This is a genomic window from Roseibium sp. Sym1 (genome assembly GCF_027359675.1).
GTDB lineage: Bacteria > Pseudomonadota > Alphaproteobacteria > Rhizobiales > Stappiaceae > Roseibium.
This window is the reverse complement of record NZ_CP114787.1, coordinates 57,672-171,157: the sequence shown is the minus strand read 5'-3', so window position 1 is coordinate 171,157 and position 113,486 is coordinate 57,672. Positions and strand designations below refer to the sequence as shown.

At 60.8% G+C, this 113,486-nt stretch carries 111 protein-coding genes and 5 pseudogenes (1 of these 116 only partly in view); 40 read left to right on the top strand and 76 right to left on the bottom strand.

Translation table 11 applies throughout. From position 1 onward, the window contains the following. The 3 genes and pseudogenes from trbI to O6760_RS31450 all read left to right on the top strand — a co-directional run. Positions 1-725 carry the 3' portion of an IncP-type conjugal transfer protein TrbI gene (gene trbI, locus O6760_RS31460; protein WP_209181199.1) on the top strand. The gene continues 580 nt to the left of window position 1, outside the view, so only the last 725 of its 1,305 coding nucleotides appear in the window; the start codon falls outside the window, past its left edge; it ends in the stop codon at positions 723-725. Positions 726-796: 71 nt separating this feature from the next. Next, positions 797-1,501, top strand: a complete 705-nt coding sequence (locus O6760_RS31455; protein WP_209181200.1) for an autoinducer binding domain-containing protein — start codon at positions 797-799, stop codon at positions 1,499-1,501. 41 nt (positions 1,502-1,542) lie between these two features. Then, a pseudogene (locus O6760_RS31450) lies at positions 1,543-1,772 on the top strand (GMP synthase (glutamine-hydrolyzing)); the annotation flags it as partial. On the opposite strand, the gene O6760_RS31445 reads toward O6760_RS31450, so the two are convergent. Further along, positions 1,727-2,155, bottom strand: a complete 429-nt coding sequence (locus O6760_RS31445; protein ID WP_269586463.1) for a helix-turn-helix domain-containing protein — start codon at positions 2,153-2,155, stop codon at positions 1,727-1,729. The pseudogene O6760_RS31450 and the gene O6760_RS31445 sit on opposite strands and share 46 nt — an antisense overlap. 61 nt (positions 2,156-2,216) lie before the next feature. Between O6760_RS31445 and O6760_RS31440 the strand changes: the two are divergent. Continuing rightward, positions 2,217-2,824, top strand: a pseudogene (locus O6760_RS31440) (transposase); the annotation flags it as partial. A gap of 26 nt (positions 2,825-2,850) precedes the next feature. Continuing rightward, positions 2,851-3,398, top strand: a pseudogene (locus O6760_RS31435) (IS5 family transposase); the annotation flags it as partial. Positions 3,399-3,589: 191 nt separating this feature from the next. Here the strand turns inward: O6760_RS31435 and O6760_RS31430 are convergent. The 12 genes from O6760_RS31430 to O6760_RS31375 all read right to left on the bottom strand — a co-directional run bounded on the left by O6760_RS31430 (position 3,590) and on the right by O6760_RS31375 (position 14,594). Further along, positions 3,590-4,381 (bottom strand): HpcH/HpaI aldolase/citrate lyase family protein, encoded by a 792-nt coding sequence (locus tag O6760_RS31430; RefSeq protein WP_209181202.1) that lies wholly within the window; start codon positions 4,379-4,381, stop codon positions 3,590-3,592. After that, on the bottom strand, positions 4,375-5,214 hold the full coding sequence (locus O6760_RS31425; protein ID WP_209181243.1) for an FAS1-like dehydratase domain-containing protein: 840 nt from the start codon (positions 5,212-5,214) through the stop codon (positions 4,375-4,377). Before O6760_RS31425 ends, O6760_RS31430 begins: the two co-directional genes overlap by 7 nt. A 262-nt stretch (positions 5,215-5,476) precedes the next feature. After that, a complete protein-coding gene (locus O6760_RS31420; protein WP_209181203.1) occupies positions 5,477-6,673 on the bottom strand; it encodes a phenylacetate--CoA ligase family protein in 1,197 nt (398 codons plus the stop codon). Between the two features lie 27 nt (positions 6,674-6,700). Beyond that, complete coding sequence (locus tag O6760_RS31415) at positions 6,701-7,510, bottom strand: enoyl-CoA hydratase/isomerase family protein (RefSeq protein WP_209181204.1); 810 nt, start codon at positions 7,508-7,510, stop codon at positions 6,701-6,703. 28 nt (positions 7,511-7,538) lie between these two features. Next, entirely contained in the window at positions 7,539-8,690 is a 1,152-nt protein-coding gene (locus tag O6760_RS31410; RefSeq protein WP_209181205.1) for an acyl-CoA dehydrogenase family protein, read from the bottom strand. Continuing rightward, positions 8,687-9,814 carry an acyl-CoA dehydrogenase family protein gene (locus O6760_RS31405; RefSeq protein WP_209181206.1) on the bottom strand — a complete coding sequence of 376 codons (1,128 nt, stop codon included), beginning with the start codon at positions 9,812-9,814 and terminating at the stop codon, positions 8,687-8,689. The genes O6760_RS31410 and O6760_RS31405 overlap by 4 nt, the downstream gene beginning before the upstream one ends. Beyond that, the gene (locus tag O6760_RS31400; RefSeq protein WP_209181207.1) at positions 9,801-10,250 is read right to left on the bottom strand and encodes a MaoC/PaaZ C-terminal domain-containing protein; all 450 of its coding nucleotides are present in this window, start codon (positions 10,248-10,250) and stop codon (positions 9,801-9,803) included. Before O6760_RS31400 ends, O6760_RS31405 begins: the two co-directional genes overlap by 14 nt. Further along, positions 10,247-10,966: a transglutaminase-like domain-containing protein gene (locus O6760_RS31395; RefSeq protein WP_209181208.1), complete on the bottom strand. Its 720-nt coding sequence runs from the start codon at positions 10,964-10,966 to the stop codon at positions 10,247-10,249. The genes O6760_RS31400 and O6760_RS31395 overlap by 4 nt, the downstream gene beginning before the upstream one ends. Before the next feature lie 67 nt (positions 10,967-11,033). After that, on the bottom strand, positions 11,034-12,170 hold the full coding sequence (locus O6760_RS31390; protein ID WP_209181209.1) for a CaiB/BaiF CoA transferase family protein: 1,137 nt from the start codon (positions 12,168-12,170) through the stop codon (positions 11,034-11,036). 12 nt (positions 12,171-12,182) lie between these two features. Further along, positions 12,183-13,040, bottom strand: a complete 858-nt coding sequence (locus O6760_RS31385) for a MaoC/PaaZ C-terminal domain-containing protein (RefSeq protein WP_209181210.1) — start codon at positions 13,038-13,040, stop codon at positions 12,183-12,185. A gap of 21 nt (positions 13,041-13,061) precedes the next feature. Next, positions 13,062-14,213 carry a thiolase gene (locus O6760_RS31380; protein ID WP_209181211.1) on the bottom strand — a complete coding sequence of 384 codons (1,152 nt, stop codon included), beginning with the start codon at positions 14,211-14,213 and terminating at the stop codon, positions 13,062-13,064. A gap of 3 nt (positions 14,214-14,216) precedes the next feature. After that, positions 14,217-14,594, bottom strand: coding sequence for a Zn-ribbon domain-containing OB-fold protein (locus O6760_RS31375; RefSeq protein ID WP_209181212.1), 378 nt, complete (start codon positions 14,592-14,594; stop codon positions 14,217-14,219). Between the two features lie 96 nt (positions 14,595-14,690). Between O6760_RS31375 and O6760_RS31370 the strand changes: the two genes are divergently transcribed. Further along, positions 14,691-15,860 (top strand): CaiB/BaiF CoA transferase family protein, encoded by a 1,170-nt coding sequence (locus tag O6760_RS31370; protein WP_209181213.1) that lies wholly within the window; start codon positions 14,691-14,693, stop codon positions 15,858-15,860. 4 nt (positions 15,861-15,864) lie between these two features. After that, positions 15,865-17,031 (top strand): CaiB/BaiF CoA transferase family protein, encoded by a 1,167-nt coding sequence (locus tag O6760_RS31365; protein ID WP_269586400.1) that lies wholly within the window; start codon positions 15,865-15,867, stop codon positions 17,029-17,031. A gap of 25 nt (positions 17,032-17,056) precedes the next feature. Here the strand turns inward: O6760_RS31365 and O6760_RS31360 are convergent, their stop codons facing one another. After that, a complete protein-coding gene (locus O6760_RS31360; RefSeq protein ID WP_269586399.1) occupies positions 17,057-18,214 on the bottom strand; it encodes an acyl-CoA dehydrogenase family protein in 1,158 nt (385 codons plus the stop codon). A 100-nt stretch (positions 18,215-18,314) separates the two neighbouring features. Next, complete coding sequence (locus O6760_RS31355; protein WP_269586398.1) at positions 18,315-18,692, bottom strand: winged helix-turn-helix transcriptional regulator; 378 nt, start codon at positions 18,690-18,692, stop codon at positions 18,315-18,317. Between the two features lie 103 nt (positions 18,693-18,795). Here O6760_RS31355 and O6760_RS31350 point away from each other — a divergent pair, with 103 nt between their 5' ends. Further along, complete coding sequence (locus O6760_RS31350) at positions 18,796-19,653, top strand: SDR family oxidoreductase (protein WP_209181215.1); 858 nt, start codon at positions 18,796-18,798, stop codon at positions 19,651-19,653. A 237-nt stretch (positions 19,654-19,890) separates the two neighbouring features. Here O6760_RS31350 and O6760_RS31345 read toward each other — a convergent pair whose 3' ends face one another. The 15 genes from O6760_RS31345 to O6760_RS31275 form a co-directional block, all read right to left on the bottom strand. Next, positions 19,891-20,817, bottom strand: a complete 927-nt coding sequence (locus O6760_RS31345; protein ID WP_209181216.1) for an electron transfer flavoprotein subunit alpha/FixB family protein — start codon at positions 20,815-20,817, stop codon at positions 19,891-19,893. After that, positions 20,817-21,575, bottom strand: a complete 759-nt coding sequence (locus O6760_RS31340; protein WP_269586397.1) for an electron transfer flavoprotein subunit beta/FixA family protein — start codon at positions 21,573-21,575, stop codon at positions 20,817-20,819. Before O6760_RS31340 ends, O6760_RS31345 begins: the two co-directional genes overlap by 1 nt. 42 nt (positions 21,576-21,617) lie before the next feature. Further along, entirely contained in the window at positions 21,618-22,400 is a 783-nt protein-coding gene (locus tag O6760_RS31335; protein WP_209181218.1) for an enoyl-CoA hydratase/isomerase family protein, read from the bottom strand. Positions 22,401-22,411: 11 nt separating this feature from the next. Beyond that, positions 22,412-23,188 (bottom strand): enoyl-CoA hydratase/isomerase family protein, encoded by a 777-nt coding sequence (locus O6760_RS31330; RefSeq protein WP_209181219.1) that lies wholly within the window; start codon positions 23,186-23,188, stop codon positions 22,412-22,414. A 79-nt stretch (positions 23,189-23,267) separates the two neighbouring features. Next, positions 23,268-24,518 (bottom strand): ABC transporter substrate-binding protein, encoded by a 1,251-nt coding sequence (locus O6760_RS31325; RefSeq protein WP_209181220.1) that lies wholly within the window; start codon positions 24,516-24,518, stop codon positions 23,268-23,270. Positions 24,519-24,615: 97 nt separating this feature from the next. Further along, the gene (locus O6760_RS31320) at positions 24,616-25,854 is read right to left on the bottom strand and encodes an ABC transporter substrate-binding protein (protein ID WP_209181221.1); all 1,239 of its coding nucleotides are present in this window, start codon (positions 25,852-25,854) and stop codon (positions 24,616-24,618) included. 33 nt (positions 25,855-25,887) lie between these two features. Continuing rightward, positions 25,888-26,700, bottom strand: a complete 813-nt coding sequence (locus O6760_RS31315; protein ID WP_269586396.1) for an ABC transporter ATP-binding protein — start codon at positions 26,698-26,700, stop codon at positions 25,888-25,890. Between the two features lie 10 nt (positions 26,701-26,710). Beyond that, entirely contained in the window at positions 26,711-27,784 is a 1,074-nt protein-coding gene (locus O6760_RS31310) for a branched-chain amino acid ABC transporter permease (RefSeq protein WP_209181223.1), read from the bottom strand. Positions 27,785-27,787: 3 nt separating this feature from the next. After that, positions 27,788-28,675 (bottom strand): branched-chain amino acid ABC transporter permease, encoded by an 888-nt coding sequence (locus O6760_RS31305; RefSeq protein ID WP_209181224.1) that lies wholly within the window; start codon positions 28,673-28,675, stop codon positions 27,788-27,790. Continuing rightward, positions 28,676-30,595, bottom strand: a complete 1,920-nt coding sequence (locus O6760_RS31300; RefSeq protein WP_209181225.1) for an AMP-dependent synthetase/ligase — start codon at positions 30,593-30,595, stop codon at positions 28,676-28,678. Beyond that, positions 30,588-31,394 (bottom strand): ABC transporter ATP-binding protein, encoded by an 807-nt coding sequence (locus O6760_RS31295; RefSeq protein ID WP_209181226.1) that lies wholly within the window; start codon positions 31,392-31,394, stop codon positions 30,588-30,590. Before O6760_RS31295 ends, O6760_RS31300 begins: the two co-directional genes overlap by 8 nt. A gap of 37 nt (positions 31,395-31,431) precedes the next feature. Continuing rightward, positions 31,432-32,286, bottom strand: a complete 855-nt coding sequence (locus tag O6760_RS31290; protein ID WP_209181227.1) for an SDR family oxidoreductase — start codon at positions 32,284-32,286, stop codon at positions 31,432-31,434. Positions 32,287-32,393: 107 nt separating this feature from the next. Continuing rightward, positions 32,394-33,560 (bottom strand): acyl-CoA dehydrogenase family protein, encoded by a 1,167-nt coding sequence (locus tag O6760_RS31285; RefSeq protein ID WP_209181228.1) that lies wholly within the window; start codon positions 33,558-33,560, stop codon positions 32,394-32,396. Further along, positions 33,557-34,771, bottom strand: a complete 1,215-nt coding sequence (locus O6760_RS31280) for a CaiB/BaiF CoA transferase family protein (protein ID WP_209181229.1) — start codon at positions 34,769-34,771, stop codon at positions 33,557-33,559. The genes O6760_RS31285 and O6760_RS31280 overlap by 4 nt, the downstream gene beginning before the upstream one ends. A 607-nt stretch (positions 34,772-35,378) precedes the next feature. Then, positions 35,379-35,804, bottom strand: a complete 426-nt coding sequence (locus O6760_RS31275) for a biotin transporter BioY (protein WP_209181230.1) — start codon at positions 35,802-35,804, stop codon at positions 35,379-35,381. On the opposite strand from O6760_RS31275, the gene O6760_RS33505 reads away from it, so the two are divergent. Further along, positions 35,766-35,876: a hypothetical protein gene (locus O6760_RS33505; RefSeq protein ID WP_353621156.1), complete on the top strand. Its 111-nt coding sequence runs from the start codon at positions 35,766-35,768 to the stop codon at positions 35,874-35,876. The two genes, O6760_RS31275 and O6760_RS33505, sit on opposite strands and share 39 nt — an antisense overlap. 92 nt (positions 35,877-35,968) lie before the next feature. On the opposite strand, the gene O6760_RS31270 is transcribed toward O6760_RS33505, so the two are convergent. The 16 genes and pseudogenes from O6760_RS31270 to O6760_RS31195 form a co-directional block, all read right to left on the bottom strand. Next, a complete protein-coding gene (locus O6760_RS31270; RefSeq protein ID WP_209181231.1) occupies positions 35,969-37,135 on the bottom strand; it encodes an acyl-CoA dehydrogenase family protein in 1,167 nt (388 codons plus the stop codon). Then, entirely contained in the window at positions 37,132-39,141 is a 2,010-nt protein-coding gene (locus O6760_RS31265; RefSeq protein ID WP_209181232.1) for an acetyl/propionyl/methylcrotonyl-CoA carboxylase subunit alpha, read from the bottom strand. The genes O6760_RS31270 and O6760_RS31265 overlap by 4 nt, the downstream gene beginning before the upstream one ends. Beyond that, positions 39,138-39,932: a crotonase/enoyl-CoA hydratase family protein gene (locus O6760_RS31260; protein WP_209181233.1), complete on the bottom strand. Its 795-nt coding sequence runs from the start codon at positions 39,930-39,932 to the stop codon at positions 39,138-39,140. Before O6760_RS31260 ends, O6760_RS31265 begins: the two co-directional genes overlap by 4 nt. Positions 39,933-39,942: 10 nt before the next feature. Further along, on the bottom strand, positions 39,943-41,541 hold the full coding sequence (locus O6760_RS31255) for an acyl-CoA carboxylase subunit beta (protein ID WP_269586394.1): 1,599 nt from the start codon (positions 41,539-41,541) through the stop codon (positions 39,943-39,945). Between the two features lie 3 nt (positions 41,542-41,544). Next, complete coding sequence (locus tag O6760_RS31250) at positions 41,545-42,174, bottom strand: TetR/AcrR family transcriptional regulator (RefSeq protein WP_209181587.1); 630 nt, start codon at positions 42,172-42,174, stop codon at positions 41,545-41,547. Positions 42,175-42,354: 180 nt separating this feature from the next. Next, positions 42,355-43,185 (bottom strand): SDR family NAD(P)-dependent oxidoreductase, encoded by an 831-nt coding sequence (locus O6760_RS31245; protein WP_209181586.1) that lies wholly within the window; start codon positions 43,183-43,185, stop codon positions 42,355-42,357. Between the two features lie 24 nt (positions 43,186-43,209). Beyond that, positions 43,210-44,394: a lipid-transfer protein gene (locus O6760_RS31240; RefSeq protein WP_209181585.1), complete on the bottom strand. Its 1,185-nt coding sequence runs from the start codon at positions 44,392-44,394 to the stop codon at positions 43,210-43,212. 269 nt (positions 44,395-44,663) lie between these two features. Then, a pseudogene (locus O6760_RS31235) lies at positions 44,664-45,143 on the bottom strand (IS3 family transposase); the annotation flags it as partial. A gap of 64 nt (positions 45,144-45,207) precedes the next feature. Beyond that, a complete protein-coding gene (gene ltrA, locus O6760_RS31230; protein WP_209181582.1) occupies positions 45,208-46,722 on the bottom strand; it encodes a group II intron reverse transcriptase/maturase in 1,515 nt (504 codons plus the stop codon). Positions 46,723-47,343: 621 nt separating this feature from the next. Beyond that, positions 47,344-47,766 (bottom strand): IS3 family transposase, encoded by a 423-nt coding sequence (locus O6760_RS31225; RefSeq protein ID WP_209181581.1) that lies wholly within the window; start codon positions 47,764-47,766, stop codon positions 47,344-47,346. An 8-nt stretch (positions 47,767-47,774) separates the two neighbouring features. Next, entirely contained in the window at positions 47,775-48,068 is a 294-nt protein-coding gene (locus O6760_RS31220) for a transposase (RefSeq protein ID WP_209181580.1), read from the bottom strand. 201 nt (positions 48,069-48,269) lie between these two features. Next, the gene (locus O6760_RS31215; RefSeq protein WP_209181579.1) at positions 48,270-49,877 is read right to left on the bottom strand and encodes an acyl-CoA carboxylase subunit beta; all 1,608 of its coding nucleotides are present in this window, start codon (positions 49,875-49,877) and stop codon (positions 48,270-48,272) included. A gap of 2 nt (positions 49,878-49,879) precedes the next feature. Next, the gene (locus O6760_RS31210; protein ID WP_209181578.1) at positions 49,880-50,383 is read right to left on the bottom strand and encodes a biotin/lipoyl-containing protein; all 504 of its coding nucleotides are present in this window, start codon (positions 50,381-50,383) and stop codon (positions 49,880-49,882) included. Continuing rightward, entirely contained in the window at positions 50,383-51,852 is a 1,470-nt protein-coding gene (locus O6760_RS31205) for an acetyl-CoA carboxylase biotin carboxylase subunit (protein WP_209181577.1), read from the bottom strand. The genes O6760_RS31210 and O6760_RS31205 overlap by 1 nt, the downstream gene beginning before the upstream one ends. 10 nt (positions 51,853-51,862) lie before the next feature. Continuing rightward, a complete protein-coding gene (locus O6760_RS31200) occupies positions 51,863-53,662 on the bottom strand; it encodes an acyclic terpene utilization AtuA family protein (protein ID WP_209181576.1) in 1,800 nt (599 codons plus the stop codon). A 19-nt stretch (positions 53,663-53,681) separates the two neighbouring features. After that, positions 53,682-54,467, bottom strand: a complete 786-nt coding sequence (locus O6760_RS31195; RefSeq protein WP_209181575.1) for an enoyl-CoA hydratase-related protein — start codon at positions 54,465-54,467, stop codon at positions 53,682-53,684. Positions 54,468-54,602: 135 nt separating this feature from the next. On the opposite strand from O6760_RS31195, the gene O6760_RS31190 reads away from it, so the two are divergent. The 6 genes from O6760_RS31190 to O6760_RS31165 are packed head-to-tail and all read left to right on the top strand — an operon-like array spanning position 54,603 to position 59,583. Continuing rightward, positions 54,603-55,817 (top strand): acyl-CoA dehydrogenase family protein, encoded by a 1,215-nt coding sequence (locus tag O6760_RS31190; RefSeq protein ID WP_209181574.1) that lies wholly within the window; start codon positions 54,603-54,605, stop codon positions 55,815-55,817. 14 nt (positions 55,818-55,831) lie between these two features. Further along, positions 55,832-57,031, top strand: coding sequence for an acyl-CoA dehydrogenase family protein (locus tag O6760_RS31185; protein ID WP_209181573.1), 1,200 nt, complete (start codon positions 55,832-55,834; stop codon positions 57,029-57,031). An 8-nt stretch (positions 57,032-57,039) separates the two neighbouring features. Continuing rightward, the gene (locus O6760_RS31180) at positions 57,040-57,891 is read left to right on the top strand and encodes an SDR family NAD(P)-dependent oxidoreductase (RefSeq protein WP_209181572.1); all 852 of its coding nucleotides are present in this window, start codon (positions 57,040-57,042) and stop codon (positions 57,889-57,891) included. Then, complete coding sequence (locus O6760_RS31175; protein WP_209181571.1) at positions 57,884-58,687, top strand: enoyl-CoA hydratase-related protein; 804 nt, start codon at positions 57,884-57,886, stop codon at positions 58,685-58,687. Before O6760_RS31180 ends, O6760_RS31175 begins: the two co-directional genes overlap by 8 nt. A gap of 12 nt (positions 58,688-58,699) precedes the next feature. After that, on the top strand, positions 58,700-59,182 hold the full coding sequence (locus O6760_RS31170) for a PaaI family thioesterase (protein ID WP_209181570.1): 483 nt from the start codon (positions 58,700-58,702) through the stop codon (positions 59,180-59,182). Then, positions 59,182-59,583, top strand: a complete 402-nt coding sequence (locus O6760_RS31165; RefSeq protein ID WP_209181569.1) for a PaaI family thioesterase — start codon at positions 59,182-59,184, stop codon at positions 59,581-59,583. Before O6760_RS31170 ends, O6760_RS31165 begins: the two co-directional genes overlap by 1 nt. On the opposite strand, the gene O6760_RS31160 is transcribed toward O6760_RS31165, so the two are convergent. Further along, positions 59,510-60,853: a TetR/AcrR family transcriptional regulator gene (locus O6760_RS31160; RefSeq protein ID WP_209181568.1), complete on the bottom strand. Its 1,344-nt coding sequence runs from the start codon at positions 60,851-60,853 to the stop codon at positions 59,510-59,512. The genes O6760_RS31165 and O6760_RS31160 overlap by 74 nt on opposite strands. A gap of 213 nt (positions 60,854-61,066) precedes the next feature. Here O6760_RS31160 and O6760_RS31155 point away from each other — a divergent pair, with 213 nt between their 5' ends. From O6760_RS31155 to O6760_RS31135, 5 genes are all read left to right on the top strand, one after another. Further along, positions 61,067-61,828 (top strand): glucose 1-dehydrogenase, encoded by a 762-nt coding sequence (locus O6760_RS31155; RefSeq protein WP_209181567.1) that lies wholly within the window; start codon positions 61,067-61,069, stop codon positions 61,826-61,828. Positions 61,829-61,940: 112 nt separating this feature from the next. Continuing rightward, the gene (locus O6760_RS31150) at positions 61,941-63,878 is read left to right on the top strand and encodes an AMP-binding protein (RefSeq protein WP_209181566.1); all 1,938 of its coding nucleotides are present in this window, start codon (positions 61,941-61,943) and stop codon (positions 63,876-63,878) included. Beyond that, positions 63,875-64,729 (top strand): SDR family oxidoreductase, encoded by an 855-nt coding sequence (locus tag O6760_RS31145; RefSeq protein WP_209181565.1) that lies wholly within the window; start codon positions 63,875-63,877, stop codon positions 64,727-64,729. Before O6760_RS31150 ends, O6760_RS31145 begins: the two co-directional genes overlap by 4 nt. A gap of 352 nt (positions 64,730-65,081) precedes the next feature. Then, the gene (locus O6760_RS31140; protein WP_332306233.1) at positions 65,082-65,414 is read left to right on the top strand and encodes a helix-turn-helix domain-containing protein; all 333 of its coding nucleotides are present in this window, start codon (positions 65,082-65,084) and stop codon (positions 65,412-65,414) included. 22 nt (positions 65,415-65,436) lie between these two features. Further along, positions 65,437-65,892 (top strand): PaaI family thioesterase, encoded by a 456-nt coding sequence (locus tag O6760_RS31135; protein WP_209181121.1) that lies wholly within the window; start codon positions 65,437-65,439, stop codon positions 65,890-65,892. An 81-nt stretch (positions 65,893-65,973) separates the two neighbouring features. Here O6760_RS31135 and O6760_RS31130 read toward each other — a convergent pair whose 3' ends face one another. After that, the gene (locus O6760_RS31130) at positions 65,974-67,509 is read right to left on the bottom strand and encodes a class I adenylate-forming enzyme family protein (RefSeq protein ID WP_209181122.1); all 1,536 of its coding nucleotides are present in this window, start codon (positions 67,507-67,509) and stop codon (positions 65,974-65,976) included. 15 nt (positions 67,510-67,524) lie between these two features. Then, positions 67,525-69,558 carry an oxidoreductase gene (locus tag O6760_RS31125; RefSeq protein ID WP_209181234.1) on the bottom strand — a complete coding sequence of 678 codons (2,034 nt, stop codon included), beginning with the start codon at positions 69,556-69,558 and terminating at the stop codon, positions 67,525-67,527. A 96-nt stretch (positions 69,559-69,654) separates the two neighbouring features. Here O6760_RS31125 and O6760_RS31120 point away from each other — a divergent pair, with 96 nt between their 5' ends. From O6760_RS31120 to O6760_RS31065, 12 genes are read left to right on the top strand one after another with little or no spacing between them, the layout of a single operon-like run. Further along, positions 69,655-70,836, top strand: coding sequence for an acyl-CoA dehydrogenase family protein (locus O6760_RS31120; RefSeq protein WP_209181123.1), 1,182 nt, complete (start codon positions 69,655-69,657; stop codon positions 70,834-70,836). Beyond that, a complete protein-coding gene (locus O6760_RS31115; protein ID WP_209181124.1) occupies positions 70,833-71,612 on the top strand; it encodes an enoyl-CoA hydratase/isomerase family protein in 780 nt (259 codons plus the stop codon). The genes O6760_RS31120 and O6760_RS31115 overlap by 4 nt, the downstream gene beginning before the upstream one ends. A gap of 10 nt (positions 71,613-71,622) precedes the next feature. Further along, positions 71,623-72,783, top strand: coding sequence for an acyl-CoA dehydrogenase family protein (locus O6760_RS31110; protein WP_269586393.1), 1,161 nt, complete (start codon positions 71,623-71,625; stop codon positions 72,781-72,783). Between the two features lie 26 nt (positions 72,784-72,809). After that, on the top strand, positions 72,810-74,201 hold the full coding sequence (locus tag O6760_RS31105; RefSeq protein WP_269586392.1) for a phenylacetate--CoA ligase family protein: 1,392 nt from the start codon (positions 72,810-72,812) through the stop codon (positions 74,199-74,201). Continuing rightward, on the top strand, positions 74,198-75,805 hold the full coding sequence (locus tag O6760_RS31100; RefSeq protein WP_269586459.1) for an acyl-CoA carboxylase subunit beta: 1,608 nt from the start codon (positions 74,198-74,200) through the stop codon (positions 75,803-75,805). The genes O6760_RS31105 and O6760_RS31100 overlap by 4 nt, the downstream gene beginning before the upstream one ends. Positions 75,806-75,815: 10 nt before the next feature. Next, positions 75,816-77,822 carry an acetyl/propionyl/methylcrotonyl-CoA carboxylase subunit alpha gene (locus O6760_RS31095; RefSeq protein ID WP_269586458.1) on the top strand — a complete coding sequence of 669 codons (2,007 nt, stop codon included), beginning with the start codon at positions 75,816-75,818 and terminating at the stop codon, positions 77,820-77,822. 4 nt (positions 77,823-77,826) lie between these two features. Beyond that, on the top strand, positions 77,827-78,786 hold the full coding sequence (locus tag O6760_RS31090; RefSeq protein WP_269586457.1) for a hydroxymethylglutaryl-CoA lyase: 960 nt from the start codon (positions 77,827-77,829) through the stop codon (positions 78,784-78,786). A gap of 12 nt (positions 78,787-78,798) precedes the next feature. Beyond that, positions 78,799-79,713, top strand: coding sequence for an SDR family NAD(P)-dependent oxidoreductase (locus O6760_RS31085; RefSeq protein WP_269586456.1), 915 nt, complete (start codon positions 78,799-78,801; stop codon positions 79,711-79,713). After that, complete coding sequence (locus O6760_RS31080; protein ID WP_209181131.1) at positions 79,713-80,507, top strand: citryl-CoA lyase; 795 nt, start codon at positions 79,713-79,715, stop codon at positions 80,505-80,507. The genes O6760_RS31085 and O6760_RS31080 overlap by 1 nt, the downstream gene beginning before the upstream one ends. A 3-nt stretch (positions 80,508-80,510) precedes the next feature. Continuing rightward, positions 80,511-81,674: an acyl-CoA dehydrogenase family protein gene (locus tag O6760_RS31075; protein ID WP_209181132.1), complete on the top strand. Its 1,164-nt coding sequence runs from the start codon at positions 80,511-80,513 to the stop codon at positions 81,672-81,674. A gap of 10 nt (positions 81,675-81,684) precedes the next feature. Further along, a complete protein-coding gene (locus tag O6760_RS31070) occupies positions 81,685-82,530 on the top strand; it encodes an FAS1-like dehydratase domain-containing protein (RefSeq protein WP_209181133.1) in 846 nt (281 codons plus the stop codon). Continuing rightward, entirely contained in the window at positions 82,476-83,204 is a 729-nt protein-coding gene (locus O6760_RS31065; protein ID WP_269586455.1) for an acyl-CoA dehydrogenase family protein, read from the top strand. Before O6760_RS31070 ends, O6760_RS31065 begins: the two co-directional genes overlap by 55 nt. A 271-nt stretch (positions 83,205-83,475) precedes the next feature. On the opposite strand, the gene O6760_RS31060 is transcribed toward O6760_RS31065, so the two are convergent. Beyond that, the gene (locus tag O6760_RS31060) at positions 83,476-84,861 is read right to left on the bottom strand and encodes an MmgE/PrpD family protein (RefSeq protein ID WP_228933392.1); all 1,386 of its coding nucleotides are present in this window, start codon (positions 84,859-84,861) and stop codon (positions 83,476-83,478) included. Positions 84,862-85,527: 666 nt separating this feature from the next. On the opposite strand from O6760_RS31060, the pseudogene O6760_RS31055 reads away from it, so the two are divergent. Then, positions 85,528-86,868 (top strand): annotated as a pseudogene (locus O6760_RS31055) (IS5 family transposase). 270 nt (positions 86,869-87,138) lie between these two features. Here O6760_RS31055 and O6760_RS31050 read toward each other — a convergent pair. From O6760_RS31050 to O6760_RS31030, 5 genes are all read right to left on the bottom strand, one after another. Further along, a complete protein-coding gene (locus tag O6760_RS31050; protein WP_269586454.1) occupies positions 87,139-87,774 on the bottom strand; it encodes a glutathione S-transferase family protein in 636 nt (211 codons plus the stop codon). Between the two features lie 10 nt (positions 87,775-87,784). Next, a complete protein-coding gene (locus tag O6760_RS31045; RefSeq protein WP_269586453.1) occupies positions 87,785-88,684 on the bottom strand; it encodes an SDR family oxidoreductase in 900 nt (299 codons plus the stop codon). A 40-nt stretch (positions 88,685-88,724) separates the two neighbouring features. Beyond that, positions 88,725-89,120, bottom strand: a complete 396-nt coding sequence (locus O6760_RS31040; protein WP_269586452.1) for a luciferase domain-containing protein — start codon at positions 89,118-89,120, stop codon at positions 88,725-88,727. Between the two features lie 110 nt (positions 89,121-89,230). Beyond that, positions 89,231-90,046, bottom strand: coding sequence for a DODA-type extradiol aromatic ring-opening family dioxygenase (locus O6760_RS31035; protein WP_269586451.1), 816 nt, complete (start codon positions 90,044-90,046; stop codon positions 89,231-89,233). A gap of 66 nt (positions 90,047-90,112) precedes the next feature. After that, on the bottom strand, positions 90,113-90,436 hold the full coding sequence (locus O6760_RS31030) for a DoxX family protein (protein WP_269586461.1): 324 nt from the start codon (positions 90,434-90,436) through the stop codon (positions 90,113-90,115). Positions 90,437-90,653: 217 nt separating this feature from the next. On the opposite strand from O6760_RS31030, the gene O6760_RS31025 reads away from it, so the two are divergent. After that, positions 90,654-91,007 carry a winged helix-turn-helix transcriptional regulator gene (locus tag O6760_RS31025; protein WP_209181141.1) on the top strand — a complete coding sequence of 118 codons (354 nt, stop codon included), beginning with the start codon at positions 90,654-90,656 and terminating at the stop codon, positions 91,005-91,007. Positions 91,008-91,052: 45 nt separating this feature from the next. Here O6760_RS31025 and O6760_RS31020 read toward each other — a convergent pair whose 3' ends face one another. The 6 genes from O6760_RS31020 to O6760_RS30995 are packed head-to-tail and all read right to left on the bottom strand — an operon-like array spanning position 91,053 to position 97,693. Next, positions 91,053-91,940 carry a DUF4432 family protein gene (locus O6760_RS31020; protein WP_209181142.1) on the bottom strand — a complete coding sequence of 296 codons (888 nt, stop codon included), beginning with the start codon at positions 91,938-91,940 and terminating at the stop codon, positions 91,053-91,055. Next, entirely contained in the window at positions 91,933-93,021 is a 1,089-nt protein-coding gene (locus O6760_RS31015) for an ABC transporter ATP-binding protein (protein WP_209181143.1), read from the bottom strand. Before O6760_RS31015 ends, O6760_RS31020 begins: the two co-directional genes overlap by 8 nt. Positions 93,022-93,042: 21 nt before the next feature. Beyond that, entirely contained in the window at positions 93,043-93,873 is an 831-nt protein-coding gene (locus tag O6760_RS31010) for a carbohydrate ABC transporter permease (RefSeq protein ID WP_209181144.1), read from the bottom strand. Next, the gene (locus tag O6760_RS31005) at positions 93,870-94,790 is read right to left on the bottom strand and encodes a carbohydrate ABC transporter permease (protein ID WP_209181145.1); all 921 of its coding nucleotides are present in this window, start codon (positions 94,788-94,790) and stop codon (positions 93,870-93,872) included. The genes O6760_RS31010 and O6760_RS31005 overlap by 4 nt, the downstream gene beginning before the upstream one ends. Positions 94,791-94,822: 32 nt before the next feature. After that, positions 94,823-96,139, bottom strand: coding sequence for an ABC transporter substrate-binding protein (locus O6760_RS31000; protein ID WP_269586450.1), 1,317 nt, complete (start codon positions 96,137-96,139; stop codon positions 94,823-94,825). Between the two features lie 27 nt (positions 96,140-96,166). After that, positions 96,167-97,693 (bottom strand): sulfatase, encoded by a 1,527-nt coding sequence (locus O6760_RS30995; RefSeq protein ID WP_209181146.1) that lies wholly within the window; start codon positions 97,691-97,693, stop codon positions 96,167-96,169. Positions 97,694-97,789: 96 nt separating this feature from the next. Here O6760_RS30995 and O6760_RS30990 point away from each other — a divergent pair, with 96 nt between their 5' ends. Continuing rightward, the gene (locus O6760_RS30990; protein ID WP_209181147.1) at positions 97,790-98,710 is read left to right on the top strand and encodes a LysR family transcriptional regulator; all 921 of its coding nucleotides are present in this window, start codon (positions 97,790-97,792) and stop codon (positions 98,708-98,710) included. A 153-nt stretch (positions 98,711-98,863) separates the two neighbouring features. Here the strand turns inward: O6760_RS30990 and O6760_RS33500 are convergent, their stop codons facing one another. The 3 genes from O6760_RS33500 to O6760_RS30980 form a co-directional block, all read right to left on the bottom strand. Then, complete coding sequence (locus tag O6760_RS33500; RefSeq protein ID WP_442969951.1) at positions 98,864-99,007, bottom strand: luciferase domain-containing protein; 144 nt, start codon at positions 99,005-99,007, stop codon at positions 98,864-98,866. A gap of 33 nt (positions 99,008-99,040) precedes the next feature. Beyond that, positions 99,041-99,307, bottom strand: a complete 267-nt coding sequence (locus O6760_RS30985; protein ID WP_209181148.1) for a helix-turn-helix transcriptional regulator — start codon at positions 99,305-99,307, stop codon at positions 99,041-99,043. A gap of 89 nt (positions 99,308-99,396) precedes the next feature. Then, positions 99,397-99,777: a hypothetical protein gene (locus tag O6760_RS30980; RefSeq protein WP_209181149.1), complete on the bottom strand. Its 381-nt coding sequence runs from the start codon at positions 99,775-99,777 to the stop codon at positions 99,397-99,399. A 339-nt stretch (positions 99,778-100,116) separates the two neighbouring features. On the opposite strand from O6760_RS30980, the gene O6760_RS30975 reads away from it, so the two are divergent. Beyond that, a complete protein-coding gene (locus O6760_RS30975; protein ID WP_209181150.1) occupies positions 100,117-100,641 on the top strand; it encodes a transposase in 525 nt (174 codons plus the stop codon). Positions 100,642-100,779: 138 nt separating this feature from the next. On the opposite strand, the gene O6760_RS30970 is transcribed toward O6760_RS30975, so the two are convergent. Continuing rightward, positions 100,780-100,992 (bottom strand): hypothetical protein, encoded by a 213-nt coding sequence (locus O6760_RS30970; RefSeq protein WP_209181151.1) that lies wholly within the window; start codon positions 100,990-100,992, stop codon positions 100,780-100,782. Positions 100,993-101,166: 174 nt separating this feature from the next. Here O6760_RS30970 and O6760_RS30965 point away from each other — a divergent pair, with 174 nt between their 5' ends. Then, positions 101,167-101,373 (top strand): hypothetical protein, encoded by a 207-nt coding sequence (locus tag O6760_RS30965; protein ID WP_209181152.1) that lies wholly within the window; start codon positions 101,167-101,169, stop codon positions 101,371-101,373. Between the two features lie 45 nt (positions 101,374-101,418). Here O6760_RS30965 and O6760_RS30960 read toward each other — a convergent pair whose 3' ends face one another. Next, entirely contained in the window at positions 101,419-101,742 is a 324-nt protein-coding gene (locus O6760_RS30960; protein WP_209181236.1) for a YnfA family protein, read from the bottom strand. A gap of 2 nt (positions 101,743-101,744) precedes the next feature. After that, positions 101,745-102,158 carry a MerR family transcriptional regulator gene (locus O6760_RS30955; protein ID WP_209181153.1) on the bottom strand — a complete coding sequence of 138 codons (414 nt, stop codon included), beginning with the start codon at positions 102,156-102,158 and terminating at the stop codon, positions 101,745-101,747. Between the two features lie 54 nt (positions 102,159-102,212). Between O6760_RS30955 and O6760_RS30950 the strand changes: the two genes are divergently transcribed. Both O6760_RS30950 and O6760_RS30945 read left to right on the top strand, forming a co-directional pair. Next, on the top strand, positions 102,213-102,494 hold the full coding sequence (locus O6760_RS30950) for a metal-sensing transcriptional repressor (RefSeq protein WP_209181154.1): 282 nt from the start codon (positions 102,213-102,215) through the stop codon (positions 102,492-102,494). A 6-nt stretch (positions 102,495-102,500) separates the two neighbouring features. Next, on the top strand, positions 102,501-103,808 hold the full coding sequence (locus O6760_RS30945) for an MFS transporter (RefSeq protein WP_209181155.1): 1,308 nt from the start codon (positions 102,501-102,503) through the stop codon (positions 103,806-103,808). A 156-nt stretch (positions 103,809-103,964) separates the two neighbouring features. Here O6760_RS30945 and O6760_RS30940 read toward each other — a convergent pair whose 3' ends face one another. The 5 genes from O6760_RS30940 to O6760_RS30920 all read right to left on the bottom strand — a co-directional run bounded on the left by O6760_RS30940 (position 103,965) and on the right by O6760_RS30920 (position 106,752). Next, a complete protein-coding gene (locus tag O6760_RS30940) occupies positions 103,965-104,180 on the bottom strand; it encodes a pyocin activator PrtN family protein (RefSeq protein ID WP_209181156.1) in 216 nt (71 codons plus the stop codon). 55 nt (positions 104,181-104,235) lie between these two features. Continuing rightward, positions 104,236-104,565 carry a transcriptional repressor TraM gene (locus tag O6760_RS30935; RefSeq protein WP_209181157.1) on the bottom strand — a complete coding sequence of 110 codons (330 nt, stop codon included), beginning with the start codon at positions 104,563-104,565 and terminating at the stop codon, positions 104,236-104,238. A gap of 298 nt (positions 104,566-104,863) precedes the next feature. Further along, a complete protein-coding gene (locus O6760_RS30930; RefSeq protein ID WP_209181158.1) occupies positions 104,864-105,535 on the bottom strand; it encodes an acyl-homoserine-lactone synthase in 672 nt (223 codons plus the stop codon). A gap of 86 nt (positions 105,536-105,621) precedes the next feature. Beyond that, positions 105,622-106,359 (bottom strand): LuxR family transcriptional regulator, encoded by a 738-nt coding sequence (locus O6760_RS30925; RefSeq protein ID WP_209181159.1) that lies wholly within the window; start codon positions 106,357-106,359, stop codon positions 105,622-105,624. A gap of 174 nt (positions 106,360-106,533) precedes the next feature. Continuing rightward, the gene (locus O6760_RS30920; protein WP_269586449.1) at positions 106,534-106,752 is read right to left on the bottom strand and encodes a hypothetical protein; all 219 of its coding nucleotides are present in this window, start codon (positions 106,750-106,752) and stop codon (positions 106,534-106,536) included. A 79-nt stretch (positions 106,753-106,831) separates the two neighbouring features. On the opposite strand from O6760_RS30920, the gene O6760_RS30915 reads away from it, so the two are divergent. Further along, on the top strand, positions 106,832-107,926 hold the full coding sequence (locus tag O6760_RS30915; RefSeq protein ID WP_209181161.1) for an IS4 family transposase: 1,095 nt from the start codon (positions 106,832-106,834) through the stop codon (positions 107,924-107,926). Between the two features lie 185 nt (positions 107,927-108,111). On the opposite strand, the gene O6760_RS30910 is transcribed toward O6760_RS30915, so the two are convergent. The 4 genes from O6760_RS30910 to traA are packed head-to-tail and all read right to left on the bottom strand — an operon-like array spanning position 108,112 to position 113,482. Then, positions 108,112-108,486: a hypothetical protein gene (locus O6760_RS30910; protein ID WP_209181162.1), complete on the bottom strand. Its 375-nt coding sequence runs from the start codon at positions 108,484-108,486 to the stop codon at positions 108,112-108,114. Between the two features lie 13 nt (positions 108,487-108,499). Next, positions 108,500-109,642, bottom strand: a complete 1,143-nt coding sequence (locus tag O6760_RS30905) for a conjugal transfer protein TraB (protein ID WP_209181163.1) — start codon at positions 109,640-109,642, stop codon at positions 108,500-108,502. Position 109,643: 1 nt separating this feature from the next. Beyond that, positions 109,644-110,174: a conjugative transfer signal peptidase TraF gene (gene traF, locus O6760_RS30900; protein ID WP_209181164.1), complete on the bottom strand. Its 531-nt coding sequence runs from the start codon at positions 110,172-110,174 to the stop codon at positions 109,644-109,646. After that, entirely contained in the window at positions 110,171-113,482 is a 3,312-nt protein-coding gene (traA, locus tag O6760_RS30895) for a Ti-type conjugative transfer relaxase TraA (RefSeq protein ID WP_269586448.1), read from the bottom strand. The genes traF and traA overlap by 4 nt, the downstream gene beginning before the upstream one ends. Between the last annotated feature and the right edge of the window lie 4 nt (positions 113,483-113,486).

Sequence of the window (113,486 nt, the reverse complement as noted above, 5' to 3'; positions counted from 1 at the left end):
GTGCGCTCGATCTCTATAGCGCCGCTCTTCAATCCGGCATCGGCCAGGCTGCCGACCCGAACGGGCAGGCGTCCAAACAGCAGTTCTTCAACCAGGACATCGCGGACCTCGGCTATCTGCCGAACTCCGTGGTGCCGCAAATGTCGCCGTTCGAGCTGAAGCGCGGCTCGGTTATTCCGGCCACGCTGATCACCGGCATCAATTCCGATCTTCCCGGCCGCATCACCGCGCAGGTGTCGCAGAATGTCCATGACAGCGCGACAGGGAGGCGGCTGTTGATCCCACAGGGCGCAAAGCTGTTCGGGCGCTACGATTCAGAGGTGACGTTCGGGCAGAACCGGGTGCTCGTTGTTTGGACCGACATCATCTTCCCGAACGGTTCGACCCTGCAGATCGGAGGCATGGCCGGAACTGACGGCGCCGGCTACGGCGGTTTCCACGATCAGGTCGACAACCACTATCTGCGCACCTTCGGATCGGCGATCCTGGTAGCTCTGATCGGCGCCGGCACCGAAATGCTGTTGCCCGAGGATCAGGGCAATACGCTGAATGGTAACACTTCCACCGATGCGGCGCGACGGTCTTTTGCCGAGACCTTCAGCCAGATTTCGGAGCAGACCGTGTCAAAGAACCTCAATTTGCAGCCGACACTTAAGATTAGGCCAGGCTATCGCTTCAACGTCCTGGTCGACCAGGACATCGTGTTTCCCAACGCATACCAATAGGTCTTCGATCCCCATTTGCGTCGCGTTGGAGCGCCTCGCGTCGCGCCTTAACGCCACGGGCCAATACACACGTGAATGAGCTGCTCCTCCATTTGATCGATACGCTCTCCCTGCCGCTCGAAGAGCGGGCGGCGCGGCGTGCGTTGCGGGGCTTCTGCGAAGACGCCGGGTTCGACTACTTCGCCTATGTTCATCTGCGCGGCCAGGAGAGCTTTGCCGTGTCCAATTATCCGCGCGAGTGGCAAGAGCTCTACGTGAAAAGAAACTATCTGAGGATCGACCCCGTGGTCACCCGTGCGAAGCACGGACCGCCGATCTTCACCTGGTCTGCCAAAGAGGCCAAACGGGCGGGCAGACGGGATGTCATAAGGTTCTTCGCCGAATCCGCCCGGTTTGATATCCGGGCCGGCCTGTCGATTTCCGTCCCGGTCGGTTTCAAGGACCGCATGGTATTTACGCTGGCGAACGGAGAGCCTGAGATTTCTGTCGGCAAAAAGATTGATCCGGTTACCGCAGCCGTCGCCGTGACCTTCGTCCATTCACGTCTCGACCGCATAGCTCAGGATGTGTGCATGGGAGCCGACATACATCTTTCCCCGAGAGAAGCGGAGTGCCTGAGATGGTTCGCCGACGGCATGTCGATGCCGGACATCGCTGACACCCTCGGCATTGGTTATCGCTCGGTTCGCTCATATATCGATGAAGCAACACGGAAGCTCGGCGCCGCCAACAACCGGCATGCGGCGTCGACTGCCATTCGTCTCGGACTGATTTAGAATCAATGGCGTGGGTTCGTCATTCGTCTCGAACATTGAACGTCCTGCGGCGGGTGCATGGCGTCGGCGTGATTGGTGTTGACGGCATCTACGAATATGCCTGTCCGTAACGCGCAGTAACTTCCACTGTTACATGCCGGCGGATTTCTACCACCCCGGCATGGGTTTCCTCGGCAACACCGCGGCCCCTATTATCGACGAAGCCCGCGGCATCAACCGCGTCGTCTACGACGTAACCTCGAAGCCACCCGGCATCATCGAGTGGGAGTGAGGGGTGGAGACCAACCGCAGTGATACCCCATCAGCGGTGTATCGACGTGCTCCTAAACTCCAGAGCAAGGTCTCCCGTCGCTCGCGGAGCAGGTTGCGGGCGACATAGCCCAGCCCTCTTACCGTTTGTATCGGCAGGGCGAGGCCGGTCGCTTCCGTCACCTTGGCCCGCAGGCGCAAAAGGGCGGCGTTGAGGCTGCGGTGGCCGACGTCCGTTTTCGGATATCCGAGCGCTTCGAGCAGGTCATTGCGGGGATTGGCTGTTTCGCCGGCCCGCGCCATCACGTTGAACAGCCGGCATTCCTGGTTGATCCGGGCCACGGAGGCGTCGTTCGGCGCGATGAGTCTGAGGTACTGCTGCTGGAACTGTCCGCCGGTCAGCACCAATGAGACAATTTTGGCTTAGCGGAAATCCGGGACACAGAAGGAGCCGGCGGAGAAGGTCATCAAGGACATCCGCCGCGCCACCCGCAAGCATTATTCGGCGGAAGAGAAGATCCGCATCGTGCTGGAAGGCTTGCGCGGTGAGGAGAGCATTGCCGCGCTGCGCCGGCGTGAAGGCATCGCCGAGAGCCTCTACTACAATTGGTCGGAAGAGTTCCTCGAAGCCGGCAAGAAGCGGTTGGCCGGCGACACTGCACGTGCTGCCACCAGCGACGAGGTCAAGTATCTGCGTCGTGAGGCCCGCGATCTGAAAGAGGTCGTCGCCGAACAGGCGCTGGAACTGCGGCTGCTCAAAAAAAGCATGATCGCGGATGGGGGAGACGACGAATGAGATACCTCGCCTCCGAGAAGCTGGAGATCATCCGGCTCGTCGGGCAGTCGCATCTGCCGGCCAAGCGAACGCTGGACAAGCTCGGCATTCCCCGCGCGACCTTCAATCGCTGGTATGACCGCTTCCTCACCGGCGGCGTCGATGCGCTGGAAGACCGCAAGCCTCAGCCCAGGCGGGTCTGGAACCGCATTCCCGACGAGGTCCGAGAGAAGGTCATCGACCTTGCCCTCGATGAGCCGGAGCTGTCACCGCGAGAGCTGGCGGTGACGTTCACCGATACGCTGACCATGGCGCTGCAGGCATCAGGTTGCGCTTCTGGATCGACCTTGTAGAAGCGCTGGCAACCTCCGGTGCGGTGACAAGGAGCACTTCCATCGACAGCACCTATGTCAAGGCACACCGCTCGGCCCATGGCGGTAAAGGGGGGCGAAAAATCAGGCGATCGGGCCGTCGCGTGGCGGCCAAACCACTAAAATCCATGCCCTTACCGACGTAATCGGGCGACCCTTCGCTTTCATGTTGACTGGCGGCAATGCCGCAGACAGTCCGGTCGCACCGCATCTACTGGCTGGCTTACAGGGTGCAAAATACCTGCTCGCAGACAAGGGATACGATGCCAACAGCTTGCGAAGGCATCTGCGCCAATCTCAAATCGTCCCGGTCATTCCCGGGCGCTCGAACCGAAAGCGTGTCATCCGATATGACAAGCGCCGCTACAAAAACCGCCACCTCATCGAAAACGCCTTCTGCCGGTTGAAGGACTTCCGCCGGGTGGCAACCCGCTATGATAAACTCGCCAGAAACTTCCTCTCCGCCGTCGCCCTGGCAACACTCGTCGCATTCTGGCTATGATTGAGTCTGAACCCTAATGCAATCTTAAAAATGTTTAGTCTACCCATTTATACAGTGTTGAGAATGCACAACTACGAATACTATATATTGGCTTGAGATATATGCCGTAACTAATTTTTATCATTGTTGGCTGCTTACGACATGGCGTATTTATTCTAGCCATATCCTTTTTGTAAGCTTCGACGATAACATTATCTCCGCTCCACGGTCGCAAGAACGGTTCGGGCCCGGGCGCGCGCAGGTTCGTCCACCATGATACCGTCAATAGAGACAGCACCATCGCCAGTAGCTATTACCCGATGCGCCCAGTCAATTTCTGACTCTGTTGGCGCGAATGCGCGTTTTACTTCCGCTATTTGGCTCGGATGAATACAGAGCTTTCCGGTCATACCAAGATTGCGCGCGTGCGCTGCGTCGTCATAGGCAAGTGCTCTATCGTTCAACTGCATCGTTACTCCATCGATTGGCGCCATGATTCCGGCAAGACGCGATGCCAGAACCAACTCGGACCTTGCCGGCAAGAGGACTTCGCGCAGGTGTCCGCACCCCATATCAGCGCAGAAATCGATAGACCCGAATGCGAGACGAACCACCCCTTTCTGCGCCGCAATGGCGCGAGCCTGCGCCACACCCCGCGCCGTCTCGATTAGTGCTATTAGTGGACTGCCGTTCAATTTGGAAACAACGCCTGCCACTTCCTCGGGATACTCCGATTTGGGCAGCATGACTGCCACTCCACGCAAGTTGCTCACTGCGGCGATATCGGCCTCGTGCCATTTCGTGCCTCTGCCGTTTATCCGGACGATGACCGGAAGACTGGTGAAATCGCAGCCAATATTCGCCCGTGCGACCTCCTTGTGATGTTCCGCCACGGCGTCCTCAAGATCAAGTATTACCGCGTCTGGACGCGAAAGCACTGCTTTGGGAAATAGCGTGGGCCGTGACGCAGGGACAAACAGCGGCGCTTGTATAAAGCCTACCATTCAGCGAACGCCTCCATTGCTATTGGACCATCGCGACGTGAAGTCCACAATCGTAGTCCTTTGATATCCTCCTGTGCATTGATCGCGAAATCCGTGTCATCGAAAATCGGAGACTGACTACGGAAACGGAACATCCGGGGCGTTCTTCCTTTGAGATCCGCCGCCATTTGGCAAAGCAGGGTGGCCCGCAATGGACCGTGAATGACGAGACCTGGATAACCCTCCGTCTCAATGGCATATGGCTTGTCATAGTGAATACGATGACTATTGAATGTAATCGCCGAATATCGGAACAACATTGGTGCCGAAGGGACGACTCGCCGACTATACGAACCAGCAGGCGCTATTTGGGACGCACAGGCCGTCACACCTGCAGCTGTGTCGCCATCGCGATAAACAATGTCCAGGCACTCACTCACAACCAAATGTCTTCTACAGGATATTTCGTGCTCAACGGTGACAAAACACAACCGTCCGCTCCGGCCCTGCTTTAACTCCAGGTCCTTGACAGTCGACCGACGATGCAAGAGATCACCGACATTGATCTCCTCATGGAACGTCAACGTACTGCCAGCCCACATCCTTCGCGGGAGTGGCACCGGGGGCAGAAAGTCGCCGCGTTCGGGATGACCGTCAGGACCGAGACTCGCACACGGTGCACTTGGCTGGGTCAGACGATAGTGTATAAGCATCGGCGCAAGATCGCCGATCTCGGTAGGCGCATCCCGATCGAACGTGGCGTTGAATCGCCTTACAAATGCTGGAGTCAACACTTCTGTATCGGTTTGTTTCCGGCCAATCCATTTTCGCAATTGTTCAATTTCGACAGGAATGATCATCGCTACAACATTGAATCCGCGCATATCAGATGAAGTTCTCGCGCTTCGCAGGATAAATAAGGGCAGGACATCGGACGCGACATGTTTCTTCTGATGTTACAACTCGCACCGCGTCACCTGTCACGACTACTGTCCCCGACATCGGGTGGTTCTCCGCATATGGAAACCTGCGTCACGTTTAAGCCCTGATCAGGTCTTGGTGCTGAGCCAGCCTTGAGCTTTAACAATACAGTCCTGTATGGCGAAGCCTGCGCCATCAACCATCCTTCTGGTTGACGATTAGTGGAGCGTTTTCCGGCAGCGACTGAACAATAGCGACGTCGTCGGCGCGAATGCGGGCATGCAACTTAAACGCTTCGTTGGCGGCCTCACGGCCGGCTTGCTCGTCCGCGCCCTCTTCCAGCACTAGGGACAGGCGGATCGTGTCGCGGTCGTTCTCGCGGGTCACGATGGCTTGAGCCGCCTTGGCACCCGGCGTGGCGATGACAACCTCCTCGACCACGCGCGGATAGACGAAGATCTCGCGCACCTTCACCGCCGCGCCGACCCGGCCCTGCAACGCCGACAGGCGGCTGACGCTGCCATCCGCGTTGCTCTCCAGCGCGAAGGCACTGTCGCCGGTGCCAAACCGGATCATCGGCCAGGTGGCATCGCGCGCGGTCACAACAACCTCACCCGGTTCCCCGTGACCGACCTGTTCACCACTGACCGGGTCGCAGATCTGCACCACGCGGTCGGGATGAACCAGATAGCCTTCGCCGCCATCCTCATATGCGACAAGGCCCGAATCCGCAGTGGCATAGGCAGCCCAAGTCGACACGCCATAGTCTTCCGCGATCCGGCGGCGCTTGGCCATCCAGTCGCCCATCTCACCGCCGAGGAACGCGGATTTCACCTTCCATGCGTCCCGGCCATAGGTTTCTATCACCTTTTCCGCCAGCGTTAGGAAAAACGCGGTCGAGGCGCAGATCGAAGTCACGCCGGTTTCGACGATGATCTGTGCCTGAAGCTCGGTATTGCCGACGCCGCCGGGGATCACCGTGGCGCCCGCAGCCTGTGCGGCTTCGTCGAACAAAAGTCCCGCGGGCACCAGATGATACATCCAGGTGTTCAGGATGATATCCCCCGACCCCACGCCTGCCGCCTTGAACAGCAGGTCCAGACCGTGACCGCCCCCGCCCGAAAGGGCCGGTTCGAAAATCGGGCCGGGGGACACGTAGATCCGCCCGATATCCTTCAGATCAGACGCCAGGAACCCGCCAAAGGGCGGGTTCTCGCGCTGGATCTTCAGAAGTTCTTCCTTTTTCATCACTGGAAGACGCGAGAGGTCCGCCACCGATGTGACGGCTGCCGGATCGAATCTGGCAGCCGTGAATCGCGATTTCAGGCCAGGAGCTTTTTCGGCCGCAGCGGCATAGGCTTGAGCTATATCTTGGTAGATATCTTCAGACATTTCCATGCCTCCTCGTCCAATCGGGCGTTAGAGCGGGCAGTCCTTGCGGAAGTTTGGCGCGCGCTTCTCGCGGTGTGACAGCACACCTTCCTTGACGTCCTCGCTCATGAAGCCAAGCATCTCCAGCGCGGTCGACGCATCAAAGATGGGGCCGGCCTGGCGCAGCCAGTTGTTCAGCGAATACTTGGTCCAGCGGATCGCGCTTTGAGAGCCGTTGGCCAGTTCGATGGCCGTGTCCAAAGCGATCTGCTGCAGCTCGTCATCTTCGACGCACATTGACACCAGACCGATGCGCTCGGCCTCTTCGCCCGACACCTGCTTGCAGGTCATCAGATAGTATTTCGCCTTGGCCATCGACGTCAGCAGCGGCCAGATGATCGCCGCGACGTCACCGGCGGCAACACCCAGACGCGGGTGACCATCAACGATCCTGGCCCGTTTTCCGGCGATCGAGATATCCGCCAGGATGGCAACCACTAGGCCGGCACCGGCCGCAGGGCCATTGATCGCGGAAATGATCGGCTTGTTGCAGTTGATGATGTTGTAGACGAGATCCTTGGCTTCTTTCCACGTCTTCATGATCTCATGCGAATTGCCAATCATGTTTTCGATCAGGCTGAAATCGCCGCCGGCGGAAAACGCCTTGCCCGCGCCGGTCACGATGACCGCGTTGATGTCGGGGTCGCGGTCGATGTCGATCCACATGTCCGTCATCTGGGTGTGGGTTTCCGCATCCACGGAATTGAAGGACTCGGGCCGGTCGAAGGTGATGCGCAGTACGCGATCCGCCGGGTAGTCAAATTTCAGTTTGTCGTACTTTGCATAACGATCCGACATAGTTCTATTTCCTCCGTAGGGTATTGAGTCAACCAGGCAGCCCGAGGACGGCCTTGGACAGGATGTTTCTCTGGATTTCGTTCGAGCCACCGTAGATCGTCGTCGGTCTCGCCTTATAAAAGCTCGACAGAACGTCCACGCTGACATTGCCAACCTGAAGCGGGCCGATCGTGCCCCCATCGGGGCCGGCCGCCTCGATCATCAGCTCGGTGATACGCTGAAAGCACTCGGTCACCCAAATCTTCAGCATGGACACATCCGCGCCCAGCGTCTCGCCGCGTTTGAGCTGATCTGCAAAACGGGCATAAAGCGCGGCATGATCTTCCACATCCAGTGCCGCCTGAGCGAAGCGGTCACGGAACACCGGATCGTCAAAGGCACCGCGTCCGCGGGCAAAACTTTCCAGTTGACCCAGTGCATTCTGCGCAAGGTTAGGCGCACCGATGAAGATGCGCTCGAAGCTCAAGAGCGCCTTGGCCATCGTCCAGCCCTTGTTCAACTCACCCACGAGGTTTGCGCGCGGCGTGCGTGCATCGTCGAAGAAGACCTCGCAAAACTCTGTTTCGCCGGCCAGCGTCCGGATTGTGCGCACCTCAACACCGGGCTGGTCCATCGGCGCCAGAACAAAGCTGATCCCCTGCTGTTTCCTGGGCGTGTCAGGATCGGTGCGTACCAGCATGAAAATATGCGTGGCGTCATGTGCCATCGTCGTCCAGATCTTCTGGCCATTGATGACGAAATCGTCCCCGTCGATTTCCGCGCGCGTGCGCAGGTTGGCCAGATCCGACCCCGCACCGGGCTCGGAATAGCCCTGGCACCAGATGTCTTCGCAGCTCAGAATCCGGGGCAGCCAGTAATCCTTCTGATCCTGCGTGCCGAACTTGATGATCAGTGGGCCGACCATCTGCACGCCCATGTCACGGCCTCGGACAACGCCCCAGTGCTGTTGTTCCTCGTAGAAGATCAGAAGCTTACCGGCATTCAGCCCCATCCCGCCGAATTCGGCGGGCCAGGCCGGTGCAACCCAGCCTTTGGCGTGCAGTTTCCGGTGCCAATGCTCAATCTCGGCAAACGTCGGGCGGTGCGGCAGGTGGCGCAGCTCCTCGGGGTAGTCGGTTTCGAAGAATTGCCGGACCTCCCGGCGGAAATCCTCGTCGCTCATCGCGTTCCAGTCGGTCATCCTGCGGCCTCCTCTGCTTCACGGGCGTCAAGCCAGAGCCGTCGGTGATAGGCGTCGTCACCCAGCCATGCAGAAAGCACCAGCGCCCTATTCAGATAAAGCCCGATATCGAACTCGTCAGTATATCCGACGGCCCCGTGCAACTGGATCGCTTCGCGGGTGATCTTCTTTGCCGCCGCCCCGGCGCGTGCCTTGGCGCGGCTGGCTTGGCGCGCGTGCATCTGCGGATCGACAGCTGTGTCGTCCATCACTGAGAGCGCTTCGCGCACTCCTGCCTCTGCGACTTCCTGCATCACATGCAAATCGACCGCACGGTGCTGAATGACCTGGAACGCGCCGATCGGCTTGTCGAACTGTTCGCGGGTCTTGACATAATCGAGCACGATCTCAAAGGCCCGCCCGCTGAGCCCGACAAGCTCGGCCGCGGCCAGCGCGGTTGCGTCGTTTACCGCGCCGGCCAGCGCCGCCTCGACGTCCGGACCCTCGGCCAGACATCCCGCCGCCGCGCCCGAGAAAGAAAGTTCACCAAGCGCGCTGCCATCAGCCTGCTGGCGACCATCCACGCTCAAGCCGGCGGCGCCCGCTTCTACGTAGGCAAGAACCGTTCCGTCGCCCCCTTCGGCCACCACCAGAAAACCATCGGCCTCGACCGCCCCGCCAACCCAAGCCTTCGCGCCGGTCAGCTTGCCATCCGCGTATCGACAGCTTCTGCTTGCCGCCACACCGGTCGGGCCTCGCTCCTGCCACGCCGTTGCCAGCACGGTTTCACCGGCGATGACCATCTCCAACAACCGGTGGTCCGGGCACAAGCGACGCAACAGCCCTGTTACCAGCCCGATTGTCGCCACGACCGGCTCGGGGGCGAGTACGCGACCGGCTTCTTCGGCAATCACCCCGGCCGCAGCCAGACCCATCCCCAGGCCACCGTTTTCCTCGGGCACCGCAACGCCGAAGACGCCTGCTTCGGCCAGTTCACCTATCATTTCCTTGCTGAAGCCGGTGTCGGCATCGCGCAGTTTCCTGGTACGCCCGCTGCCCCCCGCCCGGTCGAACAGGGTCTGGACGCTGTCGCGAAGGAGGCGGAGTTCCTCCTGATCCTGGGTGTTCGTTTCAGTTTGTGTCATCGTCTCTTCGTTTGATCATAACGGGCGTATCGGTTGTAAAAACAATTTCGCCCTCGGGGTTCATGGCGCGCAGCGTATAGTGGAGAACACCCTGGTCGGGCTTGCGGCGCGACGGCGTGACCGAGTTGACCCGCATCTCGATATCGAGCGGTTCATCGGGGCGAACGGGGCGCGACCAGCGCAGTTTGTCAAATCCGATGCCGCCGATATTGGCGACGTCTGACATCAATTCGACCATGATGGGCTTGAACGCCTCCAGCATAGTCTGAAAACCGGAGGCAATCAGGCTTCCGTGCATGGCGGTGGCATAATCCTCGTCGGCATGCAGCCGCTGCGGGTCCCATTCCAGGGCAAAGGCCTTCATCGACTCCGCGCTCATCGGTGCACTCCGAAAGCGAAACACCTGGCCTGGATGGAAATCCTCCAAGTATTTCATGACTCGCCTTCTACCGAGAATCCGGCATCATACCCCTTGGACCCGTTGGCAATGCGAACGCGGTTGAACTCCTCCAACTGGGGATAGGTTTCCCGGAAAACGCGCAGGAACTCCGTTATCGGCGCATCAAAAAAGAGACCACGGTCGTTCACGTATTCCATATGCCGGTTGTTCTTTTCGTCAAATTCGTGGAACAGCGCATCGTGATAGCCGTCGAAGACCAGCGGCTTGACACCGAACCGTTCGCACAGCTCGATGTTGAAAGCCGGCGTTACCTTGTAGGGCTTTCCTTCCAGCCAGAGCTGCACATATCCGTGGTAAACGAAAAGATCCGTACCCATCAGCTCTTGCAACTTGGGAGTATTCAGGTGGTTGCGGACATCGGCAAAACCTAGCGCCGCCGGTATACCCGCCGCCCGCAGGCAAGCCGCTAGGAGAATGGCCTTGGGGACGCAGAACGCCGCCTCGGCGCCCGCGATCCGACTGGCTCGATAAGAATCCTCGTCCAATGCAAAACAATATGGGTCGTAACGGATGCCATCGCGTACCACCTCGAAAAGGCGGATCGTCTTGTCCCGATCGGTTGCATCCGCAGGCAGATCACGCAATGCTGAGGAAACGAAATCCTGCACTTCCACGCTGTCGCTCTCAACAAAGCGCGATGGCATCACATACTGACCGGCCTCAGCAGACAAGCCCTCCTTGGACTGCGCCATCGCAGCTCTCCCTTACATTTCTAACAAATGTTAGAATAATGTCCGATAGCCCACCCGTCAACGGGATTCATTCCGGCTCACGATCCACCACCACGCTATGGCGCGCATTGTCTTCTCCCAAAGATGGCGCGCGGCCGATTTGGTCCGCCGGACCACGAAATCCGGGCGCAATCGGCAATGGCAGGGCCGATACCTTGGTGCCGGCAATCGCCAGCATCCGGCCGAACACGCCGCGCGCCGCGAAATGCGGGTCTGCGGCAGCCTCGGCGGGGATTTTCACGACCGTGCAGCAACAATCCGCCTCCTCCAGAAGCGGTGCCCAATCGGACGAAGGCCTCTCTGCCAGACGCCGCGCCACTTCTGCGGCGCAGGTTTCCGGATCGGCCCAATCGTCGCGCAGATCGGCCGGCTGGCCGATCACGTCGCAGAAGGCCTGCCAGAATTTCTCTTCCAGCGCGCCAACCGCGACCTGCCGTCCGTCGCCTGCAGTATAGAGCCGGTAGCGCGCAAGCCCGCCCGTCAGCCGACTGCCGCCGCTGTCGATGTCCTGGCCAGCGATCACGCCTTCGGCATGGGCCCAATAGGCAAAGGCAAAGGCGCCCTCGGCCATCGCGATATCCAGATGGATCCCCTGCCCGTTCCGGTCGCGAGCCCGAAGGGCGAGCAGGATGTTCATCACGGCAGGATAGGTGCCGCCGCCAACATCGGCGATCAGACCAGATGGCATCGTCGGATGATCGTCGGGACCCCGGCTGAGCGACAGTACGCCCGAATCGCCTGCATAGTTCAGATCGTGCCCGGCGGACGCCGCCTTTGGCCCGGTCTGGCCATAGCCGGTGATCGAGCAATAGATGAGCCCCGGATTGATCCGGCGAAGGGTGTCATACCCCAGCCCCAGCCGATCCATGACGCCCGGGCGGAACTGTTCGACCAGCACATCGGCCTTCTCGATCAGGGGGCGCAGCGATTCCACCGTGCCCTCTGCCTTCAGATCAATTGCTACCGACCGCTTCCCATGGTTCAGCACGGCAAAGCCGATGCTTTCACCATTTAATTTGGGATTCGTATGGCGCGCGTCCTCGCCTGTACCGGGGCGCTCGAACTTGATTACCTCAGCGCCGGCCTCGGCCAACATTAGCGTCGCCATCGGACCCGGAAGAAGGGTGCTGAAATCGAGCACCAGAATATCGTCGAGCGGCTGCATCTTTCCCCCCCCTCACGCGAACCTGGCGGCCCCATTGTTCAGGACCACCACCTCGCGTACAGGGACCGAGGCACGGAACCGGGCCTCGCCCCCGCCTTCCCAGATCTCGAACCGCACGGTTTCACCCGGATAGACCGGCGCCGAGAATCGCACATCCAGCCCGACGAGACGGCTGGCGTCGTAGTCCAGCAGCGATTTGAGGATCGCGCGCGCCGCCAAGCCATAGGTGGCCAGCCCATGCAGGATCGGCCGGTCGAACCCGACCGAGCGCGCCACGTCGGGGTCGGCGTGCAGGGGGTTGTAATCGCCGCTGAGCCGATAGATCAGCGCCTGCCGCGGCAGCGTTTCGATGTCGCAGACATGATCGGGGGCGCGGTCGGGCAGCTCGGCAGGCGTCGGTCCGGGGCGGTTTTCCCCGCCGAAACCGCCGTCACCACGGCAAAAGGCCGACATCGCTACGCGAGCCAGCTTTTCGCCGGTATCGGCGTCGATGATTTCGCGGCTTTGATAGATGACGGCGCCTTTGCCCTCGCCCTTGTCGGAGATGAAGTCGATCTTGCTGCGGCCGACGATATTGCCCTTCACCGGCAGAGGCTTGTAGATGTCCAGCCACTGCTCGCCATGCAGAACCTTCTGCCAGTTCACGCCGGTTCTCGGGTCGCGCAGCCAGAACCCCGGATAGCCCATCGTGACCGCCATAGACGGCACCGCCTTCAGCCCGTCCTCGTAGACATAGGCCAGTTCCTTCTTGTCGGTCGGATCTTCACCGAAACCCAGCCCTAGCGCATAGAGAATCGTGTCTCTTTCGCTTAGCGTCTGCTCGATTTCCTCGAAATCCCAATTCGAAAGCGCCTCGAAATCCAGTGGCATGTTTCTTCCTCCCTGGAACGCCTACTGCGTGTTTCCCGATCCCAAGATCGCCGTGACCTGGCTGGACAGAACGCCGCCATTGCCGTGGGCAAGCGCCAGGTCGATATTCTCTAGCTGCTGTCCGGGCGCGTCGCCACGGATCTGCCGCGCGGCTTCGATCACGGTAAAGATGCCGTACATCCCCGGATGCACACAGGACAGCCCGCCACCATTGGTGTTCACCGGTAGCACCCCGCCCGGGGCGATGCGTCCACCCTCGACAAAGGCGCCCCCTTCGCCCTTGGCGCAGAACCCGAGATCCTCCAGGAACAGGATCGTATTGATCGTGAACGCGTCATAGAGCTCGACCAGGTCTATATCGCCCGGCGCCACTCCGGCCACCGCGAAGGCGCGCGCGCCGGATTCGCGGGCCGCCGTGGTGGTGAAATCCCGCATCTGTGATATCTGCCGGTGCGAACTGGCCGCGGCACTGCCAAGCAGATAGACTGGCGGCTTCGGGCAATCCCTGGCACGGTCGGCGCGCACCATCACCATCGCGCCGCCACCGTCGGTCACCAGGCAACAGTCGCGCACAGTCAGCGGGTCGCCCACCATGCGCGCGGCCAGCACGTCCTCGCGGCTCAGCGGGCCGCGATCGAACGCCTCGGGATTGAGCCGCGCCCAGGCGCGCGCGGCCACCGCCACTTCGGCCAGTTGTTCGCGGGTGGTGCCGTATTCGTACATATGCCGGGCCGCGGCCATCGCATAGGCAGAGATCGGATAGCGCGGCTTGTACGGGGCCTCGTATTCGGGTGGGCGCGAGGCCGTCACCAGCCGTCCCGACGCGGTTCTCTGATTCGAGCCATAGACGATCAGCGCGACATCGCACAGTCCCGCATCGAGCGCCATCGCCGCCGAGGTCAAGTAGTTCACGAAGGACGACCCGCCGGTCATCGTACCATCGACGAATCGCGGCTGGATACCAAGATACTCGGCCGCCATCAGCACCGGCATGCTGTCTTCCATCATGGTGCAGAACAGCCCGTCGACATCGGCCAGCGACAGTCCCGCGTCGGCCACCGCCGCCAGCCCCGCCTGGGCCATGATGTCATAGGCGGTCAGGCCATGCGCCTCGCCGAATCCGGCATGGCCGGTGCCCACGATGGCAGTCTTTCCCCGCAAACCTCCCGTCATCGCTCAGCCCTCCACCGGCTTGCACAGCACCGCAGGCTTTCCGTCGATCTCGCCGACATAGACGGTGATCGCCATACCGATCGCCACATCCGCGGGCGCGACCCCCTCGACCCGGCTCATCATCCGCACTCCTTCCTCCAGCTCGACCATGCAAATGTTGTAATCCCCGCCCTGCTCGGACCTGCGGCGGACTACGGTCGTCGTATGCACCTCTCCACAACCGCTGGCCTTGTGCCAGGACAACGCCGTTTCATGGCAATGCGGACAGACGACGCGCGGGAAGAAATGAAATTTTCCGCAACTGTCGCATTTTGGGAGCGCGATCTCGCCATCCGCCAGCGCGCGCCGGAATGTCTGATTCGATCCGGTCTTGTCTTGCATTGTAGCCCTGCTTTTAATTGCTTTCCGAGTGTGTTGATATCATTTCTAACAGATGTTAGTTTTTATTCAAGCTGGTAAGTCGAAAGCGAGACGATCATGAGCAATCCGAATTGCGGGCCGCAGGCCAGACCTTTGGCCGGCACCCTGATCATCGCGCTGGAACAGGCCGTCGCGGCGCCGTTCTGCACGTCGCGGCTGGCCGATGCCGGCGCACGGGTGATCAAGATCGAACGCAAGGGAGCCGGCGATTTTGCCCGCGGCTACGACACTGCGGCACATGGGGAAAGCGCCTATTTCATCTGGTTGAACCGCGGCAAGGAATCGGTCGCGCTGGACATCAAGTCCGGCGAGGACCGCGCGCTGCTGATTGCGATGCTGGAACGCGCCGATGTGTTCATCCAGAACCTTCTGCCCGGCGCGCTGGAAAAGCTCGGGCTCGATTCGGTGACGCTTCGCGAACGATTCCCGCAGCTGATCACCTGCGACATTACCGGATATGGCGCCGACGGGCCGATGCGGGATGCCAAGGCCTACGACCTTCTGATCCAATGCGAAAGCGGCCTGGCATCGGTCACCGGAACGCCGGACGGCCCTGGCCGGGTAGGGGTGTCGGTGTGCGACATCTCGACCGGCATGACCGCCCATGCCGCGATCTGCGAGGCGCTCGTGGAGCGCGGCCGCACCGGCCGGGGAACCGGCGTTTCGGTGGCGATGTTCGACACGCTCGCGGACTGGATGGCGGTGCCGCTGGTTTTTCACGAATACGCGAACCGGCACACGCCGCGGGTCGGTCTGAGCCACCCCAACATCTGCCCCTATGGCGCGTATACCTGCCGCGATGGTGAACAGATCGTGATCTCGATCCAGAACGAAAGGGAATGGGCGCGGTTCTGCGACACGGTGCTGTCACAGCCGGACCTGGCCACGGATCCGCGTTTTGACAGCAATGACAGCCGCAACAGCAACCGGGGCGTGCTGCAGCCGATGATCGAGGCCGCCTTTGCGGCGCGGGACCGGCCCGACATGCTCGATCTGCTGGCGCGATCGATGATCGCCTATGGCGCGGTGAACGACATTGCCGCCCTGTCCCAACACCCCCAGCTCGACCGCACGACCATCGCGTCGCCCGCGGGCGCGTTTCGCATGCCCGCGCCGCCGATCAGGCGAAGCAGGGGGAACCCGGCGCTCGGCCCCTCGCCCGGCTTCGACGCGGATGGCGCGGCGATCCGGACGGAATTCGGCACAATGTCCAGAAAGGACCGCTGAGACCATGAAAACGGAACCCAAGGCATCGATTCTCGATGGCGTGACGATCGTCGACCTGACCTCGGTGGTGTTCGGCCCGCTGGCGACCCAGATGCTGGGCGAGCTGGGTGCCGATGTGATCAAGGTCGAAAGTCCGGAGGGCGACCTTTTGCGGCAGGTCCAGCCGTCGCGGAACAAGAAGATGGGCGCGGCCTTTCTCGGCACCAACCGCAACAAGCGCAGCGTCGTTCTCGATCTAAAGACCGCTAACGACCAGGGACGCTTGCGCAGGTTGCTTGCCGATGCGGATGTTATGATTTCCAGCATCCGGCCCGCCGCGCTCGCGCGCCTGTCTCTCGACCCCGAGACGCTGCGGCGCGAGAACCCGAACCTTATCACCGTTTCGGCCACAGGCTACGGCCAGGACGGGCCCTATGCCGATCGGCCCGCCTTCGACGACATCGTGCAGTCGGTTTCGGGGCTGGCCAGCCTTGCCGCCCTGCGCGACCCCGACGCGCCGCCTGCCTATGCGCCGACAATCCTGGCCGACAAGCTGGGCGGCGTGACTGCGGCCTATGCGGTGATGGCGGCGCTGTTTCACCGCGAACGCACCGGCGAGGCACAGCATGTCGAAGTGCCGATGTTCGAAACGCTTTCTTCCTTCCTTCTGGTCGAGCATCTCGACGGTGCCACGTTCGAGGAAACTCCGCAGGATTTCGGCTATGCTCGTATGCTGGTGCCGCACCGCCGACCAGTGCAGACACGGGACGGCTACATCACCATCCTGCCCTATACCAATGTCCAATGGGCACGCTTTTTCCAGGCGGTCGGCCGCACCGACATGGCCGATCATCCTTGGGTGACGGACATGGATGCGCGCAGCCGCAATATCGGCGCGGTCTACGACATGGTGGCCGAACTGGCACCGACCCGGACCACCGATGAATGGATGGAGCTGATGCAACAGGCCGACATCCCGGCGATGCCGGTGCGCAACCTCGCCGATCTTCCAGCCGATCCGCATCTTGCCGCGACAGGCTTCTTTCAGCGGCTGGACCACCCCAGCGAAGGCACGATCTGGGCGACACGCCCGCCGGTGCAGTTCTCGGCCACGCCGGCGCGGTCCGACCACCTTCCAGCTCCGCGGCTGGGCGAGCATACCGAAGAAATCCTAGGGGCCGACGAAGACTGACGTCGCGTCGGCCCACCGGCGTGGGTCAGATATCCATCGACCGCGCAATCAGTTCCTTCATGATTTCGTTGGTGCCGCCATAGATCATCTGCACCCGGCTGTCGGCGTAGAGCCGTGCGATCGGGAACTCCATCATGAAGCCATAGCCGCCATGCAGTTGCAGGCATTCATGCATGACCTCGTTCTGGGTTTGGCTGCCCCACCATTTCGCCATCGACGCGGTAGCCGCATCCAGCCTGCCGGTTTCCAGGCGGGCGATCCCGTCATTGACGAAGCTGCGCAGCAATTCGGCCTTCGTCTTGCATTCCGCCAGCTTGAACCGGGTGTTCTGAAAATCCATGATCCGGCTGCCGAACGCCTTGCGGTCCTGGACGTATTTCACCGTCTCGGCGATGGCGAAGTCGATGAAGCCAAGCGCGGTGATGCCGATCATCAGCCGTTCCCAGGGTAGTTGCTTCATCAGTTGATAGAACCCCTGCCCCTCCTCCTGGCCCAGCAGGTTCGGCGTAGGCACGCGGACATCCTCGAAGAACAGCTCGGCCGTATCCGAACCTTTCATACCCAGTTTCTTCAGGTTCCGTCCCCGGCGAAAGCCCTCGGCGCCCTCGGTTTCCAGAACGATCAACGAAACGCCCTTGGCGCCGGCGTTGCGGTCGGTCTTTGCCACGATCACAACCAGCTCCGCCGTGTGCCCGTTGGTGATGAAGATCTTCGATCCGTTGATCTTATAGTGGTTGCCATCCTTTTCCGCATAGGTCTGGACATTCTGGAGGTCAGAACCCGTTCCCGGCTCGGTCATCGCGATGGCCGCGACATGGTCGCCGCTGACCAATTTCGGCAACCACTTTTTCTTTTGTTCTTCGCTGCCATATGCGTTGAGGTAATGGATTACGATGGACTGGATGCCATAGCCCCAACCCGTATCACCGGTGCGGCCCTGCTCGTAAACGGTAATCGCGTCGAACCCGATGCCGCCACCGAACCCGCCATATTCTTCGGCAATCGAGCCACCCATGACGCCCTGTTCACCGACCGTACGCCAGAATTCGCGATCAACGATCCCCTGATCCGCCCATTTTTCGACATTCGGTGCCATTTCAGCATCGAAAAGCTTGCGGGTGGTGTCCGCGAACATCTTGTGTTCATCTGCGGCCCAGGTCGAACTATTCGAGATCAGAGACATGTTGACATCCGATTATCATCGGTTAGCATTTTCGAAATTCTAACAATTGTTTTATTTTTCGACAACTGCTCTGCCCCAAAGCAAACGCAACGTTATCTTTCTACGAACGCCTTTCCTGATCAGGGGCAGTTGCACCTTCCCACTTCTGGGCAAGCTCCGCCAAAGCCCCAAAGGCGCAGGCCAGTTCCCCGCCCTTTGGCGTCAGGCTATATGTCACCTGAGGCGGGATCGTCGGGTTGTGATCTCGGTAGATCAGGCTCTCGGCCTCAAGCATACGCAACCTTTGGGTCAGAACCTTGGTTGAAATACCGGCAAGCAACCGGCGAAGCATGCCAAATCGCAATGGCCCTTCCTGGTTCAGATGCCACAAAATAGACATTGTCCACGAGCCGCTCAACTGGCGAAAAAGAGTTTCAACCGGACAAACGGGCCCGGCTTCCTGCATCGTGGTGCCGCGTTGAACATAGTAGTTACCCAAAGGAACCTACTTTCTTTTTCTCCTCATCTGTCTTCATGTTACCGGGTGATTCGTACTTTCGCTACTGAAATACGAACCGAAAAAATCGAACAGGAGAATACACATGATTTTGGTGATCGGTGGTACCGGCAACATCGGCAAATCCGTGGTCGAGGGACTGCTTGGCAAAGGACAGAAAGTGCGGGTTCTGGCCCGCGACGCAAAAACGGCGGGCCAGGCTTTTCAACAGGCCGAGGTTGTGCAGGGCGACCTGGACGATGCTGCCTCCCTTGCGCGGGCAATGGAAGGTGCCGAGAAACTGTTTCTCGTAACCCCGCTGCATCTGGATCAGATCAAGATGAAATCAAATGCCATCCAGGCTGCCAAAGCGGCGGGTATCAAGCATATCGTGATGTCCACCGGGATTGGCGCGGGTCCGGACGCGGGGGTTGAAATCGGGCGCTGGCATGGTGAAAGCCAAGAAGAGGTCAAGGCCACCGGCATTCCCTATACGTTTCTGCAACCCGGATTCTTCATGCAGAACTTCATAATGTCGGCTCCGACGATAATCGACCACGGTGCTTTCTATCTGCCGCTCGGGAACGGCGAAGTGTCCTTTGTCGATGCGCGTGACATTGCAGACGTCGCTGTCACCGCCCTGACCTCGCCGGGCTATGAAAATTCGGAACTGCCGATCACCGGCGGCCAGGCGATCACCTGTGAGAATGCGGCCGCAATAATGAGCGACGTTCTCGGGAAAGAGGTTCGCTTTGTCGATGTCACACTCGATCAGGCAAAAGAGGCGATGGTCGGAGCCGGACTGCCTGAAAAACTGGCTGACATAATGAACGAACTTTATGCTCTTGGACCGGCGGGACACCTCTCCTATGTCGCGCCCACCGTCGATGAGGCCACGGGCCACAAGCCGCGCGATTTCCGACAGTTCTTCGAAGACCACGCTGATGCGTTCCGGACAAACTGAGAATTGAAGCGTTTCGAAAAAACCTGAGTCACTGGTTTTGCTCGAAACGCCCACAACACTGAAACATGTCGCGGCGTTTCCGCTCAAACCTTTCTCAAGGTTAAGTGGAAACGCTTTCAGGTGACAAGATTACCTGCTCTTTTCCTGCCCCGCATAAGCGGCTTGCGAGACCAAAAAATAAGGCCCGCCGGTTTTGGCGGGCCTTTCGATTGTCTGTCCAGCGTCATCCGCGGTTGATCAGAGTTTCTCGAGCAGCTCGGGCACGGCGGTGAAGAGGTCGGCGACCAGTCCGTAATCGGCGACTTGAAAGATCGGCGCCTCTTCGTCCTTGTTGATGGCGACGATGACCTTGGAGTCCTTCATGCCGGCGAGATGCTGGATCGCCCCCGAGATGCCAACGGCCACGTAGAGCTCGGGCGCGACGACCTTGCCGGTCTGACCGACCTGCCAGTCATTCGGGGCATAGCCGCTGTCGACGGCGGCACGCGAGGCGCCAACCGCGGCGCCCAGCTTGTCAGCCAGTTTCTCGATCAGTGCGAAGTCGTCTTCCGAACCAACGCCACGGCCACCCGAGACGACAACACCGGCCGAGGTCAACTCGGGGCGGTCGCTTGCGGCGACCTTGTCTTCGACCCATTCGGACAGGCCCGGATCGTCCGTCGCGCCCACGGTTTCGACGGGCGCGGAACCGCCCGCGCCGGCCGCGCCAAAGGTCGAAGTCCGGAAGGTGATCACCTTCTTGGCGTCTTTGGATTTGACCGTCTGCATGGCGTTGCCGGCATAGATCGGGCGTTCAAAGGTCGACCCGTCCACAACTCCAGAGACATCCGACAAGACCATCACGTCCAGCAGCGCGGCAACACGCGGCATGACATTTTTGGCGTCGGTGGTGGCGGGTGCAACGATATGTTCAAACCCGTCTGCCAAACTAACGATCAGAGCCGCGGTCGGTTCCGCCAGCCGATGGCCGAGGCTGGCATCTTCGGCGACCAGCACCTTGGCCACACCGTCAATTGTGGCGGCGGCGTCACCGGCTGCCGCGGCGGAAGCGCCCACACACAGAACGGTCACATCGCCGATCGCCCTGGCTGCGGTCACGGCCTTGGCGGTGGCGTCCATCGCCAATTCGCCATTGGTCACTTCGGCAAGGAGAAGAACAGTCATTAGACAGCCCCCGCTTCTTTGAGTTTCGCAACCAGTTCGTCCACCGAACCAACGATGATCCCCGCGGACCGTTCGGCGGGTTCCTCGGTCTTGACGATTTCCAGGCGCGGAGAGACATCGACGCCGTAATCGGCAGCGGTTTTCTCGTTCAGCGGCTTTTTCTTGGCCTTCATGATGTTCGGCAGCGAAGCATAACGCGGCTCGTTCAGGCGAAGGTCCACGGTGACAATGGCGGGCATTTTCACGGAAATGGTCTGCAGGCCGCCGTCCACTTCGCGGGTGACCTTGGCGGTGTCGCCCTCGATGTCGATCTCAGAGGCAAAGGTGCCCTGCGACCAGCCGAGCAGAGCAGACAGCATCTGACCGGTGGCGTTCATGTCATTGTCGATCGCCTGCTTGCCGGCCAGCACCAGGCCGGGTTGTTCTTCTTCGACCACCTTGGCCAGGATCTTGGCGACCGCAAGGGGCTCGATATCGGTGTGCACGTCATCGGCCGCCTCGACCAGAATGGCACGGTCGGCCCCCATCGCCAGCGCCGTGCGCAACGTTTCCTGAGACTGCTTCACACCGATGGAAACCACGACGATCTCCTCGGCCTTGCCGGCCTCTTTCAGGCGAATGGCCTCTTCAACGGCGATCTCGTCAAAGGGGTTCATCGACATCTTCACGTTGGCAAGATCGACATCCGATCCGTCCGCCTTTACGCGGACCTTCACGTTGTAGTCGATCACGCGTTTCACAGGCACGAGTACCTTCATTGGCGTGGTCTCCTTGAGTTTTGCGATAAGGTTTCAACCGAGCTAACGGTCTTTGAATTCTGGAGTTCTTTTTTCCGAAAACGCTTTCATGGCCTCGGGAAAGTCATGCGCGCACAGCAAAACGCTTTGGGCATCGCGCTCGATATCCAGCGCCTCGAGATAGCTGCACTCGGCTGCGGCGCGCATCACACGCTTGGCGGTCTGAACGCCAAACATCGGGTGCGTTGCAATCTCGCGGGCAATTTCCAGCGCCCGTACCTCGACCTGGTTGGCCTGCACGCATTCTTCGACAACGCGCAGGTCCCTGGCGGTGCGCCCGTCGATTTCACGGCCCGTGAGCACCAGCATCCGCGCCACCCCTACACCGGCACGCTGCTGAAGCAGCCAGCTCGATCCCGTGTCTGGACAGCCGCCGACGCGCGCAAAAACTTCGCACAGCCGGGCATCTTCGGCGGCAACGACAATATCCGCCGACAAGGCCAGGCTTAGACCCGCGCCAAAAGCCACGCCGCATACCGCGGAAATAAGAGGTTTGCGAAACAGATAGGCCGCGCGTCCGCCATCGTGAACCAGCTCCACCATTTCCAATGTCGCCCTTGCGCCTTTGGCGATCTCGGACTGAAACCCGACAAGATCGCCGCCGCTGCTGAAATGATCGCCACCGGTCATGACAACGACACGGATCGTATCGTCCCGTTCGGCTTCGCTTAGGAGCACCACCAGTTCTTCGACGAACCCGATGCTGTAAGGGTTGCGCTTTGTCGGCTGAAGAAAACGCAGGATTGCGACAGGGCCTTCCCTGTCCAGGCGAATAAGTTCAGTCATTCAAGCCTCCATCAGGTCCCGGTCCAGACGGGTACTCGTTTTTCAGCGAAGGCCTTGGGGCCTTCAATCGCGTCGTTGCTGGCGTAAACCGCCTCGTGCAGGCGCTTACCCTCTTTCAGGCCACCCGCACAGCCCAGGTCCATGGTTGCGCGAACGCTGCCTTTGGCCGCAATCACCGAAAGAGGCGCCGCGCTGGCAATACGTTTGGCAAGGTCGAAGGCCCGTGCGCGAACGCCATCGGGGGTGTCTTCGATATAGTTGGTGAACCCGTATTCGTGCAGACGCTCGATCGGCATCAAGTCCCCGGTCAGAACAATTTCCATAAGGATGGGCTGCGGCAGCATGGACAGTGCTGGCGATGCCCAGGGCGATCCACGACCAATCTTTACTTCGGTGATACCGACCTTGGTCCCCTTGAGACCGACCCGCAGATCGCAATTCAAGGTCAGCATCATTCCGCCCGCCATCAGCGATCCGGTCATCGCTGCGATGATCGGTTTCTTGCAGGCACGCATGGTCTCGTGAAAGGGATCGCGCATTTTGGTCAGGATATCCACGCCCTCGTCGCGTGCGATTTGTGTAGCTTCCTTCAGATCCAGTCCGGCGCTGAATACGCCGCAATCGGCCGAAGTCAGAATGGCCACACGAACGCTGTCATCCGCCTCGATCTTCTCCCAGGCGTCAGTCAGACCGTTCGTAGCCGCCACGGAAAGCGCGTTTTTGCGTTCGGGCCGGTTAATACAGACGGTCGCAATTCCGTCTACGATCGTCACGTCAATGGGGCTCATGATACTCGCTTCGCTTTCTCGGAACAATCTAACCGCGGAAAGGTTCCCCGCGACGTGTTTGCCGCGGGGAAGCCCAGTCTTATTCGACTTTGAAAGTCGCGGAGCTGTGCTTGATGACATCCCACACAACGTCGAGATAGTCGGCGCTCCAGTCGGTCAGCGGAACCCAGGTTTCGCCATTCCACTGCTCGACACGTGTCTTGCCACCGCCACCGTGGTCGGATGCGCTCACAGTCACCGGAGCCATAACCCCGTTGCCGTCGAACTCGGAGATCGATTCATAGGCTGCTTTCATGCTTTCCGGCGTCACAGGCCAACCGCTCTGCTTGATCGCCAGACGGGCGGCTTCGAAACCAACCGAATAGATTGCCATGCCGGTGTTGTAATACACGTCACGAACAAGGTTTTCGGGGCCGCTGCCTTCACCCTTGGCATAATAGGTTTCGAGCATGGTTTTCACGATCGGGACTTCCTGACCACCGGCCACGTTGGTGCCACGCAGAATCCCCTTTGCCTCTTCGGCGCCAATATTGGCGATATCGACCTCGTTCAGCCAGTTCACCGACAGATAGCGGTCGATCGGGAAACGGTTGCGACGCATTTCTTTCGAGGCGACGACATGACCGCCCGCCAGAAGCCAGCTGATCACATAGTCGGGCTTGTCGCGGCGGATTTTGCTCCATGCGCCGGCTTGATCCGACCCGGGAAGCGGCACGGGGTAAAGCTCCAGTTCGAACCCTTCCTTTTCGGAAAGCGTTTTCAGGATCTCGATCGGTTCCTGACCAAAGGGATAATCCAGATAGATGAACCCGATCTTCGCTTTGCTCAAATCACCGCCCATCTGACCCTTGATGAAGGCAACGTCATTTGCCGCCTGCTGCCAATAGGTCGGACCCACCGGGAAAACCCATTCGAACACATCGCCGTCCACGGCGTCACCGCGGCCAACGAAGGACTGCATCAACACGTTGCCGTCCTTCATGGCACGTGGCAGAACCGCGTTCGTGACCGGCGTGGACAGAAAATTGAATAGGAACACACCTTCGCGCTTGAGCTGCTCATAGCATTCCACACCACGCTGCGGTTCGTTGCCGTGATCGCGAATGATAATTTCCACCGGATGACCTTCGATACCGCCATTTTCGTTGGTGTATATCGCCAGGTCCTGCGCCGCCTGGGCCACCTGCGGCGAAATGAACGTGTAGGATTTACTAAGGTCGAAGCAGAGTCCGAAGCGGATCGGCTCCTTGTCCTGCGCTGAGGCCACAGTCGCGCTTGCCGCCAGAGCGGTAGCAAGGGCCACTGCCTTGATGTGCTGTTTGACTTTCATGTTTTCTCTCTCCCGTTGGTTTGGTTTAGGGCGGTGATACCGTTTCGTAACCGCCACTGCCGCCCCGCGTAGCGTCACGCTTCCTGCGATCAGTCATTCACTGCTCGTATTTTGAGGAACTTTCTTTAACCACGTCCCACACGACGTCGGCGTATTCAGAGATCCAGTTGGTTTGCGGCACCCAAGTCTCCCCGTCCCACATCTCGATCCGGGTCTTACCACCGCCGCCATGATCTTCGGCCGTCACCGTAATGGGTGCCATCAGCCCGTTAGCGTCGTATCCCTCAAGCGACTCCAGTCCCACTTTGTAGGACTTTGCGGTAATCGGAAGGCCTTCGTGTTCTGCTGCCTTGCGCGCGGCTTCGAACATGATTGAATACATGGCCAGACCAGTGTTGTAGAAAACGTCCTGGGTCTTCTCAATCGGGCCGGACCCCTCGCCCCTGTCATAGAGCTCAGTCATGATCTCTTGATACAGAGCGACATTCTGACCGCCCACAACATTGGTTCCGCGCTTAATACCCTTGGCGGCCTCGTTGCCGATGTTGGCGATATCGACTTCGTTCAGCCAGTTGACGGAAATGTATTTGTCCATCGGGATGCGATTGCGCTGCATTTCCTTCGACGCAACCACATGCGCACCGCCCAGCATCCAGACAATCACATGGTCGGGCTTGTCTCGGCGCACCTTGGACCACACACCGGCCTGGTCGCTGCCAGGCAGAGGCACAGGGTAAAGCTCAAGCTCAAAACCCTCTTTCTCGGACAGGGTTTCGAGAATCTCGATCGGCTCCTGTCCGAAGGGATAGTCGAAATAAACAAACCCCACCTTCACGTCCGACAAGTCGCCGTCATGCAATTGCTTTATGTAGGCAACATCATTGGCCGCCTGTCCCCAATAGGTCGGTCCGACCGGATAGACCCATTCGAAAACGGTGCCGTCAACGGCATCGCCGCGGCCGACAAGTGACTGCATCAGGATGCGCCCGTCTTCCATGGCCCGCGGCAGGATGGCCAGAGAAACGGGAGTGGACAGTGTATCGAAGACGAATACACCCTCGCGGCTGAGCTTCGAGTAGCACTCGATCCCGCGCTGTGGCTCGTTCCCATGATCGCGCACGATAACCTCGACCGGCTCTCCTCCGATGCCGCCCTTCATGTTGACCAGTTTCGCGAGATCCTGTGCCGCTTGGGCAACCTGTGGCGTGGCAAAGGTATAAGCTTTGCTGAGGTCGTAGCAGATGCCGATCTTGAATGGCTCAGCCAGCGCCTGGGTGCCGAACAGCGCCCCGCCAACCACTGAAAATACAGCCAACGCTTTGGTAAATTTCTTCATTTGTTCCTCCCTGAACAATTTCTGATTAGTACCTCAACTCAACCAGCGTTTGCGTCGGCTGTAGTGCTTGACGTTGTGAAAATCGGTGCCTTCCCCACCACCCAGATAGAACTCCTGAATGTCGGAGTTGGACTTGAGCGCCTCGGCCGTGCCGTGCATAACCACGCGGCCGTTCTCGATCAGATACCCTTGAGAAACGATCTCCAATGCCGCCAAGGCGTTCTGTTCCACCAGCAGGACGGACAGGCCCTCATCCTTATTGATCTTTTGCAAGATGCCGAAGATTTCCTCGACCAGGAACGGAGCAAGCCCGAGACTTGGTTCATCAAGCATCAACAGCTTCGGCTGGGTCACGAGGGCCCGCCCAATTGCAAGCATCTGTTGCTCACCACCCGACAAATAGCCTGCTTGCGAATTGCGGCGCTCGGCAAGCCGCGGAAAGTATCCGTAGATCTTTTCTTTTTCGGCATTCAGCGCTGAGCGGGACATTCCGCGCGGCGCGGCGGCTGTCAGGTTCTCGTCGGGGGTCAGGTGTTCGAATACCCGTCGCCCTTCGATGACATGACAGATGCCCATCTCGACACGTTTTTGCGCGAGCGCTTCGGTAATTTCCGTTCCTTGGAACGTTATCTCACCTCGGCTGATGCGTCCGCGCTCAGCCTTCAAAAGACCGCTGATCGCTTTCAACGTGGTGCTTTTCCCCGCTCCGTTAGATCCCAATAGTGCGATCATCTCGCCTATAGGGACTTGGACCGAAACACCTTTGACCGCCAGCATCACATTGTCGTACAGAACTTCGACGCTGTTCATGGATAGAATGTTCTGGGCTTCAACTTTTTCTTGCATCGACATTTCCCTATTTCTTGAACTGATCGAAGGGCCAGACCATCAGATAGTCTCTGATGTTGCCGTAGAGTTTGCCCAAACCGAGTGGTTCAATCAGAAGGATAATGACGATCAGTGCGCCATAGACTGCGTTCGGGATGTGAGCGAGTGTTTCAACATCGATCTGTACGCCAATCCAGTCACTCAGCGTGACGACGAGACCATTCACCAGACCGGGAACAAGAAGGATAAGGGCAACGCCAAAATAGGTTCCGATGATGCTGCCAAGACCGCCAACGATCACCATCGCAAGAACCTGGATCGAAACGGCAACTGAGAATTGCTCGGGCGCTGCGAGAAAGAAAAAGGTGGCAACAAGCAATGCACCGCTGACGCCCGCGATGAAAGACGAAGTCGCAAATGCCAGAATTTTGTAGTAGAAACTGTTCACACCTAGGATCGCGGCTGCAAAGTCTTTTTCCCGTACAGCGACCAGGGCGCGACCAAGCCCCGTGCGTTTGAGGTTGAGCATGAACATCGTCACCAACACGCACCAACCAAAGGCAACATAGTAAAAGCCGGTGTCAGACGTGATCTCTTGTCCAAGCAGCGCCAATGTCGGTGACTGGAGCGACGCGTGTGAGCCCCCCGAGATCGCCGGAGAGTGGGTCAGAACCCAGTCCATCACGAATTGCATCGCGAGAGTAGTGAGAGCGAGATAGAGCCCTTTGACCCGCAAGGCGGCAAAAGCGAACAGGCTACCAATCACAGATGAAGTCAATCCGCCAATGATAAGGGCGAATTCCCAAGGCACCCCGAAACGCGCGGCGTGGATCGACGAATATGCTCCGACGGCCATGACCGCAGCATAACCCAAGTGCAGTTGGCCGGCCCACCCTGTCACCAGGTTCAGGCCCAGAGCGGCGGCCGTCCAGATCAGCCACGGAAGCATGTAACTGTTCAGATAGAGCGACGGTATGATGAATGGCGCGGCAATGGCGATCAGGAAGATGAATGCAGTCAGATTCCGGTCAGCAGGTACCTTGAAGATTCGGCTATCCGAAACGTAGTTGGCGTGATGGACGCCAGAAAGTTTGTAAAACATGCCTTACACCCTTTCGATGTCGTGACGACCGAACAGCCCGTGCGGACGGATCATGACCGTAAGAATGAGGACGGCGGCGACGATAAGTTCTCGGCTTCCGCCACCGACAAGCGGATCGAGGAAATCAGCGCCAACGTTTTCGACGACGCCCAGGACGATGCCCGCGATCACGGCGCCAAGGATACTGTCGAGACCACCGAGAACGGCAACCGTCAGACCTTTGAGAAGCAACAGCGACAGCGCCTGATCGACGCCCTGAATCTCGCCCCAGATAACGCCAGCGGCGACGGCAACAACGGATGCCAGCGCCCAAGACAGGCCAACTCCGCGTTCAACCGAGATGCCGACCGACCACGAAGCCATGTAATCATCCGCGATCGCCCGCAACTTGATCCCGGTCCGGGTTCGGAAAAACAGCATGAAGGCGACAAACAAGGCGAGCGCAACACCGGCACCAACCAGATGGATGCGGCTGATGAAGATGTCGCCCAGAAACAGCGGATCATAGCTGACGCCCAATTCCATCGAACGTGACGTCCCGCCCCAGATCGCAAGCGTTGTACCCCGCAGGAAAATGTCGAGGCCGAGTGTCAGCATCAGGATCATGACAACCGGCCGACCTGCGAGACGGCGCAGAGCAACACGCTCAATGCCGAACCCAAGGCCGAACATGACAACCGCAGCCAGAGGGATGGCCAGCCACAAAGGTAAACCCACATCGCGCGCCAGCGCCAGGACCACATAGGCCCCGACCATGGTCAACCCGCCCTGCGCCAGATTGGGCACCGAAGACGCCTTGTAAATCAGCACAAGGCCGATGGCGAATAGCGAATACAGCAGACCCGTCAAGGCTCCGTTGATCGCAAGCTCTGATAGAAAGACCCAGTCCATTTATACCTCCCTGATAGGAAGGCTTCTTTCGACCTTCCCTACTTCCCCGGTCTCGTAAGTCACCTGCGCGCTAACATGGACCTCTTTTGAACCGTCGTAGAGCGCTGCGATCACGTCGGCATAACGTTCCTGAACGACCTTCCGCCGCAGTTTTCGGGTTCGCGTGATTTCGCCATCGTCCGGGTCGAATTCTTTCGGCAGACTGACAAAGCGTTGCAGGCGCAACGGTTCGGTGACGGCCTTGTTGACCCGTTGGAAGGCCTCGCGAAGCAACGTCGCGACCTCTTCACGCTGAGAAAGATCGGCATATGACACATAGGGTACGCCATTCACCTCTGCCCAGTGGCCAACCGCTTCGAAATCCACGCAAACCACGGCCGTCAATTCGTCAAGCCCGGCGCCTATTACGGCCGCATCCTTAATGTAAGGGCTGAATTTCAACCGGTTTTCGATGTAGTTTGGCACATAACGCTCGCCTCCGGCTGTATGCATGACCTCGGAGACGCGCCCCAGAACAACCAAGTGTCCATCTTCCTCCAGATACCCGGCATCACCTGTATGCAGCCACCCGCCTTCAAGGGCTTCGGCGGTCGCTTCGGGTTTGTTGAAGTACCCTTCAAATACGCTGTCCGAACGCACCAGAACCTCCCCGTCCTCGGCGATGGTCACCTCGACGCCCGGCGCGGGTTTGCCAACGGTATGAAGGCGAACTTCACCCGGAGACTGAATTGCATTGATTGCGCTGTTTTCGGTTTGGCCGTAGAGTTGGCGCAATTTGATTCCCAGGGCTCGGTAGAAAACAAAGGTGTCTTCGCCGATCGCTTCACCGCCGGTGAACGCGTTCTTGAGGCGGCTCATTCCGAACTGGTCCTTGATCGGACCGAAAACAATTGCCTCACCCAAAAGTCGACCCAAAGGCTCCAATGCACCTCCGCTTTTGCCGTTCAGCTTGCGTGTCTCAGCTGCGACGGCACGGTCCATGAAGAATTGGTACAGCCACTTCTTGAAAGGGGTCGAATTCTCGATACCAACCTGGATTGTCGTCAGCATCTGGTCCCAGCTTCTCGGCGCCGCCAGATAGAAGGTCGGAGCGATCTCACGCATGTCGCGCACGACTGTTTCCTGGCGCTCAGGCACATTCACGGTGAAACGCCAAAGTAGTGCCGCCGCAACGGTTATGGCGTAGTCTCCCACCCAGGCCATCGGCAAGTACGCAAGGATCTCCTCATTTTCGTCGAATGCACCCGCCGCACGCCCATTCTGAGCCGCGGCAAGAACGTTCTTCTGACTCAGCACGATCCCCTTGGGTGCGCCCGTCGTTCCGGAGGAATGCAGAAAAATAGCCGGATCTTCCGGTTTCGCACGACTAAGCAGTTCCTCACGCAGACCCGGGGCTTCGTTAAGATCGTGCTGACCAACTTCGATCAGGTGATCCCAGGACATCAGCCCTTCGACCTCGTAGAAGCCAAGACCGCGCGCTTCATCATAAATGATGTGGGCGACGCCCTGTGCACCCGCGCCCTTCAATTCCAGGATCTTGTCAACCTGTTCCTGATCTTCCGCGATGGCCGCGACGATCTCGACTTCGCCAAGAAAGTGTCGCAGTTCCTCGAGCGTTGCGCCCGGATAAACGGGCATTGCGTAGGCACCAAGCAACGAAACAGCCAGCATGCCACCATACAACCGCGCACGGTTATCGCCCAGAACAAGCACTGCTTTGCCCGGCTTCACGCCGATTTTTTCAAGCCCAGCCGCACAGGCTAGTACCTCTTGGGCGTATTCCGCCCAGGTGGTTTCTTTCCATATCCCGCGCTCTTTTTCGCGAAGGGCGATATCCTTTCCATGGAGCGACGCGTTCTTCGCCAGAAGTGCACCAATCGTTTCGCCGCCTGAAGACCGGTTCTTCGTAAAATCAGTCATGCGACCCTCCGATATATGCCTCGATGACCCGCGGGTCCTTCACAACCTCCTTGGGGATGCCGCTGGCGATCATTTCACCGTAATTCAGGGCCAGCATCCGATCACAAATGCCGGTAATGACATCCATATGGTGTTCGATCAGAAGAACGCTGACGCCGCGTTCGGCACGGGCATCCAGAATGAAACGGGACATATACCCTTTCTCTTCCTGGTTCATGCCGGCCATCGGTTCGTCGAGAATCAGCATCTGTGGCTCGGCCACCAATGCCCGCGCCAGCTCGACCCGTTTTTTCAACCCGATCGGAAGGCCATCGACCAACTCATGCCGGATGCTCTCGAGTTGTAGAAACTCGATCACCTCCTCGACGATTCTACGGTTCTCGATTTCTTCACGCTGTGCTGCCCACCAATAAAGAGCCGTGCGCAAAACGCCTGGGCTCATGTGGATGTGCCGCCCGAGCAGGATGTTGTCCAGAACGCTCATCCCGTTGAACAGGGCAAGATTCTGGAACGTCCGGGCGACCCCCAGCTTGGCAACCTTGTGAGGCGCTGTGCCCGTGATGTCTTTTCCCGCCAGCCGGACCTTGCCCTCGTTTGGCGGGTAAAATCCGGTAATTGCGTTCGTTAATGTTGTCTTTCCGCTGCCATTCGGACCGACAAGTCCAAAGATTTCCCCTTGCCTAATAACGAGGTCCACACCGGTGACAGCGACGATGCCGGCGAACCGTCGTTCGATCCCGCTGCACTCCAGTATCGCCCCATCATCGACACCGATTGCTGTTTTAATCTTCGTCGTCATCTGGATCTCATTGCCCCCCTAAGGTTCACGGCCATCATCAGGTAATCTGGAAGTAGTCCGGTCGCCCCGTTGGCCATGGATCCCCCCACAATTGCTGTCCACCGTCGATGTTCAGAACTTCACCGGTTACAAATTTCCCTGAACTGGCCGCCATATAGACAACGCCTTCTGCGACGTCCCATTCGTCCCCGGCGTGCCGCATCGGATTGGAGTCCTGAAAGGTCGCAGAACCCTCCGGAGGGTAGTTCCCGAAACCGTTACTTTCGCAGCAACCCGGTGCTACGCAGTTCACTCGGATATCATGCGGGGCCCACTCCACCGCAACCGACTTTGACAGGTAAATTACCCCCGCCCGGGCCGCACAGGTATGAGCGATGCCGGGCATACCTCGCCAGATATCGGCCACGATGTTGACGATGCAGCCCGATTGATTGTTGGCAACCCAGTGGCGCGCCGTGGATTGCATCATCCACCAGGTTCCGTTCAGATTGGTGTCAATGACAGCGTTCCAGCCCTTCGGGGAAAAATCCAGCGCGGCCTGTGGAAACTGCCCCCCCGCATTGTTCACCAAAACGTCAATCGCCCCGAATTCCTGGTTCGCCTTGGCGACAAAATCTTCGACCTGCTCAGGCTCCCGGATGGTCATAGGCACAGCGAAAACTTCGCCCCCGAAACTTTCAAGGAACTCCTTGGCCAAAGCCAGTTTCTCTTCGTTGCGTCCATTGATCGCCAGATTGGCTCCAAGCCTCGCGAACAGGGTCGCAATTGCCAGCCCCAATCCGCCTCCAGCCCCGGTCACCACAACGGTTTTGCCGGTGAACAAACCGCTTGCGTAAACGGTTGTACGGTTTGACAGGTCCTCCCTCGAAGACCCGAACTGCGCCTTACTCATGACGCCTCCTCCCATTCCCCATTTAGGGGTAGTTGCCAATAATCTAACTCCTGTTAGAAAATTGATCAAGACAACTTTTCCCAACAGCCCCCGCCCGTTATCCCCGATCAGTAAGACTTTGGAAGTCCAAGGGCTTTTTCTGCTATGAACGACAAAAGCATCTGCGGTGTCACCGGTACGATGCGGAAAAGCAGAGCCTCCCGCACTAACCGCTCAACGTGATATTCCTTGGCGTATCCGAATCCGCCAAATGTAATTTGCGCGGCTTCGGTCGCCTCGACCGCGGCGTCGGCGGCCAAAAGCTTGGCAGCGTTCGCCTCGACGCCGCAGGGTTCTCCCGCATCGTAAAGAGCAGCAGCGTGCATCACCATGAGATTGGCAGATTCCACCCGCGCCCAGGCTTTGGAGAGCGGATGCTGAACACCCTGATTTTGGCCGATCGGGCGGTCAAATATCACACGTTCGGTTGCATAATGCGCCGCGCGCGCCAGTGCGTTGCGCGCAATACCAATGCATTCGCCGGCCACTAGGATGCGTTCGGGATTCAACCCGTGCAAAATTTGCCTAAAGCCTTTGCCCTCCTCCCCGATCAGGTCCTCAGCCGGAATCGGTAACCCATCGATGAAGACTTCGTTCGAATCGACAGCCTTTCGACCCATCTTTTCGATCTCGCGGACATCGACGAAATTTCGGTCGAGATCTGTATAGAACAGGCTCAGTCCCTCGGTTGGCTTCTCAACATCCTCGAGCCGCGTTGTCCGCGCTAGAATTAACATTTTGTCGGCAACCTGTGCGGTCGAGATCCATACCTTTTGACCATGCACCACATAGTGATCCCCCTTTTTCACCGCCATGGTCCTGAGCTTGGTGGTGTCGAGGCCCGTAGTCGGTTCGGTTACCGCAAAACACGCCTTCTCCCGTCCTTCGATCAGGGGCTTCAGCATACGTGCTTTCTGCTCAGCCGTTCCGAATTTCACGACCGGATTGAGCCCGAAAATGTTCATGTGGATGGCAGAAGCGGCGCTGGCGCCGCCGCCCGATTCTGCGATCGCCTGCATCATGATCGTCGCATCTGTGATCCCCAATCCCGCGCCGCCGACCGCCTCGGGCATCGCGATCCCCAGCCAACCACCTTGCGCCATGGCCAGGTGCAAATCGTGCGGAAAGCCTCCCTTGCTATCCCGTTCAAGCCAGTACTCGTCGTCGAAACGCGCGCAAATCCGCAGAATACTTTCGCGGATTTCGCTCTGTTGCTCAGACATCCTGAATGTCATGTCCGTTCCTCCTCAAGAGCGGTCTCAATACATCCTGTCCTCGCCAGATCTGCGATTTGTACGTCATCATAACCAAGCGCCTCCAGCACGGAGGCGGTATCCGCCCCTCTCGGGCGGCCGAGCCAGCGCAAGACACCTGGTGTAATGCTGAAATGCGGGACCGGACCGACAACATGTGTCGGGTCGCCTTCTACCGAGGCTATATCGCCCCGATGGCTAATCTGCGGATGGTCGATTATCTGCTCGACCGACAAAACGGGAGCTGCCACCGCATCGTGACGTTCGAACTCCACTTGAACCTCAGAGAAATCACGTGCCGTGATGTAGGCGTTCAGCGTGTCAAACACCTCCGTCATGTGTTTTGACATGCTGTGCAGGCTCGCAAATCTCGGATCATCGGCCAAGGAATCGCCGCCAACCGCGCGCAGGAGACGCCGCGCTGTTTCTGCACTGCCAGCCGAAACAGTGACCCATATTCCGTCGCGCGTGCGGAACATTCCGCCTGGCGCAAAATCCATTGGCTGTCGCAATCCATTGCGGATCGGCGCGATGCCGGCACCCGTCGCCGCGGGGACATGATAATCGATCAGTCGCAAAAGCGCCTCGAAAACGGCCAGATCAACGACCTGACCGCGCACCACACCGCGTTCCCGCGCATATAGCGCTATCATCAGCCCAAGCGCCCCCATCAACCCTGTCGTGCTGTCAGCAGCAGGAAACCCCGGGTGCATCGGCGAACCATCGGCAAAGCCGGTCAGATGCGCCAGGCCGCTCATCGCCTCCGCCGCGCGCCCGAATGCAGGCGTATCGCGCATCGGGCCATCCTGGCCGTATCCGGACACTCTAAGGATCACAAGATCGGGATTCCAACCGTGCAGCACCTCGGGCCCGATCCCGGCGCGCTCCAAAACGCCAGGCCGGAAGTTTTCGACCAGGACATCCGAGCATTCCACAAGCTTGCGGAGTACCTTCAGCCCCTCTTCGCTTTTCCAGTCGAGACCAAGGATTTGCTTGTTGCGAGCAAGTGTCTTCCACCACACCCCCACGCCATCGATCGCCACGGGGCCCAGGTCACGCATCATGTCCGGACGTCCCGGCGTCTCCACCTTGACGACCTTCGCTCCAAAGTCGGAAAGCAGAGAAGCGGCAAGCGGTCCGGCGATAACATGCCCGAGTTCAACGATGCGGAGGTTCTCCAGTGGCCCTACCATTATTCCGACCTTTCGCTCGAGGCAGCTTCCAATCACCTTATTCTAACATCTGTTTGAATCTCAAGTCATCATCCAGCCGAACGCGAAAAATTCGTGACACAATCGCCCGTTGCGCCTCAAATAGCCTGCCAGCCGCCCTGCCGCGCGGTTCCGGTGGGCATTCAGATCAAGGTAGCCACCATGCAAGACTCAGACTGCCGCTGTGATCTCCCGTTGGGTGCAATGGCACGACCTCTTGGCTTCGTTTCGGCAGAGCGATGTTTCCGCTTCGAGGATATTTAAGGGCGTATGAAGACGTGCGGCTCGACGGAAATGTCGTGTCGGCAAGGCTAAAAAGCTCGTCCGACGATCTGTTGGGTGACAACTCCGCTCGAAGACGATTCTCCAATCCATTCAGATCATCAATAGGTCGGATCGGCCGCGGTTACAGTTCCAAGAAAAGGCGCTGCGGCGGTTTGAACCAGAGTTGGGGCACGCCGACCCTTCGTTACACAGCCGCTGCAGCTACCGATATGAACAGACGCCTCATCTCATCTTGGTTATCGCGCGTAAGTGAGTTTGGCAATCAGACAGAAACTGACCTTTGTGCAACTCGCCAATCAGATAACTACCTAATCCTCCGCAACACATGAGAATCGCGGAATATCATGAACAAGACGCAGGCAATCGCGGCTTTTGTCACATCCCCGGATACGAACGGATACAGGCCGGCGGCGAGCAGCTTTTCATCATAACCGAGGATGCTTCCCAGCCAGGCAAGTCCCGGCATGTAAATAGCAATCGAACCCGAAAAGACAGCCAGAAAGGCGCCGAACACAGGTCGAGTCCCTCTCAATCTCTTCGCAACGAAGCCGGATACAACTGCGCAAAGCAAGAACCCAATCAGATAGCCGCCAGTTGGCCCAAGAAGATAGGCTGGACCGGCGACGGCAGGCGGCGTACCCGCGAACACCGGAAGCCCGGATCGCAGGCCAAAGCCGGCGTCGCGAAATGGATCGCCTTCTACAATTACCAGCGGCCTCATGCTGCCCATGGCGGACAGCCGCCCGCCGTGGTCTACTTCACCCAAACCGAAACCGACCAGCAGGGGCAAAGAGTAGCTTAAATCACCTCGAAAACTGTCCAAAGGTTGGGGAGTAGCTCAATAAGCATGCCGTTCTTCCTTTCAATAGTTTCCCATAACTATAGCGCGTACATTCACATCCGCTTGGCGACTTCTTCCAACATGACTTCGCTCGCCCCGCCGCCGATGGCCTGCACACGGGCATCGCGTGACATGCGTTCCACCGGTGTTTCGCGCATATAACCCATGCCGCCGTGAAACTGGACGCAGTCATAAAGCACGCTGTTCACCAGTTCGCCGCAATAGGCTTTGACCATCGAGACCTCTTTCACGCAGTCACGACCTGCGGCATCCAGACCGGCGGCGTGATAAACCAGCTGACGTCCTGCCGCGATCCGCGTCTGACAGTCGGCCAGCCGCTGGCGCACGGCCTGCTTGTCCCACAGAACGCCGCCAAAGGCCTTGCGCTGCTTGACGTAATCCACGGTCATGTCCAGCGCGGTTTGCGCTTCGGCACAGGCCATCGCACCCAGCACGATCCGTTCGTTTTGGAAGTTCTTCATCACTGAATAGAAGCCTTTGTTGACCTCACCCAACACGTTCTCGGCGGGGATGCGGACATCCTCGAAGATCAGTTCGGCCGTGTCCGAGCACAGCCAGCCGGTCTTGTTCAGCGCCCGGCCGACCAAAAAGCCCGGCGAGCCCTTTTCGACCGCGAACATGGTGATCCCGCGCGACCCCTTGGCATCGGGATCGGTCTTGGCGCCGACAAAGTAGAGGTCGCCATGTACGCCGTTGGTGATGAACATCTTGGTGCCATTCAGCACCCAGTCCGACCCGTCCTGAACCGCGCGGGTACGCATGCCCGCCACGTCCGACCCGGCACCCGGTTCGGTCACGGCGACGGCGGTGATCTTTTCGCCCGAGGTGATCGACGGCATCCAGCGCGCCTTTTGTTCCGGGGTGCCCGCGTTTTCCAGATGCGGCGAGGCCATGTCGGTATGCACCAGAACCGTGGCCGAGAAGCCACCGAAGGTAGACCGCCCCACCTCTTCGGCCAGAACCACGCTGGACATCACGTCCAGCCCCGCGCCGCCATATTGTTCGTCATAGCGCATGCCCAGCACGCCCAGATCACCCATCCGGCGCAGCACGTCGCGGGGCACCATGCCGTCCTCTTCCCAGGGCTCGGCCTTGGCTGTCACCTCGGTTTCGATGAAGCGGCGCAGCTGGTCGCGGATCATGTTGAGTTCTTCGTTGAACGGGCCGGTGGCCGCGGTGATGTTGTCTTGTCTGGTCATGTGTTTTCCTCCGGATCGAGTTTGATAAGTGGGGCGTGCCCGGCAACCGTGTCGCCGGGTGCACAATAGATTTCCGTCACCACGCCCGCGACCGGCGCGGGCAGGCTTTGCAAGAGCTTCATGGCTTCCAGCACCACCAGCGTGTCACCGGCTTCGACGCGGTCGCCGGGCGCGACGCGCACCTCGGCAACAGCACCCGGCATGGGCGCCGACAGCAGGTCAGCGCCGCCAGATCCACCCGTGGCGCGTTGCAGATGCTGATCCTCCAGCGTGCGCAGGTCTGCCGCTGCCATTCCGGCAGAGGTTTGCAGGTGCACCCGCCAATGATCGCGGGCACGTTCGACATGGGCGATGCGCGCAAATGGAACACCGTCGATGCGTCCGCTCAGACGGTCCCCGGTCAGGGCGGCGGTTTCGACCGTGACGGTCTGGCCGCCTGGCGGCACGGCGGCGAATATTGTTCCGGAGCCGGTCACGCGGATCGGGTCGTCATTGGTCGTATCCCAATAGGATGCCGCACCGGGCCGTCCGCCAGGGGCCGTGAGCCGCCATGACCCAAGGCTTTCCCAGGGCGACGCGCCCGCCGCCGCTGGCGCGAGATGCAGGTGTAGCGCAATCGCGGCGAAGGCCGAGTCCCGGGGATCGGGGGTCGGGTGCGTCCAGCCATCGAGGAACATCTCGGGCAGGCCCGATGTGTGGTGCCGGAACGTCTGAAAATCCGGATGCAGCAGCAGGGCACGTTGATAGGCCAGGTTCAGACCGACGCCACCGACGGCAAAGTCATCCATCGCGGCAACCGCCCGGCGGATCGCCCCGGCCCGGTCCGGCGCATGGACGATCAGCTTGGCAATCATCGAATCGTAATGGTGGCTGACGACCGAGCCTGCTTCGACCCCTGTATCCAGCCGCACGCCGGCGGGCGGAGCCCAGAGGGTGATCCGGCCCGTTTCGGGGCGGAAGCTCTCGGCCGGGTTTTCGGCGGCGATGCGGATTTCAATGGCGTGCCCGTCGAATTGCACATCCGATTGCGCCAGTGTCAGTGGCTCGCCCCGCGCGATGCGCAACTGCCATTCAACCAGGTCGATGCCGGTGATCGCCTCGGTCACAGGGTGTTCGACCTGCAAGCGGGTGTTCATTTCAAGAAAGTAATATTCGCCACGGGCCGGATCAAAGAGGTATTCCACCGTCCCGGCCGAGCGATAGCCGATCGCCTGCGCCAGCCGCACAGCCGCCGCCCGCATGTCATCGCGCAAAGCCTCGGGCAGATCTGCGGCGGGGGCCTCTTCGATCAGCTTCTGGTGGTTGCGCTGAAGCGAACAGTCGCGGTCGCCCAGATGCAGCGCGGTGCCGTGAGTATCGCCCAGCACCTGCACCTCGACGTGGCGGGCGCGGGGCGCATAGCGTTCAAGGAACACCGCCGGATCGCCAAAGGCCCCCTGGGCTTCGGCCCGGGCGGATGCAATCGCCTCGGGTGCCTCGTCCAGATCGGTGACAAGCCGCATCCCGCGCCCGCCGCCGCCTGCGCTGGCCTTGACCAGAAAGGGGGTGCCAAGCGCCTCGGCCTCTTTCAGCAGGCGCGCGTCGGACTGATCTTCGCCGCGATAACCGGGCAGCACGGGTATGCCTGCGTCCTCGGCAGCCGCCTTGGCCTCGATTTTCGACCCCATCATGGCAATTGCATCGGGCTTCGGCCCGATGAACACAAGGCCCGCCGCCTCGACCGCGGCCGCGAAACCGGCGTTTTCCGACAGAAAGCCATAGCCCGGATGCACCGCCCCCGCGCCGGTCGCGCGTGCGGCATCCAGAATGGCCCCGACGTTCAGATAGCTTTCCGAAGGGGCCGCCCCGCCGATGCAGACGGCATGATCGGCCTCGTGCACGAAGGGCGCGTCGCGGTCGGCCTCTGAAAATACAGCCACGCTTTCCAACCCCAGCTTGCGGCACCCGCGCTGAATACGGCGGGCGATCTCGCCGCGGTTGGCGATCAGGACGCGGGTAAAGCTCATTTCACCCACCATGACGGAACGCCCTTGTTGATGAAACTGTTGATACCTTCGATACCCTCTTCGGTTTCCCAGGCATCGGCCAGCCGGTCGGCGGTGTAGATCATATTGGTTTCAAGATCGTGGGACGCGACATAGGCGATCAGCGCCTTGGTGTCGGACACCACGCCCGGCGCGGCCTGCAGGTGATTGTGGACGACGCTTTCGGTGGCCGCGTCCAGATCATCGGCGGCCACGACCTCGGTCAACAGACCGATCCATTCGGCCCGAGCGCTGTCGAAAAGCGCCCCGGACAGCATGGTTTCGCGGGAATGCACCTTGCCGATACGGGCCACCACGTAGGGCGAGATGTTGGCCGGCAGCAAGCCGAGCCTGACCTCGGTAAGACCGAACCGCGCGCCTTCGGCACCGATTGTGTAATCGCAGACCGAAATCATGCCGACGCCGCCGCCATAGGCCGGCCCGTTGATCTTTCCGATCAGCGGTTTGGGCAGAGTATCAAGGCGGCGCAACAGGCGCGCCAGCGTGGCGCTCTGGTACACCCGCTCGGCGCGGGATTTTTCGACATTCGAAGCGAACCAGTTGAAATCACCGCCCGCGCAGAAGCTTTTTCCGTTGCCGGTCAGGATCACGATGCGCACGCTGTCATCGGCGGCCAGCTTTTCGGCGGCATCGTACAGCTCAGCGATCAGCCCGCCGTTCAGAGCATTGTGCTTGTCAGGACGATTGAGCGTTACCGTGGCAACCCCGCGCGCGTCGGTTTCGATAAGGATGGTTTCATAGGTGGTTGTCATGGCATTGGTCTCACATTCTGAATACGGGCGTGTGGCGCCCGGCCTCGGGCACCGAAGAGATAATGGCCAGGCACAGGCCCAGGATATCGCGGGTCTGTCCGGGTTCGATCAGCCCGTCGTCCCAAAGCCGCGAGGTGGCATAATAGGGATCGGACTGTTCGCCATACTGGGCACGCACCTGCGCCTCGATCCTGGCCATGTCGGCCTGCATCTTGTCCGGATCGCCCCCCTTCTGGCGGCGCAGTTCCAGCATCACGTTGGTGGCGATGTCGGCGGACATGGTGGCCAGTTCCGCGGTCGGCCAGGCAAAAAGGAAACTCGGCGCGAAACCGCGTCCGCACATGCCGTAGTTGCCCGCCCCATAGGACCCACCCAGCAGCACCGACAGGCGCGGCACCTTGGCCACCGACATGGCATAGACCAGCTTGGCGCTGTTCTTGGCGATGCCGCCGCGCTCGGCGTCGGTGCCGACCATGAAGCCCGAGATGTTGTGCAGGAACAAAAGCGGGATGTTGCGTTGATCGCACATCGACACGAACTGCGCGCCCTTCAGAGAACTTTCGGACAAAAGCGCGCCGTTGTTGGCCAGGATTCCAACCCGGTATCCATGGATGCAGGCCGTGCCGCAGACCAGCGTTTCGCCCCAACTGGGTTTGAATTCGCGGAATTCTCCGGCGTCGATCATGCACAGCAGAACCTCGCGCATGTCATAGGGTTCCTTGCGGTCGGCACTGATGACGCCAAGCAGCTCCTGGGGATCATGCGCGGGCGGCTGTGGCAGCTTGTCGGGCTGCATCGGGCGCGACTGGCCCAGCTCGACCACGATGTCGCGCATCAGCGCCAGCGCGTGGTGCTCGTCCTCGGCCAGATGGTCGGAGACACCCGAAACGCGCGTGTGCATTTCGGCCCCGCCCAGCGTTTCGCCATCGACCTCTTCATTGATCGCCACCTTGACGATCGACGGCCCGCCCAGATGGATGCGCGCGTTGCCGCGCACCATGATGACCTCGTCCGACAGGGCGGGAATATAGGCCCCGCCCGCCGTGCAGCCGCCGAACACGGCCGAGATCTGCGGCAGACCGCTGGCCGACATGTTGGTCTGGCGGTAAAAGGAATTGCCGAAATGCCGGGCATCGGGGAAAACCCGGTCCTGTTCCGGCAGATAGGCCCCGCCGCAGTCCACCAGATAGAGGCAGGGCAAACGGTTTTCCGCCGCGATTTCCTGGGCGCGAATGTGTTTCTGCACAGTTTCGTGGTAAAATGACCCGCCCTTGACCGTGGCATCATTGGCGATCACCACACAGGGCAACCCGTGAACGATCCCGATGCCGGTGACGATCCCCGCGCCGGGAACCTCACCGCCATATTGCCCGTAGGCGGCCAGCGACGACAGTTCAAGAAACGCGGTGCCCGGATCCACCAGCAGGTCGATACGCTCACGGACCAACAGTTTGCCGCGCTTGCGGTGCCGTTCGACCATGTCGAGGCGCCCGCCGGCCGTTGCCTTGGCGATCCGCGTACGCAGGGTTTCGACACGCTCGCTTTGTGCTGCGTGGTTGCGGGTGTAGGTCTCTGAGGCGGTCAGCACCGCTGTTTCAAGACGCGCCATGTATCAGGCATCCTTTCTTTCGAGTATCCCGTTAAGGAAAACATCGGCATAGGTGTGAGACAGCGCATCGGCGCTGCCGCGGTCCGGGTCGAACCAATCAAGCGTGGCATTCAACGCGCCGATCAGCATCAGGCGCAGGCGGCGGATATCGACGTCTTGCTTCAGCGCGCCATCTTCCTGAAGCCGGGACAGAAGACTGTCCCATTCTGCCTCATAGGCCCGTCGCGTGGGCAAGTTGGCATCCCGCACGGATTGCGGCACCTGCCCGAAAATACGCACATTCGCCGAGGTATAATCGCTTACGTCTAGAAGCGCGCGAAGATGCGCCCGGATCGCGGCGCGCAGTACCGTTTCGCCGTCGGTATCCGCTGGCAGGGCGGTGACGGCGTCTCTCATGCTCGCGTGAACGACTTGAATCCCTGCATCAAGAACGGCCGCGACGATCTCGTCCTTGGAACCGAAATGATAATATATGCTACCCGCCTTGATCCCGGCGGCCTCGGCAATTTTTCGGAGCGAAACGGACCCGTAGCCTTGTTCGCGGAAAAGTCGCGCTGCAATGTCCAGCACCCCGTCCCGCCCGACCGCGCTTCGCGATGTCTCGTTGAGTTTACTTGCCGTGTTTTGTGCCATAGACCTTCGTTTCGCCCCAACGCCTAACTAACGACTGTTAGGTAAACAACGCAAGTGAGTCAATCGTCGTGATTGTGTCAGATTAGAGCTTGTGGGAAATTCCGCCTGGGCGACCGCCATGAGGCCGCCCAGACATTAATGTGCTTGCCCGGACCCCGTCATCGGGTCCGGGCAAATGCCTTAGATCACGAAACCGCCGCCGCAGATGACGTGCTGGCCTGAAATGAAGTTCGATTCCGGCGCACAGAACAGATAGACAGCACCGGCAGCTTCTTCCGGAGTGCCGACCCGGCCCAGCGGGATCATGCGCTCCATCTGGGACAGGAGATCGGGATTCACGCCGACCTTGATCTCTATTTCCTCGACCTTGATCGTGCTGTTGCCATCCGCGCTACCTTCGGTCAGGCGGGTGCGGATTGGGCCGAAGGCGACGGCGTTGACGTTGACCTTATAGCGGCCCCATTCCTTGGCCATCGTCCGGGTGACCCCGAGGATACCGGCCTTGGCGGCGGAATAGTTGATCTGGCCGGCATTGCCGCCGGTCCCTGCGATGGACGAGATGTTGACTACCTTGCGGAATACCTCTTGCCCGACCGCGGCCTCTTCCTTGGCCTTGGCGCTGATCACCGGCTGGGCAGCGCGCAGGATCTTGAAGGGTGCTGTCAGGTGGACGTCGATGATCGCCTGCCACTGTTCGTCGGACATCTTCTGAACGACGCTGTCCCAAGTGTAGCCTGCGTTGTTCACGATGATATCGAGCCCGTCGAAGCTGTCTACGCCGGTCTTGATGAACCGTTCGGCGAACCCGTCGTCGGTGACGCTACCGGCGCAGACCACGGCCTCCGCACCCATCGCGCGCACCGCCTCGGCGGTTTCATTGGCCGGATCGGCGTCCAGATCGTTGATCACCACGCGCGCGCCTTCCGAGGCCAGTTTCAGCGCGATTTCCCGGCCGATCCCCCGGCCCGACCCAGAAACCAGCGCCACGCGCCCGTCGAGTTTTCCCGTCATGACGTCTCCTCCCGATCCGTTTCGTCAGGCTTTTTCATAAAGCGTGGTCACGCAGGCCCCGCCGAGGCCCAGATTGTGCTGCAGCGCCAGGCGCGCGCCGTCGACCTGGCGCGCATCGGCCTGGCCGCGTAGCTGCTGGACAAGCTCGGTGCATTGCGCAAGGCCGGTCGCCCCAAGCGGATGCCCCTTGGACAAGAGCCCGCCGGATGGGTTGGTCACGTATTTGCCGCCATAGGTGTTGTCGCCATCATCGACGAATTTCGCCGCATCGCCGCGCCCGCAAAGGCCGAGCGCCTCGTAGGTGATCAGCTCGTTATGGGCAAAGCAGTCGTGCAGCTCGACCACGTCTATATCCTGCGGCCCGATGCCTGCGGCCTCGTAGACCTGATCGGCGGCTCGCTTAGCCATCGAAAAGCCGACCACTTCGCGCATGTCATGGGCTTCGAAAGTTTCCGGGCCATCCGTTGTCATTGCCTGCGCCGCGATCCGCACGGAACTGTCCAGTCTGTGCTTGTCGGCGAATTCCTTGGAACAGATGATCGCCGCCGCCGCGCCACAGGTTGGCGGACAGGCCATGAGCTTGGTCATCACGCCCGGCCAGACGACCTGTGCTGCAATGACGTCTTCAGCCGTCACCTCCTGCCGGAACAGGGCAATCGGATTCTTCGCCGCATGCCGGCTGGCCTTGGCGCGGATCTTGGCGAAGGTTTCCAGCGTGGTGCCGAACTCCTCCATATGCGCCTTGCCGGCGCCGCCGAAATAGCGCAGCGCCAGCGGGATCTCCGGGTTGCCCACGAGATCGTCGGTTTCTTCGTCGAACGAGGCGAAGGGGCTGACCCGGTCGTGGAACATCGCGCCGATCGCGCCGGGCTGCATCTGCTCGAAACCCAGCGCCAGGGCGCAGTCCACAGCGCCGCTCTCGACCGCTTGGCGCGCCAGAAACAGCGCCGAGGATCCGGTCGAGCAGTTGTTGTTTACGTTCACGACCGGAATTCCGGTCATGCCGACCTGATACAGCGACCGTTGGCCGCAGGTGCTGTCGCCATAGACATAGCCCACATAGGCCTGTTGCACCTTGTCATAGTCGAGCCCCGCATCGGCCAACGCGGCGCGCGTGGCTGTCGCGGCCATCACGTCATAGCTTTCCGATTTCCCAGGTTTCTGGAACGGGACCATCCCGACGCCGGCGACATACGCTTTGTCCTTCATTTCTCTCGCTCCCTTTTCGTTTGGGGCACTCTGATACCGACGCCACGCATTTTCTATCAATTGTTAGAATTTTAGATGCCGGAATGAAGTCGTGTCAATATCCTACATTAGGGGGCACTTGCTTGAACTTTTTTCTAACAACTGTTTGGATAACTTCGCATGAGCCAATCAGGCCCAAGAGGCCCGAGCGTGCACATTTGGGCGTCTTGAGGAACAAACAGGGATCATTTTGAGCTACTCCCCAACCTTTGGACAGTTTTCGAGGTGATTTAAGCTACTCTTTGCCCCTGCTGGTCGGTTTCGGTTTGGGTGAAGTAGACCACGGCGGGCGGCTGTCCGCCATGGGCAGCATGAGGCCGCTGGTAATTGTAGAAGGCGATCCATTTCGCGACGCCGGCTTTGGCCTGCGATCCGGTCTCCCAGGCATGCAGATAGACGCATTCGTATTTCAAGGACCGCCACAGGCGCTCGATGAAGATGTTGTCGAGGCAACGGCCCTTGCCGTCCATCGAGATCCGGGTGCCGACCCGCTTCAGCCGGTCGGTTCAGGCGAAGGACGTGAACTGGCTGCCCTGATCCGTATTCATGATCTCGGGCGGGCCGAACCGGTGGACTGCCTCGTTCAGCGCCTCAACGCAAAAGTCGGCCTCCAGCGTGTTGGAGATGCGCCAGGACAGAACCTTGCGGGTAAACCAGTCCATGATGGCGACCAGGTAGAGGAAGCCGCGTCGCATCGGCAGTGGAGTAAGAAGCGCGGTTGCGCTTCTCCTCCCCGAACCGCACGTGCACCTTTCAGCGCATACGGCTCTCCATTCAATCTTGGCCCATGGCCATGGCAACATCATGATAGCGCGAGGTGACGGTGCTGCGGGTTTCACTCCGGAAGATGTATGGATTGACCTCCGGATTGCGCCAACGGAATTGAGCCTTCGGGCTTGAGACAAGCCGTTTCAAGTCTTTTCCGATGCCCTCGCCACGTTCGTTCCGACCGTAAACGAGCCAGGTTTTCGCCTTGCCCGGTTCCGGGGGCCTGAACCACCTCAGCATCAAGGGTTTGATACGGCTCCGGTATTTATGCCCCAGCCAGTGCGCCATTTTCCAGAATACGACATGGTCGATGCGCCGGAAGACATACGCCCTGAAGTCGGTGAACTTGTAGAACGCCGCCCATCCCGCCAGCTGGCGGTTCAGGCTGGCGATCTTATCGACCGTACTGGCACTATGATTGCCGGAAAGGGTCTCGGTCAGTTTGCGGACAAACGCCTTGGCCTTTTCCCTGGGTATCGTCGTGACAACGGACATGCGTCCGTTCGACCCTCGCTTGCGAATGATCCGGTGCCCTAGAAAGACGAACCCGTCATCGACGTGCGTGATATGGGTTTTCTCCATATTCAACGTCAACTTCAGGCGGTCCTCCAGAAAGGCCCGGCATTCTTCACGTATCTCCATAGCATGGGCCTTCGTCCCCTTGACGATGACGACGAAGTCATCGGCGTAGCGGCAATAGGCAATCGCAGGTTTCCATTGCCGGTTCTCCCGAACCGTAATGGGTCGTCCCTGCTGTATGCCGAAGTTCCATGCCCAGCGATCCTTGCGGACCTTCCGGTTCAGGTATTTCGCCTCCAGCCAGACATCGAACTCATGGAGCATGATGTTGGACAGGAGCGGTGATAGCACGCCACCTTGCGGAACACCTTCGCTGGCAGCCCAGAACAGGCCACGGTCGACATGACCCGCCTTAAGAATGCGCAAGAGGAGATCGACAAACCGACCGTCCCGCACCCGTCGCCGTACGCATTTAAGAAGCAGCCGGTGATGGACGGTGTCGAAGTAGCTCGCCAGATCACCTTCGATGATCCAGCGGCCCCTCGTCGTATCCGCTCCATCCTGAAGCTGGATCTTCACGGTACGGACAGCATGATGCACGCTGCGTTCCGGCCGGAAGCCATAGGAGAGGCGATGGAAGTCGCTCTCCCAGATCGGCTCCATGGCCATCAGCATGGCGCGCTGGACGATACGGTCTGTCAGGGTTGGTATACCCAGCGGTCGTAGCTTGCCATTGGCTTTCGGGATATAGATCCGCTTGACCGGCTTCGGGCAATAGCTACCCTTCAGCAGGTCAGTCCGCAGGTCGGCCAGATGGTGATCCAAATCGGCCTGCATCCGTTGCTTGTCTATTCCATCTATGCCCGGAGTTCGGGCGCCACTCGACGCCAGAACGATCCGGGCGGCTTCGGCAAGCCATTCCCGATTGGCAATGAGCCGTAGAAGCCGATCGAACCGTCGGTTCGGATCAGCCTCGGCCCATGTTGCGAGCTTGTGCTGCATTTCGCTGATTATCAAAGGTCTTCACCCCATTTGGTCAGTTAATTTGCACTCCAAGAAGATTGAACTGTTCCCCTTCACCATGTGACAGGCTTTCCCCGCCTCGGATTACTACGGGAACTCCGCCAGCATGATGGACATCAGGGTCAACTCCCTTGTGACGCAGAGCATCGTGGGCATTCCATCATGCCTTCCCTCGTTCATATGCTGGACTATTCAGTCTTCGTATTGGTGAGGCTGCCGGTCGCAGTCTTTTCCCTTGCGTTCCGCAAGTCGATGCCGATGCCATGGTCTGGCTGCATTCTCCCCATGACGCCCTGCGAGCAGCATTCATCTATGCTCGCATTCAGAGCTGCTGACATACGTGTCCAGCGCTCCATCGGCATTCCGCCTGTTAAGCCGTGTAGGCGAAGGCGACATTCCAGCCCTCAGATGCGGGTGAACCGGTTCGTGTTCCTCAACCTTCCAATACTTCAGCCTCGGGAACCATCTCGGCGTAACGGCTTCGCCTCAATCCCCTTTACCTGCGGGCTACGTCACCCTGCCAGTTGACAGCAGGTCACCGCCGCTTGGGCTCATGCCCCCTCGCAGCAGGGGGCAAGGCAATCTTCCATTCCTCCTTTCTCAATGCATTCCAGTCATATGCACCCCGGACCATCCGGGACGAGGCGCACGGTAGGTGATATCGGCGCACCAGACCTGATTGGGCCGTTCGACCCGCAGCCCGCCCAGCAGGTAGGGGTAGGTCTTGTGTCCCTTGGCGGGCTTGCTGGTGTTCGGTTTCTGGTAGATCGGCATCAACCGCATAAGCCGCATCAACCGCCGGATCCGCTTCTGGTTCACGGCATGGCCCTCGTTCCGCAGGTGCCAGGTCATCTGTCGGACGCCATAGAACGGTGTTTCCAGGAACTGCCTGTCGATCAGGAGCATCAGGGCGGGGTTCATCCCGGTCTCGCCCTGCGGTTCGTAATAGAACGAGGACCGCGAGATCGACAGCAGACGGCACTGCGCCCTGATCGACAGCGTGGCGTGGTTGCGTTCAATCATCCCGCGCCTCACTTGCCGCTCCAGGGTTTGAGCTTTCTGGACAAAAAATCGTTGGCGACGGCCAGTTCTCCGATCTTGGCGTGAAGTTCCCTGACCTGGGCCTCATCGACTTCGGCCTTCTTCTTGCCGCCACGTTCAAAGATATCCGGCGCCCCTTCGAGCAAGGCCTTTTTCCATTGATGGATCATCGTCGGATGCACGCCGTATTCGGCCGCCAGTTCCGACACCGTGCGCTCACCCTTCAAGGCCTCCAGCGCAACGCGAGCCTTGAAGCCCGCATCATGGTTCCTGCGTTTCGACATAGTCCGATCTCCTCGTTCATGGAGACCAGCAGACGTCAAATCGTAGCTTCCGTCACTGTCCGATTTTCGGGGAGGTGCTCAAACCGCCCCGAAATGGCAGCCTCGGACGTCGTGTCCATCCAGGAGGCACGGCGCCAGCCCAACTGAAGCGCTTGGGACATGTTCTGTCGGGGCGGCGATACAGTGCCGCCCCCCGGGTCCTCACAGCCGGAATATCCCGTAATACGGCTCGTCGATCGGCGCGTTCAAAGACGCGGAGATCGACATGCCCAACGCATTGCGCGTATCGGCCGGGTCGAGGATGCCGTCGTCCCACAATTCCGAGGTCGAGGTATAGGCCTCGACATCGCGCTTGTATTTTTCCAGCACCGGTTCGCGGATCGCGGCGATTTCTTCTTCGGTCAGTTCCTTGCCTTCGCGCTGAAGCTGCCGGATCTTGACGTCCGCCATGGTGTTGGCGGCCTGATCCGCGCCCATCACGCCGATTTCGGCCTGGGGCCACATGAACAGCGTGCGCGCATCCCAGGCCCGCCCGCACATGCCGTAATTGCCGGCCCCGTAAGAGGCATTGGCGATCACTGTAAACTTCGGCACGACCGAGCCGCCCTGCGCCATCAGCATCTTGGCGCCGTCCTTGGCGATGCCGCGTTCTTCGTATTCGCGGCCGACCATATAGCCGGTGATGTTCTGAAAGAACACCAGTGGCGTGCGGTTCTGGTTGCAAAGCTGCATGAAATGCGCGGCCTTCAGCGAGCTGTCGTTGAACAGCACCCCGTTGTTGGCGAGAATGCCGACCTTGTAACCCCAGATATGGGCAAAGCCGCAAACCATCGTGGTGCCATAGTCCGGCTGGTATTCGTGAAAGCGCGAACCGTCCACGATCCGGGCCAGAACCTCGCGCATGTCGAACTGTGTTTTCCGGTCCTTGGGAATGATGCCGTAGAGTTCCTTTGGATCGTAGTAAGGCTCCTCGAAGGCCGCGGTTTCGATGATCGTTTTCGGCGTGCGCTTCCACTGGCCGACAATCTCGCGGGCCAGTGAAAAGGCGTGCTGTTCGGTCGCGGCGCGATAGTCGCCCGTGCCCGAAACCGAGGTGTGCATGACCGCCCCGCCCAGTTCCTGAACGCCTACCTCCTCGCCGGTGGCCGCCTTGACCAGCGGCGGCCCGCCAAGGAAGATCGCCCCTGTGCCTTCGATGATGATGTTGTAGTCGCTCAGCGTCGGAACATAGGCGCCACCAGCCGTGCAGTGTCCGCCGACCACGGCAATCTGCGGGATATTCGCCTGGCTCAGCTTGACCTGGTTGCGGAACACCCGCCCTCCCAGATACCGGTCGGGAAAGACGCCGTGCTGCAAGGGCAGGAAACCGCCCGCGCTGTCGCAGATATGGATGACCGGCAGTCGGTTTTCCAGCGCCACATCTAGAAGCCGCACGATTTTCTTCACGGTATGCGGATACCAGGCACCGCCTTTAACGCTGGCGTCGTTAGCGTGGATAGCCACCTCGCGCCCCTGCACGATGCCGATGCCGGTCACGACGGCAGCGCCGGGTACCGCGCCATCGTATTCGCGGCAGGCGGCAAGGGTCGAGAATTCCAGGAACGGCGTGCCGGGGTCCAGCAGCAGTTCCAGCCGCTCGCGCACGCCCAGCTTGTTCTGCCGGGCCAGACGCTCGATGTCGCGCTGCGGGCGTTCGTAGCGGGCCGCGTGCTGGCGGGCATGGAACTCTTTCAACCGCTCTGACATCGCGGCGAAATTGGCCTTGAAGTCGGCCGCGTTGGTGTCGATCTGGCTTTCAATCCGGCGCATGGTCACTTCTCCTCCGGTGCCAACTGGGCGAGGACGGCCTTCAGCCCGAAACTGTCGCCGGCAGCAAATGGCATCTCGGCGATCACGCCGTCGCGCGGCGCGGACAGGGTGGTCTCCAGCTTCATGCTTTCGATTACCAGCAGGGGCTGCCCTTCCTTGACGGCGTCTCCGGGTTTGAACGCCACCGACACGACGACCCCCGGCATCGGCGCCACGATGCGGTCATCTGCTGTGCCGCCATCGCTTCCGGCCAGACGCCGAGCGGGATCGACCCGCCCAATCTCGTAGGCCCGACCGTTCAGGTGCACGAAGGTCGAATCGGGTCCGACGGCGAGCCGCAGCTCTTGCACGACGCCCCGCGCCCGAAGGACATGGCCGCCCGGTTCCCCCGTTGCCTCCAACTGGCAGGGAACCGCGCCATCGGGCGTGTTCAGGATAAAGCGGCTCCCATCATGGATGAGCCAGCATTCGGCTTCAACGCCGCCGACCTGGAATATCCTGCGCATCAGTTTCTCCACCCACCCATCTTGCGGTGCAACGCCGGTATCTGCATCACTTCGGCCACCAACCGTTCGTCCGACAGGGCCGCCGCCGACATCAGCAGGTCGGACACGTCATCGCCCGGCGTGGTCAGCGTCTCGGCCTCTTCGGCCAGAAAACCTGTCGAAACGTCGCCCGAGGCGAAGCGGGGATGGGCGAGGATCGCATCCAGATAGCCGGTATTGGTCGTCACCCCGAGGATGACGTAGTTCCGCACCGCCTGCCGCGCGCGAGCAATAGCCTCGGCCCGATCGGCGCCGTATACGATAAGCTTGGAAAGCATCGGGTCGAAGTCGGTCGTGACCTTGCCGCCGTCCAGAATGCCGCTGTCCACGCGGACGCCTTCGCCACGGGGTTCGTCCAGCAGCAGGATATCCCCGATCGCGGGGCGAAAATCGGCCGTCGCATCCTCGGCGCAGATACGCAGTTCGATAGAATGACCAATCTGCGGGATGTCGGCCTGCGAGACGCTGAGCCCGTCGCCCGCCGCGATGCGCAACTGCCCGGCGACCAGATCGAAGCCCGTCACCATCTCGGTCACGGGATGTTCGACCTGAAGACGCGTGTTCATCTCCAGGAAATAGAACGCGCCATCCGGGGCATAGATGAACTCGACCGTACCGGCGCCGCGATAGTTGACGGCGCGGGCAATCCCGGCGGCGGTCTCGCAGATGTTCAGACGTTGCTCGGGCGAGAGCGCCGGAGAGGGCGTTTCCTCGATGATCTTCTGGAACCGGCGCTGGATCGAGCATTCGCGTTCCCAGAAATGGACCACGTTGTCCTGCCCGTCGCCCATCACCTGCACCTCGATATGGCGCGGGCGTTCGATATAGCGTTCCACGAACAGCCGCCCGTCGCCGAAATAGCGCTCGCCCTCGCGGCGCGCGGTCTCGATCTCGGTCTCCAGCGTGCGGTCCTCGCGCACAACGCGCATGCCCTTGCCGCCGCCGCCGGCCGAGGGCTTGATCAGCAGCGGATAATCCACGGCGCGGGCGCGTTCGACAAAACTCGCCGGATCGTCGTCCTCGATGGCGGAGGGAGCGACGGGAAAGCCGCGCTCCTCGACGAAGGCCCGCGCGCGCACCTTGTCGCCCATCAGGTCGATGACCTGCGACGTCGGGCCGACGAAGGTGATGCCCGCCTGTTCCAGCGCGGCCACGAAGCCCGCGTTCTCGGAGAGAAACCCATAGCCGGGATGCACCGCATCCGCGCCGATCCGCTTTGCCGCCTCGACGATCTGCGGGATATCGAGATAGGCCGCCACCGGGGTCGGCCCCTCGATCGTCACCACCTCGTCGGCAATCAGGTGGGCCGGCCCCTCCTGTTCGAAGGTATGCCGCAGGACGGCAGTTGCCAGCCCCTGCGCCCTAGCGGTGCGCAGCACGCGTGCCGCGATTTCGCCCCGGTTGGCGACAAGCAGTTTGGAAATGCTCATTTTTTTCCTTTCACGCACTCTTGGCGGGGCGCAGCCCGTCGCGCGCGGCCAGATCGGCGGGCACGGGTATTTCGATGTCGAGCAGCATCTGCGCGAAGCCCTTGCCTTGCGGATCGATGCGGACTGAGGCGATACCGCCGCCGCCCAGAGACTCGTGCAGCAGGAAGTTCAGCGCATTGCTGCCCGGCAGGTCGAAACGCTCGACCACTCCGTTGCAGAGGTGTGCGAAGTAGCCCTTCACCACCTCTTCGGTCAGGGCGGTGCGGATATAGGGCAGGTAATCCGGCTTGCGCGCCAGGATGCCGATATTGGCGATGTCCCCCTTGTCGCCCGAGCGGCCCCAGGCCAAGTCCACCAGCCGCACCTTGACCGCGTCCGGACCGGCCTTGCGGCCTTTCGCCGACGGCGCCGCGGGCGGATCGAGGCGCACCGCCTCGGCAGCGATGGCGACGGGCACACCCGCGCCGTCGACCTCGACCGCGAGGGGGGTATCGACCTTGTCCATCAGGAAAGAGAACAGCCGCACCACCGGCTGCACCTTGGGCCGTCCGGCGAAGAACCCGGTCAGACCCTGCGCGGTCGAAATCGCCATCGGTGCGATTTCTCCGGCAAAGATATTCAGCGCGTCGCGATCATCATGGACCGCGCCGATCTTCAGCACCACCTCGCGCGTCTGTGCCCGGGCATTGGCGCCATAGGCGGCCTCGGCGCCCAGCACCTCGACGCTGACCTGCCGGAAATCAGCGAGGTTCCTGTCGCGGAAAATCCGGCGGCAGCGTGTCAGAATTGCCTCGGCAACCCTCTCGGCCTTGGCGGGGGCGTCGATAGCGGCAAGCGTAAGCGTAGTGATGGCGCGCCACCCGTCGGCATGGGTCGCCGAGACTTTGTAGCTGCCGGTGCGCCCCAGCCCCCTGCCGCCCTTGACCAGCACCCGGTCGGGGCCGACCTGCTCCAGGGTGACCCCGGACCAGTCGCAGATCACGTCCGGCAGAAGGTAGGCGCGTGGATCGCCGATCTCGTAGAGCATCTGCTCGCCGACCGATCCGGGCACCACCAGGCCGCCTGTGTCCGGCGTCTTGGTCATGACAAAGCTGCCGTCCTCGGAGACCTCGACGATGGGCATGCCCATGTCGTCCCAGCCGGGCACGTCCCTCCAGTCGGTGAAGTTGCCCCCCGTGCCCTGCGGGCCGCATTCGATCAGGTGGCCGGCCAGCGAGCCCTGGCTGAGCTTGTCCCAATCGTCATCCTTCCAGCCGAATTCATGCATCAAGGGGCCCAGCGCCACCGCGCTGTCGGCGCAGCGCCCCGTGATCACGATCTCGGCTCCCGCATCCAGCGCCACCGCGATGGGGCGAGCGCCCAGATAGGCGTTCATGCTCCAGACATCCCCGGGGAAGGCGGCGCCCGAGAACATTTCTGTCTCGCCGCGGGCGCGGATCTCGTCCGCGCGGTCCAGAAGGTCGTCGCCCAGCACGACGCCGATAGAGATGTTGACGCCCGCCGCCTCGGCCGCCCTGGCCAGCGCGTTGCGGCAGCCGCGCGGGTTCACCCCGCCGGCATTGGCCACCACCTTGATCCCCTTGGCCTTTATCTCGGCCAGCCATGGCGTCAGCGCTTTGATGAAATCCGGTGCGAAGCCCGCCTCCGGCGTCTTGGCGCGCGCCCGCGCCATCAGCGACATCGTCACCTCGGCCAGGTAATCGAACACCAGATAGTCGATCTCACCCTTGCTCACCAATTGCCCGACGGCTTCCGGCGTGTCGCCCCAGAAGCCGGACGCGCATCCTATGCGCAACTTCCGATCCGGCATTTCTTTCTCCTGAATTCGCTCAGCGCCCGGTCCATTCCGGCGCGCGCTTGCCAATGAAGGCAGCGAAGCCTTCGCGCGCATCCTCCGTTTGTGCCACGCGTGGCAGTAGCGTTTCGGCAAAACGCATCTGCTGTGGATACGTCATGTCCGTCATTGCGTGGCAAGCGTATTTCCCCAACCGGATCGCCGTTGGCGATTGCGCGGTGATCTGTGCGACCAGTTCCTCGACCTTGGCATCCAGGCCGCTCGACTCTGTCACGTAATTCACCAAATCGTAGCGCAGCGCCTCTTCTGCCGTCAGAGGCACACCGGTGATGAACATCTCCATCAGCCGTCGCCGGGGCAGCACCCGCATCATCGACGGCACAATGGTCATGGGAAACAGGCCCACCTTTACCTCCGGCGTTCCAATCCGGGCGTGATCGGCCATTACTGCGAGATCACAGGCGCAGATGATGCCCGCGCCCGCGCCCATCGCCACACCGTTGACTCGCGCAATCGTCGGCTTCTTGCAGGCGTCGATTTTCTCGAACAACTGACCGGCAAAGTGGCCCGGCTCGGAGGGGTCCATCACAAACGGGCCACCATCGGCACCCGCCTTGATGTCGCCACCAGCACAAAAGGCGCGTTCGCCCGCCCCCGTCAGCACGATTACGCGGCAGCCGGGATCGGCCTCCGCCTCTGTGATCGCAGCAATGATCCCCTCAGCGACGTCCCGGTTCAACGCATTTCGCTGGTCGGGACGGTTAATCGTGATGCGGATATCGCATCCGTCGCTCTGACAAAGCACAACCTGATCGGTCATTTTCCCTGCCCCCCATTCGCACCACCCAATCGCACTCAACGCTCGACCATGAACGCGGTGCCTTGAATTATTTTCTAACATATGTTTGATTTTGGTCAACAGGGGAAGCTGCCAAGCCGATTGGGAGGATTTGGAATGAGTGTTCAGGCAGGGCCGGAGTTGGCCGAGCTAGAGGCCATAAAGGCCAATTACTCGCTGACAGAAGAACAGCGTCAAATCGTCGACCATGTGGACCGCGTTTCGCGCGAGCTGCTTCATCCGCTGCAGGAAAGAATGGATGCGGAAGAATGGTGGCCCGAGGATCTATTCAAACAGATGGGCGAACTTGGGCTTCTGGGCGTCACCGCCCCAGAAGAATTGGGGGGATCAGGTCAGGACGAATTCACCCAAGCACTGGTATCTCAGGTGATTTCGAAATGGAACCCGGCCGTCGGGCTGTCGCACGGGGCGCATGACAACCTGTGCCTTAACAACATCCTGCGCAACGGGTCGGAAGAGCAGTTAAAGAAATACGTTCCCGGCCTGTGCTCGGGCGAACTGGTTGGAGCCCTTGGCCTCACCGAACCCGGCGCGGGTTCCGATGCGCTGGGTTCGATGGCGACGACAGCGCGGAAAGACGGCGGCGACTATGTCATCAACGGCTCGAAGATCTACATCACCAACGGCCCGATCGCCGACGTGATCCTGCTCTATGCCAAGACCGACAAGTCGAGGGGCGCCAAGGGAATTTCCGCGTTCGTCGTCGAGACGGATAATCCCGGCTTCAAGGTGGCGCAGAAGCTGGACAAGATGGGGTTCCGCGGCTCGCCCACCGGGGAATTGCTGTTCGAGGATTGCCGGGTGCCGGCCTCGGCCTTGGTCGGCGCCGAAAACAGCGGCGTATCGATCGTGATGAGCGGACTGGACCTGGAACGTGCCATGGTCGCCTCGGTCTGCGTCGGCATGGCGGAACGCGCCCTGGAGCTGGGCCTGGAATACGCCAAGCTCCGCGAACAGTTCGGCAAGCCAATCGCAAGCTTTCAGATGGTGCAGTCGAAACTGGCCGAGATTTATATCGAGCTAGAGACCGCCCGCGCCTTCGGCCACCGGGTACTGGCGGCCTGCGTCGGCCTGCCCAAGGGCGCCGGCGGCCGCGGCCAGATCCACAAGCTGACCGCGGCGGCCTGTCTTTACGCCGGCGAGGCTTTCAACAAGGCGGTGACCGAGGCCTGCCACATCCACGGCGGTTCCGGCTACATGCAGGACACCGAGATCAACCGGCTCTATCGCGCCAACAAGCTTCTGGAGATCGGCGCCGGCACCAGCGAGGTGCGCAAGATCATCATCGCCGAAGAGTTGCTGCGCGCCTGAGGGAGGACATGACCATGAACCAGACTTTGCGAAATGCCCCCGACCTGCCGTCGCATTTCCTGACCTATGAGCAGCAGGCGCTGGCCGATCAGGCCGGCAAATTCTTCTTTTCCGAGTTCCATCACCTTAACGCGGAGATGGACGACACCGACGACCTGCCGGCCTCGGTTTTCCCGAAACTGGGGGAGATGGGCTATCTCGGGCTGAACGTTCCGCCCGAGTTCGGCGGCGCCGGGCTGGATTTTACCTCGGCGTGTATCATCACCGAGCAATTGTCGCGCGCCTCGGCTGCCATCGGGCTGACTCATGTGGCCCACGACAACCTGTGCGTCAACAACATCTACCGCAACGCCAATGACGAATTGCGGAAAAAATATTTGCCGGGCCTCTGCGACGGCTCGCTGATCGGCGCCCTGGGCCTGACCGAACCCGGTGCCGGGTCGGACGCGCTCGGCTCGATGCGTACCACCGCGCGGAAGGACGGCGACGACTACATCCTGAACGGCGCCAAGATCTACATCACCAACGGGCCGGTCGCCGATCTCGTCCTGGTATATGCCAAGACCTCGCCCGAGAAGGGCGCCAAGGGCATTTCCGCCTTCATCGTGGAAACCGACACACCTGGCTTTAAGGTGGCGCAGAAACTCAACAAGATGGGCTTCCGCGGTTCGCCCACCGGCGAGCTGGTATTCGAGGATTGCCGAGTTCCGGCCAAGAACATAGTCGGCAAGCTTGATGGCGGTGTTGCGGTGACGATGTCGGGGCTGGATCTGGAACGCGCCATTGTCTGCTTTAATGCCACGGGCATTGCGCGCCGCGCGCTGGAAATCTCCATCGACTACGCCAGGACACGCCAGCAATTCGGCAAGCCCATCGCCAATTTCCAGATGGTGCAGGCGATGCTGGCCGACATGTATACCCAGATCGAGGCGGCGCGAAGCCTGTCGCTGAAGACGGCGGCCATGTGCGAGGGCCTGGAAGAGGGCGCTGGCGGGCGTGGCGAGATCCACAAGCTGACCGCGGCCGCGATCTACAAGGCTGCGGCGGCAACTTCTTTCGTGCTGGACAAGGCGGTGCAGATCCACGGCGGCTCGGGCTACATGCGCGACACCGAGGTGAACCGGCTGTTCCGCACGGGCCGGGTGCTGGAGGTCGGCGCGGGCACACAGGAGGTGCGCAAGCTGATCATCTCCGGTGAGCTTCTGAAGAACTGAGGCGCGCCATGACACAGCAGAAACAGAGATACGCATCCGATCTCATGGCCGGCCAGGTTGCCCTGGTGACAGGTTCGGGGTCCGGCATGGGGCGCGCCACAGCGCTTGAAATGGCCTCTTGCGGGGCCAGGCTGGCCTTGTTCGCGCGCCGCGAAGACCCCCTGCAGGAAACCGCAGAGATGATCCGCGCGGCAGGCGGCGAGGCATTCGTGGTGCCGGGCGACACCCGCAACGAAGACAGCATCGAAGCGGCGATGAAGCGCATCAAGGGCCATTACGGTCGGCTTGACGTGCTGGTGAACAACGCGGGCGGGCAATACATCGCCGCCGCGCGCGACATCACCAACAAGGGCTTTGAGGCGGTGATTCGCAACAATCTGATCGGATCGTGGCAGATGACCCGCGCCGCGGCGGATCATTTCATGTACGACAACGGCGGATCGATCGTTTTTGTCACGGCCATTTCGGCCCGAACTGCGCTGACCGGGTTCACGCACACTGTCGCCGCCCGTGCCGGCGTGACGGGCATGATGAAGACCCTGGCCGCCGAGTGGGGCGAATACGGCATCCGCCTGAACTGCGTCGCCCCGGGCACGATCAAGACCGAGGCGCTCGGACGCTATCCCATTTCGCCGGACCACTGGAAACAGCTGAACCGTTCGGTTCTGAACCGGATGGGCGCGGCCGAGGACATTTCCGGCACGATCATATTCCTTGCGTCCAGATTGGGGGAATTCATCACGGGCGAAGACATTTATGTGGATGGTGGCGAAACCCTGCATCTGGGACACGACGCACGTGACATGATCAACCCCGAGATGTTCGAAAAGCGCGAGCGCGGAGATGGAAAGAATGAGTGAGACCCCAGTCCTGCTGGACATCTCCAACCGGATCGCCACGGTCACGCTGAACGACCCCGCGCGCCGGAACCCGGTCACCGGAAATGACATGATCGGTGCGCTTCTGGAGACCTTCGCGAAGGTGCAGGCCGATCCCGAGGTCAGCGTCATGATCCTGACAGGCGCCGACCCGGCCTTTTGCGCGGGCGGCGACATCAAGGAGATGAACGACCCCGACAGCGTGTTCCGCAAGGAGCCGCTGGCGACCGCTCAAAGCTATGTCGATGGGGTACAGCGCCTGCCCCAGGCTCTTTACAACCTCGACATCCCGACCATCGCGGCCGTGAATGGCGCGGCCGTCGGCGCCGGATGCGATCTGACCATGATGTGCGATATGCGCATTGCCTCGCAGAACGCGAAGTTCGGCGAGGTCTTCATCAATCTCGGCATCATTCCCGGCGATGCGGGCAGTTGGTTCCTGTTGCGCCGACTTGGGCATCAGAAAGCGGCGGACCTGACCTTTTCGGGCCGGATGGTGGGCGCCGAAGAGGCGCTCGAGCTGGGCATGGTGCTAGAAGTCGTCGCCCATGATATGCTAATAGAACGTGCCCGCGAACGCGCCGCGGTCATCGCATCCAAGCCGCCTCGGGCCGTGCGCGTCGCCAAACGCCTGTTGCGCAACGCCGAACGCATGGATCTTCCCGATTTCCTGAATGCGGCCGCGGCATATCAGGCCTTGATGCACCAGACCGAAGACCATCACGAAGCCATCGCGGCCTTTCTGGAAAAACGAAAACCGAATTTCACCGGCCGCTGAAAGACAGATTGAATGTCCGAAATCACGCAAGAAAAGATGGACCAGATCGCGCAGATGTGGAACGCGCGCGGCAAGGGTCTGATCGCGCATATGGCGCTTGAGATCGAAGAGGTCGCGACCGGAGGCGTTCGGGTCCGGATGCCGTTCAATCCGGACTTTTGCGTCGATGAGGACCAAACCCTGCTTCATGGTGGTATCCTGACGGCTCTTCTGGACAGTGTCTTTGGACTGGCAAACTTTGTTGGAATCGAGGGCGTCAGCACCATGTCCACTCTTGACCTCAGAGTTGATTATCTGCGCCCGGCCCGTTCGCGCGCGGATGTCATCGTTCGCGCGCATTGTTTTCGCAAGACCCGCCACATTGCCTTCAATTCCGGCAGCATCTGGTTCGACGGCCATGAGGATGTTGAAATAGCCCGTGGAACCGCCTCGTTTGCTTTGACGCGTGGTGACACCAGCCTATTTGACGTGATGACCAAAGGACTAACCGCGTGATGGAACTGCAAACTGTCAATGCACACGTATCGCGAGTGCCATTCTTCCGTTTTCTCAATTTCGAGGTCCAGAGCCTGGACGATCTCCATGCCGAGGCGGAAATGACCTTTGATGACCGCCACATCGGGAACCCGATCATGGAGTACTACCATGGCGGCATAATCGCGAGTTTCATGGAAGCCACAGCCGCCATAGCGGTGCAACCCGATTTCGCGGACCTTCCGGCGAAGCCGATCAACCTGACCGTCGATTACCTCCGACCTGGTGCGAAGGGACCGCTTTTTGCCCGCGCCAATGTGACACGCAAGGGCAAGCGGATGGCGAGTATCAGCGTGGTTTCCTGGCAGGCGGAGCGAGAACAGGCGGTTGCGGAAGGGCTGTACCACTTCCTATTGGTCTGAACTCTTCGCGAGCGCCAAGCAAGCTGTCAGAGATCCCCTCTCTAAGCGGTTGTTCCGCTTCGCAGATTCCGTTAAAAAGCAGCCTTACCAGCATGTCGGAAAACTCGGACAGGGTGTGGTATCCTTCCTGTCCAGCTTTCCGTGGGTCGAACCATTCAACGGTCCAGTTCAAGGCTCCCAGCATGACCTGGCGCAGAGGAACGATCTGTATGTCCTTTCTCACAGCACCGCTTTGCTGCGCATCGGACAACAGCTTGTCCCAAACAGCCGCGTATTCGTGACGGATACCCCGGTGACTGCGACGAAGCTTCGTGGGCAACATTCCATAGCTGCGGACATTTGCCGACGTGAACTCGCTGGCCCTGAATAGGAAATCCATATGAGCCGAAATGGCCGCCGATATCCTGGCACAATGATCGTTGGGTTCCTCGAACTGCTCAATGACGCGACTGACACCGACAAGCAGGTCGCTCAGTCCGGTTTGCAACACCTCGTCTACTATCTTCTCTTTTGATTTGAAATGATAGTAGACGCTGCCCGCCTCCATATTTGCCTCAACAGCGATCTGGCGTAGCGTCGTAGCCTTGTACCCCCTATCTCTCAAAATGCGCGCGGCCGCGCGCAGGATTTCGCTACGCGTCCTGGCCGCTTTTCCGTGGGGCTCGACCGGCTCCGGGAGGGATATGACGTTTGGCTTGGGGAGGCTATTTCCCGGACGACGCTTGTCGCACATTCCGTCCAAGATCAATCTGCTCATGCGTTCCGAGAGAATACTGACCGGATAACGTTTCACTTCGTACCATTCAACGGTCCAGTTCATCGCACTCAAAATGAATTGGCGGATGGGAGGAACTGAAATGTCTTTGCGCAATAAACCCTTGTCGCGGGCGTTCTGCAGGAATCCACCCCACATCTTAGCATATGAACTGCGCAGTTCCCGGTGAGCGCATCGCGCTTCCTCCGACAACATCGGGTAGTTTCGGATATTCGCAGACGTGAAGTCGCTATCTGTCAAAAGGAAGGTCAGATGCGTGTCGACTAGTTTCGCGAAAGTTTCGCGGAAGGGTTCGTCATTTGCACCCGCACACCTAATTATCCTGGCCACCTCATTGTGTAGACGCCGGACACCGATGTCGAGCACCACATCCAGTATCTTGCCTTTTGAGTCGAAATGATAATAGATGCTCCCCGCTTCGATGTTCGCTTCACGTGCGATCTCCCGCATCGTCGTCGAATCAAATCCCTCATAGCGGAATAGACGCGCTGCCACGCGGAGGATTTCCTCGCGGGTCCTTTCCGCCTTGCTCTGATCATCGTCGGCAAGGCATGCTTGAGGCGGCTGCACATACATATGGATTAGATAACAACTGGACAAAGGACTGTCTATTGCGATAAATCTAACGATTGTTAGAATATTTTTGAACGCACCCTCTGGATAAGCAACGCTTGCACAGGTGCTCACAGACGTAGAAAGGCAGCCAAAATGCGTGGATTGAATGGCAAACGGGTCATTGTCACGGGAGGCGGAAGCGGTATCGGCCGAGCCGTTTGTCAGCGATTCGGCGAGGAAGGTTCTGACGTCGCAGTGTTCGACCTGAACGAAGAGGGCGCACTGGAGACCACCCGCCTGATCAGGGAGTCTGGCGGCAAGGCCGAGGCCTTCAAGGTAGACATCACCGATCGCGCTCAGGTTGACAAGTCCGTGGTCGAGTTCGAGGCCGGAGGTCCGATCGACGTTTTGGTGAACAACGCCGGATGGGACGTGATCAAGCCATTCATCGACACAGATGCCGACCTCTGGAAAAAAGTCATCGACATCAACCTCTACGGTCCGCTGAACATGCATCACGCGGTGCTTCCGGGCATGGTCAGGAATGGCGGCGGCCGCGTTGTCAACATCGCCTCCGACGCGGGTCGCGTCGGATCGTCGGGCGAGGCGGTTTATTCGGCCTGCAAAGGCGGCATCATCTCCTTTACCAAGACCGTGGCGCGGGAACTGGCGCGCAAAGGCGTTCAGCTGAACGCGGTTGCGCCTGGCCCGACCGATACGCCCCTCTTCGCGCAGGTCGCCCAAGGCGACGCTGGTGAAAAGATCGCGGAAGGCCTCAAGCGGGCCATTCCGATGAAGCGCCTGGCGCAGCCGAGCGACTACCCCGGAATAATCTGCTTCCTGGCTTCCGACGATGCAGGATTCATCACCGGCCAGGTGATTTCCGTTTCGGGCGGCTTGTCGATGCACGGTTGATCGAAAAATGAATACGTCCAATCAAATGCCATCGCGGTCGAGGCGTGTCTAAATATCCTCCCCAACTGGCCGCGCCTCAGGTGCGGCCTTTTTGTTTCATGCGAGGCAGAGAATGTTCCAACCGGACCCTGTTATTCAACGAGCAAGCACGCTCGCGGCCTTCATTGATGATTGTGGTGCGGGCAGTTACGAAGGTCTCGTCAAACGCGCCAACGCCGAACCGAAATGGTTCTGGGGTCGGATAATCGGCTATGCCGGTATCCGGTTCCATCGTCCCTATACGCAACTGCGGGATATATCCGCAGGGCCAGATTCGATCCGATGGGCTGTCGGGGGTACCCTGAATCTGACAGAGAGCTGTCTCGATGCCCGCATCGCGGGGGGGCTGGGTGACAAAACCGCGATCGACTGGGTTGGCGAGGACGGAAGTCGCCGCCGCTGGACCTATGCCGAGCTTGCCGCCGAGGCCGCCCGCGTTGCGTCGGCCCTTGCCGCTCGCGGGGTGGAACCCGGACAGGCGGTAGGTATCTACATGCCGATGATCCCTGAAATCGAGGCGGCGCTTCTGGGCATCGCACGGTTGGGCGCCGTGGCGGTGCCGCTGTTCTCCGGTTTTGCCGCGCACGCCATCGCCACCCGTCTGAACGATGCCCGTGCAGTTGCGGTGCTGACGGCAGATGCGACGCCCCGGCGGGGAAAACCCGTCTGGATGGAGGCCACGCTGGCCGAAGCCCTGAAGGAGGTGCCATTTGTCCATACCGTGCTCAGCCTGCGGCGGTTCGGCGGCATAGTGGCCGATCCAGTCCGCGATCTCGACTGGCGGGAGACCGTCGGCAAAGCTGACGCGAGGCGTCCCGCCCATCCGGTAGACGCCGATGCGCCCCTGCTTATCGCCTACACCTCGGGTACGACTGGCAAGCCCAAGGGCGTGGTTCATACCCATCTCGGCGTCCAGGCCAAGGCCACGGCCGACTTCTTGCTGTGCCTCGACATGAAACGCGACGATCGTCATTTGTGGATGACTGACATGGGCTGGGTGATGGGGCCACTCACGCTTCTGTCGGTGCTGCTTTCGGGCGCCACGCTGGCGCTCGCCGAGGGTGCGCCCTCGATGCCGGACGACCCCTTCCGGCTGCTGCGCCTGGCCTCGGAGATGGGCATCACCCACCTTGGCGTCGCCCCCACGCTGGTGCGGCAGTTCATGACCCAGGATCCCGGGCCACTTTCCGGCTACGACCTTTCGCCGTTACGCATCGTCGCCTCGACCGGCGAACCTTGGACCGATGACTCCTGGCTGTGGCATCTCGACCATATCTGCCGCCGCCGCGCGGTACCGCTCAACATTTCAGGCGGGACCGAGTTGTTCGGCGCGATCCTGACTTCAACCGTATTGCACGAGGTCAAACCCGGTGGATTCTCGGCTCAAGCACTGGGGGTCGGCGCAAAAGTGCTGCGCGTGGACGGAAGCGAAGCCGCACCGGGCGAGGTTGGCGAACTGGTCGTGACCCAACCGCCGATGGGGCTGACACCGACCATCTGGGGAGACCGGGAACGCTATCTCGAAACCTACTGGTCTACCTTCCCCGATATCTGGCGGCACGGCGACTGGGTGCGCCGCGATCTGGACGGCACATGGTATATCCTCGGCCGCTCGGACGATACGTTGAACATTGCCGGCAAGCGCATCGGCCCGCCCGAGATCGAGGCGGCGCTGACCGAGACGGGAAAGGTGGTGGACGCGGCGGCCATCGCTGCCCCGGACGATCTGAAAGGCGTGGCGGTGGTCTGCGTCTGCGTGGCGTCGCCCGGTGTGTTGCCCGACGCGGCCCTAGTGGAGCGGCTCAAGGACCGCGTGGGAGAGATCGTTTCGAAGCCCTTCCGCCCGCGCGAGATCCATTTCGTCGAGGCGCTTCCCAAGACCCGCAGCATGAAGACGATGCGCCGGCTCGTGCGCGCCGCTTTTCTGGGCGAGGATCCGGGCGACCTGTCCTCTGTCAGCAACCCCGAGACGATGGAAGCCATCGCCGCCCTGCGAAAGGACAAATCATGATTACCGTCTTCGGAGCAACCGGCACCACCGGCGCCCCCCTTGTCGATACGCTATTGGCCAAGGGCGCGAAAGTGCGCGCAGTCACCAGCGATCCGGCCAAGGTCGAAACCCTCGCGGCCAAGGGTTGCGAGGCTGTCGTTGCCGATTTCACCGATCCCGCTGCGCTGAATCGGGCCTGTTTAGCGGCTGAACGGATCTATTTGGTGACACCCGCGCACGGGCACATGCGCCGCTGGAAGGCCGATGCGATCGAAGCGGCGAAGGTGGCAGGGGTGCGCCACGTCGTTCTGGCCACCGGACTTGGCGCCTCGCCCAAAGCCAGGCTGACCTTTGGCATGTGGCATTCGGAAATCCAGGAACTGCTAAAGAAAAGCGGCTTGGACTGGACCTTCGTTCAGCCGACCTATTTCATGCAGAACCTGTTGTGGCAGGCCGGCAGCATCGCAAGGGACGGGGTGTATTGCGACGATCTGGGGGGGCCTGTGGCCTGGATCGACGCCCGCGACATTGCTGACGTCGCGGCCGAGGCGCTGACCGGCGCGGGGCATGAAGGCAAGTCCTATGGCCTGACAGGTCCCGAGGCCCTGTCTGGAGAAGAGATTGCGGCGATTCTGTCGGAAGCGACGGGTCGGCAGGTCGCTTGCGCGCCGCTGTCGGCCGCGGACGCAAAGGCGGCGATGATCGCCGGTGGGATGCAGGACGAGGTTGCGGCGGCCATGGTGGAACTGGCTTCGATCGCACCCAAGGGTTACCTCGCCGGCATCGAGAACACGGTGAGCGACGTGCTTGGACACCCGGCGCGCCGTTTTGCCGATTTCGTGGCCGAGAACAGGCATGCCTTTACCGGATGAGGCGGCGCCCGCGCCGCCGCCCGGGGGCCCCACCCCGGTCGACCACATGTTCGTCTTCCGCGATTGGGGTCATCTCACGGGACATGGCAGCGGCCGTTTTGCCACGGATCTCTTCACGCTTTCCTTCGCTTTCGACCCGCTTCGGGGGAAGAATGCCCTCCCCCGCCCGGCCCTCACGCCACCCGCCCCGCGTTCAGCCCGCGGATCGCGCCCTTCCGGGGAGTGTTGGCAGGGCTGCGACTCGCTTCCGCGCCCGAACGGCTTCCGCCCGAGGCATCTCTCGTCGAACTGGCCGGTTTCCTGCACGACTTTACCACCGGCAACGAGGCTCTTGTTCCGCTTGTAGCCGCGCTTGACCGGCTTGCCTGCGATCGGCACGGCGCCTACAAGCGCTCGCAGCGAGAGGCGCAGCATCCGGATGGCAACGGGCATGTCGCGCCGCCGGCTAGCCGCAACCCGTCGATTCCGGCATCTACTGGGTGGGCTTGCCAACCACGCACAGCCCCTGGGTGAATTGGCGCTCGACACCGGCTATTACGACCAGTCGCACATGTCGACCGCCTGCCGCGCCTTCGCCGGGAAACCCCCCGGCGCGATTCGCCTTCAGGCAGCAGCACCATCCGGTGGCCGTTTTTTCCAAGATAACAGGTTGAATAGCCGGTTAAGACTGATCATCGATCGCTGAAAAAGGGAGTGCAAGACAGTCTATGCCGGAATTCGAACCGAAGAATCCTGACTATGACGCGCGCGTGCGCGACAGTTTCGAGCGCCAGAAGGTGATGCATACGCTGGGGATCGGTATTGCCGGACTCTCGCCCGGTCGTATCGTGCTGGAGATGGTGCATAATGATGCCTTGACTCAACAGCACGGTTTTCTGCACGCCGGGATCGTGTCGACCGCGCTCGACAGTGCCTGCGGCTATGCGGCCTTCTCTCTGATGCCCGCCGAGGCTGCGGTGCTGACCGTGGAATTCAAGATCAACCTGCTCAACCCGGCGGACGGCGAGCGGTTTCGATTCGTCGCGGATGTGGTCAAACCGGGGCGCACCCTGACGATCTGCGAGGCGCGCGCCTTTGCGGTGAAGGGCGGGGACGAAAGGCTCGTCGCCGCGATGACCGGAACGCTGATGGCCCTTGTCGGGCGGACGGGCGTGGCCGGATAAGGCTGCAAGCCGCTTGGTCGGTTGACGGCCGGCCGCTCGGGTGCTCGGAGCTTCAACTCCGGTCCTCCCGCCGGCGGCCTCTCAATTCGTCAACCGGCTTTCCAGGATGTGCCGCTGAATCTTGCCGCTGGTCGATCTGGGAAAGTCCTCGAATGCGATGAACTGGAACTCGCGCGGGCGCTTGTAGCCCGCCAGCTTCTCGCGGCATAACTGAATCAACTCCTCGGCGCCCGGCCCGTCGTTGCCGCATGCGACAAAGGCAACGGGGCTTTCACCCCATTTCGCATCGAACGCCCGCACAACCGCTGCATCGACCACACCCGGATGCGCAAGCAGTACACGCTCGATTTCAGCTGGATAGACGTTCTCGCCGCCGGTCTTGATCAGGTATTTCACCCGGTCCACGAAATCGATTGTACCATCGCGGTTGCGGCGGAACAGATCGCCCATATGAAAGAACCCGTTGCGAAAGTCGCGGACGTTGGTGTCGTCGGCATTCCAGTATCCCGAAAACAGGGTCGGTCCACGCAACGCCATTTCGCCGGGCGATCCGATCGGGACGTCGCGATCCTCGGGATCCACCAGCCGAACCTCACAAAAGGCGCTGATCCGTTTGGACAATGTCTCGGGCGCGACACCGGGGGCGATCAGATCGGCGGTGCCCGGCGGCAGACCGGTTTCCGTGGCTCCGAAGGAATTCAGATAGGGCGCACCAAGAAGACTCGTCAGTTCCGCGATCTGGTGCGGCGGCACCAGATCGGCCATCGCGCCGCAGACCTTGATCCCTTTCAACGGCAGTGGATTGGCGCGCCGTTCGGCGATGAAGGCTTCAAGCGCCCCGGGCATCATCACGAACCAGCCAATCCTGTGGCGCGACAGCGCCTCATTCATGACCGAGGGCTGCAGTCCATCCACCATCACCACGGTCCCGCCACGCAGAAGCGTCGCCAGCGCATGATCGGTCGATGCCATGTGAAACATTGGCGCCCATGCGATGAAACCGTCATCGGGATCCAGCGCAAGCTGCGCCGCAAAGGCCATGGCGCGCGCGATATGGGCACGGTGGCTGATAAGAGCGCCTTTTGGCAACCCGGTCGTTCCCGAGGTGTAGAGTATCGTGAGGCCAGCCTCGGGATCATCCACCAGCGTGCCGGTGCGCGGGTCGGGGTTCGCCGAGGCCAGCGACTGCTCCCATTCGGGTCCGATCTCCAGGCCGGGCAGATCCGACGCTACGCGGAAGGCATCACGCAACTCGGGTTCGACCACGGCCAGCACCGGTTCGACCAATTCGATGCAATGCTTCAATTCGGGCGCGGCCAGCCGCCAGTTCAGGCAGGCGACAATGGCGCCGATTCCCGCCGCCGCAAGTTCCAGCTCAAGATACTCGACGCGGTTATGCGACAGGATGGCGATCCTGTCGCCGGGCGCCACCCCTCGCGACAGAAGCACCGACGCCAAGCGATCCACACGGTCGAGCAGTTCGCCATAGCTGCGGCGGGTCTCGCCATCCTCGACCGCAAGCGCGCCGTCCCTCCCCACTGCGCAGCAGGTGCGGAAGACCGAGTACAGATCAGCGCGGCCCGCGCGCAGTACCTCAGGCAGCATCGCATCCTCCATTGTTACGGTGCCATCTCAGAAACTTTGAGCCAAGCGCACCCCTTCATCAATGGCGCGCAATGCATCGAGTTCGGCGGCTTCCTTGGCCCCGCCGATCATTGTGACCGCAACGCCGCGCGATGCAAGCTCGTCGGCCAAGCTCCGCTCGGGTTCCTGGCCAGTGCACAATATGATGGTATCGGCGGCAATGACCCTTGGCTTGCCGTCCAAAAGGATATGCAGCCCGTCGTCGTCGATGCTGTCATAGACCACGCCGCACAAGGCCTCCACTCCATGCTTGCGCAGGGCGTTGCGCAGGATCCATCCCGTCGAGACGCCGAGCCCTGCACCGGGCTTCGAAGTCTTTCTCTGGAGCATGACAACTCTACGCCGCGAGGGTTTTGGCGCCAATGGATCGCTTACCAAGGAGCCCGGTGCGGCGAATTCCGGATCGACGCCCCATGTCGAGCAGAATGTTCCGGTATTGTGGACCTCGGCTGGCTCGGTCACGAGGAACTCGGCCACGTCGTGCCCGATCCCGCCCGCGCCCATCACCGCAACAGTCTCGCCTGCGACGCGCGCGCCAGAGAGAATCTCGGCGTAGGTTGCGACACTGGGATGGTCTATGCCCGGCAGATCGGGAATGCGCGGGACCACCCCGGTCGCGATCACCACATGATCGAAACCCTCCAAATCATCGGCTTGCGCCCGCTGTCCCAGCCGCAGCTTTGCTCCGTGCTTTCTCATCTGACCAGCATAATAACGAAGGGTTTCGTTGAACTCGTCCTTACCCGGCGCCGCGCGCGCCAGGTTCAGTTGACCGCCAAGTTCGTCCGTAGCTTCGAAAAGCGTGACGTCATGGCTAAGCCGCGCCGCTTCGGCCGCCGCCGCCATTCCCGCGGCCCCGCCGCCGACAACCGCCACCTTCCTCGGCAATTCCGCAGGCGTGTCCCGGTATTCCGTTTCGCGCCCGGCTCGTGGATTGACGAGGCACCCGACCGGTCGGTCGGAGAATATGAAATCGAGACAGGCTTGGTTGCATGCAATGCAGGTATTGATTTCCTCGGCGCGGCCTTCGCGCACCTTCTTCACGAAATGCGGATCCGCAAGGAACGGCCGAGCCATCGAGACCATATCAGCCTCACCGGAAACAATAATATCCTCCGCGATATCGGGAGTGTTGATGCGGTTCGAGGCCACTACCGGAATTGAAACCGCGGCCTTCACGTTGGCTGCGGCCTTTCGCCAGGCCCCCCGTGGCACGGGATAGGCTATGGTCGGTACACGCGCTTCGTGCCAGCCGATACCGGTGTTCAGAATGTCGGCTCCTGCCTTCTCGATCTTCTGTGCCAGCGCCGCGATCTCCTCGGTCGGTGCCCCCTCTTCGATCAGGTCCGCGGCAGAGATCCGGTAGATGATAAGGAAATCCCGCCCGCAGGCCGCGCGAACGGCGCGCACGATCTCGACCGGAAAGCGATGCCGGTTCTCGACGCTTCCGCCCCAGTCATCCTCGCGCTTGTTCGTGTGCGTGACGGTGAACTCGTTGATGAGATAACCCTCGGAGCCCATGATCTCGACACCGTCGAATCCGGCAGCTTGCGCATTGGCAGCGGCTTCGGCGAAATCCAAGATTGTACGGCGAATATCTGCATCACTCATCTCGCGCGGCGTGTACCGATTGATCGGCGCGCGAATCGGCGACGGAGCAACGCAATCTTCAATCTTTGCATATCGGCCGGCATGAAGAAGCTGCGCACAGATCAGGCTACCTTCGGCCTGGACTGCTTCGCAGATGGGACGCAGTTTCAGCGCCTCGTCCCGATCATCGATACGCGGACCGTCGGGATCAAATATTCCATCGGCATTGGGCGAAAAACCACCCGTGACCAAAATCGCCGCCTCGCCACGGGCCCGCTCCGCATAAAAGGCAATCTGCCTGGCGATACCATCAGGTTCGGTTTCAAGGCGCGTATGCATCGAGCCCATTATCACGCGATTGCGCAACGTCCTGCCGCCCGCGCTGATTGGTGAAAGCAGCGCCCCGTAACCCGTTTCATCCAAAGACTTCATCATGCTCCCCTCCTTTGAAAACACCTCTTGCGCTGCATTCTAACGTTTGTTAGATTTTTTTAAAGAGGAATTTACCGCAATGGGAGGGCGGAGGAAATGCAGTTTCAGCCTACAGAGGACCAACAAGCGTTCCGCGAGACGGCGAAACGCTTTGCCACCGAAAAGCTGGCCCCCAGCTATCAGGAGCGGGCCGCCAAGCACGAATTCGACCGTGACCTGATCAGGGAAATGGGGGCGCTCGGCCTGATCGGCCCCGACCTACCCGAGGAATTCGGCGGTTTGGGCGAAAGCTCTGTCACGTCGGGGCTGATCGTCGAAGAGATCGCCTATGCCGATTTCAACGCAAGTTACGTGCAGCTTCTGGGATCGCTCATGGGCGGCATGGTCGCCAAGCACGCCTCGCGCGACATCGCGTCGGAATGGGTGCCCAAGGTGGTTGCGGGTGATGCCGTCATTGGTCTGGGCCTGACCGAGCCGCGCGGCGGTTCGGATGCGGCGAACCTGATTCTGAAGGCCGAAAAATCCGGAAACGGCTGGCGGCTGAACGGTGAAAAGACCTCCATGAGTTTTGCCAGCCAGGCCGATGCGGCGGTAGTCTTTGCCCGTACCGGCGATCCCAACGGCGGTTCGCGCGGGGTCAGCGCCTTCTTCGTCGACCTGAACCAGCCCGGTATCAAGCGCACGCATTTCGACGATATCGGCACCAAGCCCGTCGGGCGTGGATCGGTGTTCTTCGACGATGTCTTCGTGCCGGCCGAAAACATGATGGCCGAGCAGGACCGCGCCTTTGGCACGATCATGGCGGGGTTCGACTATTCCCGCGCCTTGATCGGGCTGGAATGTCTGGGTGCCGCGCAGGCGTCGGTGGATGAAACCTGGGCCTATGTGCAGGAACGCGAAGCCTTCGGGGCACCCATCGTGCAATATCAGGGCGTCAGCTTTCCGCTGGCCGAGGCGGAAACACATCTGACCATGATGCGCCAGCTTTGCTACTACACGCTGGACCTGCGGGACCGCGGCCTGCCCCACACCTCCGAGGCGGCCATGTGCAAATGGTATCTGCCCAAAACCGCCTGCGAAATCCTGCACCAGTGCCTGATCCTGCACGGACATTACGGGTACACCACCGACCTGCCCCACCACCAGCGCTACAACGATGTGCTTGGTCTGCAGATCGGCGACGGCACCGCACAGATCCAGAAGCTAGTGATCGCCCGCGAAAAGGTCGGGCGGATGGCGCTGCAGTATGACAAGAAGGCGAAGGGAGCCGCGAAATGAGTGACCCCATCGTCGTCACTTCCGAGGGCAACACCGGCATCATCGAACTGGCCCGCCCCGAGAAATTCAATTGCCTGTCACTTGAGGTGCATGAGCGCATATCTGCCGCGCGTGCGGAATTTGAGGCGAACCCGGCTATTCGGGCGATCCTCATCCGGGCGCAAGGCAAGCACTTTTGCACCGGTGCCGATCTGGTGGAAGTGAAAGGTAAACTGAACGATCCCGCCGCGCTGGATCATTTCATCGCCTTCGGCATGAACAACCTGCGCGCGCTCGAAACCTCCTCCCTCCCAGTCGTCGTGGCGGTGCAGGGGTTGTGTCTGGCCGGCGGGATCGAACTGATGCTGTCCTGTGACGTGTGTTTCGCCGCCGAGACCGCCCAATTCGGCGATCAGCACGCGCAGTTCGGCCTGATCCCCGGCTGGGGCGGGTCACAGCGGCTGACGCGTCTGATGGGCCTGCGCCGTGCGCTGGATCTGATGTTCTCGGCCCGCTGGCTCAAGGCGGACGAGGCCAAGGATGTCGGCCTGGTCAACTACATCGTGCCGGATGCGGATCTGCATCAGGCCGCGCTGGAATACTGCCAGAAGATCGCCACCCGCTCGCGTCCAGGTATCGCCGATATGAAGCGGCTGGCACGCGAAGGCGCGGATCTCGGCATCGACCAGCAAATGCGGCTGGAGCGTGACGCCGCCGTGCGCGCGTTGCCCAGCGTTGACGTTGCCGAGGGGCTCGACGCGTTCGAGAACCGGCGCGCGCCCGAATTCAAGGCCTAAGGAAGAGACTATGGACTTCACTTTAAACGACGAACAGCGCCAGATTTACGAATACGGCGGCCAGTTGGCGCAGAAATACGACAATGCCTATTGGCTGGACCACGCGCGCAGGCACGAGTTCCCGCAGGAGATGTTCAAGCAGATTGCCGATGACGGCTTCCTGGGTATCATGGTGCCCGAGAAATACGGCGGCGCGGGCCTTGGCATGACCGAAATGGCCTTGTTCATGGAGGGCACCGCGAACCACGGCATTCCGCTTCTGATGATGGTGGTCGGGCCGACCATGTCGCTGGCCCATATCGCAAGCCACGGGAGCGAATTCCACAAGAAAGAGCTGCTGCCGGCGGCCTGCCGCGGCGATATCCAGTTCTGTTTCGCGATCACCGAACCGGGGGCCGGGTCGAACACGATGAAGGCCACCACGCTGGCCAAGCGCCGGGGCAACCGCTTCAGCCTGTCGGGTGAGAAGACCTTTATCACCGGGGCCGAAGTGGCCGACTACTGCCTCGTGGTGGCGCGGACCAAGCCGCATACCGAGGTCAGTCGCAAGACCGACGGCTTTACCCTGTTCGCCGTGGATCTGAAGAAAAAAGGTGTCGAAAAGCAGCGGGTGAAAATCTCGATTCCTCTGCCGGAGGAACAGTGGACGCTGTTCTTCGACGATGTGGACCTGGGCCCGGAGGATGTGGTCGGCGAGGTCGACGAGGGCTTCTCGATCCTGTTCGACAGCCTCAACCCCGAACGCATCATCCTGGCCGCCCTGTGCTGCGGCATCGGTCGCTTCGCCCTGAACAAGGGGGTGAACTACGCGTCCGAGCGCAATGTCTTCGGTCAACCAATCGGCGCGCACCAAGGGGTGCAGCACCCGATGGCCAAGGCGCATACAGCGGTCGAGATGGCCAGCCTGATGACCCGCCGCGCGGCATGGGAGTTCGATAACAAGCTGCCCGCAGGGGCCTCGTCAAACATGGCGAAATACGCCGCCGCCGAGGCCGGGATCGAAGCGGTGGATGCCGCGCTTCAGGCGCATGGCGGATCGGGTTTCACCGAAGACACGGGGCTCTACGAGATGTACCCGCTGGTGCGTCTGCTGCGCACGGCGCCGGTGAACCGCGAACTGTGTCTCAGCTTCATCGGTGAGAAGGTCATGGGCATGCCGCGGTCTTATTGATCGCGCTGCCCGTCACGGAGGACGATATGCAATTTGGAATGCGCTTCAGGCGGCAAGATGCAGCCAACAAGTTGAATGATCGTTTCTGGCACGAGATCGAGGGCAAGCCCCTGGACGAGGTCCACCGCCTTCAGGAAGAGCGGCTGCGCGAGCAGATGGCCTATCTCAAGGCGAACTCGACCTTCTATCAGGAAAAGTTCACCGCGGCCGGTGTGGAATTCGACGATATCCGCACCATCGAGGACCTGCGGAAGCTGCCCTATACCTACAAGACCGAGATCCGCGAGAGCCTGTCCGCCGAGCCGCCGTTCGGCAAACACCGCGCCGCGCCAATGTCCGAGATCGTCCAGATGCAGGCCTCGTCGGGCACGACGGGCAGCCCCTCTTATGTGGCCCTGACCGAAGCCGACGCCGAGATGTGGCACGAGATGACAGCGCGCTGTTTTTTTGCCAACGGCGTGCGTCCGGGCGACATGGTGCTGCATGCGTTTTCGCTGGCCAAGGGCTTTGTCGGCGGCATCCCCGTGATGCAGGGGTTGCAGTACATGGGTGCGATCGATGTGCCGGTGGGGGCGGATGGCGGTGCGGACCGCCTGATGCGCGCCTGCGCCGACACCCGCCCGCGCGGCATCGTCGGCGCGCCGAACTTCGTTCTGCACCTGGCGGAAAAGGCGCCCGAAGTGCTGGGTTGCAAGGCCAGCGAACTGGGGGTCGAACATGTGATCGTCGGCGGAGAGCCCGGCGGCGGAATTCCCGCAATCCGCGCCAAGATCGAGGCCGCCTGGGGCGCGAAATGCACGGAAATGCTGGGCGGCACCGATCTGGGCGTGACCTACTGGGCCGAATGCGAGGAGCAGTCGGGCATGCATATGGTCAACATGGACTATATCATCACCGAATTGCTCGACCCTGACAGCGGCGAGATCATCCCTTGGGAAAAGGGGGCCGAAGGCGAGATGATCTACACCGCGATCGGCCGCCAGGCCAGCCCGCTGGTACGGTTCCGGTCTGGCGATTATATCGAAGTCATCGACACCGAATGCTCCTGTGGTCGCACCGGTGCCAAGATCCGTTGCACCGGCCGAACTGACGACATGCTGATCGTGCGCGGGGCCAATGTATTTCCGTCGGCCATCAACAGCGTCATCACCGAGATGGTGCCGGAGACCAATGGCGTCATGCGTATCGTGGCCGATTTCGAGGGCCACACAACGCAGGGCGCGCTGACGGTGATTGTCGAACGCGGCCCCGGCCGCGATCCGGCCGACGACGCCGCCCTTAAAAAGAAGATCGAGCAGCGGCTGCGCGACTCTTTGGTCTTCAAGGCCGATGTTCACCTGGTTGCTGCCGACACTTTCGAAAAACCCGGCGCCGCCAAGGTCGCCTTTGTTCTCAGGAAATACCCCGATCTGCCATGACACGAATGAAATCCCTGCTCAACACCGGGTCTGACGACTTTCGGGAAAACGACGCGCGGTATCGCGAAAAGGTCGACGAGCTACACGCCCTCCGACTGACCCAACGCATCGGCGGCCCCGAAAAGGCGCGCGAACGACATGTAAAAAAGGGCAAGATCCTGCCGCGCGAACGGATCGAGCGCCTGATCGACCCCGGCACGCCCTTCCTCGAGATCGGCGAGCTGGCCGGACTGAACAAATACGATGGCGTGCCTCCCGGGGCGGGGATCATCACCGGCATCGGGGTAATCGAGGGCCGTCAGTGCATGATCATCGCCAACGACGCCACGGTGAAGGGCGGCACCTATTTCGGCATGACCTCCCGCAAGCATGTGCGCGCCCAGAAGATTGCGTGGAAGAACCGCCTTCCGGTCATCACGCTGGTCGATTCTGGCGGCGCCTTCCTTCCCGATCAGGAAAACATATTTCCCGACGAGGGCCAGTTCGGCTCAATCTTCCATCAGCAGATCGGCATGTCGGGCGACGGTGTGCCGCAGATTGCCGTGGTCATGGGCCCCTGTACGGCGGGCGGCGCCTATATCCCCGCGCTCTGCGACGAGGTGGTGATCGTGCGCGGCCAGGGCTTCATGTATCTGGGCGGGCCGGAGTTGACCTTTGCCGCAACCGGCGAGAAGGTGGATGCCGAGGAACTGGGCGGTGCCAAGATGCACTCGTCAGTGTCGGGCGTGACCGACCACCTGGCCGAGGATGACGCCCACGCGCTGGCCATCACGCGCGAGATCGTCAGCCATCTGGGCGAAAAGCCCCTGCCCCGCAAGACGCCCGAGACGCCGCGCCCGCCGGCCTATCCGGTCGAGGAAATCTACGGCATTGTCAGCCGTGACCCTAAAGTGCCGACCGACGACCGCGAGATCGTCGCGCGGCTTGTCGATGATAGCGATTTCCACGAGTTCAAGCCGCTTTATGGCGATACGATCATGACCGGCTGGGGCCGTATCCACGGCCACGAGGTGGGCATTCTGGCCAATACCGGCGTGCTCTTTGTCGAGGCCGCACTGAAGGCAACGCATTTCATCAATCTTTGCGTGCAGCGCGATATTCCGCTGCTGTTCCTGGCCGATGTGAACGGCTTCATGGTGGGCCGCGAGGTCGAACAGATGGGCATCGCCAAGGCCGGCGCCAAGATGATCACGGCCATGTCTTCGGCCCGGGTGCCGAAATTCACCATTATCACCGGCGGCTCCTATGGGGCGGGATACCTGGCCATGCTGGGCCGTCCGTTCCAGCCGGACGCGATGTTCGCCTGGCCCACGGGGCGCTCCGCAATCATGGGGCCGGAACAGGCCGCAAGCGTGCTGGCCCAGGTCCGCGCCCAGATCAACGAGCGCGAAGGCAAAAGCTGGACCCCCGAGGAGGAGGAAGCCTTCAAGGCGCCGATCCGTAAGGAATACGAGGATTTTCAGGGGGCCTATAATTTCGCCTCCAACCTCTGGATCGATAGCGTGATCGAACCTTGCGAGACCCGCGACGTCATGGCGCTGATGCTGGACGTGACCTCGCGCCGGCCACAGGCAGAAACCCATTTCGGCGTGTTCAGGATGTGAGGGGCGAGCCATGAAGATCAAGACGCTTCTCCTCGCCAACCGTGGCGAAATCGCCTGCCGGATCGCGCGCACCGCGCGGGCCAGCGGTATCACCCCTATCGGCGTGCATTCGCAGGCCGACGCCAATGCCCTCCATGTGCGGGAGATCGGGCAATCTGTCTGCATCGGCGGCGGCCCGGCGTCGGAAAGCTATCTGAAGATCGACGCAGTGATCGCGGCGGCCAAGTCCGTCAGCGCGGATGCGATCCATCCCGGTTATGGCTTTCTGGCCGAAAATCCCGATTTTGCTCGTGCGGTCGAAGCCGCCGGCATGATCTTCATGGGGCCGACGCCGAAAACGCTTGAACGTTTCGGCGACAAAGCCAGCGCCAAGGAGGCCGCCGTGGCCGCCAGCGTCCCGGTGATTTCGGGCGCGCAGGGTGCGCGATCCGATCCCCGGCAGATTGCGGATGAAGTGCGCCAGATGGGCCTGCCCGTCCTTCTCAAGGCGGTCGGCGGCGGAGGCGGGCGCGGTCAGCGTCTTGTCACCGACGAAACCACGCTGGTCGAGGACATCGAAGGCGCGCTGCGCGAGGCCAAATCCACCTTTGGCTCCGAAGGGTTGCTGTTGGAGCGTTTCCTGCCCGAGGCGCGCCATGTCGAAGTGCAGATCGCAGGCGACGGCAAGGGCCATGTGGTGCATCTGTTCGAACGCGATTGCACACTTCAGCGCCGTCACCAGAAGGTCATCGAGGAAGCCCCGGCCTGGGGACTGCCGCGCACGCTTCTGGACGACATCGCGCGCGACGCGGTGCGCCTGGGCGAAACGCTGGATTATCGCGGACTGGGCACGGTCGAGTTTCTGGTCGCGGGGGACGAATATTTCTTCCTTGAGGTGAACCCGCGCATTCAGGTGGAACATCCCGTCACCGAAGCGATCACCGGGCTGGACCTTGTCGCGCTTCACCTGCGCATTGCCGAAGGCGCGGGCCTTGGACTGGTACAGGACGATCTGACGATCAACGGACACGCGGTCGAAGCGCGGCTTTACGCCGAAGACCCGGGTATGCAGTTCGCCCCGTCGACGGGTACGCTTTCTACGCTCAGCCTGCCGTCGGACCTGCGCATCGACAGCGGCGTCGAGGAAGGCGATGCCGTCACGCCCTATTACGACCCGATGATCGCCAAGCTGATCGTGCACGCGCCCGACCGGGAAACCGCATTGGCACGTCTGGCCACCGCGCTTGACCATGTCGCCGTCGAAGGTGTCGAGACCAATCGCGCCTTTCTGACGGCGCTGGCGCGAAACCATGAATTCGAACGGATGCAGGTGCATACCCGCTGGATCGACGGCTGGCTGGATGAGCTGACACAGGCAACCGCCCTGACCCGCCCCGATCTGTGGAAAGCGGTCGCCGCCATTCTGTTCGTGGCCGCCTCGCGCGGCGATACGGATGCCAATCCCTGGACCAACCGTGATGCCTTTACCGGCTGGCGGCTTGGCCTGGGCGGCGATGCGATGGAAGCAGGGCAAAGCGTGACGCTCACCGATTCTGACGAGGCATCCGAAGAACTGCGCATCGGCCCTGTCAAACCGGGCGCCGAATACACGGTCCGTCTGGGAAACGGCGAGGCGCTGACACTGTCGGCACGTGAACTGATGCCGGGCCGTTGGCGTGTCGGCGAAGGCGACACCGTCCACCTGATCGCCGCGCGCCTGCACGCCGGCGTGATCGAACTGGACACACCCGAAGGCTGCCTGGTCTTCCGCCCCGCCGCGCCCCTTGCCTTTGCCGGCGGCGATGCCGCGGCGGATCGCGCCGTGACCTCTCCGCTGACCGGCATGATTGTCGAAATCAAGGTTTCCGACGGCCAGGCTGTCACCGAAGGCGATGTGGTTGCGGTCATGGAATCCATGAAACTCGAAATCTCGATCCGGGCGGCCGCGGCCGGAATAGCCAGCAATATATCCGTCTCGAATGGGGACATGGTCGATCGCGGCCAGGTCATCGCCGAGATTCTGCCATCCGAGGAGTGATGAAATGAGCGACTTTCCCAAATTCGTCGAGTTTCGCGAAGAAGGCCCGCGCGAGGGCTTCCAGATCGAAAAAAAAATCTATCCGGTCGAAGAGCGGATCGAACTGATCGACAGGCTCAGCGAAACCGGTCTGAAACGCATCCAGGTCGGCAGCTTTGTCAGCCCAAAATACGTGCCGCAGATGGCAGATACAGGTGAACTGTTCCAGCGTATCAAACGCAAGCCGGGGGTGAATTACACCTCGCTTTGGCTGAACGACAAAGGGTTTCGCAAGGCTCTGACCGCGCATGAGGTCGATATCGACCCGCGCCTGCTGTTCTATCCCTCCGAGGCATTCGCCCAATCGAACAACAATTGTTCCTCGGCGGAGATGCGGGAAAAACAACGCGACTGGGTCCGTCTTTACAAGGAAGAAGGATATACCGTCGACGCGGCCTATGTGATGACGGCCTTTGGCTGCAACTTCGAAGGCCCCATCCCGCAAGAGCACATCCTGGACGATTTCCGCTTCATTCTTCAGCTGTGCGAAGAAGAGGACATCCCCGTACCGGTCCTTGTGATCGCCGACACCATGGGTTGGGGAAACCCCGAGGCGGTCAAACGCATGATCGGCGCGCTGCGCGAAATGGCGCCCGAGGCGCGCATCGGTATGCACATCCATGACACGCGTGGGTTGGGGATCGCCAACCTTTATGCCGCCCTGTCGATGGGCGTGGACATGTTCGAAAGCTCAATCGCCGGTCTTGGCGGCTGTCCTTTCGCGGGCCACGGCCACGCGCGCGCTGCAGGAAATGTCTGCACCGAGGATGCGGTGTTCCTGTGTCATGAGCTCGGCATCGAAACCGGCATTGATCTGGACAAGCTGATCGCAGCGGCGCTCAAGGCAGAAGAGATCATCGGCGTGCCGCTCATGGGCCGGGTCATGCATACCGGCGGGTTGGACAAATACCGCAAAGCGGGCTGAGGAGGGAAGAAGATGACAAAGGCACTTGACGGCAAGGTTGTGCTGGTCACGGGCGCGGGTGGCGGGATTGGCCGCGATATTGCGCTGATGGCGGCTGCAGAAGGCGCTGCCGTGGTGGTCAATGATCTGGGGGCATCGCTGAAGGGCACCGGCCAGACCGAAACTGCGGCGCAGAAAGTCGTCGAAGAGATCAGGGCCGCAGGGGGCGATGCCATTGCCGATGGCGGCAACGTCACCGACGCGGACGCCGCGCGCGCGATGATCGAATCCGGGGTCAAGGAATTCGGTCGCATCGACGCGGTGGTGAACAACGCCGGCATTCTGCGCGACGGATTCTTCCACAAGATGACCTACGAGGATTTCGACGCGGTTGTGAAGGTCCATCTCTACGGTGCGTTCAACACCAGCCGCGCGGCGGCCGACTATTTCCGCGAACAAGAGGGCGGTGCTCTGGTGCACATGACCTCGACCTCGGGGCTGATCGGCAATCTGGCGCAGGCGAATTACGCGGCGGCAAAGCTGGGCATCGCGGCCTTCTCGAAATCGGTCGCGCTCGACCTGAAACGCTGGAACGTGCGGTCAAACTGCATCGCGCCCTTCGCCTGGAGCCGGATGATCTCGTCTATCAAGACAGACACCCCGGAACAGGTGGCACGGGTCGAAAAGATCAAGGAGATGACACCGGCCAAGGTTGCACCGATGGCCTGTTTCCTGATGAGCGACCGCGCGGCTGACGTGTCAGGGCAGATATTTGCGGTTCGCAAGAACGAGATCTTCCTGTTCAACCAGCCGCGCCCGATAAGGTCGGTCCATTCCGGTGATGGTTGGACCGCCGATGAAATCGCCGAGCGCGCTATTCCCGCGCTCAAATCGCAATTCACGCCGCTCGAAGTTTCGGCGGACGTCTTTTCGTGGGATCCGGTCTGATGGGCAAACGCAAAGAGAAAATCAGCTCCGACATCGCCTGGAGCACCGCCGACAAGATCACCGTGCGCGGGCTTGACCTGCCCAACGAGATCCTGGGCCACATGAACCTTGGCGATCTGGCGTTCCTGCAACTGACGGGCCGCAAGGCCTCGCCCGAGGAAAGCCGGGTGTTCAACGCCATCGTCATCACTCTGGTCGAACATGGTATCACGCCCTCGGCCTTGGCGGCGCGGATGACCTATATGGGCGCGCCGGAATCGCTTCAGGCGGCTGTGGCGGCTGGCTTGTGTGGGCTTGGCACCGTCTTTGTCGGCTCGATGGAGGGTGCCTCGAAGATGCTTTACGAGGCACTGCCGCAGGACAAGTTGGGCACCGGTGTCGATCTGGATACGCTGGCCGTCGAGACGGTGGAAAAATTCCGCGCCCGCAAGATGATCGTGCCGGGGCTCGGACATCCGGTGCACAAGCCGGTCGATCCGCGCACCCCGCGCCTGTTCCAGATCGCTGCCGAGAACGGCAAGTCCGGTGAATACATCGAGTTGATCCAGAAAATTCAGGCCGTTGCCGAAGAAAAATCGGGCAAGATGCTGCCGATCAACGCCACCGGCGCGATCGGCGCGATCTGCTGCGAATTCGGCTTCCCCTGGAAGATCGTGCGCGGCTTTGGCGTGATGGCGAGGGCGATCGGTCTGGTAGGTCACATCCTCGAAGAGAGCGAAAACCCGATTTCCTACGAGCTTTGGCAGCGTGCCGAGCAGGAAATTCTTGAAACGTCGGGTCCGGGAGCGAAGTAACCAATGCAGACGTCAGCCCCAGACACTCACGCCGATCTGCGCGACGCCTTGCGCGCACTCTGCGCGCAGTTTCCGCCAGAGTATCATCGCAAGTTCGGCGAAAACGAAACCTACCCCGAGGAATTCGTCGATGCGCTGACCCGCGAGGGCTGGCTTGCCGCGATGATCCCAGAGGAATACGGTGGCTCGGGTCTGGGGTTGACGGAAGCCTCGATCATCATGGAGGAGGTGAACCGCTGCGGCGGAAACGCGGGCCATTGCCACGGGCAGATGTATAACATGGGCACGCTTCTGCGACATGGTTCGGATGAGCAAAAGCAGAAATACCTGCCCGGTATTGCCAGCGGTGAGTTGCGCCTGCAATCCATGGCCGTGACCGAACCGACAACCGGGACCGACACCACCAAACTGAAGACCACCGCGGTCAAGAAGGGTGACCGGTATGAGATCAATGGCCAGAAGGTCTGGATCAGCCGTATCCAGCATTCTGACCTGATGATCCTGCTGGCACGCACCACGCCGCTGAACGAGGTCAAGAAAAAGTCGCAGGGCCTGTCGATCTTTATGGTCGATTTAAAAGAGGCAATCGGCAACGGGATGGAAGTCCGCCCGATCGCCAATATGCCCGGCCACGAAACCAATGAAGTGTTTTTCGACAACCTGGAAATCCCCGCTGAGAACCTGATGGGCACCGAGGGGCGCGGGTTTTACCATATTCTTGACGGGCTGAACGCCGAACGGACCCTGATTGCGGCGGAATGTATCGGTGATGGATACTGGTTCGTTGACAAGGCCCGCGCCTATGCCGGCGACCGCGTGGTCTTTGACCGTCCCATCGGCCAGAACCAGGGCGTGCAATTCCCTATCGCCAGGTCCTATGTGAACATCGAGGCCGCCAATCTGATGCGCTTTGAAGCCTGCAGGCGGTTCGACGCCGGGCTGGATTGCGGAGCGCAGGCGAATATGGCCAAGCTGCTGGCCTCGGAGGCCAGCTGGGAAGCGGCCAATGCCTGCATCCAGACCCATGGCGGCTTTGGTTTCGCGCGGGAATACGATGTGGAGCGAAAGTTCCGCGAGGCCCGGCTGTATCAGGTGGCGCCGATCTCCACCAACCTGATTCTGTCCTATGTCGGCGAGCATATCCTGGGTATGCCGCGATCCTTCTGAGGCGGAGACCATGAGCAAAACCGATCTTGGCACACTCAAGCCCTGGCTGGGGCGCACCGACACCAAGGACGACATCCTGACCCCGGGGCTGATCGAACGGTTCCGCGCCACTCTTGGCACACATCTTAGCGACCGGGCGGACGCGGCCCCGCTGGGGATTCACTGGTGCCTGGCGCTAGAGGCGGTGCCGTCCGACGCCCTGGCCGTTGACGGGCACACCAAGAAGGGCGCCTTTCTGCCGCCAGTCCCCCTGCCCTCGCGGATGTGGGCAGGAGGTGACGTGACGCATGTCGCCCCGCTCACGGTGGGCGAAACCGTCACCCGGCATTCGGTGGTCGAAGACATCGCCGCGAAACAGGGCCGCAGCGGAGAACTGGTGTTCGTCACCGTGCGGCACGAATATTCCTGCCGCGGCCGGGTCTGCATCTCGGAACGCCAGGACATCGTATACAAGGATGTCACGCCCCCCCGGACCGCGCCGGCACACGCAGCGCCCGACGAAACGGAACCGAACACGCTGAAATCCGTGGTCACTCCGGATCCCACGCTTCTGTTCCGGTATTCCGCGCTGACGTTCAATGCGCATCGTATCCATTATGACCATGTCTACACGACCCGAACCGAGGCTTATCCGGGCCTGGTGGTTCACGGACCGTTGCAGGCGACCCTACTCCTGAATATCGCGGCCGAGGCGCTGGGGCATACGCCGGGGCGGTTTTCGTTCCGCGGGGCCGCGCCGGTCACTCTTCCCTGCAGGTTGCATCTGCATTGCAGGGACGATGGCAGCGAAGGCGCGGTCTGGTGTCAGGACCAGACCGGATTGCGCAGTTTCATCGCGAACTACGCCGGAAAATGACTCTACGTCAACGTCGTTCACTCGGCGTTTCATATTGGCTCATATTTTGCAACCTCGACGACGGGATTTCCATGGTCATCGTCGACCGCGACAATGGTGGTTATGAAAGCCGTGAGCTGCGCAAGATGGGGTTGGTCGACGCTTCCACCTGCGAACTGTTCTTCGACCGGGCCGAGACCACCTCGGCACATGTTCTGGCCAATGCCGGGGGCGGGCTGTTCCAGACCCTGAAATTGTTCGAAAGCGCGGGCGTCTTCGTCGGTCTGACCAGCGTCGGCATCGCACAGGCCGCGTTGGAATGCGCGGTCGCCTATGCCAAGAAGCGCGAACAGCACGGCAAGCCGATCGGCGGGCATCAAATGATACAGGGGTATCTGGCCGACATGGCTACTCAACTGGATGCCGCGCGGCTTCTTTGCCAACGCGGGCTGCAACTGCTGGATCTAGGTGTGCGCTGCGATACACAGACATCAATGGCGAAATGGTATGCGACGGAAATGGCCGTCGAGATCGCCGGCAAGGCCGTGCAGATCCATGGCGGCAACGGCATCACCCGGGAATTTCCCGTGGAACGCCTTTTCCGAAACGCAAAGATCATGCCGATCCCCGATGGCACCACCGAGATCCAGAAGCTGGTCATCGGGCGAAACCTGACAGGGTTCAACGCTTTCTAGAGCATCTTCGATGAACGCGGAGGCGGGTGTTTGCGATCGAAGATGGGATGTCGATGCGGGAGGCGGCGCGGCGCTTTTCCGGATCAGGATTTCGGCAGCCGACATCTGGGATGCCCGTCCGACGCCGCAGCGTCGAGACGAGATGGCGCTTTGTATCATCGATTGCTCCCTAAGGCGCGGCGATGCGGCCAATCATGTCGCTAATTGCACCATCCGTTACCATACCCGATGGATTTTTTTGGTCTGTCGGAATGGATATGAGTCTGGTGTGTCAGACAAGAAGTGGCCCGATCCCATCACTTGACGCGACCGACCAGAGAGTACGCGAAACTTGCGCCCACCTGTCTGCGTCCAGGACTCCACCATATTCTGCCAGACGACCCGCCTTTTCTTCAATCTCATCGCGCGTCAGGGTATTCCCAGGGTCGCCTTTTGGTTCTGCGACGCGGTGCCTTAGGACTGTCCCGTCTTTTAGCGTCACAGATACTTTTCCGATCCAGGATGCCGGGTATTTCTTTTCCACTTCGGGATCAAAAGCCATATCGATCCTGTTCATGAACGACCTTGCCTGTTCATTTTCAAGGATGCCGTCGAACTCGGCCATGCCGGCTCGCCGGTGGATTGCAATCAGTGCCAACGTTGCGGGCATGGAGAACTTCGCCTGATGGACAGTGGTTGGGAAGGTGACTGAGCCCAGTACATCAAGTGCTGCCTGGTGCACATGCGCGGTGACATGCTCGATGTCCTCGGCGTTCAAGTAATTCTCCAGCATCAGCTCAAGAAGAGCATCTGCAGCAGGATGAGTGTGGCGGCACGATGCATGATACTTAAACGACGTCTCTGCAAGACCCCATCTGACACCCAACCCGGTACTGATCTTCTCCAGTGCACAGTTCGAAGACATTCCAGCGGCCATTCCTTTTTCGCCTTCAAGGATTTGTTTTGCACCCGTGAAACCTCGGGCGGCAAGGCTTGCCGCAATCACACCATTGCCGGCAGCATTCGCAGTATGAAGCTGTTTGGAATCTGCCGCATCTTTAAGAAACTCCCAAAGACCTGCGGCCTGAGTGCCGGCAGAGCCAAGAGCGTTCAACATCTGCTGGGAATCGAGTTTGAGAAGACGTCCTGCCACGGCAGCCGCAGCAAGCGCTCCTGCAGTTCCAGTCGTATGAAAGATCTTGTAGTGTGGAAGGCCGAGATATTCCCCGATGCGGATTCCGGTTTCGTATCCGGCAACGCACGCCGTTAAAAATTCGGTTCCGCTCGCATTGCAATGCTGCGCGATCGCTAGCCCAGCAGGAAAAACGACCGCACCAGGATGAAACACGGAGCCATTATGGACATCGTCCTGTTCGGAAACATGCGAAGCGGCAGCATTCACAAAAGCGGCAAAATATGGTGACGTCATGCGGCCTGAGATAAGTACTTCCGATCTCCCCTGATCGGGACCCATTTCCTTTGCGAAATCATCGATCGCAACGATTGCCCGATGACGTGCACCGGAAAATGCGGATCCAGCCCAGTCAACATAAAGGTCGACCGCTCGCTCAACTACATGCGTTGGGACATCACCTATTGACAGCGACGAAGCAAATTCGGCCAGCTTCGCAGTTCCCTCTATGGTTGAAGCGCTCCAGTCTGTTCTAGTGTCGATCAAGAATGTCTCCCATGAGCCCATTAATCGGTTTGGCACTCGTTTTGGTTGTTGCCGTTCGTACCGGACCGCATGAGCCAGAGAGATGTCAAGTACTTAAATGTGTCCCGCGAGGTCGATCACGTTACAGTATCCGGCGCCATTGGGCTTGCTGCCGAAAGTTTTCTTCCCTTTCGTCGCACCAACTACGAAGCGGCTCACCGCAATTTAACCGAACGCTGGCGAGGCAGCTTCTAACGCCAATTGTTCTAGGAGACATATCCCAGTTCGTACGTGCTGTAGGATCAAGGGAGGGGCGGCAAATTCGGGCGTATTCTCGGATAGAGGTTTCGGAGAGCAGACTCTGAGAATTAATGTATTTCAGGGGGTTATTGTGCTCTGGCGTACCCAATCGCGGAATCCGGATAAGGCAATGAACCAGCTCCGATCGGGGATCTCAGTTCGCTGCCGAAATCTACCGCGATGCACTGACTACGAACGGTCTGGTCGGCTCGATCGTTAGTCGCGCGTGAAGAACTGACAAGCGTCTGACTTTTTAACCGGTTTCCATTTTTTGTTTTAATCGGTTTTGCAGGAAACGGCGGGATTGCCTACGGTTTTCTCGCGTTTCGGGATTCCCCTTTCCGGGCTGGTTGTGATTCCCTCGGAGCAGTGGTTTTGGGGAATTCGATGCGACCGAAAGAGCCCGCGAAGGCCGATCATGACGATCTCTTCCGCGCCCGTCTTGATCAGATCATCAATATGAGGCACGAACTCGTCCGGCTGGCTGACAGGATCGACTGGGACTGGACCGACGAGGAACTGGCGGACTGCTTTTCCGACCAGGGCCGACCGGCAGAGCTGGTCCGCTTCATGATCGGCATGCTGATGCTGAAGCACACCTATGGCCTGTCGGACGAACAGGTCGGGGAGCGCTGGGTGCACGACCCGTATTTCCAGTATTTCACCGGTGAGGAATTCTTCCAGCACGCGCTGCCGCACGAGCGCTCGGGATTGAGCCACTGGCGCAAGCGGATCGGCGACAGGCTGGATATCCTGCTGGCCGAGACGCTGCGGGTTGCCCATGACGCAGGCGCCTTGAAGAAGGCCGACCTGGCGAAGGTCACGACCACGGTACAGCCGAAGAACATCGCCTTTCCGACCGACGCCAGGCTGATGCTCAGCGCCACCGAGCAGCTGGGCAAGCTGGCCAGAGCCCACAAGGTGCCGCTGCGCCAGTCCTACGTCCGGGTGGCCGGGACCGCGGCGATGATGGCCGGGTGCTATGCCCATGCCAAGCAATTCAAGCGCCATAACAGGCAACTGTAATTCCTGCGCACTCGGCTCGGCCGGCTGAGCCACGACATCGGCCGCAGGATCGACGGCGACGACGCCTTGGCGCAGGTCTTCGCCGTGCCCCTGTCGAATGCCATGCAGATCCGCCACCAGAAGCAGCGCCAGCGTGGCCGCAAGCTCTATTGCTGGCACGCGCCGGAGACCGAGTGCATCGGCAAGGGCAAGGCCCATGCGCCTTACGAGTTCGGCGTCAAGGTATCGCTGACCACCACCAACAAACGCTGCAAGGGCAGCCAGTTCATCCTGCATGCCAGGGCGCTGCCCGGCAATCCCTATGACGGCCATACGCTCAAGGACATGCTGGAGGAAACGCAGGCGCTCACCGACCGCGAGATCGAACGCGTCTATATCGACAAAGGCTACCGCGGCCAAAACGCTCCAAACCCGCTGCGGGTCTACAGGTCGGGTCAGAAACGCGGCGCGCATGGACAGGTAAAACGCGAACTCAGGCGGCGCTCGGCCATTGAGGCCGTCATCGGCCATTGCAAAACAGACGGCCACCTGGGTCGGAACTTTCTCAAGGGCCGTCTCGGCGACACCATCAACGCCGTCATGAGCGCCGTCGGCTACAACCTGCGCCTCATCCTCAAGTAGCTCAGAACACTATTGCGAAAAATCATCATCCGCATCATGCGCCCAATCACCGACCAATCATCTCTCAATCCCGCTTGTTAACAGCGGACTAGGTCGCAGAGGCAATCCATACGAGAACGCCAAGGCTTGGCCTGCTGAGAGCTTCATGAAAACGCTGATGGTCAGAGCCATCTATCCGATAGCCTTCGAGGACATCGTCGAACACCTTGCCTACTTACGGCGCTCGGCTATCTGAGCCTGCAGAAGTTTGAGGATCAACACATCCGGCAGACTGGCAAAACAGCAGCCTGAACAGTGTCCACCCTCATGGCGCAGTCCAATCCCAAGTCAGTACTCTGCGGAAATCAACAGTCAGAGTCCCAAGAGCGCGTTCAGCGGGACCATCGCCTTATGCCAGCTGTCCCTCGCCTCCAGCCGTTCGATCCAGGCGGCAACGGCGGGCCGGGTCTCCAGCGAGATTGCAGCCTGCTTGCGATACATGAAGGTCGTGGCCAGGTAGAAATCCGCAAGGCTGAGATCGCCGGTGATCCAGTCCTGCCGGGCCAGACCCTCTTCCAGCACGTCGAGAAACTGATCGGTAGCCTTGCGCTCAGCTTCGACCGCCGCATGGTCGGCATCGCCCATGCCGAGTTTCTCCTTCAGGAACAGCTCGAAGGACAGTTTCTGCATGGCTGGACCCAGATGGATGGCCTGCCACCAGGCCCACTGGTTCATCAGCGCCCGTTTCCTCGGCGCAGACGGTACCAGACCCGCGTCGGGGGTCTGGCTGACCAGGTAGCCGCAGATCGCCCGCGACTCCCATAGAAAGAAATCGCCGTCCTCAAGGACAGGCACCTTGGCGTTGGGATTGCGCCGGAGGAATTCTCCGGCGCGGTTGTCGCCCCTACGAAGATCGATCTCGACGATCTCGATGTCGATGCCCAGTTCGAAGGCCACAGCGCGCACGCGCAGGGCGTTGGGCGAGAAGTTGGCGTTGTAAAGCCGCATAGTTCCGTCCTCAGCGCTGCGGCGGCGTCAATAGTGCCGCGCGGTTCGCTATCAGGAAGTCGCGCACCGATTGGCCAGGTTGGCCAGTCAGCGTCTTCAGGTCGTCGCTGGCCACATCGAGGAAACCCTGCGCCATTGCCTCGTCGAAGGAAACGAAGACCCGCGCCATGAATTCCGGCAAGCCGTTTCCAATCATCGCCTGCGCCAGAGCCTCGGCTGGCAGCGCGATGTACGGGATCTCCTTGCCCGCGACGTCGGACAGGATCGCTGCGACCTCAGCCTGGCTGACCGTCTGCGGCCCGGTGATATCGAGGGTCTGCTTTCCCGTCGCCGTCATTAGCGCCGCGGCTGCGGCACGGGCGCAATCCGCCCGCGTCACATATCCGGTCTTGCCCTCTGCCGCGGCGGCGAAGTGCTTGCCCATGGCGACGCTCTGCGAGCCGCCCATCAGCAGAAAGTCGGTGTACATGTTGTTGCGCAGGATCGTGTAATCCGCCCCACTGTCCGCGATCAGCTTCTCGGTCCCTTCGTGGTCGCGGGCGAATCCGATCGGACTTTCCGGGACCGGGCCCGCAAACGATGTATAGACGATATGCCCAATGCCCACCGCCTTGGCCGCCGCAACCGCGTTGGAATGGGCAGCGAGACGCTTGCCCGGGTGGAGATCGTCGGTCGAAATGATGAGGAGACGCTTGCCGTCAGTAAAGGCAGCCGCAAGCGACGCTGGATCGTTGAAATCGCCCTTGCGGGTCTCGACACCCTTGTCGGCGAGGTCGGCCAGCTTTTCGGTATTGCGCGATACGGGGATGATCGGACCGGCGCCGGCCTGCAGCAGCAAGTCGACCACCTGCCGGCCAAGCTGGCCGGAGGCGCCGGTGACTATGAAGGGGCCGTTCTGAATGTCGGACATGGTTGGTCTCCTGTTCTGACTGCTGAGGAGGCTTTTGCTCTCAGCCGTGGATATGGACGGGGGCGGGGTTCGCCAGCTTGCCGCGAGCGAAGTCCCAGCTCGTGGTCAGCAGGCGCAGCATGACATCGACCTCGTTCTCGTCACGCGGGGCGAAAGCCATGACCGCCGTGGCTGGGATGTAGCCCAGCCGAGCCATGGGATGCGGTTCGCCCCAACCTTTCGCGATCAGTTCCTCAACCACGGATGGGGGCAGCATCAGGTGCGACGAGCCATCGTGGGCGGGGTGCACATGGGCAAACTCGCGCCCGATCATGAAGGCCTCGCGTGGTCCGCATGCGTGGGCTACCGGAAGCACCAGGGCCTCGGCGCCGGGGACCGAAATGCCCGACCAGCAGCGCTCGACGAAGGGCAGGGCGAACGCCTTTTCCTTGAACAACGCGTGAATCTTAGTCGACGAGTTCTGGGACACCTGCTCATGCGGTGCGCAATCGGTGGTTTCGGGGCGCGGTCCATGCCGTTAGGGAAGTTCGAAGCTCATGGTTGCTCCTATCCAAATCTGAAGGCGCTTTCGACCGCGCCCAATACGTGATCCTCGAGGGTCTTGCCTCCCCGATCCGCAAGGGCGGCCCCGGCCGCGACGTGCAACGGGATCAGATGTTCCTCGCGCGGATTGGCGTCGCGTGCGCCGGGCGCCTGATCCCACGCGGCCAGCATGGCGTGCCGCACCTCGGGGTCTTCATGGGTCACAGCACTCGTGAGCCATCGGTCGAAATCGAGGCCGCGCACGTTGCCCTCCGCCCCGCCGCGCATGGCGCGCATCATGACGGCCATATTGTGATAGGTGTTGCCGGACCCGATGATCAGCACCCCTTCGTCGCGCAAGGGCGCCAGCGCGCGACCGGCGGCGAGATGCGCCGCGGGGTCGAGATCGGCGCGCAGGCTCAACTGGACGGTGGGGATGTCGGCCTCTGGAAAAGCCACCTTTAGCGGAACGAACACCCCATGATCGAAGCCGCGCGCTGGGTCGGCCCCGGTTTGGAACCCTGCGCCTTCCAGAAGTCCGCTCGCGCGGGCCGCCAGCTCGGGATCGCCCGGCGCGGGCCAAGTCAGCTGATATGTGTGCAGCGGAAATCCCTGATAGTCGAACAGCAGCGGCGGCGCGGGGTTGGTCTGCACGGTAAACACCCGCTCCTCCCAATGACCCGAGATCACGAGGAGCGCCTTGGGCTTTGCCGACAGGCTCGCAGGCAAATTCTCGAGGAATCGGCGTTGCCTATCCCAGGTGTCAGGCGGGTTCCAGTCCATGAAGAAACACAGGCCGCCGCCATGGGGAACAAACATTGTCGGCTGTCTGTCCGTCATGTCGTCGTCCTTTCGAACCCCAAAGCCGAGTGTGGATGGGCAGCGCCGTGGCAGCTCGGCATCGGATCAGTTCGCCGCTGACGGAAACGCGGGCGCGTAGGCCGACTTGACCGCCCGCACGCGATTGGCGGTCAGCCACGAGGCGATCAGAAGCACCCAGGTCGCCAGAGCCGGCGGCCAGCCCGGATCGCCCGCGCCCACATGCGCCCCAATGGCTAGCACCAGATGCCAGAACATCGCCGCATAGGCCCAATCCACCAGCATCGCCGAAGGGCGCCAGAGGATCACCACCGCGCCGACGATCTTCAGAATCGCGAGCGGCCAGATGATGTAGGTGGGATAGCCCAGCACCTCGCGATACATGCCCGCGACCATGTCGTGGGACGAGATGTAGAAGGCCGCCGCACCCAGTTAGACCAGCGCCACAAGGCCGGTCGCAATCCAATAGACATACTTTGCCACTTTGTCGCCCATTGCCGCTCTCCCTGTTTGCAACGGCTTGTTCAGCCGCCGTTTTCTCGTTAAGTATCTTTAGATGCCTTGCTTCATTGGAGAAAGTAGGAACGTAAAAGTAACTAACTTCCTTTGACTGTGAGGGCTATCCACGATGAAGAGCGTCCTGCCCCCTTCCTGCCCGATGGAGGCACTGCTGCGTGTCATCACAGGCCCTTGGACGATATACATCCTCTGGGTTCTGTCCGAGCAGGGACCGCAGCGTTTCGGTGCGATCAAGCGTCTGGTGCCCGGAATTTCCACTCGCGTCCTGACCGAGCGGTTGCGGATGCTGGAACATGCCGGTGTGGTCTGGCGCGAACAGGCCATGACCATCCCACCGGCTGTAACATACGGGTTGACTGAGCGCGGCGCGGAGCTGCGTGGCGTGCTGGACACGCTTGGCTCCATCGCGCGCCGCTGGGAGGTCGAGGGCGCCTTCGACGGGACCGCAAGCGCGGCAGAATGACGCCGCCCTTCCTGTTCGCGGGATAATCCCGCGCCCGAGAACAACTCAGGCGGACCCCGACCCGAAGCTCATGACTAACTGAAAACGGCGCTCGACAGAATCGTTAAGCGGCGTTTCATCGCGCAGGAGTTCACCGCGAGGCTGACGGTTATGAGTGGTCGGTTCGATACAGAAAAGACCGCCGCCAGCCGCCGTACGTCGATGAAACTGTAGCCAAGGCAGGGCCTGCTTGTCGAACAACAACCGGAAGCACCGTCGCGGATCCCTTCCACCATCCGACACCTGGATAAGTTGCCCATTGGCCGGTGCGGGTTCGCAGAAGGTGAAGTCCTCGGTGCCGGGCAGGTCCGGACGCATGCGAGTTGCGACCTCGACTAGAGTATCCGGGCAAAATTGCGGGGCGCTGAGATTGATGTGATAGAGTGCCATGATGGGCGTGATCTCCCCTCGCCCGCGCGCTTCAACCCGGTCTTCAATACTGATTTCGGCACGGTCGGGAGGCAGTGTCACGCGTCGATGGAGCCGCCAGGACTGACCTGAAAGGGTTCCGTGGGCGACCGTTGCACAGACCTCGGCGGAACCGTCCTCCAGCACTTGCGTCGTTGTCACGATAGCGCGCCTCAGCGACATGGAGCCATGCAGCGGGAAGTGCCGGAGGCCGTCGTTCGCCGGTTGGCGGATGTGATCAAATCCGCAAGTGCAGAGCAGACCGCCAAGGGCCTGATCCATCTCTCCCGGTCGGGCCGGGGCCAGCCCGTTTTCGCCGATCCATCCGAAAGGCACGCCGCGATAGCGCACAATCCCGACATCAAGGCACCGATCGGGAAGTAGATCGATTGAGAGCCCGGCCGCGTTTTCGACCTCGATCAGCCGAGCGCCGTCCTCGGTGCCGCCATCGAAGCGCAGGGTCCGCAGCCTGCATGTCTCAGCCATTCGTGATCCTAACGCCAGTGTCAGGATAGAAGAGCAATATATGTCGCTCCTGCAACTGCACATGAAGCTGCTGACCAGCGACAACGCTATCGGCCAAACCACGGTCATTGTCCGGGTCGATACGGAGCGTAACCCGGCCTGCCGGGGTTTTGCCGACGAGGAACGCGTCGTGCCCGGTAAACTCCACCGCGTCCACTTCGAAGGGCCAGCGATCCGGTGCTGCGTCTGGCCAGACCCTGATGTGCTCGGGACGAATGCCGAGATCGACCTCGCGACCCGCAGCGGCCTGCAATGACTCGGACAGCGGTAGCCCCTCGAAGGTGAGGCGGCCGGCCGCGGATGCCAGCATGCCGCGTAGCATATTGATCTCCGGCGAGCCGATGAAACTCGCGACAAAGCGGTTCTGCGGTTCGCGATAGATCTCTCGCGGCGTTCCAATCTGCTGGATACGACCGCCGTCGAGCAAGACGATGCGGTCAGCCATGGTCATAGCTTCGATCTGGTCGTGAGTGACGAAAACGGAAGTGGCCCCCAAGTGATCGTGCAACGCCCGCAATTCCAGTCTTGTCGCCGCGCGCAGCTTGGCGTCAAGATTGGATAGAGGTTCGTCGAAAAGAAAAACCTGCGGCTGCCGAACGATCGCCCGACCCATGGCCACGCGTTGCCTTTGCCCGCCGGAGAGCTGACCGGGTCGGCGGTTAGCGTATTCCGACATGCCAAGCATTTTTAGCGCCGCTTCGAGACGGCGGGCGATCTCGGTGGGATCCGTCCCACGCATCCTGAGGGCAAAGACCATGTTCTCGGCGACCGTCATGTGCGGATAGAGCGCGTAGGACTGGAAGACCATCGCCATGTCCCGATCACTCGGTTCGGTTTGCGTGACATCCTTACCGTCCACAAAAATCCGACCCGCGTCGATCTCTTCCAGACCCGCAATGATCCGCAACAACGTGGACTTACCGCTGCCCGAAGGACCGACGAGGGCGATAAATTCGCCGCTCGGAACCTCCAGATCGATCGGCGGAATAACCTCTACCCGACCGTATTTCTTTCGTACCCCCTTAAGGGTGACGGTTGCCATGAGATTCCCTTCTCTCCGTGTCTACTTGACTGCGCCTGCCAGAAGCCCGCGGACGATAAATCGCTGGCCGACGAGGATCAGGATCAGCGCCGGGACGATTGACAAGAGAGTCCCGGCGGCCATCTCGCCATAGCGGATGTCGTATTCCTGCGCGAAGGTTGCGATGGCGACCGGAGCCGTCATCGTCGCCGGCGAGGTCAGCGTCAAAGCGATGGCGAAGTCGCTCCAGGAAAAGATGAAGATCAGCGCCGTCGCCGCGATCATTCCACCCCGCACCAGCGGAAAGGCCACCCGCCAGAACATCTGGCTGTTCGAGCATCCGTCCATGCGCGCAGCTTGAAAGATCTCGTGCGGCAATGCGGACATGAAGCTCAGCATCAGGAACAGGCCCATCGGCAGATTATGCACGACATGGGTCAGGATGACCGAGATATAGGTTCCGTGCAGTCCGATCGCCGACCACATGACATACCAGGAACCCACGAAGGTGAGCGTGGGAAGCATTTGGAACAACAGTGCCCAGCCCAGGATCGGCCAGCGAACCCACCCGGGTACTCTTAAGCGGCCGAGTGTAAAGGCGGCCATCGTGGCAATAACGATGACGATCGCGGTTGAACTGACCGCGACAAAGGCACTGTTGAGCAGGTTCCAGAGGAATTGGGACTGACGCGAAAACAGAAGCTGCTCGAAATTGCTCCAGGTGACCGGGCTGAGCGTCGCGCCCGTTATGATATCGATCTTGTATTTGAAGGCATTGGATAACACCCAAAGTGTCGGCAGCAGAATCATTGCCGCATAGCCCCAGACCAAAACATTTGCCGCAACGCGACCCGAGGTTCGGCGCAGGGTCATTCTGCCTCCTCCGCGTTCCTGCGGCGGGCCAGCACTCCGCGCGCGAGGATGATCGTGAGCGCTATGGCAAACAATGTGACCACCGACATCGCCGAACCGTACCCGACCTGATCCTGCCGGAAGAAGGTACGGTAAATCGAAAAGTTAACGACCTCCGTGGCCGTGCCTGGCCCGCCTGATGTCAGCAGATAGACCTCGTCGAAGACCTTGAACGACAGGATGACCCGAAAAATCACCGTGATGAGGATCATAGGCAGCATCAGCGGCAGCACGATATGGCGCACCTCCTGCCAGAAGCCGGTCACATCCAATCGGGCCGCGTCCAGAACTTCCTCGTCAAGCGACTCCAGACCGGCGAGCATGAGAAGAAAGACGAAAGGCGTCCAGTGCCAGATGTCCACGAACATCACCGATGCGAGCGCGATGTCAGGGTTTCCGAGCCAATCGACCTCGTTCAGACCGAACCAACGAAGCAGCGTGTTCGCCAGCCCGAACTCGCGCCCCATGACCAGACGCCACATCGTGCCAATGACGATTGGGGGGATCACGATCGGCAGGAGGAAGATGCCGGTCAGGATCGTTCGCCCGACCGACCCCGCCCGCTTCACGGCCAGCGCCATCGAAAACCCGAGGACCATCTGGCAGGTCACGACGGTCACCGCAAAGACGAGCGTGTTGCGCACCCCCGCCCAGTATATCGTTTCCTCCAGGAAGAGCCGGCGGTAGTTCTCCAGACCGATATAGTTGAACTCGGCCGCGCCTTCACGCCATTCCACATCGAAGAAGCTCAGACCCAGAAGGTTCAGCACTGGAAACCCGGACAGAACCAGGAAGAACACCGCGACGGGCGCAAGTGACAGCACCAGCCATCGCTTGTTCCGACGGATTACGACGCCCGGTTTGATCATGGTGTTCATCTGGTTCCGTCCAGAGGCGCTAGCGAAGTGGCTCAGAGGTCTGGCTGGCGGGTGACGGAAAAGCCGTTCCGTTCAAGTATGCCCGCCAGGACCTCGGCCGCCGCATTGAGCGCCACCTCGGGGCTTTCCTCCCCGATGACGGCCCGGTTGAAGTGCAGGGCCATCGCGTCGGATGCTTCGGCGGCGGCCGCGAAAGGCAGACCCATCACCGCATTTGCCGCATTTGCCGAATAGGCCCCAAGGAAACGGTAAGAGTTGTTCGCCCCCAGACCGGTTTCCGCCAGATCGCCACGCACGGGTACGCCTCCGGCTTCGACATACTTCACTTGTAGCGCCTGGGACTGGAACCAGTCCAAAAAGGCCAGCGCCGCGCGCTGGCGCTCCGCCGACACGTTCTTGGGGATACCCGCGACCCAGTGACCGGCGCTCGACGCGTGTGTTCCGCCCGGACCAGCGGGGATCAACGATGCCGACATCTGGCCGACAACCCGGGACTCGTTGGGGTTTTCCAGCGCGCCCCAAGCGGCGATCACAGCGATCGCCTGCGCGGCTTTGCCGGTGGACAGAAGCTGGATAAGCTCACCCTGCGCGATGGCACCGGGATTCGGCGGAGCAACATCTTCCCCTGATATCTTCAGATAGGTTTTCAGCGCCGCAAGCCCCTCGGTCGTATTCAGCCCGATCGCGGCCTGTCCCGGGCCCGTCACCCGGAAAAACGCGGCATCGTGGCTGAAGATGTAGGGGGTGATATTGTAGACAATCGAATCGCGAGCCGCGCGCGGAACGAAGCCGTAAATGCCCTTGGCCTCTGCGATTTTTTTAGCGTTCGCGTAAAGGTCGTCCCATGTGTCGGGAACCGACAGGCCGAGTTCGTCATAGATCGCCTGGTTGTAATAGAGGACCTGGACGTTACCGTTGACCGGCACACCCATCAGCGCGCCGTCCGGCGAGAATGACCCGACCGCCGCATCCCAATTCGTGGTCGCGCCGTAGGTCAGGACGCCATCCTGAAGCGTGTAGCCTTCCTGCACCTCGCCAAGCGGGGCGAGGAAGCCGCCGGAATAGATCTCGGACAGCCAGAGCGAGTTGATGTTGACAAGATCGTAGGTGCCTTCGGAGCCACGCACCGAGTTCCGGATCTTTTCCAGCAGTCCCCCGAACGGATTGACGTCAAGATTGACGACGTTCCCGGTTTCCTCCTCGTAGAGATCGACCATGGCGACGAAGGAATTCAGCCAGGGAGACTGGTTAATCGCCATGGTGATGTCCGGCTGATCTTTGGCGTGCGCCGGCATGACGACTGCCAGCGCCAGAAGACCGGTTGCAATGCTGAATGCTGTTCTCTTCACTTTTCGGTTCCTCCCGTTATTCGTCTTTCAGTTCACGTCCGCGCCCTCGGCGAGGCCGATCCAGTTGAAGTATTCGGGTGGCGCATCGTGCGCCTTCAGGAGCCTCACGATCTCCGTGTTCAGTCGCGCCTCGATCGCGGTGTCGTATATTGGACGAAGCTGATTGGGGTCCGACGCATTGTGATAGATGGTGGATTCGAAAGCTGCGAACTTGGTTCCATCAAGCCCCGGAGGCCGTCGCGCGGAGTTGAGCGCATCATAGCGCAGAAGCCTTTGCCCCTTTGTGAATTCGAAGGGGCCGGCCATCCGCCCGGTCGCAAGCTCGTCCGGCCCGAAGAACCCTGTCATGTGCGTGGGCATTAGGGTGTATTCGCCAAGCTGTTCGTCGAACAGGTTCGCCGGATAGCGGAAGAAACTGTATTCGCCATCGGTCACGCCAACCGGACCGCCGAACATCCCGAAGATCAGCGCCTCGGGGCCGGGTTCTCCGTCGATCAGCGACAGGACCGACCTGCCGGTGACTTCGTTCGGCACGGAATGCCCGAAGACCTCGAGGAACGTCGGCATGAGGTCGGTGGTCTGGCTCAGCGTCGCAATCCGTGTCCCCGCCTTCGCGGCATAGTCCGGATGGTGGACGATCAGCGGAATATGCGAGATCTCCTCGTAATATGGCGTCAGGTTCTTTCCCCACCAGTCATGCTCGCTCAGCAGGAAACCGTGATCGGTCGTGAGCACGAGGCAGGTATCGGACCAGAGATCGTGCTCGTCGAAATAGTCCAGAAGCTTGCCGAAATAGGCGTCGCACATGGCCACGAGAGCGGCGTAGTTCGCCCGGATTTCCGCGATCTCGTCCGGGCTTTCCTTGACCGGCGCGTATTTCGGCCAGTCGAGGATCGAGCCATTGTAGCCTGTCGTGTACTCCTGACGGTATTTCTCGGGCGCGAAGAACGGCTCGTGCGGATCGAAGCATTCGAGCTGCAAAAACCAGTTGTCCGCCGTGCGGTTGTCGTCGAGGAAGGCGAAGGCGCGCGCGAAGCACGCCGGGCCGGGAAAATCCTCCTCCATTCGTATCTTTTCGCGATTGACTTGATGCTGCCGCCGCTTCGGTTCCGTCGGCACGTTGTAGTGCTTGTCGGAATACATTTCCTTGAAGCGCTCCAAAGGCGGTTGCACCATCGCGATCCACGGGTCGTATTCCTGTCCGCGAATGAACTCCCAGGTTTTATAGCGGCTGTGATACGTCGCGCCGCCATCCTCGTAGTAGTGGAAGTGGTCGCTGATGAGATGTGTGTGCACGCCTGCGTTCTTCAAGATATCGGGCATCGAATTGTCGAAAGGTTCGAGCGGACCCCAGGAGCGGTGCATGAAGTTCAGTCTACCCGTATGCATGTCACGCCGGGCCGGCATGCAGGGCAGCGAGCCGACATAATGATTGTCGAAGGTCACGGCCCGCTGGGCGAAGCGATCGAAGTTAGGTGTCGCAATCGCCGCTCCGCCATAGCAACCAAGCGCGAGACGGTTGAGTGAATCGAACAAAACAAAAACGGCGCGCATCAAGAACCCACTTTCTTACGGACGATGTGAGTCTAGACGGTTCGTCCTCGCGGGGCTAATATTTTTGTGTATAGTAGGTATAACTCGGAGTTATAAATGGATCACATCTGGCGCCTGAAACACTTCCTCGCCACCGCCGAACTGGGCAGTGTTCAGGCAGCGGCACGGCACCTGAACATCAGCCAGCCGGCCCTCTCCAAGTCGCTGCGCGAGCTTGAGCTCCATCTCGGCGCGGCGCTTTTCGAACGCTCGTCGCGTGGCGTCACCCTGACCCAGGCCGGACAGGCGTTCTATACCCGGGCGCGAGAGATCGAGATGCAATGGGACAGCGCGCTCTTCGATCTCACGGCCACCCGCAACGGGGCGCGAGGCGCGTTGCGGATCGGCGTCGGCCCGACCTATGAGGCCGCGTTCATGGCTCACGTGCTTGCGCGGCTTTCCAACGAGTTTCCGAACCTGCAGATATCCGTGCGGACCGGCGTTGGCGCGATCATGTTACCGGCGCTCAACACAGGTGAGATTGGCGCCTATTTCGGCGGCCTGCGCAGCGGAGCGGAAACGCTGTCGGGCGGGGTTCAGGAGATCCCGCTCTACAATCAGTCGAACAGGATCGTCGCAGCGGCAGACGATCCGCTCGCTGCCGCGACGGATGTTCGCGAAACTGACTTGTCGCAGCGCGCCTGGGTTCAGCTAAGCTATGACTCACTGGCTCTGGGGAGAATCGAGGCTCTGTTCAAGAAGGCGGACGTGCCGTCGCCACGTACGATCGTGTCGACGCACTCGCTGACGTTGGCGCTCGATCTCGTGCGGAACAACGGATTCCTGACCAGCTTACCGGAACCGCTGCTACATCCCCGCCTCGGATCCGGCCTCGCGGCGCTGCCAGTGCCGAGCTACGACTGGCGGATCGCCACCGGCATTAGCTATCGCAACTCTATCGCCGGGACGGCGCCCTTCAAGTGCATGATCGGGATTATCAAGGACGAGGTGCAGGCATTCGGCCTTGCTCCGAATTAGGTGCGGGAAGGATCCTTGCTTGGTTTAAGTCTAAAAAACGACATTGGAGGCCCGCGGGAAATCGCCACGCGAGAAATCGTACGCCAGCTGCAGGATAACGAGGACCGAGTTGATCTCCGCGTTGTCTCTGGGCGCGTTGACCAAGGCTGCGATTTAGGGGATCATGCCGGCAGCCACCGTCGGATGGAGCTCTGCCCAACCCAGATCGATAACCTTCGATACCGCATCCGCCGGTAGCATCGTGTGCAGGTCGCCGTCTTTTGCCGGATGCACGTGGGGGAACTCGTTGCTTATCATAAAAGCCTCGCATCCAGCCTTTGCGCATTTGCGTTAGTGATCTACTATCATGACACCAATTCCTGCCGAATTGGATAAGAAACGTGCGCAGCGCGCCTCCAACACCATCATAAGTCCCAATATCGTCTCCACCGGACAAGTGACATCGCCGTTCTCGAACCGCGTGACCGTAAGACCGGAAACCTCAGCCAGACGCGCCAACTCGCGCACCGACAATTGCACACCAGCCCTCGCCATACGGCATTGCGCTGGCGTGATCGGAAGTTCGTTTTCCTTGTCGTCTGGGTCGACATCAGTCATTTCCATGTCTCCCTTGGTGATACCCGAGCCGGCGCTATTGCGCTTTCGGCTTGTTAGCGAAGGGTTTCTGTCACGGAATTTTAGGTACATCATAGTGGAGATATCCCCGCTATGCGGTCGAAGACGCCGCGCGCCACATCAGCCAAGTCGGAATTCAGAGCGAGGAGGAAAATCCCGCAGACGACAACGAAGCCGTCCTGAAACGCCGCGTTCGACGCCTGGTTCACCACGGTCTGGCCAAGGAAGGTGGCCGCGGCAGGCAGCAACTGCGTGTCGGGCAGACCTGATGTATGCATCAGGTTGGCGACCTCGCGCAGAAGCGCCATCGTCGTCGCGTTGTCGCTGGTCTGCTCACGAATGACGTCCAGAGCGACACGCTCAAGCGCGGACTCGTTCAAGCCGGCAAGAATCGCGGAAACGGAATATTTCAGCGATGACGGTTCAAGATTGAGACTGATCGGTTCTGGCAATAGCGGCAATTTCCCACGGCTTGGTCCGCAGTACGCCCCCGCAAAATATAAGATCTCGACCCCAAGCCGGGGGTTAGAAACCCCCTAGACGGCCCTGCGACCTTTAGCACCGAGGCACCTGGACATGCGTCACATGCCCCCGGCCGTAAGCCGAAGGATCCTGGCACCGCGTCGGCCGGTGCCAAGCCGCTAGGGAGGGGTTTCTAAGCCCCAAGGCGGCGCGTACCGCCTCGGGGAGAAGCATATTTGATCAGGTTAACGAACGCCAGACGCTAGGAGTTTGTCTGAGAATTGGAATTTTCTCGACGTTTGGAGGCGAGCCTGATTCGAATATAGCCCATGAGCAAGAGATTTCGCGCCTGGCGTCTTGACGAGACCCTTCTAATTCCGCCGTCGGTTCAGGATTTTGTTCCCGTCGACCATCTTTCCCGGTTTGTCGTTGATCTTGTGCGCGAGAGCCTTGACCTGACGGCGATCGATGCCAGCTACCGTGGCGCGAAGGGTCAGCCTCCCTACGATCCGGCGATGATGGTTGCACTGCTTTTGTACTCCTATGCGGTTGGGATCTATTCATCGCGTCGGATTGCCGGGGCGTGCCGGGAGCGGGCTGATTTCATGATGATCGTGGCGCTGGACGGTCCGGACTTCCGCACGATCTCGGAGTTTCGACGGCGTCATCTGGCGGCGTTGTCGGAACTGTTCGTGCAGATGCTGCGGCTGGCAGCGACGGCGGGCCTTGTCAAGCTGGGCCATGTTGCGCTGGACGGCACGAAGGTGAAGGCAAACGCGTCGAAGCACAAGGCGATGAGCTATGCCCATATGATCCGGCGCGAAGAGGAACTGGCAGCCCAGGTGCGGGTCTAGCTGGAAGCTGCCGAGGCGGCTGACGCCGATGAGGACCGGCTTTACGGGCCGGGCAAGCGCGGCGACGAGATGCCGGACTGGGTCAAGGACAAGCCCAAACGGCTCGCGAAGATCCGCGAGGCCAGGGCGGCTCCGGCTTCATCGATGCCGATCTTTCCGGGCCTGGTCGATCAGCCGCGGCATGGTTTGTAAGTCGGTGGCGCCGCGCAGGATCTCGTCTCCGATCACGAAGCCCGGCGTGCCATTCCTGCTTGCCGCGCTGTTCACCGATACATTGTCCGCCAGGTTGAAGGCGTTCGGACGCCTCGGGCGCGTTCTCAGGATGCTGGCGGGAGTGGCGCTGATCGTCATGGGGGTCGCCATGATGACGGGATACCTCTCTGCGTTCGCCTTCTGGCTCCTGGAAACCTTTCCGATACTTTCTTCGATCGGGTGAGTCGACCGGGCGGAGAGTTGAAGAAATCGCTATTGACCTTCCCATCGCCGGATAGCGAAGGCTCGACATCAAGCAAGGAGGCGACGGCGATGACCTCGAATGCCGACCAGTTGGAGCGTGAGATTCTGCGTGTGTTCAGGTGTGCCTGCCAGCAAGGCCGGCCAGACATCGCTGATTTCATGCTTGCCGCACTGGAGAGACTGGACAGCGAACATGCGAATTCTACTGGAAGCAATCGTCCGCTGATCGATGCCTATCGCGATCTGGCCGCGATCGGCGGCTGTGGCAGGTCATGAATTCGGTGGGCCGGCGGCACTGGCCAGCTATACGGTTTCCAAGCATCAAGCGGTTCGCGGACCCCACAGAATGATGGCTGCTCCGACCAGACAAATCGCAGCGCCTGTCACGTCCCAGCGGTCGGGTCGTTGCGACTCAACCATCCAAAGCCACAAGAGCGACGCGCCGATGTAGATGCCGCCATAGGCGGCATAGGCACGGCCCGCGAAATCGCTGTCGATGCGAGTGAGGAGATAGGCGAAGAGAGCAAGACTGGCCATACCCGGAATGAGCCAGAGCGGCGAACGGTCCAGGCGCAACCACGCCCAGAAGGCAAAGCAGCCGACAATTTCCGCCAGCGCCGCGCCGAAATAGACCGCCAACGTCATCGTCACGATGCCAGCGCCTCCAGGACAGGACATTCCGGCACATCCTCGCCGGAACACTGCGCGGCGGTCGCAGCCAGCACCTGCTCGATCCGTTTCAGGTCGGCGATCTTGTCCCGGATATCGGCGAGGTGTCGCTCTGTCCGCTCCTTCACTTCGGCGCAGGTCTGCGTACCGCCATCGACGAGGTCGAGCAGGCCGCGAATCTCATCGATGGAAAAGCCGAGCTCGCGGGCGCGCAGGATGAATTGCAGCCGCGCGACGTGGGCTTCGTCATAGACGCGGTAACCCGACGCCGTGCGCGGCGGATCGGGTATCATGCCCGTCTTCTCGTAGTAGCGGATGGTTTCGAGATTGCAGCCCGTGCGCCTTGCCAGTTCGGCGCGCTGCAATTGCTTCCCGGAAACGTGATCGGCCATTATTCGGATTCTTCCTTGAGTCTGTAGTTGCTACAGACCTTAGCTTGCCCTGGAATGAAATTCGAGGGTGAACCGCATGAGCGAGTCCAAAATCGAAACCGCGACGTTAGATGCACCGCAGGTCACCTGCAACGTGTGATCGGCATGATCGAGGACGGCCGACCATGCCTCGATCTCGCGCAGCAACTTCACGCCGTCGAAAAGGCGATCTCCGAGGCGAAGAAGACGTTGATCCGCGATCACCTCGATCATTGCCTGGGCGATGCTGCCGAGAGCTTGCCGGAGGAACAAAAACAATCGATAGCCGAGTTCAAGGCGATCACGAAGTATCTGTGACGCGCGATGCTCGAAGTCCTCTCGAACCGTACTTATCGGCATCTCTTCGGCGCACAGATCATCGCTCTGATTGGCACGGAACTGGCAACCGTCGCCTTGGGATTATTGGCCTTCGATCTGGCCGGCGCCGATGCCGGTACGGTCCTTGGCACCGCGCTTGCCATCAAGATGATCGCGTATGTCGGTGTGGCGACGGTTGCCGCCGCCTTTGCCGAACGGCTACCCCGGCGCGCCATGCTGGTCAGCCTCGATCTGGTGCGCGCGGGCATCGCGGTGTTGCTGCCATTCGTCACTGAGGTCTGGCAGATCTATGTGCTGATCTTCCTGCTGCAATCGGCCTCGGCGGGATTCACCCCGACGTTCCAGGCAACGATCCCCGATGTTTTGCCGGACGAGAAGGACTATACGCGGGCGCTGTCCCTGTCGCGGCTGGCCTATGATCTCGAAAGCCTGGTCAGTCCGATGCTCGCCGCGCTCCTGCTCACGCTGGTCAGCTTTCATACGTTGTTCGCCGGCACCGTCATAGGCTTTGTCGCGTCGGCCGCGTTCGTCGTCTCGGTCTTGCTGCCCAGCCCGAAGCCAAGCACGCCGCGCCCGATCTACGAACGGACCACGCGTGGAATGCGCATCTATCTCGCCACACCCCGTCTACGTGGTCTGCTGACGGTCAACATGGCCGTTGCCGCCGCCGGTGCAATGGTGATCGTCAATACGGTGGTCATTGTTCAAGGCGCGTTTGGATTGTCGCAGCAATCGACGGCTTTGGCGCTAGCGGCCTTCGGTGGCGGGTCGATGCTGGCGGCGCTGACCTTGCCCCGTCTCCTCGAAACCGTTTCCGACCGCGCGGCAATACTGACCGGTGTTGCGCTCATGATCGCCGGCCCGATAGCGCCGGGCTTCGTCATGCTTCTGCCGCTCTGGTTCGTGATCGGGATCGGCTATTCCACTGCGCAGACGCCGTCCGGCCGGTTGCTGCGGCGCTCTTCGCGCCCCGAAGACAGGCCCGCACTGTTCGCCGCACAGTTTGCCCTCTCGCATGCCTGCTGGCTCGTCACCTATCCGCTGGCGGGTTGGCTCGGTGCCATGCTCGGATTGAATCCGACATTCGTGGTTCTTGCGGTCGTCGGCGCTGTATCTTTGGTCGCCGCGGTGCTTGTCTGGCCGGTATCCGACAAAGAGACCATCGCTCATCGGCATCCCGAGCTACCGGACAGCGACCCACACTGGAAAGAGGGCTCACCCAGCGGCGGACATCGCCAGGCTCATGCCTTCGTCATCGACGATCTGCATCCGCAATGGCCGCGCGAGCCGTGAGCAACAATCCTGAATCGCCCACGCTGCGATGGCTCGTTGCTATTCAACGGGACATCGACCTTGCGTTTGCTGGTCAACCATGAGGCACTGAGGGTGGGGCCGGACCGTATAAGTACACCCGAAAAGCGGTGCGAGCTTCCGTTTCAGACTTCAGGCTCAGTTCCACCCTGTCAATTGAGACAATTCTTTCCTGGCCACCGTGCGTCGCTTGTCGAGGTAGTCCGCCAGATCCTGAAAATGGACGCTTTTGGCGCATTTCTGGCTGTGTTCCATGCGCATGAGTGGCAGGGCGATATCACCAGAACCGAGTTTGCAAAAAAATTTCAGGAGTGTCAGATGTGAAAAGAAATCGCGACGTACTTCAGAAGCCACTTTTCTGGCACGATTTCAGCGCCTTACGAAAGTGCCCGATCGACCCAGTACCGTTCTAGTGACTGGTTTCGTCCTCCGGTAAGCGAGGCACGCGGCCCAGCCTGTCGATGACGGCGGACGTAATCTGGTGATGTGCACGCATCATCAAAAGCGCCAGCCGGTAATCGTGGCGCAGGTCCTCGCCTTCTTCTTCGAGTGGCGCATTGGCTTCAAGCGTGGACAACTTCTCATACAATGCCTGAGCGTGTTCGAGGCGTCGCCTCTGCTCACGAATGACGTCCAAGGCGACACGCTCGAGCGCGGGCTCGTTCAAGCCGACAAGAATAGCGGCAATGGAATGTTTCGCCGATGATGGTTCAAGTTTGAGGGCGAACGGTTCCGACAATTGCAAATCATCCCGCGGCTTGCGCCGCGGTGCGCCCCCGCGACAGAGAAAGATCTCGACCCCAAGCCGGGGGTTGGAAAACCGCTCTAGGCGGTCCCTGCGACCTTTAGCACCGGGGCGCCTGGACATACGTCACAGGCCCCCGGCCGAAAGCCGAAGGATCTTGGAGCCGATACGGTCGGCTCCAATCCGCTAGAGTGGGGTTTCCACGCCCCGAGGCGGCGCGTACCGCCTCGGGCTGAGCATATTGGATCAGGTCAACGAACGCCAGACGCCAACCTACCTGTTTTCATTAGTATTATTCGGCATTTGCCATATGTCCGGTTGCGGGCCGTCGCGGCAGTTCAACATCGGCGAGAACGGGCTCGCGGAAATTGCCCGCCGTACCCAGCCGGGAACGCATGTCGAGGCTCATATCGAACAGGCCGGCATAGGTCATGGTCTTGCCGATTCGCGCCGGTGTACCGAGCTGCTCAAAGCGGCAATCGATCGATCTGAAAATCCGGGCCATTCGTGTGTCGAAGACGGATACTATATGCTCGATGCCTGCCTGTTGGGCAGTTTCGACCATCCCGCACAAGAGCTCCACGGTGGTCCGGTTCACCGTATGATTTGCTTCGGCCCGATCCGTTGCCTCGAAAATGCGCGGGTTGACCGCGAAACGAGAGCTCTCCCAGATCAATGGGCTCTCGACCGCCCCGCATGGCATGAGCACGGAAAATACGTCCCTGAGCATATTGGGGCCGGTCGTGGGCAAAAGCCGTACCGCCCCGCGCAGCTGCCCGGACCGCTCATCGAGCGACAGGAGGTAGAGCGGGTCCTCGGCATCGAAGCGGTCGATCTCGCGGCCGTTTTCGACCCTCACGTCCCAGCCGAGGCGGCCGGAAAAGACTTCGGCGCGCATGCGGAACATCTCGTCGATCAGTTCGCGGTGCTTGTCCTGATCGACACTTTCGATTGTGAATATCATGATAGTGGTCTCCGTTCGTTGTTTGACGACGGAGACACCAGTTATCGGGGATGTTCTGACCCGAGAATCCGGCTGAACGACAGGGTTTACAGGGGAGGTAGAAGGAGACCAGCTCTATGGGCGATCGACACCGCATGGGTGTTGCTGGTGGCGTTGAGCTTGTGACGAGCACTCTCGAGATAGTAGCGGACAGTGTGCTGCGAGAGCCCCAGGATGGTGGCGCATTCCCAAGCCGTTTTGCCTTCCGCGATCCATTGCAGGCATTCGACCTCGCGCGGGGAAAGATGCCGTTCCAGCGGCCAGTGCCCTTCCAGTCGCAGCACCTTGTCATGAATATGTGTGGCCACGACTTGGAAGTCGCGTAGATAGAGCAGTTTGTCGTGCGTCCAGTCGCGGTCAGCCCGGTCGCAACTGATCGAAAGCAGCCCGCGATCACCATGCCGACCATGCACCGGGATCGAGAGGCCCTTTTTCCCAAGACCGAACTCGGTCGCCTCGCCAAACAGCGTTTTGATCCTCTCGTCGGTTCTATCAAACCCCTCCCAATCGAGCGGGAGCAGGCGTCTGAAACCGGTCTGGATCACCGGATCAATTTCCACGAAACGGCGCTCCTTGTAGTGCTCCACCCAGTCCGACGAGTACGTCACCGCCAGAAACGGATTACCCTTCGATCGGCCCGACAAGCCAATACCGAAATAGGCTGCGGAACTAAGACCGTAGCCGACGGCGAGTTCCTCCATGACGGCATCGAGGCTCTCGCGGTCCGAAACGTCGGCGATGTGTGAAAGTGTGGTGTTGAAGCTTGAGCCGACGATGTCCGACATGTTTGGGTCTCTTCTGGATCACTCTCGCGAGTATTCTGTGTTTCCGGCGATTTCCGTGGCACCGCAGCCGAGATTGGGCCTGCTAGCCCCACAAGCCTCTCGGCAGTGGACCAAAACCCCGAACCTAGCGGTCTTCTAGGAACCTTTGCCGTGTTGGGTGCTGTCGTGATCGGCTCAATTGTTAGCTGGCCGACTCAACACAGAAAGATCGATGCGAATTTCGGCGAGATTGGGGGCTGCTGGTACTGCGGTCTCGCGCGCGGCGTCCGCGTCCGCTCGCGATACGGCCCCTTGAGCCGGCATCGCTTCGCCAGTACGGGCTGGCTCCGGGTCTTCCAGATAGAAGACCTGCTCCCCCTCAAACCACCCGGTAAAATATGCCTTCACCGCCATCTCAAACCCCGGAGCCTCGCTCCCATGTGCGCTAACTTAAGGGGTTGGCATTCGTCGATCAGAGTGATTCAACATCGGGATGAATCGCTCGTTTTCTTTCGATGATGATTGGCCCAGGCTCCTCGACCGTTTTGGAAGCACTGAGGATTTGGATACTTCGGCTCGCGAGACCGGGGCGCTGGTTCGCCGTCGAGAAGTTCGTGACGCGGCGACGCTGCTGCGTCTCGGGCTTGGCTATGGTCCCGGCGGCATGTCGCTTCGGGAAGCGGCTGCCTGGGCGCAGCTTCAGGGTGTTGCGGAACTCTCCGACGTTGCGCTTCTCAAGCGTCTGCGCGGTGCGGCGGACTGGTTCGGCATGCTGGCCGGACAGGTTCTGGCGGAGCGTGCCGGTGATACGGGCGACATGGGCGCGCGGATGTTGCGACTGGTGGATGGAACGAGCATCCGCGCGCCCGGCAGCACTGCCGCAGATTGGCGGCTGCATATGGGATACGACCCAGAGAAGCGACGGTTCACGGCCTTCGAACTGACGGACGGCCTTGAGGCCGAGCGTCTGGATCGTTTTGACCCTCTCGCCAACGAAATCCGTATTGCCGATCGCGACTTTGGCTCCCGCCCGGACTGTATCCGCGCCCTTGCCCAAGGCGTCGGCGATTATGTGGTTCGCGTCAATTGGCGCGGCCTGCACTGGCTGGACCTTCAGGGGAACCGGTTTGATACGATGGGGTTCCTGCGCGATCTTGGGGAGCGCGAAAGCGGCGAGGCGACGGTCATGATCGGCCGTGGATGGAGCAGGTCGCCATGGACGCCGTTCCGGGCGCGCCTCATTGCCTTGCGGCTGCCTGACGACAAGGCCAGGTCGGCCAGGGACCGGGTTCTGAAAGAAACCCGCCGCAAAGGCCGGGCGGTGAAGCCGGAAACGCTGGAAGCGGCGGGCCATGTGCTGCTTCTCACCTCGCTCGATCCTCTCGAATATCCAGCAAAGCGCGTTGGCGCGCTCTATCGCCTGCGATGGCAGGTGGAAATCGCCTTCAAGCGGCTCAAGAGCCTGCTCCATCTGGACGCATTGCGCGCCAAGGACCCCGAGCTTGCACGAGCCTGGATTTTCACCAACCTCATCGCCGCATTCATGATTGACGACATGGTCCAGCACACGCTGGACTCTCCCCCCTGAGCCGACGGACCGGTCGCGCCGCCACGTCTCCTTCTGGCGGATCGTCAAAATGCTCTTCCATAGCCTGAAAGCCGCGATCATCGGCGCCATTCCACTCAGCAACTTCCCGGCGCGGCTGAAGGACGTTGGGCACCGCCTCAACGAGCCGCCCCGAAAGCGAAGGCCCCAGATGTCAACCCCTTAAGTTAGCGCACATGGGCCTCGCTCCCCTCATGCCGCTCGCTAACGATCCGTAGGACCTTCCCGAACAGCTCCGTACCAAGCCGCAGGTTGTCGCAGGTATCGGAGAGCTCCATGCCGATCTCCGATGGATCGGAGACGCCGAGCCTCGCCGGATATTGGGTTAGACCTACCCGGACGTTCGCCTTGCCGACCCACTGCCTGGTGGTCTCAACCGCCTGCTCTGCCGATTTCGGCGCCGGGACAAGCACCATTTTGTCGCCCTGGAGCACACGAATGGTGAGGTGGTCCGGCGCATTCATCTCGGCCACGAATTGCTGAACAACCGACACCTCGAGGCGAGGATCGGCGCATTGCTGAATGAGGGCAACGTCGATCATTTCATAGATCCCATCAGGTGTTGAAGGCGATAACGAGTGGTAGATTGAACAGCACCGCCCATGCCTTGGCGCTCGCTCTCTGGATCGGAACAACGTTGGTGTCGCCGGTCCACCAGCCATTGCCTGTCGCCACGATGACATCCGGCCCGAAGAGCATGGACTGAAGGATCGGCCACACGATGAGCTGCTCATAACAGATCAAGGGTGCGATCGACGTCCCGGCAAATCTGCCGGTTGGATCCCTGAAGAATTGCGCCGATGCGCCGCCGGACGCCCAGGGCCGCCACATCGAAATAGGAACCGGCATCCGCTCCCTGTAGAGGACCCTCGCCCCCTCGCCTGTCAGCTCGATCATGACATTGTCGTAGCCGCTTTCGTTGACGACGACGGCGCCGCCGGCGACGATGGCATCGAGGTCGGCGAGGTTTCGGGTCCAGAGGCGCTCGGTGGTCGGCGTCCAGATCCCGAGCGCGCTCTCGGGCAGAACAACTGTGCTGGCACCAGTCTCCACAGCGCGTCTGACAAGTGCGATCGTCGCCATATGTTGCGCATAATCGGCATGGTTTCCGGCGACTTGGTAGTCGAAGGTCGTATCAATTCCGACCCATCCTTCCGGCGGTTCGGGATTGGTCCATGTGAATCCGGAATGCGCAAAGGCCACGCCCATTGCGACACCGGCCAGCGGCCAGGCCCGCGTGGTCATCGCCGAGAGACCTGCGGCCGTGGCCACCAGTCCTGCCCAGCCCCAACCGGGGAAGAGCACTCCAGCCGCGGTGATCGGACTGGCCCACCCGACGACGCCGAATGGAGGCACGCTCATCAGCGCCCACGCTGCCAGATATCGCAGCGGCCGATGCCACCCGGGCTTCGGCGACCAAAGGACAGTATGCACCAACACGAACATCAGCGACGCCGCGATCCAAAGACCGAGCCCGACCCCGATATCGCTCGCATAGAATATCGACACGCCGACCGGCAGACCGCGGGAAGCCGCCATGAAATAGGCCATCGAGACCAGGCCTGCGACCAGCCGCGTGGGGGCGAATGCCCAGAGTGCGGGAAAGAGGCACGCTAGCGGGAGGAGAAACACTTCGCCGCTCCATCCGAATGCACCGACCGCGGTGGCAGCGGCGAGGAACGTTGCCGCAGTGAACATGCTACGGCGTGAAGGTGAAAACGGGTTTCGCCAACCCGAGAACGCCGGCGGCCGGTATAGGCCCAAAGTAGCGCGAGTCATAAGAGCCTCTGAATGTCGAAAAGAGAAACAGCGTGTATGAGGGCACGACGCCGCCGGGATAGGGGGTCAGTTCCTGGCCCGATCCGTCACGCGGTTGGACTGCGGATAGCGGCAACGCGAGACCGTTGATCGCGACGTATGCGCCGATCTCAACCGACTGCCCGGGCAGCGCCACTACAGTCTTGATCAGCGGGCTGAGCAAGCCGGGGCAGAGACCGCGGCGCACATATCCGCGCTCACGTGCCTGACGAAACGTCTCGGTCACCGGCGGGCAAATAAACACCCGATCCCCGACCCGGACATCGCGGTTCAGCGTTTTGATCCGCCAAAGCCCGAGCGGATAGCTCGGCGTCAGATTGAACCGAAAGTCCGCCCCATATCCCATTCCGAACAGCGCGAGAGGAACGCATGCGAGAGCGGCAATGATGACGATCCGGCGCCGTCGGCTCACTGTTTCAGCCTCTGGCTCTTGGTCTGCGCTTGCCACATCGCCTCGGACTGTTTCAGTGCCTGCTGTGTGCGCTCATGGGCGGCAAGTTGCTGGCCGGCTCGCATGGTCGGCCAAGCGGTGCTGAGTTTTTCCCGGTCACCGGGCGACATGCCTTGCGCCGCCTTGTCAAAGGTCGCGCCCGCCGGCGTCTTGGCCGCATTGCCGAGCAATGTGCGCTCGCCGAAACGCTCGGAAACAGCCTTGTTGAAGGTGTCGAGTTCGGCTTTCACCATGCGGTCGGTCAACGCAAAGCCGAGCGCGGCGGGCAGATCGTTGCGATCGATGGCGTCGCGGACCTTTTCCATTGCGCGCGCCGCCGCGGGCGACAGGGACGGGATGTCGATCGAGGTGCGTTTGCGATGTCCTTCCTCTTCCAGCCTGTACTTGGCCGTCGCCCTCTCCCTCATATCGAGATAGCGTTCGAGGTCCTTGCGCAGTGCCGGCACGTTGACTTCCGCCACGCGCCGGTCCTCCCGGTCCGCGCGGCTCGCCAGCAAGCCCTCTCGACCCTTGAGCGCGCCGAAGCTGGCCGCACTCCGTTCGATCTCGCCAAGACGCAGACGGGCGACGTTCGGATCTTCGACAACCGCCTCCATGCGCATGGCCTTGAAGGCGGATTCAGGATCCTCATAGACGAGACGAATGCGGTCGGAGAAGTTGTCCCATTGCTTTTGCAGGGCCGGATCGGATTGCAGCTTTTCGTCCGTTGCGTCGGTGACCGACATCGTGAAATTCGAAATGCCCTTGACCATGGGTTCGGCCCTTCTGATTGATTGCGGGAGTTGTTGAAGCGGTCGATGGGCAAGCCCCAGGCGCGCGCCGGCAGCACGGAGGCGTGAACCGAGATCGACCAGTTTCTGTTTCTGCCGGATCGTCCACTGGACTCGGTCGTGCATGAGCGTTCGCGCGACACGCACGAGGTGCAGACCGCGATTGTTGGCGAAGCGGAGTGCCTGCGCATAGAAGCGGCCGCCCGCGTAATCGAGCGTGACTTCCTTGGCGTTCTTGCGGGAGAGGAGCTTCTCGAGCCCGCCGGCGAGGTGGAAAGACCGGCTGCCATAATAGAGCGCCATGTCTTCCCGATGCCGGGTCATGGCGACATAGGTCAGATGCCGGTCGAGCGAGAGTGACGCGAGCACTTTCACACGGTCGACTGTCGCGCCCTGCGACTTGTGGATGGTCGTGGCATAACCGTGATCGAGGTTGCGATAGAAGCGCTGGTCGACAGTGACGCGGGTTGCGCCCTCCCCGTTTCCGATCATCGCGACGATACGGCCGGGCGCCGCTTCCACGACCTTGCCAATCATGCCGTTCTTGACGCCAAGCGAACCCTCGTTTTTCAGGAAAACAATCTGATCGCCGGAGGAGAACTGTCTGGGTCCGTCCTCCGTCCGAAAGGCATACCCCTCTTCAATGATGCCGCGCTCGACGAGCTTCTCGCGCGCCATCGTGTTGAGCTGGCGCACATCGCGGCGCAGATGCGCGAGGATCAAGGCCGACTTCTCCGGATCGTAGTCCCGGTTCCAGTCGGCGATGAGGGTTTCGATCGCATCGGCCTTCAGCGTCTGCGCGATCAGCTTACCCTTGGCGCGATAGGAGGAGAGCGCTTCCTTGACGCGGCCGCGGGCCAGATCGAGGGATGCCGCCCGCATCCATGGTTCATTTTGACGGTAGATGGTTTCGAGTTCTGCATAGCCGGTGCGCTCGACGATCGCGCGGAAGGCAGCACCCGCTTCGATCGGCTGGAGCTGCTCGGCGTCACCGACAAGGATCAGTTTGGCGCCGGATCTGGTGACCGCTTCCACGAAGGTCGCCATCTGGCGGGATGAGACCATGCCCGCCTCGTCGAGAACGAACACCGTCCTGTCATCGAGACTGCGGCGGCCTTTCTGCCAGCCGAGCTCCCAGGACGCCAGCGTCCGCGACGGAATACCCGCTTCCTTCTCCAGACCCTCGGCCGCCTTGCCCGCAAGCGCGCCGCCGACAACGGTGTACCCCGCCAATTCCCAGGCTTCGCGGGCGGCCTTCATCATCGTGGTCTTGCCGGCCCCTGCCCGGCCGACGACCGTTGCGATCCGCTCCGAACCCGCCACATGCTCGATGGCTGTCCGCTGCTCTTCCGATAGCCGCTCATGCCGGCCAAAGACGGCTTCCAGAACCTTCCCTCGGACCGCAAACCCGCTCTTTCCCGAAAGCCAGTCCGCGCGGCTGACCATTTCGGCCTCGAGCCGGATCATCGCCCGTGTGGTCAGCCGCGCCGGGACACGCGCGCCTGTCGCGAAGTCGATGGTCTCATCGGCGAGCTTCAGGCATTCCGGGCTTTCCGCGATCCGCGCCAGGAGACGCTGGAAGCTTTCGGGATCGTCGATATAGCGATGCAGGACCTTGGCGATGTCGCGCTGATCGAAGACGCTCTTCTCGGAGGTGAGAATGTCGAGCACCAGCTCGGGCCGGACCTCGATGCGCGCGGCGTTCTTTTGCCGTTGCGCTTCATGAAGGGCGAGCCGTTCGAGATCAATGGCCCCCGCCTTGGTCTCAGCCTTGCGCTGCAACGCCTTGGCCGCAACGCCAATATGGGTGGTCGGCTCGATGTCGATGCCGCGCTCGGCGTAGGACCGGCCATCGACACGGATTTCCAACCCGGCAAGTGCCAGATGGTGGTTCTGGAGATCGAGCCATCTTTGCCGTTGCTCGAGGAATTCCGGCTTCTCACCGGACCAGAGCTTGTACTGGATTTTGCCGGTTTTCATCCGAACTGGTTGACCGTCCGGCCCCATCACCGCGACCTTCTTGGACCCGAACCCGTCCTCGGTCAGCGGGCGCAGCGTGGTCATCAGGTGAATGTGGGGATTGCCCGGATCGTGGTGGAGGACCCAATCTGCAACCTGTCCACGAGCTAGAACTTGCTCGGATACGAACTGCCGAACCAAAGCGATGTTCTGGTCGCGGCTGAGCTCGACCGGCAGGGCGATGATGAACTCCTTGGCGAGCTGCGCGTCGCTGCGTTTCTCGAAGGCTTCGACTGCGTTCCAGAAGGCCTCGGCTGCGCCCGCCACGGAGTGGTCCGCGATCATGTCGCGGGCCCATTTCGGGGCATCGGCCGGCAGCAAGAACTCCTCATGGGCGAGGTTATTCTTGTTGGAATAGTCGACCGTCCGCGCTTCCGCCTCGTGGCTCATCTTCGCGCAATGGCGATAGGCAGCGGACAGCACCGCGCTGCGGCCATTACCGCGCGAAATGAGCTGAGGTGTGAAATGCGTGATCGCCACGGGC

Excerpts from the sequence above, each read along its gene's own strand:
- O6760_RS31430 (WP_209181202.1), bottom strand. The coding sequence starts at position 4,381 with ATGGTAGGCTTTATACAAGCGCCGCTGTTTGTCCCTGCGTCACGGCCC.
- O6760_RS31420 (WP_209181203.1), bottom strand. The coding sequence starts at position 6,673 with ATGTCTGAAGATATCTACCAAGATATAGCTCAAGCCTATGCCGCTGCG.
- O6760_RS31415 (WP_209181204.1), bottom strand. The coding sequence starts at position 7,510 with ATGTCGGATCGTTATGCAAAGTACGACAAACTGAAATTTGACTACCCG.
- O6760_RS31410 (WP_209181205.1), bottom strand. The coding sequence starts at position 8,690 with ATGACCGACTGGAACGCGATGAGCGACGAGGATTTCCGCCGGGAGGTC.
- O6760_RS31405 (WP_209181206.1), bottom strand. The coding sequence starts at position 9,814 with ATGACACAAACTGAAACGAACACCCAGGATCAGGAGGAACTCCGCCTC.
- O6760_RS31400 (WP_209181207.1), bottom strand. The coding sequence starts at position 10,250 with ATGAAATACTTGGAGGATTTCCATCCAGGCCAGGTGTTTCGCTTTCGG.
- O6760_RS31395 (WP_209181208.1), bottom strand. The coding sequence starts at position 10,966 with ATGGCGCAGTCCAAGGAGGGCTTGTCTGCTGAGGCCGGTCAGTATGTG.
- O6760_RS31390 (WP_209181209.1), bottom strand. The coding sequence starts at position 12,170 with ATGCAGCCGCTCGACGATATTCTGGTGCTCGATTTCAGCACCCTTCTT.
- O6760_RS31385 (WP_209181210.1), bottom strand. The coding sequence starts at position 13,040 with ATGCCACTGGATTTCGAGGCGCTTTCGAATTGGGATTTCGAGGAAATC.
- O6760_RS31380 (WP_209181211.1), bottom strand. The coding sequence starts at position 14,213 with ATGACGGGAGGTTTGCGGGGAAAGACTGCCATCGTGGGCACCGGCCAT.
- O6760_RS31375 (WP_209181212.1), bottom strand. The coding sequence starts at position 14,594 with ATGCAAGACAAGACCGGATCGAATCAGACATTCCGGCGCGCGCTGGCG.
- O6760_RS31370 (WP_209181213.1), top strand. The coding sequence starts at position 14,691 with ATGAGCAATCCGAATTGCGGGCCGCAGGCCAGACCTTTGGCCGGCACC.
- O6760_RS31365 (WP_269586400.1), top strand. The coding sequence starts at position 15,865 with ATGAAAACGGAACCCAAGGCATCGATTCTCGATGGCGTGACGATCGTC.
- O6760_RS31360 (WP_269586399.1), bottom strand. The coding sequence starts at position 18,214 with ATGTCTCTGATCTCGAATAGTTCGACCTGGGCCGCAGATGAACACAAG.
- O6760_RS31350 (WP_209181215.1), top strand. The coding sequence starts at position 18,796 with ATGATTTTGGTGATCGGTGGTACCGGCAACATCGGCAAATCCGTGGTC.
- O6760_RS31345 (WP_209181216.1), bottom strand. The coding sequence starts at position 20,817 with ATGACTGTTCTTCTCCTTGCCGAAGTGACCAATGGCGAATTGGCGATG.
- O6760_RS31340 (WP_269586397.1), bottom strand. The coding sequence starts at position 21,575 with ATGAAGGTACTCGTGCCTGTGAAACGCGTGATCGACTACAACGTGAAG.
- O6760_RS31335 (WP_209181218.1), bottom strand. The coding sequence starts at position 22,400 with ATGACTGAACTTATTCGCCTGGACAGGGAAGGCCCTGTCGCAATCCTG.
- O6760_RS31330 (WP_209181219.1), bottom strand. The coding sequence starts at position 23,188 with ATGAGCCCCATTGACGTGACGATCGTAGACGGAATTGCGACCGTCTGT.
- O6760_RS31325 (WP_209181220.1), bottom strand. The coding sequence starts at position 24,518 with ATGAAAGTCAAACAGCACATCAAGGCAGTGGCCCTTGCTACCGCTCTG.
- O6760_RS31320 (WP_209181221.1), bottom strand. The coding sequence starts at position 25,854 with ATGAAGAAATTTACCAAAGCGTTGGCTGTATTTTCAGTGGTTGGCGGG.
- O6760_RS31315 (WP_269586396.1), bottom strand. The coding sequence starts at position 26,700 with ATGCAAGAAAAAGTTGAAGCCCAGAACATTCTATCCATGAACAGCGTC.
- O6760_RS31310 (WP_209181223.1), bottom strand. The coding sequence starts at position 27,784 with ATGTTTTACAAACTTTCTGGCGTCCATCACGCCAACTACGTTTCGGAT.
- O6760_RS31305 (WP_209181224.1), bottom strand. The coding sequence starts at position 28,675 with ATGGACTGGGTCTTTCTATCAGAGCTTGCGATCAACGGAGCCTTGACG.
- O6760_RS31300 (WP_209181225.1), bottom strand. The coding sequence starts at position 30,595 with ATGACTGATTTTACGAAGAACCGGTCTTCAGGCGGCGAAACGATTGGT.
- O6760_RS31295 (WP_209181226.1), bottom strand. The coding sequence starts at position 31,394 with ATGACGACGAAGATTAAAACAGCAATCGGTGTCGATGATGGGGCGATA.
- O6760_RS31290 (WP_209181227.1), bottom strand. The coding sequence starts at position 32,286 with ATGAGTAAGGCGCAGTTCGGGTCTTCGAGGGAGGACCTGTCAAACCGT.
- O6760_RS31285 (WP_209181228.1), bottom strand. The coding sequence starts at position 33,560 with ATGACATTCAGGATGTCTGAGCAACAGAGCGAAATCCGCGAAAGTATT.
- O6760_RS31280 (WP_209181229.1), bottom strand. The coding sequence starts at position 34,771 with ATGGTAGGGCCACTGGAGAACCTCCGCATCGTTGAACTCGGGCATGTT.
- O6760_RS31275 (WP_209181230.1), bottom strand. The coding sequence starts at position 35,804 with ATGGGCAGCATGAGGCCGCTGGTAATTGTAGAAGGCGATCCATTTCGC.
- O6760_RS31270 (WP_209181231.1), bottom strand. The coding sequence starts at position 37,135 with ATGACCAGACAAGACAACATCACCGCGGCCACCGGCCCGTTCAACGAA.
- O6760_RS31265 (WP_209181232.1), bottom strand. The coding sequence starts at position 39,141 with ATGAGCTTTACCCGCGTCCTGATCGCCAACCGCGGCGAGATCGCCCGC.
- O6760_RS31260 (WP_209181233.1), bottom strand. The coding sequence starts at position 39,932 with ATGACAACCACCTATGAAACCATCCTTATCGAAACCGACGCGCGCGGG.
- O6760_RS31255 (WP_269586394.1), bottom strand. The coding sequence starts at position 41,541 with ATGGCGCGTCTTGAAACAGCGGTGCTGACCGCCTCAGAGACCTACACC.
- O6760_RS31250 (WP_209181587.1), bottom strand. The coding sequence starts at position 42,174 with ATGGCACAAAACACGGCAAGTAAACTCAACGAGACATCGCGAAGCGCG.
- O6760_RS31245 (WP_209181586.1), bottom strand. The coding sequence starts at position 43,185 with ATGACGGGAAAACTCGACGGGCGCGTGGCGCTGGTTTCTGGGTCGGGC.
- O6760_RS31240 (WP_209181585.1), bottom strand. The coding sequence starts at position 44,394 with ATGAAGGACAAAGCGTATGTCGCCGGCGTCGGGATGGTCCCGTTCCAG.
- ltrA (WP_209181582.1), bottom strand. The coding sequence starts at position 46,722 with ATGCAGCACAAGCTCGCAACATGGGCCGAGGCTGATCCGAACCGACGG.
- O6760_RS31225 (WP_209181581.1), bottom strand. The coding sequence starts at position 47,766 with ATGATTGAACGCAACCACGCCACGCTGTCGATCAGGGCGCAGTGCCGT.
- O6760_RS31220 (WP_209181580.1), bottom strand. The coding sequence starts at position 48,068 with ATGTCGAAACGCAGGAACCATGATGCGGGCTTCAAGGCTCGCGTTGCG.
- O6760_RS31215 (WP_209181579.1), bottom strand. The coding sequence starts at position 49,877 with ATGCGCCGGATTGAAAGCCAGATCGACACCAACGCGGCCGACTTCAAG.
- O6760_RS31210 (WP_209181578.1), bottom strand. The coding sequence starts at position 50,383 with ATGCGCAGGATATTCCAGGTCGGCGGCGTTGAAGCCGAATGCTGGCTC.
- O6760_RS31205 (WP_209181577.1), bottom strand. The coding sequence starts at position 51,852 with ATGAGCATTTCCAAACTGCTTGTCGCCAACCGGGGCGAAATCGCGGCA.
- O6760_RS31200 (WP_209181576.1), bottom strand. The coding sequence starts at position 53,662 with ATGCCGGATCGGAAGTTGCGCATAGGATGCGCGTCCGGCTTCTGGGGC.
- O6760_RS31195 (WP_209181575.1), bottom strand. The coding sequence starts at position 54,467 with ATGACCGATCAGGTTGTGCTTTGTCAGAGCGACGGATGCGATATCCGC.
- O6760_RS31190 (WP_209181574.1), top strand. The coding sequence starts at position 54,603 with ATGAGTGTTCAGGCAGGGCCGGAGTTGGCCGAGCTAGAGGCCATAAAG.
- O6760_RS31185 (WP_209181573.1), top strand. The coding sequence starts at position 55,832 with ATGAACCAGACTTTGCGAAATGCCCCCGACCTGCCGTCGCATTTCCTG.
- O6760_RS31180 (WP_209181572.1), top strand. The coding sequence starts at position 57,040 with ATGACACAGCAGAAACAGAGATACGCATCCGATCTCATGGCCGGCCAG.
- O6760_RS31175 (WP_209181571.1), top strand. The coding sequence starts at position 57,884 with ATGAGTGAGACCCCAGTCCTGCTGGACATCTCCAACCGGATCGCCACG.
- O6760_RS31170 (WP_209181570.1), top strand. The coding sequence starts at position 58,700 with ATGTCCGAAATCACGCAAGAAAAGATGGACCAGATCGCGCAGATGTGG.
- O6760_RS31165 (WP_209181569.1), top strand. The coding sequence starts at position 59,182 with ATGGAACTGCAAACTGTCAATGCACACGTATCGCGAGTGCCATTCTTC.
- O6760_RS31155 (WP_209181567.1), top strand. The coding sequence starts at position 61,067 with ATGCGTGGATTGAATGGCAAACGGGTCATTGTCACGGGAGGCGGAAGC.
- O6760_RS31150 (WP_209181566.1), top strand. The coding sequence starts at position 61,941 with ATGTTCCAACCGGACCCTGTTATTCAACGAGCAAGCACGCTCGCGGCC.
- O6760_RS31145 (WP_209181565.1), top strand. The coding sequence starts at position 63,875 with ATGATTACCGTCTTCGGAGCAACCGGCACCACCGGCGCCCCCCTTGTC.
- O6760_RS31135 (WP_209181121.1), top strand. The coding sequence starts at position 65,437 with ATGCCGGAATTCGAACCGAAGAATCCTGACTATGACGCGCGCGTGCGC.
- O6760_RS31130 (WP_209181122.1), bottom strand. The coding sequence starts at position 67,509 with ATGGAGGATGCGATGCTGCCTGAGGTACTGCGCGCGGGCCGCGCTGAT.
- O6760_RS31125 (WP_209181234.1), bottom strand. The coding sequence starts at position 69,558 with ATGAAGTCTTTGGATGAAACGGGTTACGGGGCGCTGCTTTCACCAATC.
- O6760_RS31120 (WP_209181123.1), top strand. The coding sequence starts at position 69,655 with ATGCAGTTTCAGCCTACAGAGGACCAACAAGCGTTCCGCGAGACGGCG.
- O6760_RS31115 (WP_209181124.1), top strand. The coding sequence starts at position 70,833 with ATGAGTGACCCCATCGTCGTCACTTCCGAGGGCAACACCGGCATCATC.
- O6760_RS31110 (WP_269586393.1), top strand. The coding sequence starts at position 71,623 with ATGGACTTCACTTTAAACGACGAACAGCGCCAGATTTACGAATACGGC.
- O6760_RS31105 (WP_269586392.1), top strand. The coding sequence starts at position 72,810 with ATGCAATTTGGAATGCGCTTCAGGCGGCAAGATGCAGCCAACAAGTTG.
- O6760_RS31100 (WP_269586459.1), top strand. The coding sequence starts at position 74,198 with ATGACACGAATGAAATCCCTGCTCAACACCGGGTCTGACGACTTTCGG.
- O6760_RS31095 (WP_269586458.1), top strand. The coding sequence starts at position 75,816 with ATGAAGATCAAGACGCTTCTCCTCGCCAACCGTGGCGAAATCGCCTGC.
- O6760_RS31090 (WP_269586457.1), top strand. The coding sequence starts at position 77,827 with ATGAGCGACTTTCCCAAATTCGTCGAGTTTCGCGAAGAAGGCCCGCGC.
- O6760_RS31085 (WP_269586456.1), top strand. The coding sequence starts at position 78,799 with ATGACAAAGGCACTTGACGGCAAGGTTGTGCTGGTCACGGGCGCGGGT.
- O6760_RS31080 (WP_209181131.1), top strand. The coding sequence starts at position 79,713 with ATGGGCAAACGCAAAGAGAAAATCAGCTCCGACATCGCCTGGAGCACC.
- O6760_RS31075 (WP_209181132.1), top strand. The coding sequence starts at position 80,511 with ATGCAGACGTCAGCCCCAGACACTCACGCCGATCTGCGCGACGCCTTG.
- O6760_RS31070 (WP_209181133.1), top strand. The coding sequence starts at position 81,685 with ATGAGCAAAACCGATCTTGGCACACTCAAGCCCTGGCTGGGGCGCACC.
- O6760_RS31050 (WP_269586454.1), bottom strand. The coding sequence starts at position 87,774 with ATGCGGCTTTACAACGCCAACTTCTCGCCCAACGCCCTGCGCGTGCGC.
- O6760_RS31045 (WP_269586453.1), bottom strand. The coding sequence starts at position 88,684 with ATGTCCGACATTCAGAACGGCCCCTTCATAGTCACCGGCGCCTCCGGC.
- O6760_RS31035 (WP_269586451.1), bottom strand. The coding sequence starts at position 90,046 with ATGACGGACAGACAGCCGACAATGTTTGTTCCCCATGGCGGCGGCCTG.
- O6760_RS31025 (WP_209181141.1), top strand. The coding sequence starts at position 90,654 with ATGAAGAGCGTCCTGCCCCCTTCCTGCCCGATGGAGGCACTGCTGCGT.
- O6760_RS31020 (WP_209181142.1), bottom strand. The coding sequence starts at position 91,940 with ATGGCTGAGACATGCAGGCTGCGGACCCTGCGCTTCGATGGCGGCACC.
- O6760_RS31015 (WP_209181143.1), bottom strand. The coding sequence starts at position 93,021 with ATGGCAACCGTCACCCTTAAGGGGGTACGAAAGAAATACGGTCGGGTA.
- O6760_RS31010 (WP_209181144.1), bottom strand. The coding sequence starts at position 93,873 with ATGACCCTGCGCCGAACCTCGGGTCGCGTTGCGGCAAATGTTTTGGTC.
- O6760_RS31005 (WP_209181145.1), bottom strand. The coding sequence starts at position 94,790 with ATGAACACCATGATCAAACCGGGCGTCGTAATCCGTCGGAACAAGCGA.
- O6760_RS30995 (WP_209181146.1), bottom strand. The coding sequence starts at position 97,693 with ATGCGCGCCGTTTTTGTTTTGTTCGATTCACTCAACCGTCTCGCGCTT.
- O6760_RS30990 (WP_209181147.1), top strand. The coding sequence starts at position 97,790 with ATGGATCACATCTGGCGCCTGAAACACTTCCTCGCCACCGCCGAACTG.
- O6760_RS33500 (WP_442969951.1), bottom strand. The coding sequence starts at position 99,007 with ATGATAAGCAACGAGTTCCCCCACGTGCATCCGGCAAAAGACGGCGAC.
- O6760_RS30985 (WP_209181148.1), bottom strand. The coding sequence starts at position 99,307 with ATGACTGATGTCGACCCAGACGACAAGGAAAACGAACTTCCGATCACG.
- O6760_RS30975 (WP_209181150.1), top strand. The coding sequence starts at position 100,117 with ATGAGCAAGAGATTTCGCGCCTGGCGTCTTGACGAGACCCTTCTAATT.
- O6760_RS30970 (WP_209181151.1), bottom strand. The coding sequence starts at position 100,992 with ATGACGATCAGCGCCACTCCCGCCAGCATCCTGAGAACGCGCCCGAGG.
- O6760_RS30965 (WP_209181152.1), top strand. The coding sequence starts at position 101,167 with ATGACCTCGAATGCCGACCAGTTGGAGCGTGAGATTCTGCGTGTGTTC.
- O6760_RS30960 (WP_209181236.1), bottom strand. The coding sequence starts at position 101,742 with ATGACGTTGGCGGTCTATTTCGGCGCGGCGCTGGCGGAAATTGTCGGC.
- O6760_RS30955 (WP_209181153.1), bottom strand. The coding sequence starts at position 102,158 with ATGGCCGATCACGTTTCCGGGAAGCAATTGCAGCGCGCCGAACTGGCA.
- O6760_RS30950 (WP_209181154.1), top strand. The coding sequence starts at position 102,213 with ATGAAATTCGAGGGTGAACCGCATGAGCGAGTCCAAAATCGAAACCGC.
- O6760_RS30945 (WP_209181155.1), top strand. The coding sequence starts at position 102,501 with ATGCTCGAAGTCCTCTCGAACCGTACTTATCGGCATCTCTTCGGCGCA.
- O6760_RS30930 (WP_209181158.1), bottom strand. The coding sequence starts at position 105,535 with ATGATATTCACAATCGAAAGTGTCGATCAGGACAAGCACCGCGAACTG.
- O6760_RS30925 (WP_209181159.1), bottom strand. The coding sequence starts at position 106,359 with ATGTCGGACATCGTCGGCTCAAGCTTCAACACCACACTTTCACACATC.
- O6760_RS30920 (WP_269586449.1), bottom strand. The coding sequence starts at position 106,752 with ATGGCGGTGAAGGCATATTTTACCGGGTGGTTTGAGGGGGAGCAGGTC.
- O6760_RS30915 (WP_209181161.1), top strand. The coding sequence starts at position 106,832 with ATGAATCGCTCGTTTTCTTTCGATGATGATTGGCCCAGGCTCCTCGAC.
- O6760_RS30910 (WP_209181162.1), bottom strand. The coding sequence starts at position 108,486 with ATGATCGACGTTGCCCTCATTCAGCAATGCGCCGATCCTCGCCTCGAG.
- O6760_RS30905 (WP_209181163.1), bottom strand. The coding sequence starts at position 109,642 with ATGTTCACTGCGGCAACGTTCCTCGCCGCTGCCACCGCGGTCGGTGCA.